Here is a 112,109-nt window from a genome sequence, read left to right as displayed (position 1 = left end):
TAATATAAAAAACAGAAAGTGGGATAGGGATTTTTCTCCTTTAGATCCTGCCGGATTATGCTTTGTTGACACAGATTATACAAAGGCATATCTCAGACATCTGATAAAGGCCGATGAAATATTGGGATTACAAATATGTTCTATCCATAATCTGGCTTTTTATTTATGGTTGGTTCGTGAAGCCAGAAAACATATTCTGGAAGGAGATTTTGCTGTCTGGAAATCACGAATGGTAAAAAAAGTAACAACACGGTTGTAATAGGAAGCTGCTATTTCAGAGTCCAATAGTCTTAAAATGAAAAAACTCGATTTATACATTATCCGTAAATTCTTGGGAACATTCTTTTTTTCCCTGGCACTTATATTGTGTATCGTCGTTGTTTTCGATGTTGCGGAAAAGTTGGAAAAATTTATAGGGAATCAGGCCCCGTTGTCGGAGATTATTTTTCAGTATTATCTGAATTTCATACCTTATTTCGCTAATCTTTTTTCATCATTATTTACTTTTATTTCCGTAATCTTTTTTACCTCGAAAATGGCTTATGATAGTGAGATCATAGCTATATTAAGTACCGGTATCAGCTTTAAGCGTTTTTTGTTTCCTTATATGATATCTGCGGCTGTAATTGCATTGTTGTCTTTTTGTCTCAGTGCTTTTATTATTCCGAATGCCAATCAGACGCGTATTGAATTTCAGAAACGTTATATCAATAAAAAATTCAATAATAAGGAAGCTAATATCCACCGGCAGATCGCTCCCGGCGTATTTATTTATATGTCGAATTATTCGGTAGCTTCCAATATCGGATACGATTTTTCTATTGAGACGTTTAATAATGATACGTTGGTCAGTAAGCTTACGTCCAGTCGCATTACCTGGGATAAAGATAAGGAAAAATGGGTGATCAGTAATTGGAAATTGCGGGAGCTTGAAGGGAACCGGGATAAATACACGACGGGCCGGGAGATTGATACATTGCTGGGGTTTTTGCCTTCGGAATTTTCAGAGGACCCGAGTAAAATAAAGGAACAGCTTACCTTGCCGGAATTGGATGAATATATCGAACGGATGAAGTTGCGGGGAAGTTCTAATATTATCGAATTTCAGATTGAAAAATATAAAATATGGTCCAATGCTTTTGCGACTTTTATTTTGACATTAATAGGTGTGTCTATCTCTTCCCGTAAAATCCGGGGGGGGATGGGCCTGCATTTGGGGTTGGGATTGTTACTCAGTTTCTCTTACATTCTGTTTATGCAATTTTCGACTGTTTTCGCAACAAACGGGGATATGAATCCGTTATTATCCGTGTGGCTGCCGAATATACTGTTTGCGGTAATTGCGTTTTTTGTATACCGGACAGCTCCGAAATAGGAAAATAAATACAATAAATACCGATAGAAGGGTGGGCTTGTGTAGAATTGGGTGTGATAATATGTTTAATATGGAGAAAAAAATCAATAGAAGAGAAAATAACGAAGGACGTCGCCAGGAAGGTCGTTCTTTTTCCAGAAATACCCGGAATTCCGGATATAAAAGTGAAAACAAAGAATCTTCGCAGACGAATCGTCGCTATTTTGACCGGGAGAGAAAAGACAATGAAAATAAACCTCGTTTTAATTATACAAGGGAGGAGGGAAGTGTTAGGCAGGAGTCTGAATCCCGTTATCAACGCAGACCGAGAGTAGAGGAAGGCCGGAAAGAATCGGAGAATGGGGGACGGTATCAGAAGAGGGATTATTATAAGCGGGAAACAGGAACGAATCCGGCAAATCGTTCGCAGGAGAAAACCCCCGGACGTAGGAGTTATTTTTCAAAACCGACTGAAGAGAAGAATTACAGTAGGGAAAACAAATACATAAAACGCGACTATAAGCGTCAGGATTCTTTGGGGGAAGAAGGGAAGGAAGAATTGCGTAAAAAGCATTACAGTAAGAAAAAGCAGTTGGAGCACCATCGGCTTAAGGTAGAAAAAGAAGATGCTGAGTTGCGTTTGAACCGTTATATTTCTATGGGAGGGGTATGTTCACGGAGAGATGCGGACGTGTTGATAGCCGAAGGAAGAGTGAAAGTAAACGGCGAAGTTGTCCAGACTGTGGGAATTAAAGTCCGTAAGAACGATCGGGTAGAAGTTGACGATGTTTTAATTGTTCCCGAACGAAAAGTATATCTGGTACTCAATAAACCTAAAGACTACGTAACTACTGTAGAAGATCCGCTTGAACGTAAGACTGTGATGAGTCTGATAGAAGATGCGTGTAAAGAACGGATCTATCCTATCGGGCGTTTGGATCGTCAGACCACAGGCGTCTTATTGTTTACGAATGACGGTGATTTAGCCAAGAAGCTGACGCATCCGAAATATGAACACAAGAAAATATACCATGTATTTTTGAATAAACCGTTGGATGAAACGGATCTGGAAAAGATCAGTAAAGGATTGGAATTGGAGGACGGTTTTATAAAAGCCGATGAAATTAGTTATACGTCGCCTGACAGATCCGAGGTCGGGATTGAGATTCATTCAGGACGTAACCGGATTGTGAGACGGATATTTGAGCATCTGGGATACGACATCGTTCGTCTTGACCGGGTGTATTTTGCGGGAATAACCAAAAAGAATTTACCGAGAGGAAAATGGCGGTTTTTGACTTCTCAGGAGGTTCGGATATTGAAGATATATAATACCTGACGGGTTTATAAAATCAGTCCGGATTGTATATATTTTTAAATGTAATATTTTTATTTAAAAAATAATGCTTATTTTGCATTGTTTTCATTGTTAAAATATTTATTATGGTGGCACTGGTATCACAAGGAATGAACAGAATGAGGATATTACAGAAGATTTCTTATACCCCTCGTTGGATCATTTTCATTTTAGATGTATGTCTGAGTTTGTTCTCAATAGGTGTTGCTTGTTTGGTTTTAGCTAATTTTCAGATTGATAAGATCGTTTTAGAGCCTCTGATAAAGATCATGTTTATTGTTGTAGGGGTTCGGATGGTCGGATTTATTTTAGGGAAAACTTATTCCGGAATTATTCGCTATACGGGGACTGAAGATGTATTGCGGATATTTTATGTATTGACGGCCGGCGAATTGGTTCTTTTGTTGTTTAATGCCGGTTTTTTCATTTTTGATCAGACATTTTTTATTCCGTTGGGGTTTCTTTTGATTGAATATATGGTATTGATGTGTACCATGACGATACTTCGTTTATTTGTTAAAATTACATTTTCCCAATATGTCGATGCTGAAAAGGTAAAGAAAAATGTGATTATTTGCGGTAGTGACGAATACGGAATGATGGCGAAGCATGCTTTGGATAATGCTGTGGATGCCTCATACAATATCATTGCTTTCGTAGATATGAACGATAAAAAAGCAGGGAAGGTATTGGAGGGTGTCAAGATTTATAAGTCCAGTGCTTTATCTTATCTTTTGAAGCGGAATGATGTCGATAAGGTGGTAATCGCCAAAAAATTGCTGGCGCAGGATAAGAAACGCCGCCTGATTGAAACCTGTCTGAAATACAATGTCAGTGTATTGGAAGTGCCTCAATTTGAAAGCTGGATTAACGGGGAGTTGAATATTAAACATATTAAAAACATCAAGATTGAGGATTTACTGGATCGTGGAGTTATAGAATTGGATGATCAGGCTTTGCGTAAACAGTTACTGAATAAAACAATTTTGGTAACAGGTGCGGCCGGTTCGATTGGGAGCGAGATTGTCCGGCAGTTGACCCGTTTTAAACCGGCACGTATCATTTTACTGGATGAGGCAGAGTCACCTCTTTATGATATACAACTGGAATTATCTGAAAAATTCCGTTTCAATGATTTCTCGGTAGAAATGGCAGATGTCCGGGATTATGACAGAACGGAAGGTATATTTGTCAGGTATCGGCCTGATATTGTGTATCATGCTGCCGCTTATAAGCATGTGCCGATGGTTGAATTATTGCCGTTGGAAGGAATAAAGACTAATGTTTTCGGAACAAAAAATGTGGCTGATCTGGCTGTGAAATACGGGTGTGATAAATTTGTTATGATTTCGACCGACAAAGCTGTGAATCCGACGAATGTAATGGGATGTACCAAACGGATTGCTGAAATATACATACAGTCGTTGAATGCTCAATCGAAAACCTGTTTTGTTACGACCCGTTTTGGTAATGTATTGGGGTCTAACGGATCTGTAATCCCCCGGTTTACCAAACAGATAGAAGAAGGTGGTCCGGTAACGGTGACACATCCGGATATTACCCGTTTTTTTATGACCATACCGGAGGCCTGTCAATTGGTATTGCAAGCCGGGGCCTTGGGAGAGGGAGGTGAGATATTCGTCTTCGATATGGGGGAAAGTGTGAAAATTGTCGATTTGGCTCGTAAAATGATTAAACTTTCCGGATTTGAAGTAGGTAAAGATATACATATTGTATTTACAGGTCTCCGGCCGGGTGAAAAACTATACGAAGAAGTGTTGAACGTAAAGGAGACGACATTGCCGACACCTCATAAACGAATTAAACGGGCTAAAGTGCGTGAATATGATTTTGAAGAAATCAAGCAGGAAATCATAGAGTTGCGTATGATTGTCGATAAGGGAAATGTTTTTGAAACGGTAAGAAAAATGAAGTTTATTGTGCCTGAATTCAAATCCAAAAATTCCGTTTATGAGGAGATTGACTTTCAACTTGAAGCAAACCGGGTAGATCTGATGATGGAAAAAGCTGTACAAGAATAAATATATTGGTAATATTAAAGTGAACATGGAATATTCTTCTTCCTGGTATGCTTTGCATACCGCTCCCCGTGCAGAAAAGAAAGTGAAGGAAAGGTTGGAAGAACAAGGGATCGAGAATTACTTACCTTTAAAAATTGAAACACGTATCTGGAGCGACCGTAAGAAAAAAATCGCAGTACCATTAATTCCCGGATACATCTTTGTTTGTGTTTCTGCAAATGACTTTTTGAAAGTATTGAATACAACGGGAGCAGTGGCTTTTTTAAAGGAAAAATCGGCACCTGCAGCTATTCCTGTAGATCAGATCAGGCGTTTACGGATGATGGTAGAGCATGCGGTTGATGAGATTGAATTTGTAAACAATCCTTTGCGGATTGGAGATAAGATAAGAGTAAAGCAAGGTGAGTTGGAGGGATTGATCGGGGATCTTATTGAGATGCGGGGAAAATATAAGATTGCCATTCGTTTGCAATATTTCGGCTGTGCATTAACAACTATACCTTTGGGATGGATTGAAAAGCTGGAATGATCGGTTCATTTGTGAAAAAAGGAGGTGGGTGTTTTATTTTATCAGATGATTTAGGTAATTTTGTAACTTGTATATAGAATATTAATTAAACGGAAATCGGCGTGAAAAAAATAGCATTGTTGTTATTAGGAGTTTGTCTGATTATACAGGCTTGGGGACAAGTGTCCGATAATGATGTAATTCAGATGGTTTTAACGGCCCAGAAACAGGGGATGAGTCAGCAGCAGATTGCTGTTATGCTGTTACAGAAGGGGGTGACCAAAGAACAACTGTTGCGATTGAAAGATACTTATGAGAAAGGTGAGTTGAATTTGAAAGATGCCGGGAACGTCACGACCGATACCCGGATACGCCAGTTACCGTTGAAACAGAACGATAAAAAGACTGATAGCCGTTATCTGAAAGAGGATGAATTGACGGGAAAACCTTTGTTTGAAGCTCCGCGTGGAGAAAATGTTTCTTTTATCGATTCGATTGGAAATATAATGCAGCTTCCCTATCCTGTGGAGACGGAAAAAAGTGTCATCTTCGGTAAAGATATTTTTAATAATACGTTGCTGACTTTTGAACCGCAATTGAATATTGCAACTCCAGACAATTATCTGTTGGGGCCCGGGGATGAAGTGATTATTGATATATGGGGAAATTCAGAGGCGAATATAAGGCAGGTTATTTCTCCGGATGGTAATATTGTTGTACAAGGTATCGGACCGATTTATTTGAACGGACTGACGGTAAAAGAAGCGAATGCCCGTGTGAAAAATGAATTCAGTAAGATTTATGCGATTGCTTCCGGTAATGTGTCTATCCGTCTGACTCTGGGACAAATCCGAAGTATTCAGGTGAATGTGATGGGCGAAGTTGCGGTGCCGGGTACCTATACCTTACCTTCTTTAGCCTCCGCTTTTCATGCTTTGTACAATGCAGGAGGTGTAAATCCGATCGGTTCTTTACGTAGTATAAAGATATACAGGAATGGGAAAGAAGTTGCCGATGTGGATATTTATGAATATATCATGCAGGGAAAGAACGACCTGAATATTCTTTTACAGGATGGGGATGTCATTGTGGTAAGTCCGTATGTTAATCTGGTGGATTTATCCGGTAAAGTAAAACGTCCTATGATTTATGAAATGAAAAATCAGGAGACCGTAGCTGATATTTTGAGTTATGCCGGAGGATTTACAGGAGATGCTTATAAAAAGAATGTACGGGTAATTCGGAAAAGCGGCCGGGAACATCAGATATATAATGTCGATGAAAATAACTTCGATACATTTATTATGACGGATGGAGACCAGATATCTGTGGATTCCGTGCTTCCTCGTTTCGAGAATAAAGTAGAAATAAAAGGAGCCGTTTATCGGGAAGGTTTATATGCAATCGGTGAGGGGGTAAATACGTTGAAAGAACTGCTTGATAAAGCCGAGGGAGTTCGGGGGGATGCGTTTTTGAACCGGGCTGTACTCTATCGGGAAAAACCGGACCTGACCTTAGAGGTACTTTCTGTTGATATAGCTGGATTGATAGAGGGTACGGCCGAAGATATTGCTTTGAAGAAAAATGATGTTTTATATGTACCCTCGGTTTTTGACTTACAAGAAGATTTTACGATTGTTGTAAAAGGAGCTGTACGAAATCCGGGTACTTATAAATTTGCCGATAATATGACCCTTGAAGATCTGGTGATTCAATGTGGTGGGTTGCTGGAATCAGCTTCGACCGTTAAAATCGATGTTGCCCGCAGAATCAAGGATCCGAAAAGCACTACAGTCGGTGATATGAGGGCTGAAACTTTTACCTTTACCCTCAAAGACGGTTTGATAACGGGAGGCCAACCGGGATTTACCTTAAAACCGTTTGACGAGGTATATATCCGGCGTTCTCCCGGATACCAGGAGCAACAGGATGTGTTTGTCGACGGAGAAGTGATGTTTGGAGGAGAATATGCATTGGCCAAAAAGGGAGAACGTCTTTCCGATATCGTTATTAAAGCAGGCGGACTTACGCCTGAGGCTTATCCGGAAGGAGCGCGTTTGATGCGCAAAACAACCCCGGAGGAGAAAAAGCTTATACAACAAACAATTATGAAATTGACTCAACAAGGGGGGAATGATACGATTGATATGGCACTGATGAATTTGGGTGATTATTATCCGGTTGGAATAGAGTTGAAGAAAGCTTTGGAAAATCCGGGGTCCGATTACGATGTTATTTTGAAAGAAGGAGATCAGTTGGTGATACCCGAGTATTCCGGAACCGTCAAGATTAGCGGAGCTGTGATGTATCCGAATACGGTGGTGTATAAGCCGAAAGCGAAAACTTCCTATTACATTTCACAGGCGGGTGGTTTTGCACAGAGGGCTCGCAAACGCAGAGCTTTTGTGATTTATATGAATGGAACGGTCGCTGTGGCCAGAGGAGGACGATTGGATATAAAGCCCGGATGTGAAATTATCGTGCCCTTGAAACAACCGCGTAAAGGATTAGGATTGGCTGAAATTATGAGTTTGACAACTTCAACAACTTCAATGGCCGCAATGATAACATCAATCATTAATTCGACGAAATAAGATGGAACAGCATGTAAATACGCCGCCTATGAATAATCCGGAGCAGGAAATCGATTTGGTAGAGGTTATCCGGAAGCTTTGGAGAAACCGTAAACTCATATTGAAAGTTACGGTTGCTTTTATGATATTAGGTGTTTTAGTGGCTCTTTTCAGTGCGAAGGAATATACTGCCGGTAGTACGTTGGTACCTCAGTCTTCAGATAAAAAGATAGGTGGAAGTTTGAGTGGTTTGGCTGCCATGGCGGGAATCAATCTTGGTGATATGACGGGGGGAGAAGTATTGTCTCCGAAAATTTATCCGAAAGTTTTGGCCAGTATTCCTTTTCAAAAGGATATCATGTATACTCGGGTTAAATTTGAAGATTTCGATGAACCGGTGACGGTATTGGATTATTATACGAATGAAGAGTATCAAAGATTTAGTTTGGGGAAAACGATCGTTAAATATACAATCGGATTACCGGGAGTTATTCTCAAGGCAATCCGGGGAGAACAGCCGGAGCCGGAATTTTCCGGTTCAGCAGAGAATCAGATTCAAAGCTTATCCAAAGATGAGAAAAAATGTATAGATATTTTGAAGGATAAGATTAATTTGAATCTGAATGAAAAAGACGGTTACGTTCAGCTGAGTGTTGATATGCCCGATGCCTGGTCTGCTGCTCAATTGGCTGAAAGGGTACAGGTGTTATTACAAAAATACATTACCGAGTTTAAAATTGAAAAAGTACAGTCGAATCTTGATTTTGTACAAGGGCGTTATGATGAGGCCAAACGGGATTTTGAACAAGTGCAGGAGGAAAGGGCTATTTTCCGGGATGCCAATAAAAATCTTATTTCAGCCAAGGCCCAGACTGAGCAGGAAAAACTGGATACCCGCTATAATCTGACACTTAGTATTTATACGGAATTGGCAAAGCAGTTGGAGCAGGCAAAGATACAGGTAAAAGAAACAACACCTGTATTTACGATTGTGGATCCGGTTACAGTACCTATCGAGCGTTCTAAACCCAAACGGGCTTTGATCTGTATACTTTTTACTTTCCTGGGCGGTTTCGCCGGAATAGGATTGGTACTTACTTTGCCGTTTTTAGCGAAAGTTTCCGGCAATGAGAAGTTAAATAAATATATTAAAGAATAATCTAAGGGTAGTTCCTGCTTATCGTATTGATGGCAGGAACTGTCTTTATCGATAAAGCTTGGAAAACCGGATGGCGTAGATAAAGATAGCGATAAAGCAAAGAAGGGGGATAATAAATCCTATGGCCATCGACTCTTCTCCGAGCATCCCCATCATAATTGGTGCGATAGCTCCTCCTACAATCGACATAATTAAAATAGAAGAAGCTTTTTTGGTATGATATCCCAAACCTTTCAATGATAAGGCAAAAATGGTTGGGAACATTATGGATTCAAATAAAAAGCATAAAAATAATGCTGTAATTGAAATCCATTTCAGTTGAGTCAGGACGATAAGCATCATCAGAATGGCTCCTATACCGTTTATGCCGAGTAGAAATGTAGCTTTTACTTTGCGCATCAGATAACTGCCGGCAAAACGGCCTGCCATAAATAATCCCATTCCTCCGAATGACAATAATAAGGAAGCTGTCCGGTTGGAAATTTCCGGAGCTGTTTCCGTTACATAATTGATAAAGAAACTGTTGATTCCTGTTTGAGCTGCAACATAGAGGAATAAAACGACAACTCCCCATACGAAATGGGGATATCGGTGCAATTTTTTTTCAATAATAGCGGAAAAGCTTTCTTCCTTTACTTCCGGAAGCGGTATGCGTATAAAACAAAGTGCGATGACAATTACCGAGCAGCCGATGATCAGATAAGGATATATGATGTCACTGGCTTGACTGTCATCGGAAAACAAAATCAAGCCTCCGATCAATGGACCGAAAATCCATCCCAATCCGTTGAAAGATTGAGCCAGATTTAATCGGCTGGCAGCACTTTCTGGTTCTCCCAAAACCGTTACATAAGGATTGGAAGCTGTTTCCAGGCAAGTCAAACCACAACCGATGATAAACAAGGAAAATAAGAAGAAATAGAAAGACATCAAAAAACTTCCCGGAATAAACAGGAATGCTCCTAATCCGTATAATAAAAGTCCGAGTATGATGCCGGCCCTGTAGCCGTAGCGTTTGATAAACATACCGGCTGGTAATGCCATCAGAAAATAGCCACCGTAAACAACAGCCTGTATCAGTGCTGACTTCGTTTTGGAAATAACCAGTACTTCTTGAAAATGTTTGTTCAGAACATCCAGGATACTATGTGCAAATCCCCATAAAAAAAACAGGGAAGTGACCAGGATAAAAGGGTATAAATAGGAAACTCCTTCTTTGGTTTTTACAATAGATAATTTCATCTGGTTTATAACTTAAAAATTCGTTCCATCAATTGCCATTTTTCGGCTGAAGTAGCAGAAGCACTTGCCTGCTGAAAACGGGAGACATAAGCTTCCCATTCGGCTTGCCTGGGAAGAGCGGCTAATCGCTGATTGTCTTTTACCCAGTCAAAAGCGTCCGTTGTTTCCACAATCATAAAAAGTGTATTTCCGTGGATGTATATTTCCATGTCCAAAATACCTACTTCCCGGATGCCTGCTTTGATTTCCGGCCAGATTTGCCGGTGTATTTCTGTATATTGTCTGATCAATTCCAGATCTTCTTTTAAATGCAATGTCTGACAAAATCTTTTCATATATAATGATATTGTATATTTTAAATTGAATTTATAACCGTTTCCCAATTTTAAATTCTCAGATTTTATACTTCAAATTAACTGTTTTATACGGATAACTTATGATCTGCTGATTTGTAATCCTTTTTTCGATAACGTCATTTCTACAAACCGGGCTAACTTATTCGGCGGGTTTTGCGTCAATGTCCGTTTAATTTTTACGGCAGCTTCCGGGTCTTTGGCTATCATATACAAATATCCGCCACCTCCGGCTCCCGGTAGTTTATAACCTAAAGCATAATCGTCGATTTGCCGGATCAGAGCTTCTATAGCTTCCGGATTCGTTCCCCGGTCCAAAGCCTTGTTTTGGGTCCAGGTCTTTTTAACGAGTGTTCCTAAAGTTGGGAAACAGCCTTTTTGAATAGCGTCGGATAGATCTGCAGCATGTTCTTTCATTTCTTTTAGCAGATGCAGATGTTTTGTTTCGTTGAGGAACATACCCTTTACAATTTCTGCCAGAATATTTTTGGCCGTCCGGGTAATACCGGTGTAATAAAGTAAATGACACGATTTATATTCCGGCTCGGTAAACAACATATCCGGCAGCCATTTTACGCTGGGGCTCTGTTCAAATCCTTGTTGCGTCTCAATGCATTTTATACCTTGCAATACTCCACCGAACTGATCTTGCCAGCCTCCTCCGGTGGTAAGCAATTGCTCCAGAATAAGAGTGCGGCGGCAGATTTCGTTTTTATCCCATCCCATTCCGCAAAAATCCGATAAAGCCCCAAGTATGGTAGCTGCTAAAACGGAAGAGGTCCCTAAACCGGAACCGGCCGGAATTGCGGAGAGTAGAGTGATTTCCAGCCCTCCGCCTATCGTTTGTAACTGTTCTTCCAGACTGCTGTATTTTATGTCTGAAAAGTCCGGAGAAAAACCACTGAGGACCAGAGCCGCTTTCGGTATAGAAAAGGGAGAGCCTACTTTGGTAAAGTGATGTAGTTCTTCATAAGTCGTAATGACTTCCATAGCTCCCAAATCAATCGAACGCAGGATGATTCGGTTTGCCGGATTTGGTTTTATATATACTTGTATGGGAGGTTGTCCGTTTAATTCGATAGCAATGTTGACAACCCGGCCGCCTTCATTCAGACAATAGGGAGGGGTATCTGTCCAGCCTCCGGCCAGGTCTATGCGTACCGGACTGCGGCTCCATACAATTTGATCTGCATATACAGATCTGCCGGGAGATAATTTTTGAGAGTGTACGGATTCGATCAGGCCTTCCCGAAGTAGTGCAAAAGCTTTGTTTTCCTCCGGTAAAAATTCTTTTCCGGATAATTGTAAAACCTTGGCTCTGAACATGTGATCACGTATCCGGGTCATCCGGTTACAACCGGAAGGGAGAGGGTGCGGCAGATCGATGTGATTGGTTACGAATTCTTGGGCAGCATCCATCAGATTCAGTTGATAGAATACACTTTTTTCGTAATTCTTAGCCAGAAAACTCCAATTTTTAATTTGAAATTCTTTGCGTTGCCCGAATAATCGTATCAGATTCGCTTGGGCAGAAATAGTATCGGCAGAAAGCCGTCGGGATTTCAACCACAATGCTTTACCTGTGTCTGAACCGGGAGTATGGATCATCCATTTGAGTATCTCTTCGGCTTCTTCTATTGAATGAGATACCGGAAAAAGAGCGGCAGATTGGATATCGGTATCCGGGTTCAACAGACTGGTCGGCCAGCTTAAGTTTCTTGTTTCCAGCCATTGTTTGAATGGATGTCCCATAAAAAGGGTTGACGGATGGTCCAGCGGACCTTTAAAAGCGTCATTAAAACCATAGGGACGAATGGCATAGGCTTTTTCTCCGATCGGTACGATATCGATACATACGCCTGCCGGTATCTCTATGGTCCATTCGTTTCGCGGTATACCGGTGAACAGATGTTGATTGTGAATTTTCCAACCTTTACCGAGGTGGCTGTTTTCTATCCAGAGATTGGAGTTGTCGGCAGTAAGCGGAATTTCGATCTCTGCATTTTGTACAAACATGGCCGGATGAGGTTTTACATGGCGTTGTACAATCATCCGTTGGTCGTGTACCCGGTTTTGTACCGCAAGCGTCGATGATATCAGTTCCCGGCTTGTCCCGTAATGGTAAAACTCTCCGCCCGGCAGGGGTAGAATGGCTACGCTCAGTGTATTTAGTTCCGGATCGTTGATTTTAGGATGCATTCCCAATGTCAGACCGAAATCCGAATATAGATCGTAATACCGGAATTCTTTATTGCTACTGCTATGCGACCGCTTTATCAGTAATTCGACCGCTTTATCACTCAATATCCAAATCCCGATATCCATCAGGAACAGATGTGTGGCCATAAGTTGCCCTAGTTCTTTTACAGATGGTTTTTGCAACATATAGTCCAGTACGTCCGGATTTTCCCGGGAGGCTATGAAAACCCCGTGATTGGTGGCTATGGACGGATCAGTCCATAATCCGTAACAGATGACATCGGCTTGGGGAATCTCTTGTAAAGGTTCGTTGTTACGTATATAAACATCCCCGCTGGCAATGAGGGTATGTAGACCTTGCGGGGCAATTTCCATCATTTTTTCGTAAAGGGGAAGTTGCAAAGACAATAAATTCTGGTCGAAACATTGTCCCGTTGCCCAACGGAATACCGGGATCGGTGTCAAAATCTTACCTGAAGGGGCATATCCCGGAAGTCTTCGGCTTTGGCCTCCGGCATGCAGGAGAATTCGTTTTTCCTGTTTCAGCCAATCGTTAAACGGTTTATGAGGTGCATCGTTTTCCCTGCATTTTTCCAATAGCCAGCTTGTCCCGCCTCCCGAACCTAATTTATGATCGGTTGGGTCTGAAGTACAAAACCATTCCTGCCGGTCTGCGTTTTGCAATTTGTGAAAGTAACCGACTAAATTTGCCGGTAACGACAACAATTTTTTCATCCTGCTTTATTTGTCATAACACACCCGGGTATATTCCCTGTATCCAATCGTCAATTTTTAAGAGCTAATTCGTGTGGCAATCTAAAATCTACAATTTACAATTCTCGCTCTTATACCATTCGTACATTTTTTTAATCCCTTCTCCGATTTCTATTTTATGGTGCCATCCTAATTTATGCAGTTTGCCGACATCCGTTAACTTACGCATTGTTCCGTCGGGTTTTTCTGCGTTGAAACGTAATGTTCCTTTGTAACCAACTTCTTTTACGATCAGATTTGCCAGTTCGGCAATCGTCAATTCTTTACCCGTTCCGATATTGATGTGGCAGTTACGTATTTCCGGAGAATTGCCTTTGAGATCCTGAAAGTCGACTCTTTCCATAATAAATACGCAGGCATCTGCCATTTCTTCACTCCATAGGAATTCACGCAGAGGCTTGCCGGTTCCCCACAGTTCCACAGCAGACGTTGTAATACCGTATTTAGCCAGAATTGCTAAGATAGTCTCTTGCGGAGCGTTCCCATCGACTCCTTCTACGGGACGTTTATTCAGATCATAACGTACTGCTTCCCAATTCTCTTCATGCAGGTATCGCCCCAAATGTATTTTCCGGATCATCGCCGGTAATACGTGGCTTCGTTCCAGGTCGAAATTGTCATTCGGTCCGTATAAATTGGTCGGCATAACGGCGATATAATTGGTATCGTATTGCAGATTGAAGCTCTCGCACATCTTCAGTCCTGCAATTTTCGCAATGGCGTAAGGTTCGTTTGTATATTCCAGGGGTGATGTGAGAAGAGCTTCTTCTTTCATCGGTTGTCCGGCATCCCGCGGATAAATGCAGGTGCTGCCCAGAAACAAGAGTTTTTTAACTTTATGCCGAAAACTTTCTCCAATGATGTTTTGCTGAATTTGCAGATTCCGGTAAATAAAATCAGCCCGGTAAATGTTGTTTGCCATAATGCCGCCGACATATGCTGCTGCCAGAAATACGTATTCCGGTTTTTCCCGGTCGAAAAATTCCCGTACGGCAACTCCGTCCAGTAAATCTAACTCTTTATGGCTTTTCCCGATCAGATTTGTATAACCTTTCGTCTGTAAATTTTGCCATATAGCAGAACCGACCAGTCCTTTATGTCCGGCAACGTATATTTTACTTGTCTTTTCCATTATTATAATTTACTCCGGATTATCAGATATCTGTTTATTTTTGAAAAAATCCGAATAATCTTACGTCTTATTCTGCTTTTTTATACAATTTTTTCACAAACCGCATATCATGCTCAACCATGATATGTACTAACTCTTCGAAAGAAGTCTTAGTCGGATTCCATTTTAACAGGGTTTTGGCTTTGGTCGGATCTCCCAGCAATTGGTCTACTTCTGTCGGCCGGAAATATTTCGGATCGACTTCTACCAGTGTTTTTCCTGTTTTCTGGTCTATTCCTTTTTCATCTATTCCGTTTCCTTGCCATTCCAATTCTATACCTGCTTCTTTAAAAGCCAGAGTACAGAAATCCCGTACGGAGTGCATCTGTCCTGTTGCAATGACAAAATCCTCCGGAGTTTCGTGTTGCAGCATCAGCCACATACATTCCACATAATCTTTGGCATATCCCCAGTCACGCAGAGAGTTTAGATTTCCTACGTATAATTTATCCTGAAATCCTTGTACGATGCGGCTGGCTGCCAGGGTAATTTTGCGGGTAACGAATGTTTCGCCCCGGCGTTCGCTTTCGTGATTGAAAAGAATACCGTTTACGGCAAACATACCGTAAGCTTCCCGGTAGTTTTTAGTAATCCAGAAACCGTATTGTTTGGCAACACCATAAGGACTACGGGGATAGAAGGGGGTGGTTTCTTTTTGCGGTACTTCCTGTACCAAACCGAATAATTCCGAAGTCGAAGCCTGGTATATCCGGGTCTTTTTTTCCAGCCCAAGAATCCGTACGGCCTCCAGCAAACGTAAAGTACCTACGGCGTCGGAGTCGGCGGTGTATTCCGGTACATCAAAACTGACTTTTACATGACTTTGTGCTGCCAGGTTGTATATTTCATCGGGTTGTACCAATTGAATAATCCGTATTAACGAACTCGAGTCTGTCATGTCGCCGTAATGCAGATTGATCAACCGTTGTTGTTTCATATCCCGTACCCATTCATCCAGATATAAATGTTCAATCCGTGCCGTATTGAAAGACGACGACCGTCTCATAATCCCATGTACTTCATATCCTTTCTCAATCAGGAATTCAGCCAAAAACGATCCGTCCTGTCCCGTAATTCCTGTAATTAACGCTGTTTTTTTCATATATCGTTTAGATTCCGTAAATATTCGTTTATATACTATTGTACAAATATCGTAAATATATTTGAAATATGAAGATATTAAAAAAAGCATACCGTTGAGAATTGGTATGCTTTTCAGTAATGACGGATCGGTGTTTTCGCTATATTAAAATATTTTCTTCCGAAATAGGCGTATAAGGACCGTCTTTGACCTCAAAAATAACAGTCCCGGATGCTAATACTTCCAAGGTATGCCATTGCCCTATGGGAATATTTACACCGTAATTTCCCTGTAACGGATCAAGCACGACAGTGTCGGTAATTTGTTTCATATCGTTATAAAGGAGTACTTTGATTTTGCCTCTTATTACTAAATAAGTTTCTGCCGTATGTGTATGCCGGTGTATCGGTAGTTCGGTTCCGGGTTCCAGGGCATTTAGCAGACGTTGTGCTCCGGCTTCCGGAGAAGTATGAAAGTTATAATTCATTCTCAGACGTTGGTTCTCCTTAGCTTTTCTACTTACCTGATCGAGTAATTGATCTTCGATGATTTCCATTTTATAAATGTATTTTATGTTTGATCTGCGATTGGGATATAAAGTTACACTATCAATAAGTCACTATGTGAATTTTAAACTTATAAGTAAAATCATCATTTGGTTTATTCATAAATTACACAATGAGTCCGTCCCAGTATGTCATTTACGGACTGAATTATTTTTTACTTGTAAACTACAACTAATGTTTATTTATATGGAGATGAAAATATTTTTTCATGAATCCTATATAACCACAGCATAAAATTAAAATGATTGCACCTAAATACCAAAAACGGTAGTTATAAAAAACAATATATCCTGCAAATATACACACCTGGAGTAACATATAACATCCGGCAACGGCCGTATGCGGAATTTTTAATTCGTTCGCCATTAACTGGTATAAGTGTTTGCGGTGGGGAAGGCCTATATTTTCATGCAGGATCAGCCGATGAATGATTGTAAGAATACTGTCGACACCATAGACACTTAATAGTATGATATAACTTGTATCCTGGGTGAGAATAATCAATTTTCCCAATAAAAACAGGATAATAAAAGCAATACTCACAGAACCGACATCCCCGGCAAAACATTTGGCCTTATTCCGGAAGTTGAAAATATTGAAGACGGTTACGGCAAGTAATATGATCCATAGAAATTGCGATTCGATAAAGGTAATCCGAAATTCATTGATGTAGGTCAGACAGCCTAATATAACCAGACTATAGCCTCCCGTAATCCCGTTTATTCCGTCCATAAAATTATAGGCGTTGATAATTCCCGTACATACAATAAGTGCAACAGGAATATACCACCAGGGGAGTGAAGCGATACCCCATTGGTAAAACAGTAGCAGCATGGCTGTAAAATGAAATATCAATCGGACTTTTTGGGATACCGATCGTATATCGTCGATAAAACTGATACCTGCGATCAGGGTTAACGCTAGTACAAACCAAGGATATTCGAAATGGTGGGTAAAAAAATACAATAATACACCGAAATAGAAAACAATTCCGCCCCCCCGCAGGGTGATCCGGGTATGTGATCCTCTTGCGCTCGGTTTGTCGATAATGTTAAATCGATCTGCTATGCGGAAGTAAATCAATTCTGCGCATAATAACAGAAGAAAAATAAACAGATAATACATACTAAAATGAGATAAATAACGCACTGGAGCGGATGTTTTGTGGAATTTTAAATATTCCTCAATTTTTTATTTATTACTGGAAACTCCGGATTGTTTTTTCGAGTCCTTCTCTGGCGTGTACAGGCATCCGGTCGATCTCCAACGCTGCTTTTATTTTGGCATTCGACACTACGTAATTTTCGGTCAGTTTTTGAAGCCTTTCTAAATTTAAGGGCAGATGCATGACACTGCCCAATCGGGCGCATCCCGTCATAAACCCTTTATTGACTTTCCAGATATGCGGTTTTTTCCCCATCACGTTACACATGATTTCGATTAATTCATTGGTAGATAGGGATTCGTCGTCCGCGATATGATAAATTCCGGAAATGACATTTTTTTGAATCAATCCGTCGATTATATAGCAAAGGTTGTCGATGGATGTGAATGACCGCCTGTTTTCAAAATCGCCTAATGGCCAGGGCAAGCCTTTTTTCACCAGATTATACAATAGGTTCAGGTTGCCCTTATTCCCTGGCCCGTGGATCATACAGGGTCTTAATATGTATACTTGTTTCCGGTTTTCCCATTTTTCTTTTTGGGAAAGGATATAATCTTCCGCAGCAATTTTACTTTCACCATACGGGCCTTTAGGACACGGAATGACCGCTTCTGTCAGTACATCACCTACGACAAAGTCAGCAGCTGCTTTTACGGAACTGAAAAAAATAAATTTCTGAGTTCTGAAAGCCAGAAAGAAATCGAAAATCTTTTTCGTCAGTCCGGTATTAATATCGAAATACTCCTGGGCCTGAGCCGTATTTTTCGTATCGTGTGCTTTCCCGGCCAGGTGGATTATCACATCTACAACCGGCAATTGTCCTGCCTCCACATCCTTCCACGAAAAAGTCTTTAATACTCCTTTTTTTTCCGGAGCAACAATATCCAGCCCATACAACACATGTTCCTTACCCAAGGCCATAACAAGATTGGAACCTACAAAACCGTGGATTCCTGTAATAAGAATATTCATGATAGGGTTATTTTAATGATTTTCTGTTTTTTAACAGAAACCAGGAATATTGGAAAATGAATTTCGGATAATATAAAAGGATCCGTCTACGTACATACGGCTCTTTATAAAGACGATAAAAAGCTCTCAGATGTAGTTTGTTGATCCAAGGAGGAAAATATTCTAATTTCTGAGTTGCCTGATGCATAAACCCGCCACATGTATATATTGTCCCTTTAAACGACATATGTTTCAGGCGTATAGCGAATTCATCCTGCAGAGGAGTTCCCATACCGACAATAACAATATCCGGATTGCATGCCAGAATGGTTTGACAACTCTTTTCTTCTTCTCCTTTTATATATCCGTCCCGCCATCCGGCAACGGATAAAGAAGGATAAGCAGTAGTCAGCAGACCGATAAACTGATCGATTTGTTCGCGGCGAGAACCGATAAAATAAATTTTCAGATGATTCTGAGCCGCATAAGTAAAAACTTGTCCTGCGATACCGCTCATATCAAATGAATAACGCTGTGATTTACGGATACCGAAAATCCGTTGAAGCATTAAGGGTAAAATACCGTCTGAAGCTATATAGGAAAATTCCTGGTATAATTCCGGCTTCTCATTGGCTTTGTATAAGGAATAAGGATTTAGAAATGTTATGACATTTCCGGGACCAGGGAGCAAATCTTGTAAACTGTCCGGAAGTTTACGGTTAAAAATAGTGTATATTCTTTCCATAAGTAAAGGACTTAAAGGACAAACGACAAAAAAGAGGGAGTATATATATTTTTTGAAATAGCTTCTAAAGGTTCGGAACCACAGGAATGTTCCCTTTAGGTATGAAAGGGTTACCGGATTTGTTTATAAGGAGGATGATCGTAAAAGGAATCCAGATATAAACCGAAAAAAGCATATTATGAAATGAATTGGCTAAAACCAGAAGAAGAATAAAAGCCATATTCCAATCGAATGGTTTTATTATTCTTTTAATGATAAAAAAAATGTAGATCAGAAATATACCTCCCCAATCGTAGAGATATTTAAACAGATCGTTGTGAACGTAATTATTTTCTCCGCTATAATTGTATATCAGGTTATTGGCAGAATTAAACCCATGAGGGAGAATAAAATGGCTTTTTGCCAGATTCTCATACATATAGGAATAAAGTGAAAATCTGGTTATAAAAGAACTGTCTTCTGCCAGTCTGAAATTTTCAAATATCAGGTTCTTATAATTGTACAGGATGAGGGGGATAGCGATAATTCCTCCCCAAATGATTACCTTTTTAACGTTCCAATATTTAGTATATTGATAAATAAAATAAGGGAGGGCAAACAAAAGCGTACGGGTTTTGTATAAGAAGATAAAAGAGAAAAAAATACCCGTTAAAAAAAGAAGCAGGAAAATATTTTTGTTTTTCAGCTTTTCGATTTCCCATACCAAGACAAGCAGGATCATACTGACAGAAGCGGACAAATTAGTCCCTTGCATGAGGCCTAAGAACCTGCTTTCTTCGTAATTATTGGAAAATGCAGCATATGCTAAAGATAGGAGTAGATATCCCAGAAAAAGATATTTTAAAATTTTCAATTCGGAATCATAAATCTTTGCGTATTGGGCGATCGTAATGCATTCTACGATAAATACGATCGTAAGCAGGTCGTTTATGTAATATAAAAAATTGCTTTCAGGTAATAGGAACTGTAAAAGGGTGAAATAAACAATCATTAAAAACAAAGAAATGAAATTTTTTTTCAGAGGGAATAAGATCAGGTTGCTGCAAGTGAAAAGGATCAAAAATATATAATTAAAATTGGATATCTGCCGGGGAAGTAAAAAAGCTGCTAAAAGTACGAGCAAATAGATGCTGGCAATAACGTATATCTTGGAGATATTGTATTTCATAGAGAAATCACTTGATCACAATGTCTGGTAATCATATCCAGCACACGATTCGACCACTGCCTGGGTTTAAAAAGAATACTTTTAATACAGGGATTGATTAATTTTGTCGTATACGAAATCGAGGATCCGAATGAATAAACCGTAAAATTACAATCGTAAGCCAAAACTTCCAGCGTTACTTTTTCTTTATTCAGATCCAGATAAGGACAATCGATTTTTTCCTTTTCCGATGAAAAGGGATGAGGGATATAATAATCGATATTATACTTTTGGATGAGTTTGTTAACGGCTTCGTTATATTCTTCTATTGAAAATATTCCGATATTATAGAGTGGTTGACCGGCAAATACAGCCTTATCTTTTAATTGTCCGCGCAGGGATCTATGACTTTGCTCATCGATGAACTCGTTCAGGTGTAATTTTCGGGGTGTTCCTTTATAGAAAACAGCTTCATCGGGCTTCAAGAGGTAAGTATATTCAATACGGTTGAATATTTCATCATCTTCAAGACAGAATATTTTTTGTACGAAGGTTTTTACCTTATAACGAGGCGGAGAAAACGGGAAATAGTTCATTAATCCGTCTTCCAAAAAAATAATTTTATTTGCTTTTAATTTACTTATTATTAATTGATTAATAACTAAAATGGGATTGGATAACAAGACTTTCTCAACGTGGTGTTTTTTTAGTTTCCAGAGTACTTGCAACCAGGCAAAAAAGAAAAAAAGAAAGTTTTTCCGGTAATAGATTTTTATTACTTTATCGAACTTATTCTGACAGGGAAAACTACCGGAGGACATATTCTCCGTCAACAGCAGTATTAATATTTTGAATCCGGAATTATTTAATTCTTCCGTGGCCAGGCTGTAAAAAATATCATTGAATTTAAACGCAATGACAGCGATTGAATTTTGATTATCTCTCATATCAACAAAGAAGAAAGTCTACCAGTTTGCTAACTGAAAACGGTCATTTTTCAATAAATCCCATTCTTTATAATAAAAAATGTCCGTCAATAATTTTAGTTTAATGAGGGTTGTCCCTGCAAAAGTATACAGGAAGGGATGTCCGGATATTAGCTGTTTATTTACGACAGAATAAAATAAGGGATTGTCTCTTTCCAGTATATCCTTCGCCAATTTTTTATATTCCGGGGAATGTAACATGTAGTCATAATTCAGTCCGCGTCCCCGTAGTCCCATTTCCAGCGCTTTATATAACTTATATAACCGGGAAGTGGGGTAAGGCATTTGCAGGTTTTGATTGGCGATCTTGCCTAAATCCGGGTTAATTTTCAAAATAAAAGCCTTTGCCAATTTACGTTCATGAAAAAACTCCAAAGGATAATATTGCATCTTTTCATAAAAGCAAGGATAGTAAAGATAGTAACTTCTGTATAGCCCGCTTACGGATTCGTATCCTCCGTTGTAAGCGTATTTGGTGGTGATGTTATCATGAATCCGGACCCAGCGTTCCACATTGTTTTCTCCACCCAATTCATTTAGCGAAGAGGCTAAATGTTCCGTAAATTCTTTGGGGTCGTAAGAGAGTATAATTTTAGAATATACCGAATGCTTCAGGCCGGTGAAGCCTTCGTTTGCTTGCACATCGAAAGGTATTTTCAGATGTAGGAAACTGTTTCTGAAGAAAGTGCGTACCGAAGGCAAACTGAATTTCCTGAAACCTAGAAAATAATTTGCATGTTTCAATAGATCTTCCGGTATGTTGCTGTTACAGGCCGGTGGCATATAAATAATGCCTCCCGGTTCTCCGGTCATTTCATAATCAAAAAAATTAAGTTTCGTATAAGGATTTATGAATATCTGACTGGAAGTAAAAGGAGCATTTCTGATATCCAGTAGAAAATGTTCTTTCAGCTTATCTGAAGAATATTCTATTATCCTCGAGTTAAAATCGTAGAGTCTGGCAATTTTTTCAGATATATAAGGAGAAGTTGCTTTCAGTATGCCGTGAGGTTTTAACCGGGCAATAATGAAGGCTTCGGTTGGAATCTTTTCCTGGAGCGCATAATGGGCAATCAGTCGGGAGTCGAGTCCTCCGCTATTACCGAACCCCATTATTTTTTCACCGTTTTCGCGATGGATAAAAGAAAAATAGGATTTCAAGGAAGCATCCAGCTCTTCGATAGCCGTTTCAGGCTTTAGACTACCCTCGGGCGTATAGGTGAAATTCCAGTATCTTTTCCGGAAAATGTTTCCCCGCTTATATATGAATAAAGTAGCACTTTCCTGCCGGAAAATATTTTCGAAAAGAGTAAGTGTGGGGGATAGTTCGGTAATGTGGCATAATTGTTCCTTCAAGCCAGCCAAACGTATACCGGTATTGTTCTGAACGATTTCGACAATCTTCCATACGTTGTTCGAAAACAGGAATTCCTGTCCCTTTTGGTAGGTATAGACAGGGAGAGTTCCTCTTTTATCATTTTTAAAGATCAATTCTTTTGTCCGGGCATGGTAACAAAAAATATTATAGATTCCCGAAGCATCTTTTTCTTTTAATCCGGCACTGCAATAATGGGGTATATTCTGAAACTGTGGGTCGAAAATGTACCCTTCCGAGAGGATGGACAAATCCCCGTATTTTTCTAAATGCCCCTGATAATAAAGGGTATCGTCTAATTTTTCAGCTTGACTGAAGGGAAGGTTCCCGATAATAAATTCCATAAAATGATCGGTTAAAAATTCAGACTATTTTTGTTGCGTATGATTTCCATAACAGATAAAAAAGTCTCTTTCAAACGTGTTTTATTGATGTATAGAAACAGAAGAATTCCGATAAAAGGAATAACGAATGCATTATTTATAAGTATGGACAGACAGATACAGAACAAAGCAAGCAAATTGCCTTTGTCGAAGATTTCTTTTAGTATACCGTAAACGGAAGCCGGAGAAAAGTGAAGGATTCCTTTCCGTACGACCAGGTAGGTGTAGCATAAAGAGGCAATGACGACAGACCAGGCGATATTTTCTATTCCTAAATGCAGAAAACCGATACAGCAACCGCTTACGATAATGATGGCAATGGCAAGTATTCCGTATACGATCAGTACCGGCTCCTGACGGGTGGCCACCAAGAGCGTTGCATAGCCGCTAGTTGCATTCATAATAATTCTGGCAATGATTAAAATCTTAAAGATATTGACCGTCGTTTCATAGTCCGGAGCGATATAAACCAAAAAAGGAATCAGTAATACCGACAACAAAGCGACTAGGTCTATACATAAAATGTAGATATACCGGATACGTTTCAGAAATGCCTGAACCTCCGCTTTATCTTTCAACCCCAGCTTGTAAATCATCTTGGGGTAGAAAATAAATAAAAATGCCCCGCCTGCCATTATGACGGCATTACTGAGTGTATTAGAAAACGAATAAGCTCCTAATTCTTCCACCGTATAAAAAATACTAACGATAGAAGAAGCAGCGACAAGTATAAAATAAAAACTCAGATTGTATAACAGTAAGCTGACCCCTCTTTTCAGAAGCCGAAGGGTAATAATGCGGTGTAAACGGAAATGAAATCGTAAAGGAAGACCTATCCTGAACCAAATAAACGGAATAATATTTCCTATCAATAAAGCCCAGACAATCGTTACAACGGTTATCCTTTCTTTGTAAATCAGGGTAAGCAATAACAGAAGTGCATTAGGCATAAATTGCTGGAAATTGATCTTCTGCATTCTGCCGTAAAGCTTATAAAAAGTGATGTAAAGCTTATTGGCATTCATAAATGCATTTGCTCCCAGCAAAAGCAGCGCATAGCTGGAGTATTCGTATTTTTGAAACATACCCGGCCAACATACCAATAAAACGATTCCTGCTAAAAATACCAACAGAATGAGCAGGAGATTAATGCTCCAGGCACAGTCCCAGATTAACGAGGGCAGGAAACGACTGTGTTTTTTTAACGCGAAATCCGTATTTAAAGATTCATTGATTCCCAGATTTGTATAAGATAAATATTGCTGTAAAAGAAGTATAAAGCCATAGATACCAAAACCGTACACTCCTAAATAATTGGCCAGAAGGATAGAGTTTATAAACTGTATGGCATAGGTGATATAACGTAAAAACACATACCATAAAGAAGGAGAGTTCGGAATGCGGGAAATCCAGGAAGACATACGTACCAAATTAACTGACCCTTTGATTCATTAAGAATTCAGCATACAGAAGATCCTCCTGATGATCGATATCGACGGAAGCGTATTCGTCCATCACGTATTTTACTTTTCTTTCAAAGTTGAGGCTCTTCCGGCTTAAAAAAGAAGCAATATCAATTACATAAATGGCTCCGTTATATTCGTAATAATCGGGGCATTCCTGTCTTCTCGAAGCCTGCGGATTTAAAGGTAAAGTCAGGTAGCCTTCCCTGTTTTCGCAGCAAATTACATGGGCGGCATGAGAGCGTTTGACGGACACGATCATTTCTATACCCGGGCGGTAGAGGGCGAGAGCTTCCCGGATGTGGGTCCCGTTGCGAAAAGGTGAAGTAGGCTGTAATAATAACAGAAGATCGTAATTCTTACCTTGTCTTTGGAAAAATTCGATGGCATGTAACAATACATCCGCCGTCGTAGCTGTGTCTGTAGCTAAATATTCAGGACGTAAAAAGGGAATTTGCAGGCCATATTCTTCTACGACTTTTGCGATTTCCGGAGAATCGGTCGAAACACAGATATCTTTATCTTCCAGCACTTCCCTGGCTGCATCGATGCTGTAACCGATCAAAGGTTTTCCGTATAGAGGCCTTATATTTTTCCCGGGTAACCCTTTACTTCCGCCCCGGGCAGGGATAACAGTCAATATCTTATTCATAATCATAAATGTTTTGCAAAATCCTGGGCTTTCCTGTAATCCTCCGGTTTACCGATATCAATCCAATAACCTACTAGAGGAAAACGAATGACCCGGAAGCCTCCGGCAATGAGCTTTTCCATAAAGTCAGTGGCATTGTAAAACGTATTTTCCGGAATCATTTCCAACAATTTTCTTTTTATCAGATAAATACCTGAATTAGCGTAGTAATTGTAAGTCGGTTTTTCCAGAACTCCTTTAATTTCCCTTTCTTCCAGTTTGAAAATGCCGTAAGGTACGGAGATAGAATAAGGGATGGCAGCAACGGCCATATCCGCATTATTTTTTTGAAAGTGCAGGTAAAAATCTTCCAGATTGATATTGGTGAACAAATCGGAATTCATAATCAATACCGTGTCGTTACAAAAGGAAGGGATAAACTTGACAGAGCCGATTGTTCCTAAAAAACAAGGCTCTTTTATACATCGGATTTTTATCCCGTCTCGTTCCTGTTCGAAATGTTTTTCCAGTTGTTCTCCCAAATAGTTTACAGTAACGTAAATGTGTTCGATGCCGTGGGTCAGTAAATTATCGATATTATAGTCGATAATACATTTTTCCCCTACTTTTAAAAGCGGTTTCGGTGTTTTTTCCGTCAGGGGACGTAGGCGTTCTCCTTTACCGCCCGCCATGATTACCGCATCCAGAGGAAGTACCGATTTCTTTTTTTTCAGATTCAGAACCTTTATGATCCGGCGATCCGATGAAAGTACCGGTAGCAGAGCAATCCCTTTATTCTTAATGATTTTCACCTTTTCGATATCGATTTCTTTTTCATTCAGATAATAAAAATCAGGATTCATGGCCTGATATATCGGGTCGTTCAGGCAAATTCCGTCTATGAGTTTCCGCCGGATATCCCCGTCCGTTACGGTCCCGGTCATTTTCCCTTCCGGGTCGACGACAAACAGGGTTAAGGTGTCAGCAGACAGCCGGTTCAATGCGATTAAAGCCTCTTTTACAGACTGATTGGAACGGATCAGATAATGGGAGAAATTCATCATTATGGTAAGTTGTAAAAGTGTTTACAAACAATATTTGTCAATGGAAAAGTTTTCAGTGTATGGAAGATATGGAAGGCTGTTTCTGGTTTGTCGTAAGGATTGGTGCCCACAGATCGTTCCGGGGAAAGGGAGAGCTCCAGTATCTCTTTGATACCGTTCTCTATTTCATTTTTTCCGGTTCCGCAATGGAAAATACTGTCTGCCCGGAGACGTCCTTTTTGCCGTTCGCCGATATCTAAAGTAAATTTTCCGAAAGAAGGTACTTCCAGTATACCGCTGGAAGAATTGCCGATAACAGCATGTATATATTGTAATACTGAGAAGTAGCGTAGTTGTCCCAAAGAGGGGAAAGCGATGCTACGCCGGGAATTTACTTTGACAAAATCATTTATCTTCCGGATAATAATGCGGCCGTCGGTATCTGAATTGGGAAGTGTAAAAATAACATTTAAATTCGGGAAAGTTTCCAAAGCCTCCAGCAGATTGTCGATTTGCTCTTCTGCAGAAATAGTCTCTAAAGTAACTGGATGGTAAGTGACTAGTACCGTTTTTTCAGTCAGAGAAAAATGTAGGCTTTTTTCCAGTTCCTCCTTTTTCAGTAACTGCATATGCCGGATGTTATCGATACCGATTGCTCCTACATTAAATACCCGTTCCGGATCTTCCCCCAATTGAATCACCCGCCGGCGGTATTCTTCTGTAGAAGTAAAGTGCAAATGGCTCATTTTGGTGATAGCGTGCCGGATCGAATCGTCATAAGCACCCTCGGTAATTTCTCCTCCATGCAGATGGGCTATCGGAATCTTATAAAATAAAGCGGCTGTTAATGCAGCAAGTAATTCATATCGGTCTCCCAACACAACTAGCAAGTCGGGCTTTAAATCTTCATAAGCATCGGCAAAACCGATCGTCGCAAGTCCGACGGATTTGCCAGTCGCATTGGCGGTATCGGAAGACAATAGCATTTCTACCTTCTTGTCGATGGTAAATCCGTCTTTTTCAATCTCCCGGTAAGTTAAGCCGAATTCCGGGGATAAGTGCATATTGGTTGCGATGATTTGCAGTTCCAGTTGCGGATCATTCCCGATCATCCGTGCCAGTCTGCTTAACAATCCCCATTCTGCCCGGGAACCTGTAACAATACAAATTTTCCTCATAATTCGATTAAATCGTCCGCCTGAAAATCTTTGGAAGCACACCGGCCCAGTATATTTTCCCACTCCATAGGAGAGATTCCGTTGCCCGGACGTTTCACGGCAAGGTTATCCTCCGTGAATTTCTCACCTTTCCTGATACATGCGGAAGCAACGATGCTCTTCCGGGCTACCGGTCTGTTTTTCATTTCAGAGTCCGTCATTTGCTTAACCCCGTCGCCCAAAGCCTTTTCCACATTCCGGATAGCATCTACCATTGCTTTGAGTTCCTGAGGTTCCAGTGATGCCTGATGATCGGGACCTTCCAGAGTCCGGCTTAGAGTGAAATGCTTTTCAATCACTTTTGCTCCGAGAGCGACAGCTGCGATAGGGACCTCTATTCCGATCGTATGATCGGAATAGCCGACCTTTACGCCGAAAGTCTCCTTTATCGTTTGCATGGCCCGTAAGTTCACATCTGCCAGAGGAGTCGGATACTCTGTATTGCAATGCAAAATGGTGATGTACTCCCGGGAGGTTCCGTATTTTTCGAGTACAGCTATTGCATCCGCTATATCCTTCAAATTGCTCATCCCTGTCGAAAGGATGACTGGCTCGCCTTTCCGGGCAATTTTCCTTAAATAAGGATAGTTGGTTATTTCCCCGGAAGGAATCTTCCACATACCCAATCTCAAGTCGCTCAGAAAATCGATACTCTCCAAATCAAAAGCCGTTGAAAAAAAACGTACCTTCTTTTCCCGGCAATACCCCATTAATTCAAAATGTTGTTCTGGACTTAATTCCAGTTTTTTCAACATACTGAATTGCGAATCGTCCGCATCTTCCCGGTTTTTTCTCTGGTACTCGGCCTTCCGGGCCTGATGCGAAACCAGTCGCTCTGTTTTAAACGTCTGGAATTTTACATAATCCACCCCGGCTGATGCCGCGGCATCGATCAATTGTTTGGCCAGCTCCGTCGAACCGTTATGATTCACTCCAGCTTCGGCAATAATTAATGTCCTGCACATTATAGCTTTATTTTTAACATAGCTGGATTATCCGAATACACTCCTTTCCGGAGAATATTTTTTCTAACCATGGTTCCTGCGGCGATTACACACCCCTCTACAACAGAAACACCGTTTACTATCACAGATTGACTGCCTAAAAAAGTTTTTTGGCCTACCACACAATTCCCGTTTACCATAGCCCCGGTAGAAATATGACAATAATCTCCAATAACCGCATCGTGTTCTATATTGGCAAAAGTGTTGATAATACAACCTTTACCAATTTTTGCATCTGCATTTACTAAAGCCTGATGCATGATCACCGTACCTTCCCTGATAATAGCATATTTCGATACATGTGCGGTCGAAGCAATCAAAGTGGCAAAGCGTCCTCCGGCAGAGGCAATTTTTTCGTGTAATCCGACCCGGAGAGCGGCATTTTTGATGTGGCCTACCGTGACGATAAACTCTGCTTTATTTACCCATTCCGCTATTGCGTCGTCTGTACCGATAATATCGTATCCCAATACTTTCTTTCCCACGTTTTCCCTCGTATCCAGTATTCCGGCAATTCGTATTCCGGCACTTTCTGCCACTTCGATGACTGATTTGCAATGCCCTCCCCCGCCGACTAATATTAACTCCTGTTGTTTCATGACAATCTTACAGAACTCGGAATATTCACGATCCTCGCTTCCAGCCATTCGGCATTACTCAGATCTCCACACTCACAATCTTTAAACATGGGTAAACGGTTCATCAACTGCCATACCGGACGGGTCATAATTCCCGCATCGTTGGTTTCTTCCAGGAAACGGTTGCGGGCTTCTTTATCTTTCAGTAAAACCACATTCAGCCAATAATTGGATGTACAATCCCGGGGTTCCGTGAAAAACTGAATATCCGTTCCTTCAAAATAAGTCGCGTATTTCCAGGCCAGTTCCCGTTTATTATCCACGAATTCCTGTAAATGCTCCATCTGGGCACATCCCAGGGCTGCATTGATATTCGGCATCCGGTAATTGTATCCGACACAATCGTGTACGAATTCCCAGCGGTGAGGAACCTTGGCTTGTGTCGTCAAATGCTTGGCCTGTTTCCCTAACTCCTCATCCATAAACAACAGCATCCCTCCACCGCCTGTCGTAATGGTTTTGTTGCCGTTGAAACTGACAGCACCTACCTTGCCGAATGTTCCGGTATGCCGCCCCTTGTAAAAACTGCCCATACTTTCCGCGGCATCTTCCACCAGCTCGATATGATATTCACGGCATAATTCTGCTAATTCCTCCAGATGCACTGCATGCCCGAAAGTATGCATCGGTACACAGGCTTTTATTTTCCGGCCTGTAGTTTTATTGAAACATTCGCTACACCGGATTTCTGCATTTTCCTGAAGCCACTTGCGCATTTTTGCAGGAGATAAGCCCATTGTATCCCGGTCTACATCCAGGAAAACAGCATGAGCACCGATATAACTTAAAGCATTGGCCGTAGCAATAAACGTTAACGGTTGGGTAAGCACTTCATCTCCGTGTTCTACTCCGACCAGCAGCATAGCCATATGGAGTGCATTCGTTCCGTTTACGCAAACAACGGCCCGTTTAGCACCTGTGTACTCCGCTACCATTTCTTCAAAACGGTCGACAAACTTCCCCACACTCGATACAAATGTCGAATCGATACATTCGTTGAGATACTTTTTTTCATTACCGATAAAACAGGGTGCATGCAAAGGCACAACTCCTTCCGGTTGATGAAATGTTTCACGGATAAAGTTAATGATGTGATTATACATTGTAAATATCTGCTTTATATTTTTTTAGGTTTTCTTTATCTGAAAACCAGTTTATCGTTTCCTGTAAACCTTGTTCTATGGAATATTTCGGACAAAATCCCGTTAATGACTTGATTTTGCTGTTATCTCCCCATAAGCGGAAAACTTCAGAATTTTTTGGGCGCAGACGTTGTTCGTCTTCTATGAATTTTACATCGGAATTCATCAGTTTGGCAATCAATTCCAACGTATCCCGCATCGAGATTTCAAAATTGCTGCACACGTTCACCTCCTGACCGATAGCGGCATCACACTGCGATAATTCGATAAAGCCTTTACAGGTGTCTTTTACGAAATTAAAATCCCGGGTAGGTGTCAGGTCACCTAACAGGATTTCCTTTTTCCCGTTAGCAATCTGGGTGATGATGGTGGGTATGATAGCCCGGGCAGACTGCCGGGGACCATAGGTGTTGAAAGGCCGTACGATCACAACCGGTAATTCAAAAGCATTATAAAAACTCATCGCCATCGCATCTGCACCGATTTTTGTGGCTGAATAAGGTGACTGCGGCTGTTTGGGATGCTTTTCGTCAATGGGTACATATTGGGCTGTTCCGTACACTTCTGATGTGGAAGTGACCAATACCCTTTTCACTCCGTTTTCTTTGGCTGCCTGACAAATATTCAGTGTACCTTTGATGTTGGTGTCGACATAACTATCCGGAGCTATATACGAATAAGGGATTGCGATCAGGGCTGCCAAATGAAAAATGACATCAATCCCTTGGGTAATATGTTTACAAAAATGTGGGTCTCTTACGTCTCCGGTTATCACTTCCAGATGCGGATGTTCCATACTGTCGAGCCATCCCCAGTAATTGAATGAATTATAATACGATAGGGCACGTACTGCATACCCCTGTTCCAATAACATTTCTGTCAGATGAGAGCCGATAAAGCCATCTCCTCCGGTTACCAATACTTTTTGCATAACTGGGTTCGTATTAAATTATAAAATAAAGTCTTTAAGATTTTTAATCAATATTATTTAAAGTGACAACAAAGCCGGAATATTTCCAATTTAAACGAGCGTTTTATTGGTGAAAATAATACATGAAAAATGCCCTCGTCTCACTTATTTTTTCCAAATCAATAGCCTTTTTTCTTCGGGAGTGAAGTAATCTGTTTCTTTCTCAGGAAAAATAATTGTACAATGAATTTTGCGTTTTATCAAATCCTCTGCTTTTTTTACAAGGCTATTGAAATAATCCATATCGATATTCTCTCCGACAATAACCAAGTCGATCAGGTTAGAATCAATACCTACAGCAAAATCTCCACGAACCCATACACGGGATATGTCTCCGACACGCTCAACTACACCTTCAATGACTTGAGTTATACCACTATGCTTTAGTACTAAACTACGAATATCTCCGAAAAGCGGATGCCGTGGATTTGCTTGATACACCTTTTTATTCCCTTCAGATTCGGCACATAACAAACCGGCTTCTTCCAAATGATTTAATTCCAACCGAATAGCATTTGTCGATTCGCCAAATTCATCTGCAAGCCCACGTAAATAGGCTTTCATGGATGAATTCAAAAAAAACTTTAAAAGTAATTTAATCCGAGTTTTGGAAGTGATCAGACTATCTAACATGCATATACAATGAAACTGCTGTTTACAGCTTCGCCCGGTAAGTCCCAGGTTATGGAACAGAATGATAAAGAAAATTCAATTCTGCGCAACAAATTTACTCATTTAACTATACATTTCAAAAGTCTGTTGAATAATTTTTTATTTTCTTTCAAAGATTGCAATATGATCATGGGAACAAGACTGTTGTATGAAATCTCCAACCATACACTTCCATTCTGTACGAAAAGTATAACATTCGCTCTACTGTCATCTGGGTGATAAAGAATTATTTTCGTCCGATTATCTTCTATAGCGTAAAATGATTACGCTATACCCATCTGTTTCTACAAAATATACAAAACTATTACGGGAGAACCATGCTCTTTCAAAATGAAACAAAGTAAAGATCCTTTTATATCCAGTAAAAACGCTCGTTTTATTTTGCTTTCTTTTCCCTCTTTACACTACTTTAAATTTATACATATAACTTGTTGACTATTTGATAACTAAATAAATATTTAAATCATGTTAAACACGAGGTCAGTCCTTATTACTGGTGGCACAGGCTCTTTTGGAAAAAAATTTGTAGAGACTATATTGCGAGATTATCCTGCAGTTCGAAGAATTGTTATTTATTCTCGGGATGAATTGAAACAGTTTGAGTTGAAACAAAAATATCCGGAAAAAGAATATCCTCAGTTACGTTTTTTTATCGGAGATGTACGGGATGGAGAGCGTTTAAAGCGGGCTTGTGAAGGTATTGATGTAATTATTCATGCTGCGGCCATAAAGCAAGTAGATACGGCGGAGTATAATCCGGATGAATGTGTAAAAACCAATATACATGGAGCCCAAAATGTGATTAATGCAGCATTGGCAACGAATGTGAAGCATGTTGTGGCATTATCGACTGATAAAGCATGTGCACCGATAAACCTGTATGGTGCTACAAAGTTATGTTCTGACAAATTATTTGTTGCAGCAAATAATATAAAAGGAGGTCGGGATTTGCGTTTTTCGGTTGTGCGTTATGGAAATGTAATGGGATCCAGAGGATCGGTCATTCCTTTTTTTATGAACCGAAGGTCAACGGGAGTACTTCCTATTACTCATGAGGAAATGACTCGATTTAATATTTCATTACAAGCGGGAGTCGATTTAGTGATGTTTGCCATCGGACATCACTTAGGCGGAGAAATTTTTATACCAAAAATACCTTCATACAAAATTGTAGATGTAGCTAAAGCCATAGCTCCGGATGCAAAAATTGAAATTGTCGGGATACGTCCGGGGGAAAAATTGCATGAAGAAATGATCACTCCGACGGATGCCATGAATACGATTGATCTGGGAGCTTATTATGCAATTCTTCCTTCTGTATCAGATCGTTATACGAGAGAAGATTTTATTAAATATCATAACGCAACACCTGTCCCGGAAAATTTCCATTATAGTTCTGATAAAAATACCGAGTGGGAAACAGTAGAATCCATGCGTGAAAAAATAAAAAAATTTGTAGATCCTAATTTTGAAATTGAATGAAAGTTGTCGCCATTATTCAAGCCCGTTGCGGATCGACTCGGTTTCCGAATAAGGTTTTTGCTGACATCTGTGGAAAACCGTTAATTTGGCATGTTATAAATCGATTAAAATTTGCTTACACTATAGATGAGATCGTATTAGCGACTACAACAAATTCTTTAGATGATAAATTGTACGAATGGGCTATTCTTAATCATATAACTGTATTCAGAGGAAGTGAAAATGATGTTTTGAATCGATATTATAATTCAGCAATTACCTGTAAGGCTGATATTATTATACGCATAACTGCAGATGATCCTTTTAAGGAACCATTAATTATTGATCGTGCTGTTCGTGTTCTCCAGGAAGAAAAGGCAGATTTTGTTTGTAATAATTATCCACCTACTTTTCCTGAAGGATTAGATGTGGAAGTATTTACCAGGAAAGCTTTGGAAGTAGCTGAATCAAAATCGGTCAGTTCTTTCGAACGTGAACATGTTACACAATATTTCTATCGTAATCCGTCAGATTTTAAGATTATAAATATTGCTCATACTGAAAATATTTCAAATTTAAGATGGACGATTGATACAGAAAAAGATTTCTTTATGGTTGAAAGGGTATATTCATTTCTATATAGAGAAACTGATGAGATCTTTCATATGGATGATATTCTTCAATTGATCAAACAATATCCCGATATAGCTCAGATGAATTCAAATGTTACCCGTAGTGAAATGTATAAAAATAAATAATTATGGAACGTATTTCCCAATTAGAGCGTGATTATGTCAATCAGGTTTTAGATAATGCTTTTGCAACTTCTTTAAATTCTGTTTTTACTAATAGATTGGAATCGGCTTTTGCCGAGCGATTTCATACGGCTTATGCAATCGGACACTGTAATGGTACGGAAACAATGCATACTGCACTAGCAGCCTTAGGTGTTTTGGCTGGAGATGAAGTGATTGTTCCGGCGTTGACAATGACCAGTACTTCTTTAGCTGTATTGCACAATGGTTCTATTCCGGTGTTTGCAGATGTAGATCCTGATACTTTTCTTATAACAGCTGAGAGTATTGAGCGAGTGATAACTGACAAAACGAGAGCTGTTATTACTGTATCACTTTATGGATTATCACCTGATTATGATTCTATCTTAAGTGTTTGTCGAAAACATAATCTTTTTTTAATAGAAGATAATGCAGAATGTTTTCTGGGTAAATATAAAGGAAAAATTGTGGGGGAATTTGGTGATTTTTCGAGTTTCAGTTTTCAAGCGAGTAAGCATTTGACAACTGGTGAAGGTGGAATGCTTATTACAAATAATGAAACATATGCGGATAATGCGCGTCGTTTCAGTTGCCTCGGATATGCAGGAGTTAGTGCTAAGAAAGGTAAGATTACCCGCAATGACATTCAGGATCCCAAATACAGTAGACATATTGCTATGGGGTTTAATTATCGTATGTCTGAACTACAAGCTGCAGTCGCTTTAGGACAATTGGAGCGTATTGAAGAATTGGTTGATAACCGTTTGAAAATTGCTGAAATCTTTGATGAAGCTATTGGAGATACGACTTTATTGAAGCGTCAGGCAGAGCCTGAAGGTATAGTTAATTCTTATTGGTCATATAGTTTAGTGCTGAATACGAGTAAACCAGATACGGATTGGTATAAATTTCGTGATCTATTTCAGAAAAATGGAGGTGATGGGTATTATGCTGCTTGGAAACTTTCCTATAATGAGCCTTTTTTTCAAAATATTGTTCAAAATATGAAAGGTGTATGGCAAAAATATAATGCTGATTTGTGTCCTATTTCAGAATACTTACAAAGCAGAATGATACAATTAAAGACGAATTACTGGAATTTGGATGAAGCCAGGCAACAAGCTAAAGTATTACGACAAACAATTAATCAATTTAAATAGAAAGTTATGGGACCATTCAATAAAGAAATTAAAATCGGAAGCCGGCTTGTTGGGCAAGGGCTCCCTACGTATATAATTGCAGAGATCGGAGGTAATTTCGACGGTAGTATCGATAAAGCGAAACGTTTGATCGATGCAGCGAAAGAGTCCGGTGCAGATTGTGCAAAGTTTCAGACATTCACAGCTCCGACAATTGTTTCGGAAGGGGGATTTTCCAGGATGCAACTGAAAGGGGTTCACGGTTCTTGGGGGAGAACCGTCAGTGAAGTGTTTAAAGATGTAGAATTTCCGATGGAATGGCATCAAGAGATCGCAGATTACTGTAAGCAAGTTGGAATTGATTTTTCCACTTCTCCTTATTTTAAAGAGGCTGTTGATTTATGTGTTGAATTGGATGTGCCTTTTATTAAAATCGGTTCCGGTGATATTACCTGGTTGGAAATGCTGGATTATATTGCCCGTACGGGGAAACCGTTGATGTTGGCAACAGGTGATGCTACATTGTCGGAGATAGACGAGGCTGTCAGAACGATAGAAGCTACAGGAAACCGGAATCTTATTTTGATGCAATGTATTACCAATTATCCATCTAAAATAGAGAGTGCCAATGTTAATGTGTTGAAAACCTATCAGTCGGCTTTCGATGTATTGACTGGATATTCGGACCATGCACCGGGACCGGTAGTTGCTTTGGCTTCGGTGGTATTGGGAGGATGTGTGATTGAGAAACATTTTACATTGAATAAAAAAGACAAGGGGCCTGATCATCCTCATTCCATGGAACCACAGGATTTTAGACAGATGGTCGATTACGTTCGGGAAGTAGAACGAGCCATGGGAAGTACCCGGAAAGAAGTGGTTGCCGAAGAAGGGGAAACGGTTTATGTACAACGTCGTTGTTTATATGCCAAACGGAACTTACCGAAAGGACATATTATGACTGAAGAAGATATTGATGTATTGCGTCCGGCTTTAGGGATTCCTCCTAAATATAAGTCCGTTATCATTGGAAAAACCTGTAAAGAAAATATAGAAAAAGGACAACCTTTATTTTGGGAAAATTTCTGATGCTCACGGAAAGAGAGATTTTCATAACTTTGGTCGATAACGATTTGATCCGGGCGTCTGATGCCATTATTCTACTGGAGGGTGACGGATTCAATCGTTATCGGCATGCGGTAAAGCTTTTTCAGGAAAAATGGGCTCCGTTGATTGTATTCAGTGGAGGGATTACAGATTATGCTTATGGGAGTTTCCCCTATGCGGAAATAAAACCATTGCTTTTACAAGCGGGCATTCCCGAGGAAAATCTGTATCATGAAGTCCGATCTTTAAATACCAGGGAACAGGCGGAAGAGATTATAAAACTTTGTTTGCAACGGGATTGGAAGAAGATTATACTTGTCGCGTCTCCTTATCATCAATACCGGGCCTATCTGACCTTTCTAAAATCGGTTCTGGAGGCAGAAGCTGAAATCGTGATTTATAATGCTCCGGTCGACCAGTTGGAGTGGTTTACTCCACAGCCCTGGGGTGATCGGTATTCCTGTTTACAACAGGAGTTTGATCGGATTGAAAAGTACTCGGTCTTGGGACATTTAGCAACTTATTTTGAAGCAATTACTTATCAAAAATGGAAAGAAAGTATAGTATCGTACTGATATTGAATTTTATATTAGCGATTTTGTTTTTTCATTCATGTGCTCATAAGGAAGAAGGTATGAGCGAAGATATAGAATGGTCTGACAGTTTTGGTTTAGAGGATATAAAGCTTATCTGGAAGGAGAAGCATGCAGCTTTTACTTCTCTGATAAAATTTAATAATAAATATTTCGTTGCTTTCAGAGTCGGAGAAAAACATGTAAGTAGTGGTGAAATTGAAAACGGATATATCCGTGTTTTGGTGTCAGACAATTTATCTCAGTGGAATTCAATAGACTCATTAACATATAACGGAGATTTGAGAGATCCTTTTTTTTCTATTTCACCTCAAAATGAACTTTTAATGTTGTGTGGAGTTAATCAAATGGAAAACGGTAAAATCATTCATGATAAAACAGTATTGAGTTCCTTTGATAAAAAAGTAAATAAGTTTCGTAAATTCTCAGATGTTATCATGGATGATAATACCCGGCCCTGGTTATGGAAAATACGGTGGTGTGGAAAGACTGCCTGGGGATTCGCCTATAAAGAAGGTCTTACTCCACTCCTTATGAAATCGACAGATGCGAAACATTGGACAAAAATATGCTCTCTTCCTGTTCAAACGGAGAATATTCCATCAGAAGTTGATCTCGCTTTTATTGATAAGGAAGAAATGATTGTCGTCGTTAGAAATGATAACGGTCGGGCTGTGATCGGGCGTGCTATGCCTCCTTACCTGAATTGGAAAATAGAGCCTATGGGAATATGGATAGGTTCACCGAATCTGCTTGTAAATTCCCATTATCAACTTTTTCTTACCTATCGTCTTTATGGTAACGGCGGTATCGTAAATTTCACTTTTTCCATGTTAGATACCATGGAATTAAAATTGATAAAATCTTTGAATATTTTCGAAGGTAGCTATTATGATATGGGCTATGGTAGCTCTATATTGGTTGATAATGGAAAAAGCATACTTACTTCTTATTACATTGCCGGAGAGGATAATGCCGGCATTTATATTGCAAAAATATCTACAAAGTAAAACAATTATGAATTGTAATGAAGCGAAACAATTGTTCGCTGATAATTTTATCGGGATTCAGGAGTTAAAACCTTTGCTTCGAAAATTAGACTGTGAAATTGATTTAAATGATATTGATATTCCAATTCTTTTTGAAGATCGGGATTTGTATAAAGCAGCGAAAGATGGTTTTCTTCTTATCCTGGTTATTCCTGATGTTAAGGAAGGTCTTTTTTCAATACGTTCATTGCGCTCATGCTTCGGCATAGATCCGGATAAAGAGGTTCCTTGTTTTTATAATCAAGATTGGTATCTGAATGAAGATTTTATTGACTTTGCAGTAGCTCCCGGTTGGTATTTACTTCAAAAAAATCCTCCGGACTCTACGAGAGCCGTTATGCCCGACGTAATTCTTGCTTCAGAAAATAATATCACGTTTCCTTCTGCAATGCTCTGTGCCTATACATTTTTCGCTTATAGGTTAGCTTACGGAAAAAATCTTTGGGAAACTGATTTTGTATGGTGTAGCGATTTAGATCATAACGGGGACAGGATATATGTAGGTAAATATCATGATATAGACGGAGTTAATAAAGATGGTTTTAGTATTCATCGCCATTTGAAATTGCGGCCGTGTTACACGGCTATTTCTGTTCGTTAACCTTTTTTATGATTCATTCTTTTAAAGGTCTTTCCAAATCGCTCTTGTTTATAGATTCATTTATGGTGTTACTGAATCTGTCAACAAGTTATTCGATTATACCTTATTTATTATTCGGACAGTACGATCGTTACGTCAATATGCTCCTGTTTCTGGGATTCAATATTTTATATGTATCCGTACGATTTAACAAACCATTTACTATTCCTCGAAAAGATGCTCTTTTTTATATTTATTTGATTTTAAATGTATGCAATTTTTTTTCGGCTATTTTGACCGATACAGGATGGAAGTCAGCATTGATTTATTTAACTTTGAATACGGTTTTTTATCTGATATTACATAATCTGTTTAAAGATTATCGAAGATATTATACAACAGCAAAATCCTTATGGTTTATATCTCGCGGATATTTATGGCTTGTCGGTTTGTGTATTTTTAGTTGCGTATTTATGTATTTATTGATAAAAACAGGTATAAATCCTCAGATGAATTCTGTAAATACAAGATATGATTTGTTTAGTGATAATTATAACAATTTGGGTGCGGATTATTATTTACCATATTATCTCTCGGTTTTCCTTGTCTCCTCTGATATAAGAATTCCTTTTTTTCAAGATCAGGGATTCGTGTTAGGTATTTATCATGAACCGCATATTCTAACATTTATGTTATTTCCGGCCCTGTTTTTATCATTGTATTATATTAAAAAAAACAAATATATAATAGTTACTCTGTTGGTTTTCTTATTGATATTACTTTTAGCTGGATCTACAACGAATATTTTAGCTGTATTGTTATGTGTGATTTTTTATCTTATCCACAATATGTTTTTTATAAATAAGAAAACATTCTTAAAAAATTTTGCAATTATAATTTTGATATTGACCGGTTCGTTTTTCATTTATTCCTTACTTAATATTGACGATTTGTTTTTCATTTTTGCTAAGTTGGGGTCCGGTTCGATGGACTATACCCAGGCAACTTTGGAATTTGCAGTTACACCTAAAACTTTAATCGGATCTTCATTTTTTAATCTAAGTTATTTGGATAGAAGTAGTTTTACTGTTACAGGAAATAGAGATATAGGATATATTAATTTTGTTGTTAATATCGTTTTTTTACTCATTTGCGGTTATTATATGTTGAGATTATTCCTTTCGAAGAATCCATATAAAATGGCTGTTTTTTTATTTGCAGCTTATTTTTTTATTCATTCTACGAAAGTGGCAATGGTGAGCTATTCGTTAACCATGTTAATGTTTGTGATATTTCTTATGTCACGAGTGGCAAAACTGAACGACGAACAGTGCATAGAATGTCATTATGTTTAAGTTTTTATCCACAATATTAAGAAATAAGATTTTTCTTTATGTAGGTACACGGTATGTTACCTATGCTTTCCAATTCATAGCCTCTTTTTATATTGCACTTAAATTAGGACCGGTTGGTTTCGGAGTCTGGAGTTTTATTTTACTTCTGATCAATTTTTATAATATTATTGATTTTGGAATTTCTAATTCAATTAATATTCTTTTGGTACAGGATAGGGAGGTCGAAGAACGTAGCTCCAGTCATATATTATCATCTATTATTATAACTATCGGTTTAAATATTTTGGTGATCCTCAGTTTTATTATTATTAAGTATGCCCATTTCGGTTTTTTGTTAAAATATGATATTGGAATATATCTTCCGGCTATATTGTATACAATTATTGTTTGGAATTTCAATAAAGTTTTTTCTTCTATATACCGGGTAAAGAATCGTCTGTTGGAACTGGCTTTTTTTCAATCGATAATTCCGCTACTTTTCTTTTTAGCCGTCATTTTCTCTCCGGTCAACACATTGTGGTATTTATTGGGGGCTTATATGTTAGGCCAGAGTTTGGCTTTCGCCGTATTTATACTTAGGAAACAAATAACGATAAAAGGGGCTATTTCCTGTAGCAGTATGAATACCGTTTTTTTTAAAGGATTTTGGTTATTTCTCTACAATGGAGCTTTTTATCTTATTATGTTTTCGACCTCTTCTTTTGTTAGTGCCTATTATTCTGTTTCCGATTATGGAAAATTCAGTTTTGCATATACACTAGCTCATGCCATTCTCCTATTTCTGGAAGCTTTCGGATACATTGTATTTCCTAAAATCATACAAAAATTGAAAGGAAATAATTTTGAAGAATGTAAGTCAGTTATTTTAATGATACGCAACAGTTATCTTATGGTTGTACACGGCTTGGTATATCTGGCTTTTCCAGCTTTTTACTTGCTTTGTTTGCTTATGCCGAAATATGGGGATATACAACGTATGCTTTGCGTTGCAGCCTTAACGATATTGCCTTATGCTAATGCTTTTGGATTAAATACTTTTTTAATGGCACAAAATAAAGAAAGAAGAATTTCTTGTATTTCCTGTATTTCTTTAATTGTGAATATAGGTCTTTTATTTTTATTTATTCGTGTATTCAATTTTTCTTATGATTTAATACTTGTGGCTACTCTTGTAAGTTATGTGTTATTTACGTATCAATGTGCTCTGTATACATTAAAAGTAATGGGAGAGCCATTCAAATTTTTGAAAGTTTTAGAAATGGCTTTTCCAGTAAGAATAAGTGTCTCATATCTATTTACTTTAGTGGCAACATACTTTTTTTCAGAGAGAGGGCATTTTATATGGTTATTGCTTCCCTTGATTGTATTTCTTTTAATGAATCGTACGTCACTTGGTAAAACAGCTGCCATGATTGTACAACTGGTGAAAAGACCGGAAATTATCGATTTGAAGTAGAAATGTTTTATCGATTTGAATTTTCTCTGTACAAATAATACTAAATATAAGGGATATATATGGACGAAGAAGTTCTCCTTAAGGAATTTGTGAAAAAAGAAGAAGAGAGTGGTTGTTATACTTGTTGTGTGGCCGGTGATTATGTGTATAATATTATACGGGCGGATATCAGAAGACTTTATATAAAAACGAATGGATTAGAAATAATGCCTTTTACTTCTCCATTACAGAAAAGAAAGGCTATTCTGTCTTTTTTTATATCATTTTGGCACCTGTTAAAATTAAGCATAAAACGTGGTCATATCGATAACATTATTTTTCCTTTTCATCGGGTCGAAAAAGTAGATAACCTTTATATTGATAAATTTACAGACCCGGTTATAGAATTTAGCTCGTTAAAAAATAATTGTCTGATTTTTGAACGAAGTAGAGCCGGTGTTCACTGTACTCCACGTATTCATGCGAAAATGGTAGTATTTACAGATGTTTTCGATGTTTTTGCCCGACTCTATGCCATTTTATTTTCACGTAGATTCGGTAAAAAATATAAAAATCAATTTAACCGGCTTTTTGAAATTGTGAACCATTTAGTCCCCTATTCTGAGAATGATAGAAAATGTGCAATCCGTAAAATAATGGAATATCGAGCCTTGGCTTATTTTTACAGGAATGTTTATAGGAAGCTATCGCCTAAACGGGTTTTGGTTGTTCCCAGAGTCGCATTTTTACCTCAAATGGTTGAAGCCAAAAAAAGGGGAATAACAACAATAGAGTTTCAGCATGGTATTACTTATGGGGAGACATCAGTATATTCCGGTCGGCGTGAATCTTTGTTCACCCCGGATTATTTTTTTGCCTTTGGTAATATGCCTCCCCGAAATGTGTATGGCATTGATGAAAACCGGATAATAAACATTGGATGGGCATTTCCTTTGTTGCTAAAGAAATTAAGCACAATATGCCCATTTTCAGATAAAGATATTCTGATTATTTCAGATCCGGAAATAACAGATAAAATTGTGAATATCGTTGAAATTTTAGCAGAAGCTAATCCTGCCTATACTTTTCATATACGTCCTCATCCGATGGAAATATTGCAAAGAAAACATCGGATTGTTATAGATTGTCGGAAGAACATCCTTTTACAGGATAATAAGATCAATTCCAATGTTGTACTCAATAGCTTTATACATATTATAGGTGAAAATTCGACAGTACTTTATGAGGCTCTTGCTATGGGGAAAAAGGTTGGTAAATTGTGTTATCCGGCTTTTCGACCCAAGTATCTTAATCCAACAGATAAAGAGGCTGTTTGGGAAATCGCTTCTCAGGAAGATTTTGAAAAGTATGTATCTGAAAGTATAGCTACACGACGGTCTTTGTCTATCTATTCAGAATTTGACGGTAAAAAAATAGATGAGTTGTTTTAAATAATTAGATAAAAATTGAAAATGAAAAATTTAATTATCATAGGTGCCGGGGGAATGGGACGTACGGTATATGATTTAGCTAATGAATCCGTAGGATATGGGGAGGATTTCAGTATTAAAGGATTTATAGATGATAATCTTCAATCTCTTGAAGGTTTTGATAATTATCCTCCTTTATTGGGTAGAATTTGTGAATATATACCTCAGCAAAATGACGTTTTCATTAGTTCTATTGGGGGAAATTGTCGTGTCGGATGTACTGAAACTATTGAAGCCAAGGGTGGAAAATTTGTGAATATCATTCATAAAACGGCCCGTATCGGAACGAATGTGAAAATGGGACACGGCAATCTTATCGGGGCTTTTGTTTCTATTGGAGCCGATGTTTGTATTGGTAATTACAATATGATACAATCTTATACCGTAATTGGTCATGATGCCCGGATAGGTAACGAAGTTAGAATTGATACGCAGGTTGTTTGTGTAGGAGGTATAATTGTTGAAGATGAGGTTTCGATTCACACTCATGCTGTTATCAGTCATAATGTTATTGTAGGACAAGGAGCCAAAGTCGGAGCTTGTTCTTTCGTGATGCGAAAAGTAAAACCCGGTACAACGGTTTTTGGTGTACCTGCAAAAATTTTATAGAATAAATTTAAATATTGAGCGAGTATGTTGTATGTCTTTTCAAGATTTAAAGAATGTCAGAATCGATTTGAAAAAGAAAAAAGAAGTTTATGGTGGAAAGGAGTATTTTTTGTAGATTGGATAATTGCTTTTTTTATTCATGGAGCATCAATAAATGACTATTTTGCTTATCGTTTCTTTTATCTGAGGCGTTCAGGAAGGAAAGAGTTTATCACCTTTCGCCGGCATAAAAAGATACAAGCAATATGTAATCCTACATTGACGGATAGAGAATTATGCAGAGACAAAGCTTGTTTTAATCGTCATTTTTCGGCTTATTTGGGACGTAATTGGTTAGATGTATCTACTTGTACCTTTCAGGAATTCTGCAATTTTTTTTTAAATTATGAGGTTGTTTTTCTTAAGGATATTTCTTCTTTTAGAGGTATCGGTATAAAAAAACTTCAATCTTCAGACGTTAATGTAGAGAAACTTTATCAGCAATTACAGACTAAAAAAGAGGCGAATTATATATTGGAAGAACCGATAATTGAAAATGATGAATTGGCTTCATTTCATCCCTGGTCAATCAATACAATCAGAATTGTTACTGTTTATAATGAAAAAACAGATAAAGTTTATTTGATGAATGCAAGAATTCGTATGGGAAATAATAAAAATAATGTAGATAATTTTCATTTTCAAGGGATTGGTGCCAATATAGATATTCAAAGTGGGGTAATAAATTCCCTCGGTTATGATATGTTCGATAATACCTATATATGTCATCCGCTTACCGGTAAACAAATTGTAGGGTTTCAAATACCTTGTTGGGAAGAGTGTAAATTATTTGTAGAAAAAGCTGCGCGTATGATACCAACAGTCAGGTATATCGGTTGGGATGTAGTAATAGGAGTAAACGGTAACTTTTCTTTAATAGAAGCCAATGATAATGCTGATCATGATTTCCAGCAATTATACAATAAAGGACTCTGGAAAGAATATCGCAAAGTATTGAGTAAAATACATTAAATAACTTATGAATTATGGAGATAAATAAATTCATCGACAAGTTTGCAGAACAATTTGACGATACGGATCGTCATGAGTTTAAAACGGGAACTGTTTTCCATGAACTGGAAGAATATAGTTCGATTATTGCACTATCCATTATCGGAATGATAGATGAGGAGTACAACGTGACGATAAAAAGTGAAGAAATGCGTCAGGCTGTAACAATAGAAGATTTGTACAATATCGTAAAATCTAAGTTGTAATGAATCCGGAACTTCCGTTTGCTTTGAGAAATAAAACAATCATGGTTACAGGTAGTGCTTCCGGTATCGGACGGTGTACGGCTATTGCCTGTGCTATGGCAGGTGCAAAACTTATATTGGCAGATATCAATGAAGAAGGCCTAAAAGAAACATTGTCATTACTGAAAACAGAAAATTGTATTCAGAACCATGAAATACGGGTAGCGGATTTATCTACTGACGAGGGATTAACAGCTTTGATTGATACGTTGTCTATCTTAGATGGGGTTGTTTTTTGCGCTGGTATCGGTATAACTAAAACAATCCCTTTTTATTCCAGAGAAGATTTTTATCGGGTTTTTGATATTAACTTTTTTGCTCCTGTGTTATTAACAAAATTACTTGTTAAGAAGAAAAAACTCAGTAAAGTCTCTTCTTTGGTTTATTTAGTCTCGGTAGCAGGCGTGTTTTCGTTTAAACCAGGAAACGGGATATATGGAGCGTCTAAAAGTGCACTTCATGGATTTGTGAAATTCGCTGCCCTGGAATTGGCTGCAAAAGGTATTCGATGTAATGCTGTATGTCCAGCTATGGTAGAGACACCTTTTTTACAAACAGTGTCTTTATCGCAGGAAGACATAGAGAATGATAAGAAAAAATATCCTTTTAAACGTTATGCCCAACCGGAAGAAATTGCTCAGGGATGCGTTTTTTTGTTATCTGATGCCTCCTCTTATATGACTGGACAAGATTTGGTACTTGACGGAGGGCGATTATTGAATTAGATAAAAATACTATGTTATTAGATAAAAAGGTTTGCATTATAACGGGAGCAGCTCAAGGGATCGGTAAAGTGATAGCAGAACAGTTTGCTTCAGACGGAGCGATCGTATATGCTTGTGATCGTACAGAAGGTCTGATGGATTCTTGGGCGGAATGTATAAGTAAAGAAAACGAAGGAAAGATTTATCCGGTTTCTTTTGATGTGACAGATTCTTTGGCGGTAAAAAATGCGATAACAAATATCTATAAAGCGGAAGGACGTATAGATACCCTTGTCAATAATGCAGGAGTAGTGTTTAATCGTAAACTAGGAATGATTACGCGGGACGAGACTGAATTTATGTTCCGGGTTAACGTTATTGCTGTCATAGAATTGATACAGTTAGTTGCGCGTCTTATGGGACGTAAAGGAGGGGGGGCTATTGTTAATATCGCTTCTGTAACGGCAGTTGTCGGTTCTCCTGGACAAGTTGCCTATTCGGCAACGAAAGGGGCCGTTATTTCATTAACCAGATCGGCTGCGAAGGAATTGGCCCCGATGGGAATACGTGTGAATGCCGTTGCTCCGGGCATTATTAAAACGGAACGTTTCACAGAACTTTACGAGGAAAGTGCGGATAAGATTGATTTACGCATTCAGAAGATTGCGTTGGGGCGTTTGGGAACCCCATCCGATATTGCTAATGCCTGTGCTTTTTTAGCATCGGAAAGAGCTTCATATATATCCGGACAGATATTGGGTGTTGATGGTTGTGCTACCATATAAGCGAATCATAAAATGTTATTGGATATAGATAAGAAAGATAGTAAAGCTGTTGCTGCTATAGATTCGTCAGGTGCGGAGCTCCGTTATGGTGATTTAGTTCATTTTATCGGTTCTATGCCGCAATTATTGCCCCGGCGGTCTTTGGTTTTTCTGCTGGTAGAAAATAATGTCGGTGGAATTGCGTGGACAATGGGAATGTTAGGGGCCGGTGTGGTACCGCTCATACTTAATGCCCGGCTTGATCATGAGTTGTTTACACAATTGAATGAACGTTATAAACCTGCATACCTTTGTGTACCGAAAGAGCAGAAAGAAAAATATGATTATGGTGAAATTGCTTCCGGATACGGTTATGTAATCCTGAAAACCGGTGAAAAAACCGGTGCTCTTCATGATAGTTTATCACATTTATTACCGACCTCCGGTTCTACTGGAAGTCCTAAATTAGTACGACATTGTTATAGAAATATAGAAGCAGCCGGCTTGAATATTTCTACATTTTTCGAAATAAAGGCCGAGGATAAAGCTTTAATGGTGCTTCCAATTTATTATACAATGGGGCTTTCCATGATTTTTAGTCATTTATATGCCGGAGCAACAATTTTGATTACCGGTTTGAATATGACGGATCCTGCCTTTTGGTCTTTTATGAAGGATAAAAAGGCGAGTAGTTTTACAGGAGTGCCGTATAGTTTTGAAGTTCTTAATTTAATGAGATTTTTCCGGATGAGTTTTCCTGACCTTAGATTGCTCACGCAAGGAGGAGGCCGTATGGAACGTAAATTAAATCTGAAATTTGCGGAATATTGTCATGACCACGGAATGAAATGGATTGCGACTTACGGACAAACAGAAGGCAGTGCCCGGATGGCTTACTTACCACCGGAGTATGCTATTAGTAAGGTCGGCAGTATCGGACGGGCAGTACCGAATGGTGAATTATCATTGATCGATGATGCGGGAAAACTGATCGAAGAACCATATAAAGAAGGAGAAATGTGTTATCGGGGTAAAAATGTCACGATGGGATATGCACAAACAAAAGAAGATCTTTTATTGGGTGATGAACGTAATGGATGGATGCGTACAGGTGATATAGCCTATCGGGATGAAGACGGTTTTTACTTTATCGTGGGACGAATGGGAAGGTTTTTGAAATTATTCGGTATGCGCATAGGGCTTGATGAGTGTGAGCAAATTGTTAAGTCTAAGTTTTCGACAGAATGTGCGTGTTTCGGTACAGATGAGAAAATGATTGTTTGCATTACCGAATCAAATATATTACAGGCTGTAAAGGAGGAATTGGTAGAAAAAACCAGACTTGTTGCTTCAGCATTTGAGATAAAACGAGTAGAGTCATTACCGAAAAATGAAGCCGGTAAAATATTGTACAGTAAACTAAAAAATCAAATAGAATCATTATGACAAATTTAGAGAAATATGACGAAGTTTTTGTAGAAGTATTTGCAGTGGATAAGAATGCCCTGAATGAGAACTTTAATAAAGAAAACGTAGAGTCCTGGGATTCTATTCATCAGTTAAATATTACGGCAAATTTAGAGGAAGTGTTTGATATTATGTTTGAACCGGAAGATATTATGGCAATGACCTCCTATCAGGCCGGCAAAACGATATTGGGAAAATATAATATAGAACTTTAATTTTATTAAGAGTTTAATTTATTATGGCAAGATGGAGTATCAAAAATGTTGCTTTACGCGGAGTTTCGCTTTGCGTACCTGATCGTGTTGTAAAAACCGAAGATTTTGATTTTTTTACGTCTGAAGAAGCGGAAACATTTAATAATACAGTAGGTATAAAAAGCCGTTATTTAGCAACAGAAGATGTTTGTGCATCAGATCTTTGTCAGGTTGCCGGAGAGAAGCTTTTAAATGAATTAGGATGGGCGAAGGAAAGTATTGACGTGTTACTTTTTGAGTCTGTAACCGGCGACTATAAGACTCCTCCGACATCGACACTTTTGCAAGATCGGATGGAATTGCCTGAAACTTGTTTTGCTATGGATATTCCCATGGGATGTTGCGGTTGTATGTATGCTATTACCGTGGGAGCTAATTTACTCTCCTCGGGTAATGTAAAGCGGGCTCTTCTTTTAGTGGGGGATACAGCCGTGAGAATGGGATCACTTAAAGATAAAAGCAGAGTGCCTCTGTTCGGTGATGGTGGTACGGCTCTCGCCTTGGAATATGATACGGAGGCGGATGATATACTTGTAGATTTCCGGACAATGGGAAAAGGAGGCCCGGCATTGATGACGCCTCACGGGGGATTTCGTCATCCGGTAACTCCCGAATCGCTTATCTATGAAGATTTCGGTAATGGGATTGTAAGAGCTCCTATACATACTTTGATTAACGGGATGGATGTATTTTCTTTTGCGATTTCCCGTCCTCCGAAAGCGGTACTTTCTTTTATGGAAGATTATGGTATTGATAAAGATAAAGATATAGATTATTTTCTGATTCATCAGGCAAATAAAATGATTGTTGACAGGGTCGTAAAGAAGCTCAAATTAGATATAACTAAAGTTCCTTATAATTTGGAGGAATACGGTAATTTGGGGGGAGCTTCTTTGCCTTCATTAATGGTTAGTCGATTAAGAGAACAATTGATGAGAGAACCTAAAACGTTACTGATGTCTTCTTTCGGTCTTGGACTTACTTGGGGAACGATGCGGTTGAAAACCAAGCCGATGATTATTCCAGAAGTGATTAAATTGTAGATGATATTATATGGGTACTTTGATGGTAGCTGGAATTCGTATGACTTGAACTATGTAAAATAGAATGGTAAATATAAAATATGTATAAAAATGGTTTAAAACGTTTCTTTGATTTTGGGGTTGCTTTATCGGGGCTTCTTTTTTTATCACCGGTATTACTTATTGTTATGGGGATCTTAATATATGCCAATAAGGGAGCCGGAGTATTTTTTTTACAGGCTCGTCCTGGAAAAAAAAGAAAAATATTTAAGGTGATTAAATTCAAAACAATGACGGATAAACGAGATGATCATGGAAATTTATTACCGGATGTGGAGCGTTTAACAAAAGTAGGCAAATTTGTCCGTGCCGTTTCTTTGGATGAATTACCTCAATTAATTAATATTTTAAAAGGGGATATGAGTTTAATTGGCCCACGTCCGCTTTTAGCCAAATACTTGCCTCTTTATACCTCCGAACAGGCACGTCGGCATGAGGTCCGTCCTGGAATCACGGGATGGGCACAGGTTAACGGAAGAAATGACATCACCTGGCAAAAGAAGTTTGAAATGGATGTTTGGTATGTGGATCACCTTTCATTTAAATTGGATATGCAGATTCTTCTGATGACAGTGAAAACAGTTTTATTGCGTAGAGGTGTAGCTAAGGAAGGGTGTGCTACCACCGAACCGTTTAATGGGGAAAATTGAAAGTGAGTAGATATCGGTTGTGAAGTTGTTATATAAAATTAAATAAAGGCATAAATTGGAAGTGATATTACATGGATTTCGACAAATGTAATAATAATGTTTCATGGCCACTGTTGCAGTATTGAAACAGATACATACATTGGTAAAAATTGTGTAATTGGAATCAATGCTATTATAATGTCGGAAGTGATTATTAGTGATCAGTGTATTATCGGAGGCGGAGTTGTCGTAACTCCAAAAGTTTCTTCTCATTGCATTGTTGTCGGAAATCCTACTAAAATGATTAAGAGGGAATTCAGGTGAATGACAAGGGATAAATTGTTTAAATATAGATTCATTATCAATATTGTATATACATTTAATTATGAAATCAAGAATTTGGCTCTCTTTGGCCCATATGGGGGGAAGGGAGCAGGAGTTTATACGGGAAGCGTTCGATACGAATTGGGTGGTTCCGCTGGGACCGAATGTGGATGCTTTTGAAAAAGCGTTGGCAGCGTATTTACGGGAAGATAAGCACGTTGTGGCGTTGAGTGCGGGGACGGCTGCCTTGCATTTGGGATTGATCTTGTTGGGAGCCGGAGTCGGAGATGAGGTGATTTGCCAGAGTTTTACCTTTTCCGCTTCTGCCAATCCGATTATGTATCAGGGGGCTAAACCTGTATTTGTGGATAGCGAGGCTTCGACCTGGAATATGGATCCGGTGTTGTTGGAAGAAGCAATAAAAGACCGGTTGCGCAAAACCGGCAAATTACCCAAAGCGATTATACCGGTACATTTATACGGAATGCCAGCCCGGTTGGACCGGATTTGTGAGATTGCCGGGCGATACGGAATACCGGTGTTAGAAGATGCTGCAGAAGCTTTGGGATCGGAGTTTAAGGGACGGAAATGCGGTACTTTCGGTGAATTGGCTGCCTTGTCGTTCAATGGAAATAAAATGATAACTACTTCCGGTGGGGGAGCCTTGGTTTGTCGTTCGGAAGAGGAAGCCGGGCAAGTGAAATTTTATGCGACTCAGGCACGGGATGCGGCTCCGCATTACCAGCATTCACATATCGGTTATAATTACCGGATGAGTAATATTTGTGCGGGAATCGGCCGGGGCCAGATGTTTGTATTGGAAGAACATGTGGCTCGCAGAAGGGCAATCCATGCTTTATATACTTCTTTGCTGAAAGATATTCCCGGAATCAGTGTATTGCAGAATCCTTCCTCGGATTTCGATTCGAATTTCTGGCTGACTTGCATTACCGTCGACCCGCTTGTGGCGGGATGTACCCGGGAAAATATCCGTCTGGCGCTGGATGCGGATAATATCGAGAGCCGACCCTTGTGGAAACCGATGCATTTGCAACCCGTATTTGCCGAAGCTCCGTTTTATGGGAACGGCACTTCTGAGCATCTGTTCGATATAGGTCTTTGCCTGCCTTCCGGACCGACGCTGACGGATGAAGACATCAGGCGGGTGGTGGAAGTCGTAAATAGTCAGGTAGATCGACTTCATTAATCATAAATTTTTATTACCACTTTTGAATCTCTTCTGTTCTTTTTTCTTTCTGGTTGAAGGGAATCCTTCAATTCCGTCAGCCAGCGTAACGGTTAGATTCTAATATATAATTATTTCGGGGAGATGGAAAATATGCTGTTAACAGGAGCCTATGGTTTTGGGGGAGAATATTCGGCTTTTTTTTATCTTCTGTTTATTCACTTTCAAAGGGGGGACGGAATGAGCTAAGCGATTATAAAGTATATCTAAGTAAAGAAATCCCTTGTCTGAAAGAGAGTTTTCATCTGGTTGTTCAGCCGGGGAAGCCCATTTTACTCCAGCTACCTGGTAGGAAAACATGGATTCTATCGGAGGAAGGTAGAGGTACGAAAAATATATGTACAGCTTTAGAGGCCGACCGAAAAGTAAAACTTTCGGTCGGTTCTTTTTTAATTCTTTTCCATTCTTTCTTTTTGCTTCTTTCCTCTTTGTCTCTTTTCTTGCTTATTTGGCTACTTATTTTGTAAAAAAATACAAAAAACAGTCCACTGTCCTGTTTTTCAATAATTTCATCATATTATGAGCCATAGCGAGTAATGCGAACTCCACTTCCACCTTCTTTATTTCTCTGAGCATAAACCTGTTAAACTTCTTATTCTTCTTCAACTGTCCGAAGACCGCTTCCACTTCCACCGGCCGTTTACTTCTGTGTTCCATCCCTTCTTTACTCATGAGTAACTCCCGTGCTTTTCTTTTATATTCCAACAACTTATGATTTAACTCTATCGTTCTGTTTCCCTGTGCTTTATAACATTTATTTCTGAGCGGACATCCCTGATAGTTCGCTGCCTGATATACAGACACTTCTGATTCATACCCCAAGTCAGATATCCTCTTTTTCTGACTGCTAAAATTCATGTGCTGCCCCATCAGACAAACCATAAAGTCCCCCTGAGGATTATAAAATAAATTTTGTGGAAGAAAGAGATTACTAGTGAACTTCTTCTTCTGTTCCATATGAAAGTAATTGTATTTCACATATCCCGTAATTTTTTCCTGTTCCAGATATTCATAATTTTGTTCACTGCCATATCCGGCATCGGCAACCACTACGTGAGTGTTGAGATTTTCCAGTCCGTAGCGTTCTTTAAATGCTTCCAGGTAGGGAATCAGCAGGGCGGTATCTCCCGGACGCTGATAAATACCGAAGTGGGTGATGATCTGATTTTCAGTGGAGATCTCTACATTGTAAGCCGCTTTGAGCTGTCCGTTTCCCATATGATCCTCCTTCATCTTCATAAAAGTAGCATCGGTATCGGTTTTGGAATAACTGTTGCGTTCTCCGAGGATTGCGAGTTTGTCTTCATACTCCTGCAGTTTGGGTAACAGTTTGTTTTCCAGTTCCCTGCAAGCCTTCCTGACAGTTTTGGAAGGAGTATACAAAGGGACGCTTGGCTTGTCTCATTTTCTCAAACGACTGATGATTCCTTTATCTATTCCGGTAATTCGCGACAGCTGGCGGATTCCGATTCCGGGGATTTTCAGCATCTCTCTCACCAAATCTCTCTGTTCATTTTTAGATAAGGTTGTTACTATATGCCCGGATAATTTATCCAGCCATAACTGACGAAGTTCCCGATCTCCTACCCGGTCTTCCAAAATGCCCTTTTCTTCCGCTATTTCTTCCATATAAGCTTCAAAATCTGACCTTCCGGCAAAAAACAATCTTATAAAACCAGCACTTACAAAAGAATCCTGTAAACTAAAATAAACTTTATAACTACTCCATGCATATTCCGGAATAGACTGACATATCCCCGCTTTCACCGGATTTTGCAGAATATATCTGAGACAACGACATAAATACCCTTCCGTTTCAATAACTTCACTTCGATAGCGATTTTGGAATAAGTGTCCACAACGTTCGTACTTATCATTGAACCACATTGCATATTTTAGCTCTAATTTGTGCATATAAATTCCCGGCTCATCACTTTTCACCAATAAATGAACGTGATTGTTCATCAGACAAAATCCCCAAATTTCATAGTGCTTCTTTTTCACGCATTCTTTCAGGTAATGCAGAAACATAATCCGATCGCTATCTTCATTGAAAATATCCATCCGATTGACACCGCGAAGCATGATGTGGTATACATCGGTTTCAGACCGCTGACGAGAATGACGAGGCATAATGTATGACATTTATATCTATAAATTTACAAAAAAATCTCCATACTACAAAGGGACGTTTATTTTGTCTCACCTTGAAATGAAATTATGCATAATCCTGTCAAAATAAATCTTCTCTGAAGTTGCTTTTACACCTGAATAAAGTAAAATGAAAAGTGAGACAAAATAAGCGTCCTTTTGTCTCGGAAAATAACTTGCACGATTTTTTTCAAAGGAATTGCCCCGTCCTTGTGATTGTTATACAAAATCGTTTGCATATTCTTCTCTATTTTATAAATTTACGTTTTGAATGTTAAAGTATTGAATATGAATGAGACTCCTCATTATTATGCATTTATCAGTTATTCTCATGAAGATAAAAATTTAGTGGCAGCATTCCATGATCGTTTAGAAAATTACGAAATTCCTTTTTATTTCCGAAAAAAAAGAAAAAAGATACCCGCTACGTTAACCCCTATTTTTAGAGATGAAACGGATTTAAATATAGGAATTATGACGGAGGAAATTGGGAAAGCACTGAAAAATTCGGATAGTCTGATTATTTTTTGTTCGAAGGCATCTCAGCATTCCTCTTGGGTAGAAAAAGAGATTGAACTTTTTAAAAAGTTTCATCATAAAGGAGAGTGTTGTATTGTTGTTATCGTCGTATCGGAAAACGGGGAAAAATTTTCTGGTACAGAATATTATCCGAGTAATTTATCTAAAGATATATATTATGTCGATAGCTGTTGTATCGATCAGGAATGGGAACGGATTATCTGTAAATTAGTCGGAGTAGATTATACGAAGATATCCAGACGTAAACGGAAAGATAAGCATTTAAAAAATAATTGGATTGTCTTTATTTTATGTATGTTTGGAGTATTGGGTGGTGGCGGATATGCTTATTGGGGAAAGGAACATTACCGTTATTATGAAGATTGGGTCGATTGTTGGGGAGTTCCGAAAGGTATAAATGAGCTTTCTCCCCGGGAGAGAAAAAACCGGAATGCTTGTTATCGTTTTGCGATCGGGAAGGGAAAAATAAGGGAAATTGCTTATGTAAATTCTTATGGAAAGATCATGGATCCCGACGATACGGAATACCGGGATCGGGTAGCCGTTTTGCTTTTATTTTATCTGGATAAGGGAAAAATAAAAGTACAGTATCGGAATGCAGCTGGTATTTTGTTGAAGCTTTGTACGATAAGCGGAGATGCTTTCGACCGTTATGATTTTTGGACACCGATGGGCGATGTAGATGGGATGTCTGCCTTTCAAACAGATATTGACCGGAACTTATATTCGTTTTTTCAACAAAATTACAGGGCACAAATCGGACGTTATTTCGTGTATCGGAATAAAAATGGGTATATACAAAAGTTATTTTTTCGACAAAATAACGGGAATGAGCCTGTTACAGATGCAGACGGGATTGCAGGTTTTGAGTATGAGCGTAATAGTTTGGGACAGGTTACAGTGGTGCGTTATTTGGGAGTAGACAATTGTTATCAGAGTGATCGGACCGGAATTGCCAAACGTCAATATAGTTATGATCCGGTATCGGGACAAATGGAGAGGGCAGAATATTTCGGATTGGACGGTAAACCGGTGTTGAACAAAAGAGGATGGTCTGTTTGTGTCGCTGAAATAAATAAGTATGGGAATATAGAAGAGGAACGCTATTTGGACAATAATGGGCAACTCTGTATCGGCGAGGAGGGATGTGCATTCTGTCGGATTGATTATGATGAAAGGGGAAACAAGGTAAAGATTGCTTTTTATGGTACAGATGGTGAATTGTGTATAGGAAAAGATGGTTTTGCTATACAAAAAATGGAATATGACAAAAGAGGAAACATGGTCTGTGTGTCTCTGTTCGATGCTTCTGATCGGCCTTGTTATAATCATGAAAATATAGCTGTAATTTCTCGGGAGTACAATGATAAGAATTATTTGACCGGGGAATATTACTATGGTTTACAGGAGGAACCGGTTTTTTGTAAATATGGATATGCCTCTACCAAATTTTGGTATGACGATCAAAACAGGTTGGTCGGGAGAACTTATTACGACACATTTTTACAGTTGTGTTATTGTTTGGAAGGATATGCCGAGAGGAAATGGGAATATGATATACAAGGAAGAATAGACCGTGAAAAATATTTCGGAACGGACGCAGCTTTATGTTATAATCGGGAAGGTGTGGCAGAAATAAGATGGAAGTATAAAGATTCGGGAACTGTCAGTGAGTTGGCTTTCTTTGATGTAAATGGGAATCCTTGTTATCATAAATCCGGTATGGCATGTATACAATGGGATTCTGATCTGCAAGGACATATTGTCAAAGTTTCGTTTTATGGAACGGATTCACTTCCTTGTTTGAGCGATGAAGGTGTAGCTGGTTTTACTCAAAGTGTCGACAGTCATGGTCTTGTTACAGATCGTCGGGTATTCGGTACAGACGGATATCCTTGTTATACTTCTTCTGGAATTGCCTGTATTCATTGGGATTATAATACATCCGGTTTTGCTACGAAGGAAGTCTACCGGGATATGTTGGATAACAGGTGTTTTAACAAAGAAGGGATAGGGGGATGGGAGGCCCAGTACGATGAACAGAATAATTTGATTGAAAAGAAGTTTTTGGATACATTGGATCGTCTGTGTTTTAGTGAACTACATATCGCTATTTTGTCGTATGAATACGACAGACAGAAGCGGATGAGTCAAGTTCGTTTTTTGGATACGGAACGAAAGCCCTGTTATAGTACACAGGGACTTGCCGGATATACCTGCCAATATGATGCTGCCGGGAATGTGATTCGAAAGGCTTGTCTGGGTGTGACGGGTGAACTTTTGATGAATTATATGGGATATGCCGGATATATTTGTCGTTATAATGAGTATCATCTGCCGGTCGCCGAATCTTATTTCGATGCACAAGAGAAACCTTGTAAAGGAGAATATGGATGCGAAATGCGGACTTTTAGCTATGATGAAAGGAGAAGGCTTATAGAGATTGATTATAGAAATGCTGCTGGAAATCTTTGTTTGAATCAGGAAGGATATGCTTTTGAAAGAAATCGTTGTGATGAACTGGGACGTGTGACTGAAACATGGTTTTTTAATACGGACAGTTTGTTGTGTGTGACAAAAAAAGATTCTGTGGCAGGTATAGAGTATAAATTCGATAAGAAAAATAGATTGATCGAAGTATGGAATAAAGGGGTAAACGGTTCCTTATGCATGTCTAAACAACATTTTGCAAAAGTAGGGCTGAAATCGGATAGATTCGGTACATTTATCGAATGTACTTATTATGATACCTTGGGGAATTTGTGTTTGAATGCCGAAAATATAGCTATAATGCGTAGGGAGTGTAATGAACGGGGGTATTTGGTGAAGGAATATTATTTGGGTACCGATTCGTTGTTTTGTATGAATGTGCAGGGTGTAGCCGGGATAGATTGTTTACCGGATCGTTGCGGTCGAACCATTGAGAAAACTTTTTTCGATACAGCCGGATACAAGACTACCCGTATCGGAGGAGTAGTTAAATGTTTGTATACTTTTGGGGTTGGTGATCGGATACAAACCGGTTTTGATATACGGATAAACGGAGATACTACGGTTACTGTCCCGGTTGCTTTTATCCGGATGCATACGTCTTCTGTGGTTGCTGATACTTTTTTTATCTTGAGGACGGATACTTGGAAGTTTGGGGACTATTATGCTTATTTTGATGTTAAAAAGACGAAGACGTATAAAATTCAACTTTTGGATAAGCAGGGAAATTCAATCACTGCTCAAATTACTCCTAATAAAAAAGGGGGAAATACCCGTTGTGGCACATTGAATATTTCTATTCGTAAGTACCGGGAATTATTGCGCAAAGTTATCTGATTTACTACAGAGGGACGCTTATTTTGTCTCACCTTTTATTTACTCTATTCTGGTATACAAGCAATTTCGGGGAAGATTTATTTTGACAGGATTATGTATAACTTCATTTCAAAGTGAGACAAAATAAGCGTCCCTTTGGCTCCACCGGAATCAGTGTATTGCAGAATCCTTCCTCGGATTTCGATTCGAATTTCTGGCTGACTTGCATTACCGTCGACCCGCCTGTGGCGGGATGTACCCGGGAAAATATCCGTCTGGCGCTGGATGCGGATAATATCGAGAGCCGCCCCTTGTGGAAACCGATGCATTTGCAACCCGTATTTGCCGAAGCTCCGTTTTATGGGAACGGCACTTCCGAGCATCTGTTCGATATAGGTCTTTGCCTGCCTTCCGGACCGACGCTGACGGATGAGGACATCAGGCGGGTTGCCGGCGTGATACGCGGATTGGTAAGATAATTGTATTATATACCGGATAAAAAAGCACGTAGTTTCAGAGCTACGTGCTTTTTTTGTATCACCACTAAATGAAAGATTCTGCCGGGGAAATTTATTTTATTGGAAATTAAGGTAATAAAGCTTTCAGTTTATCCACTTGTTTTTGTAATTCGGCCCGGGTTTGCGGGTCTTTTTCATTGTGTAGGGCAGCCTGAATATCGGGTAAAAAGTGCAGATAATGGGTGTCGGCGATGTAAGCGGCAGCACGGATACGTACTTCCGGTGCGTTATCATAGAGCAGACCCTGTACCCAGCGTTTGGTATCCCAGGAATGGTGGTTTTCCAGCCAGTCGAGAGCATCGATTTTGGCTTTGTCTGTACCGTGTAAAAATGTCTGAAAACATTCGGATTCCTGTTGAAGACCGGATGTTGTCATCAACAGTTCGCGTTGGGGCAGTGCGGGTTGCACCGTGTTTTCTTTATAGGAAATAAGGGGTTTACCGAGAGTCCAACGGATCATGCGGGGAATCATCCACATCATACCGGGAGTGGCTTCCGGATGAGCAATGGAGCTGAATACACGCCCTTTGCCGTATTGGTTGGCAATGAAGAAAGGTTTGCCGTTGGTCATACCGGCCGGAGCATTCCCTTCTTCATGAACATCACTTTGCATGGTGGCCAGAAGCGTATACCGAATGCTGTCCGGGGCACTCGGTATAAAAACGGGACCTTCATAATAAATGACATAACAAGTGTCGCGGGAAGATAATTCCGGGAATATTTTTTTCCCTTCTTCGTTCAGGGTGAATTTAGACAGACCGTGTCCGCGGTTGTCATGTTCAATGTCAATGGCCTGTGCTCCGTTCAAGGCCATACAGGCATATCCGGGAGTATTCGAGAAAAGATAAGCTCCGGCGCATATACCGACAGCGCCGTGTCCGTCGGCAATAAAGTTTCTGATGCGTTTCTGGTTTTCACTACCCAGGTTCAGGTATTGACGGCTGCCACTGCCTCCCGGAATAACGATAGCGTCGAGAGAATCAAGTATTCCTTCCGCGATTTCGGCGGATGTAATTGTCCGGGCCTGTATGCCGGGATCGAGCCGTAAGGCTGCTAGGGTTTCCCAGATACAGGTTTGTGCACCTCCATGTCCGTCGAATACACCGACTGTAATTGCCGGAACCGTTTTTTTGTCGGTACTTTTTTTATCTGTCGGGGAAGCACATTGTAAACATAATGTCAGCCAGATCAAGCTAAGGATGTAAATGTTTTTCATGGATAGTAGAAGTTTATATTTTGCCTGAAAGTAATAAAATTTATTTGGCTTGTAGGTTCGACTGCAGATAATTTTATTCCGGTTTTGTTTTTTTATCCGGATAAGGATTTAAAAATTGTATTGCCTTATAATTACCGCTCGGATAGCGTTTTTATATTCCGGATACACTTCAGTAAGTGAGATCCGCTCCGGATATTGTGTTTTTGTGTAACTGTATGTATAACATGGAGTTTACAATCTGGTAATTTTTTGATCGTTTTATAGATACTGTCGTTTCTGATTATTTTATAGTAATTGAATAAAAATAAAAAGATATTTCATTTTTTATATATAAAAACATTTGTTTAATAAAATTTATTTTATATTTTTATCATGTGTGTAATACAATTGTATTTGTTTTTGTATAAAACGGTATTGTCAGGTCGGAAATGTACAATAAATTCGGTTTATTATTATGATATATATAGATCGTCGAAATACAGGCAAGGAAAAATGTATATGGAAAAAGCGTGTGATGGCTTGGTGGCAAAAGCATGTGGTGGTTTGGTGGCAAAAGTGTGTGATGGCTTGGTGGCAAAAGTATATTTGGTGGGAAATGTTAATAATTGTATTAATTTTGGCCGTAGGTTTTGTATCCTGGTATTTCTTTTTTCCGTCGACCGTTTATATTTATCACGGACCTTATGCGACCTATACTCCTGTGGATTTACAAAAGAAACGCCAGGAAGAGTATAATAAAAAATCTGGATGGTGGAATTGGGGAATAAATAAAATTTGGCTAAAAGCTGCGGTTGTAAAAAGAAAAGATTTGGATTATCCGGAGTGCTGGAAAGAAGCTTTTTGGGAAAATATGGATGATGGTAAGAAAGTTGTATTTTCTGTAAATTCTTATACGTGGATGTGTTTGGCTAAAGGAAAAGTGCCATGTGATAGTTTGAAGGTGCAGAATGGTTGTGATTCCTGTACATTAAAAGTAATCGGATATAAAAAGGCAGAAAGGCCCTATTATTTATTGCGGTTTATTTCACATAAAAACGGGACTTTTCCTTCGACCCCCAAAGAATTCGCCCAGGCGAAATATATTTTAAACGTCAAGGAGGGGTCCGGATCAACTCATATTACGCCTGAAGTTTATTTGTTGGAAAATTGTACGAATACTCTTCCTACTGTATTGTGGGATTCTAAAAGTAACATGATCAACGAATTAGTGGCGGACAAACCAGAAGGACAAAATAAAGGGCGTTATTGGATAGGAGCTATAAGCGATAGTGAGTATAATGAATTATTGGATCAGGAAATGAGAGACAGTCTGATCATTCAGGATGTGATGATAAATATTCCGTACGATCCGCTGGTGATTATTCAGGAGGTATGGCAGAAAGATAAAGGAGGGATAGGTGAAGATGCTGTATGTGACGATTTGTGTAAGAACGGGTTGATGGAGAAAGGCTCAAAAAGAATATCTTATTTGCAGAGAATGTATAAATATTATATCGCTTTGGGAATTTTGAGAAAAGACGAAGAAGGAAACTTTTACATTCACAATCCGCAATACGAGAATAGAGTAAAGGGAAATGAGATGAATGTATTGCCGGACGGTCCTTATAAAGACAGTGTGTCTGTCTGGTGTTATTTTTACAAAACGGTATATGGAAATCTGGAAGATCATTATTACCGGTTTGAAAGAGATACAGCGATAAAACTCCCGGTAAAAAAGGGAAAAATTGTGTCCGGACCATGGGAAAAAGAATTGAAAAATAAAATCGGCTATAGGGTGTATATCGGTGAAGATAAAAAAGAGGAAACGCCTGTAGATAGCCTGATAGCTGAACGGGATCGTTGTTTATATAACAGATAAATATGGTAGTAACGGATATATTATGGATGGTGATTCTTTTCCTGATCCCCGGAATGGTTTCATTTACAGTGTACAGATATGTGGCGGGATATGCCATAGATAGGCTGTATAAATTTATTTTATATAGCACAATATGGGCTATTTTAGCCTATGGGATTGTAGAAGTAATCGGCTATTTTATGTATGGCATTCCTATAGGTAATAATTCTGACGTTTGGATTGTATTTGGTTATAAGTTTACCGAAATTCCTCTTCGTACAATGTTTTATGCATTGGCGGCGGGGAGTGTCGCAGCTTTTTTTATCGGTCGTTTGATGCGTAGGATCCGCTTGAATTATGCTGGTTTATTGCATGTAAAGTTATGGGATCATTATGTGAATTTTTTGTGTAAGAAGAATCGGAAAGTTGAGATTTATGATTATAAGAATAATTATAAATACATTGGATATATAAAAAGTTTTTCCTATTTCAGTCCGCAGAGAGAGATCGTGTTGCGGAGAGCTAAAATTTATTCTATGCAGAAGAATGACGGAAGACCGTTGAGCGAAAATAAAGAAATTTATATACAGTTGGAAGAGGGTCGTTTTAGTATTGTCACAGTTGGTAGTAAAACCAGCGAATCTAAGGATGACGGGAAAAAAGAGTAATTTAAAAGTTTAGGAACAACGTGTTCAGTTAGTTAGGGTTGGTTGTAGTTGAGAGGACTGTATCTTATAGGGCAAACTTTTTTTGTTTGATAATTGATTGATAACCAGTAGTTAGTTTCGCTTAAAAAAGCTAATCTCTACTTATAAGCATACATAGAGGGTTTCAATAACCAACTGATACTGAAGACAAAAGTATATAAAAAAGTCGGATTGTAAAACACTGGAAAAGAACCTTCTTTTATCAATCAAGGAAATCAAAAAGTGTATAGAGCAAAGTGGCGCATGTATGGTATAGATAATTCCGTACATGCGCCACTTTCTTAATCATCTGATTTGCATTGATTTACATTAATTGTTATTATATACTATCATTTGGTACTGATAAGCATTGATTTTGCTTGTGGGGTGTATTATTGTCCACCTAAAAAAATCAAGAATATCTCCTTGAAACGGGTTTGACGAGCAGGTCGATGTGCTCGTGTTCAAGGATATGTTCCATAGCCTTGTATATGGGCATCTTTTCGATACCGGCAATCTTCAGGGCTTCCATCTTGATGGTATTCTCGATGAGCAACAGGTAGTCTTCCTCCTTCAGCTCAACATATTTCTGTGACTGTGATTTTAATTTTGCCATATTGATGTTGTTATTTGTTTCCGAAGTCGGCAGGAATCTCACCCCACAGGCGGTTGTCCCAGTGCAGCACTTCGATGTCCTTGATTCTTGCCTCCATCACTTTGAGGAATATCTCCGCTTTCTGCAATGCCGGGCATCTGCGTGAAGAGGCTGTCTGTTTGTTACGATACCACGTGATGGCTGTAATGCTGTCCGAGTAGATTGTTCGCGGACTTTCCGGATGTTCCATGACATATCTGACCGCCTCGACAATGCCGAGAAACTCCCCGATATTGTTCGTCCAGTTACCGATAGCTTTGGAAAAGAGTTCTTTTCCTGAAGAGAGGTCGACAGCCCGGAAGCGTGTCAACCTCTCTTTTGCAGAATGGGCACCGTCGGTCGCAATACCCACGACCGGTTTTTCTTTCATTGAATTCCTCCCTGATGTCTGTCTCCCGTATAGATGAACCCGTCGGATTCCATACGTCGTACCAGAGCACGCGCCTGATTCAGATAGTCGGTGATGACACCTTCCTTGTACTTGATATCCTTGCGTCCCTTGAGGATTTCCAGCACACCGTCTATTGTGCGGCTCATTACGCTCTTGCCGTCTTTCGGGTCGAAGAAAATCTTTTTGTTGCCGAACGTCACAGTTACTTGATACAATGTCTTCGGGACGATCACTGTTTCCACATGCGCCTGAAATAACACGGGGGTAGCGGCAACGACTACATACCCGTTGGCTTTGTGCATGGGTTTCAACTCTACCGAGTATAGTATGTTTGGCTCGAGAGTTCCTTTCAGGTCTTCCGAAAGGACACAAATCTGCTTGCCGAATCTTGAGTCTTCACGGACTCCCATCAATTTACGTGTCTTGGAATGGCGCGAAACGAACCCTATCAGTTCGCCCGTCTCTTCCGATCTCGCAAACTTCAGTTGCGATTTTTCCGATGTCATATTACTGTTCTTTCATATTCAATCTATTGCTTTCAATTGACAATCTGTTTTCAATGGGTCACTTTTCCATACAAATATATGCCAATTTTTCACGCCAACAAAACGTTTTAGTTATTAATTTTCAGATGGTTATGTGTAATATATATAGAGAAAAGGCTGCATTCAGTACAGCCTTTCCTCCTCTGTAAAATGACTGAAACGCTCGTCAGTATCAGAAGTTTGCAGTAGATAACGGCATTTCCAATAACGGTAAATCCGCCTTCCGTTGGGTATACAGTGATTTATATCGTCAGCATTCAGATATTGGTTCCCTTGTTCCGTACCGTGGTGCATCCATGTAGCGCACCCGGGCAGGTCCGGGTTGTTCCGGACATAGAAGTCCATTTTCTCTTTACCGGCGACAAAGATATTGTGTATCCGTACGTCCTTATCGATAGGAAACCGGTAGGCGTACAACGCGAAGTCACAGATGTCGGTTTCCAGCAGGTTGCCGCCAAAGTGTTCGGGAGCTTTCCGTTTCAGGTTCTCGAACCCCTCCAAAATACCCGGCCTGTCGCATATCTCGGCAAACCTTTCATCCGTTACCGGCGCAGCCGTCGCATAAACCACCCGAAAACCATTATCCGTACTGTCCAGTACCATGACATGCGCGACTATCCCCGGTGATTTGTTGATACTTTCGTCAATGCTGTCCGAGTCCGTGGTCAGACAGCATTTCAGCGTTCCGATGATTAATACCGCTACCACCAACAGTGTCCAAGGACCTATTGCTGCCGCTATCAATATCAATTCATCGGCCCGTTTCCGTATTTGTTTCATTGATTTTGAGAATGTGGCGGCCGGATACCCCCCGGACCTCGGACACGCATACCTTGCATCCTGCATCCAGCAACCGGTTTCTACATTCTTCCAAGGCGGCGTCGGAAATCCTGATGGCAGGTATACCTGCCGCCGTCATCTTGAACCGGGGCACTTCCGTGATCCGGGTAATCGTTTCGGCATCATCAAAATACGCCTCGAATGAATCTCCGACATGGAAAAGGATGATGGTTTCCACGCCATGCCTTTCCTTCATGCCGCCGTAACAGCGGCGAATAATCTCTTCCTTTTTCATATCAAATAGATATATTAGGTTTGATGTCAGCCAAACATGAAAGTGCCTGTAATCCGTTCAACTGCCGGGCTTTCGTCCGAAATACATATACAGACTTTCTTCATCTGACAAATATACAATAAATTACGGAACGACCCATGTCTATTGCATGAAACTATCCTTTCATCTTCACCTCCCTTCTTTCAAATTGTTCGCGGATGATTTCAACGAGTTGTCCGATGCTGTCGATTTTGTGACTCTTACCGCAGGCTTTGCCATGGAACAATGGCGTGAAGTACAGGTTAAAATCCTCATCGATGGAAAAACCTCCCACGAGGACGATACCCGCCTTGATACGGTAATACTCGCCGTACATGGCGTAATCATCCGTAGTTTTGGTGAACCCGTACTCCGGCAACAAGTCCGGCAAAGTGTCCAGGATCGGCCGGATAACATCCTTGAGAAAATTCGGGGTCTCAACTTCCTTTTTCCGTTTCCGACCTTTTCTGCCGGTTCCGTTATCGTCTTGCAGGTAATGGGCATCGAAACGATCCTGATACCTTTCTGTCAGTTCCTTAATATCCATATCCTTTATACATTTAATTGTTTTCCTCAAGCCACTCTTCCAGTGTCATGGAGGCCTCGAAACCGTATTCGTCAATCTGTACATAGCCGTCCTTTTCCGTGATAAACTCTTTCCTGGTCAGGATGGTTCCGCCATGATTTACCATCACCGTCGGTTCGATGGTCGCCAGACGGTCCCCGTCATCCGACTCCCGGATATCGTATGCGTACAGTCCCTCCGGAACGGCATTCCGGTCAATCCGCATATCCGTAAACAATGCAGGCGTGTCATTGATGGTCATAGACTCAAAGGTCTCGTTGCCAATGTTTTCTTTTGTAATCATATTTATTGATTCAAATAGTTTATTATTCCTGCTTGGGAAGTTCAATGGCTCTTACCCAATTGTTCCGGTCATCAAAACATTCATCATTGATGTTGGCCGTAAATTCCAGCGGTGTCATCTTCTCAACCCGCGTTGCGGGGTTATTTTCGTAATCAACGATGATTTTCCCGGCCGGAACGTCACGTTCAAATTCGTCCAGCGGGAAAGAGAATATCCATATTTCCCGGTCTTTATCTTCCCCAAGAAACGCCTTGAGGTTGTCTGTATAAGCCTGGCATTTGTCCCACGAGGTTTCCACGAATGAAATGATTTCCTCTTCCGGTTTGCCGGTACGGTCTTTCAGGAATGCAACGGCATTCCCTTTCCAGATATCCTGCTCGACACAGAGTTCCAGATAACGTTCCCAGACTGTCACCAGCCAGTCCATGTTAATCTCATGCAGGTGGCGGCAGGTGAAACGCTCCCGGCTTTCCGCGTTGTAAAGCGTGCAGCTTCCGTCCGTGCGTATCTCCTCCAACCGGTACATGGTGTATACCGGTATCCCGTGGCCATACCCGTCTTCCCCTTCCTCCTCGACATATACCGTATGGGGCAACATATTTTCCGGCATTTTCGGTATCGCACACAGGTTGGCTATAACTTCCTGTTCCAACGCTTTTTGTTTCTCCTGTATTCTCATTGTCTATCCATCTTTTAGTATGATTTTACCTTCTTGAAATAATCTCTGTTTGTAACGACGGTGGTTGCGTATATTTTCGGTATGTTTCTTCCGGTCATATTTATACAAGCCTTTTGCCTTGTTCTCTCTCAGCAGTTCCTTGTTCCGCTCTTCGCTTTCTGGGTTCACAATGAAGGTTATCAGCCTGCGGCTGACACCGTATTCCCGGGCAAGCTGGCGCTGGCTGACAGCTTCTGTCATGTAACGGTGGAAAATTTCAGCCTTCTGAAAAGGAGTGAGCTTCTGCCTGCGGTCATATTGTGTCCCGCTGATGATTATTCCCGAGCTTTTGTATGGCATGGTGAAGTCTGTTTTTCGTTTGTGGTCCATGAATGGTAGATGCGTTGTTTGCCATCTAAGGAGAGTAGAAACCAGCGGCTATAAATCCGTTCCAGCGTTTCGGTGTCGTGCCCGTATATCGGTCCCAGTTCGTTTGCAAACATCGCCGCTACCTTCAGCCTCCTGGTATCGGACAGCTTCTCCCACCAGCGGCAAATGGTCTTGTACTGCTTCACGTCCGTTACAAGGTCCGGAACCGGAGCGGAGGAGATATATTCCGCCTCTTTGCCGCACGGTGCCTGCCAGAACCCCTGTTCGCAAAGAGCGCGTTGCTCGTCACAAACCCGTTCTGCAAAGGATTTGAGTGCCATTTGGAATATCTTTCTTTCCAGTTCCTTACGTTCCATGGACAGTTCATGCACACCCACGTTCAGCCCGTGCTTATTGCGTTCATCCGGGGAAAGCTTGTTGCTCAAGGCTTTCCTGACCAGTTCCAGCCGTTCTTTCAGAGGGCCGTATTCGTTGTTATCTAAATACCGGTTAAACAGTTCCTGTTCGTTTCCGGGCAGTATGAATATATTTTCCATCATGCATCATTTAAGTTATCGGATGTGAATAGGATATATCGCAGTGGATAGCGGGTGTCGGGGTGCGGAAATAGCCACGAGATCCCGTGCCGTCAAGGGGCGCAGAAAAACGGCATCGAACTCCTGAGTATCGTCTTCACGGATATCTCGGACTTCAATGATCCATGTGCCTTCATAGCGGCACCAGGCAATCACCTCCAAAATCATTTCCTTTCTGTAGTCAGCCGGTCCGTCCCCGAAACTTTCACGTATCCGCTTAATTGCATCGTCTGTCAGCCGGACAAATTCCCCTTTGCGGAACGGAGCTTCCGGCGTAACGGCAGGAGTCAGCATCTGCCAGTCTTCATGTCCGTCCAGGTCTTCCACAGCCATTGCGTAGGCTTTGTATTCAGCTTCGGTCTCGAAATGTCGGGTTATCACATATCCCCCGGATTCGGCCGTGCTCTCCACCGACGAGATATCCCCGGTTTTCCTGTATATGCTTACAGTATCCTTACCGAGTAGAACTTTTACTGTTATCATTATTGCAGATGGTGTGGTTTTATTATAAATGGAACTCCACGTCTTCCTCCTCGAACTCCGTGTCGTGGTCCTCGTTGTACCCCTCGACGGTCGAACCAGGGACATAGGTCTCTCCGCCAATCCCATAACGTCCGGCATCGAGCAGTTTCCGAAGGGTTTCGGTGTCCCCGTTTAGAATCCTTTCGATGTCCTCCCGGCTGCCCCGGACGCTAATTCCGAGACGTAGCCAGAGATTTTCCTCTCTCGAGGTGTCCGCCTCTTCCGACCGGTGGCGTATGATATGATAATCACTCCATCCGTCGGCATCGTTTACCCCGGCGATGTAGGCATTGTACTCCGCCTCAGTCTCGAACTCTTTCTCGTCCACGACGCCCCCGTTATCCGCCAGCCATTCTTCAGAAGGCAGTTCATTGTTCTCTTCATATTCCCGTACGGCGTCCTCGCCGAAAATCGTTGTTATCTTTATCATGTGTCTTTGGGTTTTGAATATTTGTTATTTAATGGTTATCAAACTCGTTTGCCCGAACCGGTTTGATTCGGTTCGCAGACAGCCACCCGGTTTCCGGCGCGTATCAGTTTGGGGAGATACACGTCCAGGTCACGAAAAGAAAACCGCAGTTCCTTGACGCCTTTCCCTTGCCCGTCGACGCGTTCGGCGGTGGCAATGCCCAAAATGCCGGAAGCGGCGATGGCATCATCCTCATACAATTCACAAGATTCCCCGTTTCGGAAAATGTACAGGGCATCCGGGTGCGCCGCTTTCATCTCGCGGTATTTTCCCATCATGTCGGAAACTCCCGGGACATTTCCGTTCCCCGTTACATTCCGGGTCTTCAGTAGGTTCCTCGTGGCGTCGATGTCGATGAAATTCGTCCAGCCGGCTTTATGAAGTTCGACAGCAGCTTCCCGCAGGGATACCTTCCCGTTCTCGACCTCCTCTTTCAGGGATTCGAGAATGTTCTTGATTTTATAATCATTCATCATATTTTTTATTCTTTGGTTACATTGTTACTTGTTCCGACGGTATTCCGGTCAAGGGGAAAGCACCCGTGGCCTCCGGTAACCCGTCGATACACTGCCCGTCGTCAGGATTTCCCCGACAGGTAATGCCCGATGGACTTGTAACGGTTAGGAATGTTCGCGTTCTCGTTGAAACCGTTCAGGCAGTGGAGCAAGGCATCTTCGAGCGTGACATAACGACGGTCGAAAGTTTGGATATTATCCAGACAATAAGCATTTACAGCGTATTTGAAAGGCGCGTACATCCTTTCGTTCTCCCGCTTTAAAATGACAAACCAGTCGAAATGGAGTTTCAAGCGGAAACCGTCGCTCTCGCCGACTTTCATCAGCCGCTCTTTGTCGAGAAGCCGCCGCACGAGTGTGGCGTCGAGCTGACGGGTATACTCCCTGTACGCCTTGATACGGGCCGTGTAAGCCGCGGCATATTGTTCGATGTCCGTTTCTTTCAGCCGATGTTCCGCCGGGTAAAAGTCCAGCACCTCTTTCGTCGTGACGGGAATTTTCAGGTCGTCCACCCCGATCTCGTAGGTCTTGTTTTCCAACACGTCGTGGAACTCGAACCCTTGAATTCCCATGAGGGTAAATTCTCGCGTCGGGTCAGGGAGTGCAAGTGATTTGAGCTCTTCGAGGTCGCGGCACACGGCCACGACCGGATACTTCTCGACCACGTCTGACGGGCCTCCGATGCGGATATACGCCTTTTCACACCCGTCGTAATCACCATGCCGGACAATGTCGCAGCAGGTGTAGTTGGGGGCGGCACGATGCCGCGCCGTATATTCCGTCCAAAGCTTGTCCAGCCCGGCTTTTACTTCGTCAGGGTCGGTCAGGGCAACGTTGCCGCACTGGCTGCACCGGCCGTCCGACAAGGCGTTGCGGGTAAATTCGAGGAACTGTCTGGTGTTCGGGTCGATGACGGCGGTACATTTCACTCCAGTGCCGCCGCAGATACTGCATACGATTGACATAAGTTTTTTGATTTGTGTATTTATTCGTACAATCTTTCTTTTTGACGCTTTTTCAAGGTCATCCGGAGATATTGCATCAGTTTCCCGCAGGGACACAGGGCATGTTCCCGTTGGCGGGCATAACTCAGGTCCCCGTTGGAGAGAACCATGCCTTCAGCATTGAGACAGAGGTCGCCGTAAACGTAGTTCTCCTCCGTAAGATAAATCCCATGAACAGGGTTCGGAAACCCCTCCGTGCTGCGGCCTTCCCGGAAAAGGAAGATACGCTCGGCCTGTCCCCGGACTCCGAAAAAGGGATACGGGGAAAGTGCCGCGAGCGTGGCGGCATGCTCTGCCGGATCATGGAAGCGGTCGTCGCTCATTTCGAGCATGTGGCCGGAGTCCTGTTCCTTTTCCTCCTGGTACTCGTACAGTGCGGCGCAGGCTTCTATGAATTCCTCCGAACGGGATGTGGCAGAGCCGTTGGTTACGATATAAAAGTCATTGACAGTAATACCGTAGGCGCGTACCCGTTCGAGGATATGGCGGATGGCCCGGACGTTAAGCGACGGCTCGCCGCCCGTGATGTTGAAATGGTGAATATGCCTGACATGCCGCAGCAGGTTGCTTATATGTTTCAAAGGGATATCCACGGATTCGGCATCTCCCCGCATGCAATGGGTACAGCGCATGTTGCAACGTCGGGTAATCTCGATGCAGAGATTCTTGATATATAGTTCTCTCATATTCGATGTAGTTCGGCTTAGGTTTCATCCGGGATTTCCTTTCCCGTGTAAGGATTATACAGCGGTGTGTTGCCAACTGCCTCGGCGTCAATAGCGAAACTGCCACGGCCTACGTCGTAGAAGAGTTCCAGCTTTAGTGGCGTTGAAGCGATGACTTTCTCAGCCTCGGCTTGTGACAGGCCTGAATACATCAGGCATTTGACACGACACCGGAACATTTCCGGATTGGTTTCCGGCGTGGTAACTACATCAACGACCTCGCACACTTCATCCGTGATGGCGAAGCGGTCGGGATTGGGTGTGCCGTTCCTTCTAGAGCCGTCCGATGCGGCATGTCCGGTGATTGAATGGTTCCGCACCTTTTCGGCGGGATAGGTCTTATCGCCTTTGGCGAAATACGACTTGCCGGAGGCGACACAGGCATGATAGATTACGTCGTGGACCTTTCGTCCGTTGTCAAGTATAATTGTATAGACCGTTCCCTCCTGCAAGACAGGAACGGCATTCGGTTTATGAGACATAAGATTTGTTTTTAGCTGTTTATGAATTTCGGTCTTGCACGCCGCATGATGTGTAGGTCATCGTAACCGATGGCTCTCAGTTCGGAAAGCGGGTTGCGGTACTCCTTTTCATGGGCTGGCCGTGTCATGGCGATCACGCCCGCATAGTCGGCTGCGCCATGCTGGCCGACATGCATGTAGGAGGTTATTTCACCCCGCCGTCCGCTCCACGGTATGTCCGGGAACAGGGCGATGACCTGTCCGTCGGGATAGCGTCTAAAGACCACCTTCGTCATTTTTCCCGCAGATTTCCGTGTCGATTTCATAGTCCCCGTAATTTTTGAATTCATAGTCCACTTCGCTGATAATTTCGTCAACCTCTTCGTCCGTTATTTCATCAGCCTTCGGGTTGTCGATATCGAGCCGTACGGTCAGGTAAATGGTTCTTGTTGCCATAATATCATACATTTTTTAGTGTAACAAAGCCGGCTTATGACGGACCGACGGTATATTTCTCTATCAGCCGCTTCCGGTACGCCTTGTCTTTTCCGGCGGCAAGGCTTGCCAGTTTGCGGATATTCCGGTTGGCTTTTTCCGCGACCTGCTCCACTGTCGGTCCGGGAGTCATGAAATCACGGCATCCGGCACCGCAATACCGCTGCTTCCCCTTGACCGTCCTGCCACAGGCCGGACACCGGCGCTTGCCGTCACGCTCCAGCACTTCCAGAATATTGGCATGAATGCCTTTCCACCATTCAATACGGTCTATGTCATAATCGTAGACGGTTATCGTGTTCCCGAAACTGCGGGCTTCGACCTCAACGGCAATGCCCTCATTTTCAAGGTAAACCTTCAATACCGGGTCTTCGTGAGGCTCACAGTGCCTGTCATACCAGATGATATAGGTGGGATCGTCCAGTTCGTCAGGCTCTCCCAGACAGAGTTCCGTAAGGCCGTTGTTCACGAGAATGTTGCGGATGGCGTCTTGTAAATCTTTGATACAGTCCATTGATATTTCGTTTTATGGTTGTTCCTCATTCGTCAGTTCATCTCCGAAGCGTGGCCGACGAACTGGAAGATATCGGCGTATTGTTCGCTGTAGATATAGAATCCGTCCCGTTTTTCCCCGGTCTCCGCATCTATTCCGTCAGCAAGGAGATATTCCCCGTCATCCGTCAGGTAGACATCGGTAAGCTTGATACGGGGCGTGTCGTGCTTCCCGTACAAGGTTGTCGTGACGGGGAAGTTGTTGTCATCGAGTTCCTCCTCTTCTGTAAGGCCGAGTGATACGCGGCCATATTGTGCCAGGAACTCCAGCATGAATTTCAGCATGGCTTGCTCGGCCTCGTGCAGCCGTCCGTCGATAAAGGCGTACTGGGTGGCGAACAGATGCAGCTTGTCGGCGCTCATTTTGTCCGGGGCTTTGCCCGGCTCCGCATTGTCTTTCTGTATTTTATCCATATCTGTCATATTGTTGGTTTCATGTTTCCAGCGGGGTGAAGGAGACGGTCAGTATCACTTTCTCGTCACCCAGGTTGAACACTTTCAGGCAGTCGTTACTGATAGTCCTTTTCAGGATGTCTCCCCGGTATCGGGAATTGCGTACCTTGAAGGTAAAATCATCAATGAACGAGCTGATGCAATGAAGCACGTGGTCGAATTCTTCCTTACCATACCGTTCCATTTCAGGGAAGATGCCTTTCAGATGCGCCCGCAGGCTCAATATGTAGTTCGGGGTCTTGCCCGTGATTTTTCCCGAGTATGTGATTTTGTATTTCCTGTCCATGATATGCCGTTCCATTTAATCGTTACTGTCATACCAGCCCTCGATCTCATCGAAATAGCCGTTCGAGTCCCATTCTTCCAGCAAGGTGGTCGGGTACGTCCATTCAAGGCTGTAAAACAGATCCTGGCACACCTCTTCATTACCCTTGCACAGGGCGAGCAGTGAGTTATGCGTGAAACAGCCGTCACTGCTCTCCGACACACGCCAGTCCTCACGGTCTTCTGCCGCGTATTCAGGTACATAGCACACTTCATCGGGGCGGTTGAGAAAGGCATCCTCGTTCTTGTAGATGTTTCCTTCCCCTCCGTATTCCAGTTCATAGAACACACCTTCCGGCGTTTCTATCCTGTTGCCAATCTCTATCATAGCGTTACCGTTTCGTGGGTATATATAATCACCATCCGGGAGGAGAGCACCTTGTCGCGTACCGTGGGGTTGGCGATTGCCCAATCGGAATGGAAATGCATGTCCGGAATGGATGCGGTGTCCACAATATCGCCCCCGTTTTCCAGATGGAGATAATCCGGCTGATACAGGTCGCAAAGGAATTTGCCGTCCGTATCGCTGATGGCGTATATCTTGCCGTCGAGTGCGGCCGTCATCTCCTCCTCGCTGCGGTAGACCAACAGGTATTTACAGCCGGTCTTCATCTCTTCCGCAATCCGCTTATGCAGTTCTTCAGGAGATAATTCACGCAGTCTTGACACGACCGCCCCGATACTTTCCACGGCATCGTAGCTGTCCAAGACATCATGGCAGGTCGTTTCAAACTCCTCTTTCGGACGACCCGCAAAATTGATGGTACGGACTTCCTGCCCGTGCCCGCCGAGCAGGTAAAAGGGCGTACCGTTCCATTGTTCCTTTCTGACAGAGAGCGGCCGGGAGCATTCCCGTGTCTGCCGGTTCACAACGGCATACAGTTCCAGACTTTCCCCGCATTCCATACGCAGGATATGCCGGGCGAACTCCGTAAATGTCATGATTTTGATTCCTTCCCCGTTCGCCGTGAAGAAATCCTGTCTTGTCTGTTTCATAAATCCGTTTTTTTAAGAGTAGGTAATCGTTTTGTATAAGGGGTGGAATACTCACCTCGTTTTGAAAAAAAAGACCGCCGCAGCCGTAGCCGCGACGGCCCGTCATCATTATGGCATGTGATGAACAGGTTCTATTTTCGTTATTCGGCCTCGTAGTACGGTACGCCGTGCCTTACCACTGCTTTTTCCATTTCTTCCCACCAGATTTCACTATGGCGGTCATTGTCAAAATCTATGGGCTTTCTTTTACCGAGCCGCAGCCGGTCCCGTGTCTCCATTTCCGTTTCGTACACAATCTGTTCCATTTCTTCGTCCGTAACATGGTAGGTATCGAACGGCTCCGGCAGAGATTCCAACTCCCTGCGTGACAGCTCGGATTGCCCGCAGGTGAAAACCTTGTCATAGAAAGCGTCATCTTTCGGCGGCAGTTCGGGTTCCTGTTCCGGCAGCACATCCAAATAATCCGACTCGTACAGGTAGTTTTCGTCGCGCCCCTTCGTCTGCCGGTTGTTCTTGAACTCTTCCAGATCACTTTCCGTCAGGCGGAATTCCTTCTTCTTACGCCGCAGGTACTCCATCATGTTTTCGAGGGAGGAGAACGGGGCTATGAGCTCCATGGAAGAACGGTTGTGCCAGGCATCGCTCCGGTACAGCAGGTAGACCTGCGGGCGGTTCCGAGCCGCCTCCTTACGGTATTCGCCGAACTCATACAGGGCGTTGTCGAAACTTCCGAATGCCAGCCGGACTTTGTCTTCGACGGATATGGACTCCCGGCATTCCTCGAAACGGCGTTGCACGTATCCGATGAAATCCACGTCTTCCAGAGTCTCCATGACCGTGCTGTCATCAGTCGAGAGCGCGATGTCAGCTCCTGCGAAATTGTCGGCTGACAGCACGTGTTTCTCTTCATTGTATTCGTCTTCCGCCCTGCAGACGGCCAGACCGGGCGTTTCTGCCTCGATCTCCACGACCTTACGGAGCGTCTCTTCGATAGCTATCCGGTATTTTTTCATTGTATGATGTTTATTTGTTTCAGTTCACGTTTGTAGTTTCTCAATGACGGCTTGTGCCCTTTCTCCCTTACGATCTGGCGCATCTGTGCAAAGGTGTATGCCTTCTCCATGTCCAGGCCGTAGTCCGTGGCGAATGCCGTCATTCCGATATAGCAGAAGCCGAACTTCCGGTGCAGCATGTCGGCCGTATAAGGAGTCATGTCTTCCGCCAAGGTTACGGGGACAGCCATTCCCCGGATCTTGAACTTCAAGCCCTCGATAAGGGTCCCGCAGTTGTCGCTGTGGTAGGTCAGGTCCCTGCGGCGGGCGCAGTAACCGATGGTCTCACCCATGAAGGTGTTGCGGAAGATTTCCGTACGGTTCAGGTCCTTCAACTTCTCGACACCGTAATAGCAGACCGCCTGTACGGCTTTCAACGCTTTGTCCACACGGGGTTTGACAAAGCGGGGGTCGTTTTCCGCCACGATCTTTTCCAGCCACGTGCGGTGGAAGGTTCCGACAGGCACGTCGAACACCTTCTCCGGCGTGCAGTATTTTGAATCCGACCGCGTCATCATCAGATGTGCCGAGGACGGCTCGTATTGTTCTTTCAGGTAAAAGGCCAGACAGGTATTGCCGACTTTGCAGTAAGTATAGTCGTCACGGCTGTTTTTCAGCGACAGCATCGTGGTTTCCCCGCCGTAGAACTTCTCGGGCAGTCCGGTCTGTCGGCAGAACTCCGTGAGGAAATGTCCGGGGATGGCATGTGCATAACTGCGCTCCTGGTAGCACTCCTTCGCCATTTGCGGAGTGATGAACCGTTTGGCAAAGTCACAGATATGGTAATGACCGTAATCATACGCCGCCTGCGTGTTCGCGGAGCTCTGGAACTTTTTGGGCATCTGGCGGAACCAGCGGAAACTCGTCCCGTGCTCCATGCAGTAGTCGACAAATTCCCGCGTCCATACATTTTCAGGAAATTCGGGACAGTTGCCGTTTCTTCGGATGAATGCCTTGCACACTTCCACCGTGAGCAGGGATTGTTCAGTTTCCTCGTCGATATAGCAGTTCGTCTCCCGTTTGCTGTTATCGATGGCAATGACCAGTCTTTCCGGTGTCTTGAACCGCTTCGGCAACTCCCCGAACATGTAAGGGTGTTTCTCCATCAGCCGGTCCGCCAGCATGTCGTCCAGATATACCGACAACGGCTTGAAAAACTGGGGGTCTGTGATGAAGTTTTTTCCTTCGGTCGAACAGACAGCCGCATGGAGAATCTCATAGGAATAGAACCGGGCGGGAACAAGCGAGAGGTCATGTTCCGCCATCTTGCGGTAGTATGCCGCAGTCTTGAAACGGGACGGCACGACGGCATCGGTAACCGTGCTCAATATTTTCATCCCGTCGAGCATCCCGTAATAGAACTCTTGAGTCTTTACCTCAACGGGGACATATCCGAGGATAAGCCCCGTTTTCATGACGGCGTCTGTCCTGCTGTCCGTGTAATACGGGTCGTAAATATAGCTGCGCAAGGCCAGGTATGCCAGTTGCGCATCCCAAAGGCGTTCAGGTATGAAGGCGAGAATGTCGAAATCCCCGCGTCCGTTTCGGATGACCGCTTCTGCCATTTCTCGGGTAACCATTGCTTCGGGAACGGCCGTGATATTCTTCGGTTTTTTGCGCATGGCGTAGTCACAGACTGCTCCCGAACGGTACGCCTCCGGAATATTGCGCAGCTCGAAGCTGTGCCAGCTCTCCGTGCTGCCCGCGATGATTCGTTCTATACGTCCGGGTGTGAGGAAACGTCCCGGAATATGGCTCAGCACCTCTATTTCCTTGCTTTCGACGGCTGCTTCCACGATCTCTTCCGTGAACAGGTGTTCCGGCAGCCATTCTATGGCCGATACGATGTTATTGTGCCGCATACAGTTTCTTTTTAAGGTTGGACGAACGGACGATTCTCACAAGGCGGCACCCCCGGTAGACATAGAGTATCCTGGATTCCCGTTCGGCGAGTTCCTCAAGTCCCTGCCAGTGCTGCGGTGTATTTATCTTTTCGAGTCGGACATGGTTGTTCACATATACCGTGATCGGTTTCATGCTGTCATGGGAGGGCGTATCTTCGACGAAGAGCGGCTGTTCACAGTATTCTCCCTTGTCCATGACACGCCATCTGCCGTTATCGAACAGGAGGCACGTGTCCTCCATGCGGCCGAAAATGTCTGCGTTGTCCGCGATGCGTGATGCGGATTGCCGCGGTGTTTCCCGTCCGTCACGGATCTTTGAAAAACAGTGGACGGTATCGCCGGTTCCTGTCCATTTTCCATAGGGTGACGGTCCCAGTTTTTGTATGTCGCCCAGCGACAGCAGGGCATCTACCCGTCTGTCATTGGGATAGAACACCCGGAGTTTCCTCACAAGGTCTTTTGAAAGCGTCTCATGGAGCGCCTTGATGTGCCGGACACTGCCGTCCGGCAACAGTTTTCCGATTTGTATGCTCATAATAGTGCTATCTCTTGTTGTTGAAGTATAGCCGGGTCGTCCTTCTTTCGATTGACAGTCCGGCTTGAAAATTATGATTTACAGAAGTCTTCGGACTGGTATCCGGCCATGTCCGGTACGGAACCGCGTGTCATTCCGTCCTGTCGTCTTCCCGTCTTTTCATTTTCAGTTCCCTGCCGGTTGCCGTGCGGCAGAGCGGCAGTTTCCCGGAAGCGGTTTGCTTGCATCCCTCGACGAGCCGTCCTTCAGACACCATTTTCCCGTACATTTCCCTGATATAACGGTATGCCGGGGAGGTGTTCGAATAAACGGACTTCCCACGGAGTGTCTTGACACGCAGCTTTTCGACGAGTATTTCCAGCACCTGCTCCCGGCTCTTGTACAGGTTCCGGCGCTTGGTGCGGAAGGCGTCGAGAAAGACACCCCCGATAGTCATGTCATGAGTCTTGTGGTAATACGCGAGTTCTTCCTCCTCCGTCAGGTCGAGAATCTCGCCGTAAGTGTCAGTACGTAGGTACCGGAAGGTCGTTCCTTGTGCCAGAATCTTCTCGATAAGCTCCATGTGCTCTTTAAGAACAGGGCCCGATAACGATTGGGGATGACAGTACAGGCATGTCTTTCCGAGATACACCTCGGGACAACCGTCTTTGTATTTGTTTTCCTTGATGCTGAACCCTGTTTCCGTGAAAAGGCGCTTTACCTCGTCGAAGAAGCGTCCGGCTTTCTCTTCCGGCATGCGACCGCCGTCATAGCCGGACTCGACGCGGAAGTATGTGTCGATATATATCGGTGTGTCCATTTACAGTTCTGATTTTGATATGTTATATAAAGCATAGCCCGGAACCTCCCGCTCGGGTTCCGGGCATCGTTGAAAATATTCTCATAGACGTATGGAATCGAACACTTTGTCGATGTCCTCCTGCGCCAGCCCGATGTAGCGCCGGGTGGTTTCCAGGTTGGAATGGCGGAATATCTGGTTGAGCAGGATCAGGCCCTCGGCCGAGCGTCCCATCAGCTCGTAGACATAGCGCCCGAAAGTCTTGCGGAAGGTATGTGTGGAGAATGCCCTGATCGGCAGCCTGTACCTTACCTTGAATACCTTGAGCAGCCTGTTGATGTATTCCAGCGAGTAAGGTTTCCCGGTACGCGGGCTGAGAAAGATGTACTGTTCGGGGGCGGGTTGTCCGAGCATCTCGTACAGGAAACGGTTCTTCTCCTGCACGTCCCTGTTGAACTTGATCAGGCGGTTTTTCTTTGTTTTCTGCTCGATGCGGGTCATGGTGCTTTTTCCTAAGATGTCTTTCCAGCGCAGGGTCCTCACGTCGGAGGCCCTGCATGCCGTGCAGAACGACAGCCAGCAGTAGGTCTCCCACAGGTACTCGCCGTCCTTCTCAAGCCCGCGGACCAGCCTGTTATATTCCGCTATGGGCAGGTAGTCGGCTGTCGTCAGTTGTCCCTTGATTCTTGTCACGTGGCAGCCTTTTAAGATTCCGGCAACCCTTCCGAGAGCATCAGCTCGGCCAGCGCCCCGTTCTGGGGAATCATGGCCGGAATGTCCGTACGTCCGGGCTTGTAGATTTCGGTTGCCACGTTATAGATATCCCACGCCGTGAGCGTCTTCTTCTCTTCGGTGAGTTTGAGCAGGTCCTCGGTGAAGATGGAAATCTGGGACTGGTTCAGGGGATAGGTCTCCACCTTGGACGAAAGACGCTTGTCGGAACTGTCATGCGATACGCGCAATGCTGTCAGCAATCCGATGTAGGCGTACATCTCCACCGGGGTAATTACTTTCGCTTTCAGGCGGCGGATGCGTTCCCTGTCCTCGTTCATCTGTACCTCGAAGTTCGAGAGCCACTCGTCTACACGACCGAAAAGCTCTTCGGTGGTGACTTTGTCTTTCCCGTAGTTCGACACACTGCGTTCGGGGGAGAGGATGCACTGGTTGTGGCACACCCTGACGCACGGGCCGATGGCCGCCTGGATGCCGTCCTGATGGAAGGCGATGACAAGCGTCGTGGTCAGCTCGTCCGTTTCCCATTCCTTAATGCGGATGGTCGTATAAACGCGGCGCAGGATATGCGCCTCGACGGCCATCGCCCCGTACTTTTGTTCCACCTGGGGCAGGACGACCACGCCGGGCTGTGCCTTGTTCTTGTTCTGGGCGGCGAAGATTTCCTCCACCTCGTAATTCAGGTTGTGTTTCTGGCAGATGTCCGCCATGCGCTCTATCACCTCGTAATGGTAGATTCCCTTGAGCGGGTTGCCATAGATGTCATTTTCCTTGTGTGTGCGCCGGAGCGTGTCGAGCGTCATCACCTCGACGTTGTTGTTCTGGAAATCGAACTGCACGGGGGCGGCCGTTGTTGCTAATGCTGTTGCCATAATGATTGATATTAAAAAAGTTATACAATAAGAAAGGCGGTGAACCGTTGTCCATCGCCTTTCCGGAATTCATTTTGCGGTTTCAGGCAGGTAACGCCTGCATATCAGGTCCGTGATACTCGGGTAATACACGTTGCCATAAGTTCCGTATGGTCCGAAACGGGCAAGGAAGCGGAAGTAAAAATCTACCGGACGCCGGTAGCTCGTCTGTATTTTGGTTTTCAGCAGGCGGTAGGCGTACTCGTCAGAATTTTCCACCTTGACCTTGCGTCCGTTGAAATAATAGTTTCCCTCCTTATCTGAAGAAAACGATACCTCTTCCTTTGCCGGACGCTCGCCGGCAACGACCCTGAAGAAGTCCTCCAGGGAGCGGCAATCCTGGTATTCTACCGGAATCGTGTCGCCCTCTCGCAGTTTCACGTCCAGTTTGTCAAGCAGTGTCTTGATGGCGGGCGTGTAGATATTTTCGGATTGGAAGCATCTTGTATCCCGCCAGTATTTCTCGAAAAGAGAGCCGGTTTCAAGGAGTAGGAACAGGGTTTCACGCGCTGTCTGCGGTTTATCGGCCAGATATGGAATATACTCGGTCACCAGTATGGAAAGTGAAAGATACTCCTCCGGTTGCAGTTCGCTCTTCTGGTGCAGGTTACAGTGCCTCTCGAGCAGGGAGTCGATGTCGGCTTCCCGCAAGCTTTCGTCCGTCCATACCAGGCAACCTTCTTTCTTGCAGGCGGGACATTTATCCGCTCCATACGGCAGGAGCATCACCTTGCCGCAATCGGAACAGGTGACCAGGTCGCCTCGTTCCGTATAAACATCTACCGTTTCCATTCTCAATCCTCCGCGTAAGGCCATTCAAGGCAGCAGTCATTGCATACGGCCACGCCCTCGTCACTCAGAATGTCAATATCTGTGCCCCCACATTCGGGGCATACCGGTACCTTTTTCTTGTCCATTCGTCGCTCTGCCGCTTCTTCCGTCAGAAGCAGCGGCACCCAGTATGCCGATGTGCCGAAATCCCGTATCCCGTTTTCATCCTGTATGGGTTCACAACCTTTCGTTCCCATGTATTTCTGGGAGTCCGGCCAACACACGGCACGGTAACACTTGTCCCGTTCGGGAGATTTGCCGGTATGGCGTATATAGTCTTCCTCGGGCACGTAAAGCGCCCCGTTCTCCCCGCTTCCCCATGCCGGATAACCGGTTCCTTCTTCCTCGAAAGGAGCACTTTCCTCGGGAAATTCCACGAGTGCATATAACTTGTCATCCCATGCCAGGGAACACTCGCCGCAGTGGAACCGACTTTCGTGAATATCATAACGGATATTTTCCGAATTGCATTTCGGACAGATAATGTCTTTTGTTTTTACTTTCGGGAAACTCAGGATTTCTCCGGCAATGATTTCCATGCTGGGCCAGAACAACTGTTCGCAGTAATCGTCGGCCATCTTTTCCGCCAGATTCTGCATGTCGTCATCGCTGATCTTTTCCACATCGAAACCTTGTCCTTCCAGGTCATCGCGGTGGACGGACGTGATAGGGAAATACCCGGCGTTCAGCTCCCGGATAAATTGTCTTTCCTCTTCTGTCGGTTCGGGTAAGTTGTTGAAATATTCCCTGAGCCGTTGATAAAGTTCTCTTACCATAATTATATTCCTGTTTTTAATCTAATATCCACCAGTCGAGGACCAGTAGTTCCGGTCCATGATTTTTTCAAGTTCGAGGTCGGAACGTTCTTTCCAGAGGTCGAAGTCATCAAGCAGCTCCGTTCCGTCCTCCAGAGAAAGCACAGTATCCTCATTGTCAAACAGATAGTCTTGTATGTCATATCCGGACGGATAACGGTTTTCCCGGATGATTTCTTCTGCAATTTCCTTGTCCATTCGGTTGCCATTTTTTCAGTTCGCCGGTATTGTAACCGGATTCATTTGTTTTGTCTTTTCCTTGTAAAACCTGTCGATGGCAAGGAAGTAGTCCTCCGCATCCCAATCAGTGCCCGCATGCTCAGTCTCGAATTCTTCCGCCCACTGGACGATCTCGGCATTGACGGCACGGGAGTCCCTGTCCTCCCACAGGTTGTCCGCCCCGGCATTGTAGGCAAGGTCCACGACAGCCTCCTGCAACTTGTTGTAGCCGTTACACTCTCTACCGTTGGAACGCAGCCATAAGTCCACGTCGACGGCATCCTCTTCCGTCGTCCCATTGTGCAGGCACAGGCACTGCCCGTTGCCGTTATGGCATACGAGGACCGGCCGTTTGGTGTCGGGGCATATCCGTACCAGCAGCTCATTGGCGGCAAGTGTTTCCGTATCATGCCCATTGAGCATTGCAGGAAGCGCCTGGCTGACCAGACTCAGGATTTCCTGTTCCTCCTTTGTCCCGGACGGCTTGGAAGCCAACAGGTTCTGTATGCGTTTAAGAAGATTGTAAATCATAATCAGCAGTCATTATGTTCTTTCCAGATTTTACGTTTCTCGTCATAGCCCTTGTTTTCCCACCATTCATTGCAGGTTTCGGCAAACCCCTGATGGTTGTCTCCGGCCGGACACTTGTCCTGACGGCAACCCGTGATCTGTTCCATTTGATTTGCGTCCAACGAGTTCCACCATTCCTCCATGCGTTCTTTGAACTCTTTTAAAGTACAGAATGGCTGATGGTCCTCGCATTCGTCGCACCAGTTATCATAGCGGTCTATACCCGTGGTACCGATGAATGTACGGGCATTCGGATCCACCCATGCCTGGGTCTGTATATTGTCTGAACCGCACCCCTCGCATACGACAATCTCGTCGTCATTGACATCAGCGGAGATGAACCCGTGTTCTTCCAGCCAGTGGGCAATCTCAAGCAATCCCTCGGTCTGTACCTGTCCGATGGGCTCATCGAAATCCTCGCCGGCTTCGCCGTTGAGCGTGCAGAGCAGTTTGCCGTTCCCGTCGATGAAAAGTTCATAAACGGTCGCACTTTCATAACCGCCGTATCCGTAAAAAGCGGAATTGTGGACCACCACTATCGGGGAGGTTTCATACTCCGCTGATTCCGCCTCCCGGTAATGTACGCCGCAGTTGCGGTAGAACGTGCCGATGATGTTGTTCTCCTTCTTCACGGCGTCGCGGATTTTCTCCATAAGTGATCTTCTGATGGAGATGATACTGAGGTGCGCATAATCCTTACGGAGACGTCTGTACACTTCCTGCTCGAAGTTGCCTCGAACAGAGTCGAAAGGGGATACGCCGGCGTTCTCCCGGATATATTTGTCCTCGTTAAAGTTGTAGCGCCGGCAGACAATATTCTTGACGCGGCGGAATTCCTCTCCGGCAAATTTGAGGATACTGTTCTCGCCTAGCGAAGTCGGAAAATAGCAGCGGGGCATGTGCACTGTCATTTCACGGTAAAGTGTGTCATCGTCTTCCGGAAAGGTTCTGTCTGTTTCCGGCTTTGTAGGTTTTTCCTGTTCCATGTTGCTTGTTTTTTATCTGTAGTTGAACAATTTCCGGTTTGCCGCCCGTTGCATGGCGGTCACCATATTCTTATGTCATAATCTTTAAAATAGTATTCCAACTCTTTTAATCCTTCCAAAGAGTGCAGCTCGTTCTTTCCGGTCACTTCGATGTCGACGGATACTGCATTTTCATCTTTGATGTTTACTTTGGCATTGTCAAACACGCATCTTACATATTCTGCAATGCATGAGGCAGGCAGGTCGTTTTTTACAATATTAAGTACCATATTATTTATTGTTCATTAAATGTTTGCTACGTCCATAAACCGGGCACCGCTTGCGGTATCTGCATTCGCCCCGGGCCGCGTCGGTATGCGCCCGGTGCCATTCATCCCAGCTCTTCACTCCATTGTCTGTAAGGAATATGATCAGTTGCATGCAGCAGAAACCGCGTTCCTCACGTTTCCGGTCATGAAGGTTGGCCAGCCCGTTATCTTTAGGTTTCATACAGGTTTGATGTTACGGCAGGTTTGCTCGAAACGCCTTCATGGCATATCATTAAAACCATGAGACATGCACATAGGCATCGCTTTGGTCACTGCCGTTGATTAGACAATCAAGTACTTCGATAAACTTTTCCCGGTCCATCCCGGCCTTTGCCAGGCAGGAATAAAATTCTTCGGCATTCTGCCGGAAGGTTTCATCCTGTTCTGAGATATGTTTTCTTAGCTGCTGCAGACCCGAACGGGCTATTTCGAAGTCATCGGTATAGGCGTCTTCTGCGGAGTTATCAACTTCGAACATTGTCAGGATATCATAAAAGATATCCTGACCGCCCCCGCCATACATACCCGGATATTTGTATTCGATTTGCCAAACTCTGGCTACATGTAGTTTCTGGCCATTATCTTTTCATTTTTCGGATTTGTTGTCTTATGCAGTGCAGCATCAATTCGATACCACGGATGCTTTCCTCATTCTCTTTCAGTTTGTAATAGTAGGCGTTCGCTTCGTCGTAGTCTTCCCGTGCCTTGCGCAATCTGCATTCCTTGGCGTCACGGACCTGTTCATGGGACAGGTCGTAACCGATGAACTCGTCCATGAAACAGGAAACCGTACGCCCGTAATAGTGGTCCGTGCGGGTTTCCACCGCAGTACGGATGATGTCGTCGCACCGCCTTCCGAGTGTCCGGAGTACGTCGCTGATATGCCGGTCATGGTACTCGTAACCGAAGAAACGGGTATACCACTCGTGTTCCTGCCGGTTTGTCTTCCCCGCGTAATACTCGTACCATTGGGCGTCGCACTTGGTGTGCCTCTGGGTAACCTTGAATATGGCATACTCTTCACCGATCCATGTAAAACGTGAGAGTATCTCACTCGCTTCTTCCTCATAGTAGCTATCCCGCCAATTCAATTCTTCGGTCTGGCTGAGCGGGAGGAATGACTGTTTGGTGATCCACTGCCCGAAACCTTTGTGCGTGACATGCGGAAGCACTTTCACGACCTTGCTCCATGCCTCGTTGCAGGCTTCATCCAGTGAAGGGAAACTTTCAGGAAAGCGTTCCCTGTCCGTTCCGTCTCGCAACACCTCGTTCCAATCTTTGTCGCAGACAATGAGGGTGAGGTCCTCCCTCACATGGCAGTCGCGTTCGCAATAGCCGTAGGGAGCATCGCAGAGCGTGTACCACTCCTTCGGTCCATAACCGTCGTCACGTCCCAGATAGCGTTTGGGCTTACCCTTCTCTGTCTGCACCTCCCACACTTCCGTGCAGTTTCCACGGTCGATATGGTGCAGGCGTACCCTGATTTCCTTGTTATCTCGTTTTTCTTCCATGTCGTTCATTTTTAGTATGGCCTGTCTTTTTCTTTTCGAGAATCCGGTAGATTTCTTCAAGGTCATGCTCATTGTCTATCGGTTGCCCGTATTCCGTATCCACGATGACCACCCTGGCATTGGCCAGGTGACATCCTGCTATCGTCTTGTCATAGCCGCTCCATTCAGGATTGATTTCTGTTACCGTGTCAAATTCAAGTCCGTATGATGTCTTCATTGTATTTCCAGTTATTATGCGTATTTTTCTATTTTATGCTACCGCTTTGTTCTGCCCGTCGATAATATGCCTGCATTCGGCTTCCAGTTCTTTCATACATTCCGTACCATAGAATCCCCAACAACTGTCCAGTTCATTGTCATCGTCACTTTCCGGCATGATGCGATACCCGAAAACTTCCCCGGTATAGTAGTTGTCAAGGGTACTGATTTCGTCTTGCAGGTATCCCTCGATCCGCTTCCTGCGTTTCGCGGTGATGTTCTTCCACCCGTATTCCCGGCGCACCTTGTCCAACGGTACCGCGATGATTCCGAAAAATCCGGAATCCCACGGGCAGCTGAACGGCGAGGTGGATATTGTAATGCCGCCATGGTCGTAGAGGTAGACCGGCAGGGCGATATATTCCTTCAGGAACGATTCCCGGAAATTTCCGATATGCCCTTCAAAAACCTTGTCGATATCGAAGTGGTCATCAAACTCCTTCTCCGGGCGGTAGCGACGATGTGCCGTATAAAGCGTACCGAGATTGTCATATGCTTCACGCGGGCTTCGGGCGTCATCATCATAATAGATGTTGATGCGGTACCCGTTATATTTGATTTGATTATATAGATTCATTTGCCTGGGTATTATGTCTTGTTACAAAGTCTTACAAATTGTTCCGTAATCTCGTCCCGCTCGAACTCGTCGCAGTTCAGGTCGAAGAATATACCCGAAGCCGCGAGCATGTCACGGGCTTCCCCGTAGGTAAGGTCGTTCCTGTGCCTGTATCTGTCCACCATGTCCCGATGTTCGGCTTCCGCCCGGTCGTGCAGCCTCATTTTATACAGCCTGTACCATGCGGGGAACTGTTCCTTGGAAACCATATTTTCCAGCTGCAAGTCCCGGTATCTTCCCGGTGCCAGCAGGATGTGGCTGTCAATGTAGGACTTCGCCTCGGCTATGATTCCCTCCCTGGTGAAGGGACGGTGGGAGCGTGCCGTGAAATGCACCCATCCACCATGCAACGGGTGTTCGATTTCAATCTGCACACCCTGCCTCCTGACATGTACCACGATATAGGCGGTCTGGCCGGGGAACATATCGTCCTTGAGGCTCACTCCCCGGCAGGCCGGCGGGTCAACATGGATGTAGTGGTCCTGCCTTGCGCCCCCGAGGAACCTTTCAAGCTGCCGCATCGACTGGCGGTAGATGAATGTCCCCACGCGGCACTGGCCTCGGCGGATGTCGCCGTAATAGTACTTTCTTGCCCTTGCTCCGGTAATGCGGGACTCGTCCGATGCCTCGAAATAGCTCCGGTAGGTATCGTCCGTACGGCAGAAATCATATATTTCCTGAAAAGTCCTTGTTTTCATTTGTTACTCCTTTTTATGTATTGTCTTCTTCCGGCGGGGGAAATTCCCCCGTCCTGTAAAATATCTCTCCGAGACGGTCAGCCTGTTCCGCCAGACCTCTCTTCCGGACAGCCGACACGGCATCGCGTGCGGCCTTTTCGTACATGCCCAGCAGTACCGCCTCGGGCAGGCGTTTCGTCCGCCACACCTCCTGTGCGGTGGCGAGCATCTCCACCTCGCAGCCCAGATGGCTGGCCGTGAGGATAATGACGGCATTGCCGATGAAGTTCGGTACGCGTTCTTCCTGTTGTTCTCCTTTCATTGTTCCGTGCCTTTAATCCGTTTCGAACTCGTCTTCATAGACCTCGATCTCCTTCCTGCTCTCGCAGATGCGTACCAGCCAGGTGTATTGGAGCCGTTCCAACAGTTCTATACGGCGATAGCCCTTGTAGGGCACTTTCAGCGTTGCAATGTCTCCCGGTTTCATGTCAGGCGGGTATTTCAAACTGGACATGGAAATGGAATTCGCTTATCAGGCTGCAAATCTGCGGTACTGATTTAGGATCCTCCCCGTAAAGGTAGAAGATGGTCCGGCAACGTGTCAGGCATCGGATACCCTGTTTTCGTAACCGGTACAGCAGGTAGGCCCTGCGTCGTAGTTGTTTCTTGCTCATCGTATAAAGGATTATGTCGTTTTGATTAGAATAGCGGTGTGGTCGTCAAACAGGGGCATCTCTTTACGTTTTCGATGTAATGCCTCCATTGAAAGATGCTCATCTTGTGTTAACAGGGATGAGCATCATTTCAATGGAGGGAGTACTAATTTATTCTGACCCGCCACACCGCGCCGCCTACCGGGCGGATGGTGATGACGGCCTATTTCTTACGCCATGCCGCCATCTTCTTTTTGATGTTGATATTGTTGTCCGCCAGCATTTTTTTCAGGACTGCCAGCAACCGCCAGCCTTCTCCGTTTTTATACTCTTCCGCCTTGGCTGACAGGAACGTCAGTGACTGGTACTTGTCCAGACGCCGACCCCGGTCATTGACAGCCGTGCAACCGTGGAAACGAATCAGGTTCTGCATGGTAAAGAACGCCCCGGCTCCCTTATAGGCATCCATCCATGCCTTGCTTTGAGGAGTGCCCCATGGCAGCCGGATACGACGGTCATTGAACTGTCTGACCGCGTTGTAAAGCTGTGTGGCGTCCAACGCGTGCCTGATGTGGGTTATCGCGATGGAAAGCGGGTAGTACAGTTTGGATTGCAGGTCCTCCACGAAAATATTACGGCCGTGTATACGCTTGTAGGGAACTCCCTTGCATTTTCTTGTTTCCAGGTTGCCCACGTGTTTTTTCAGCGCGTTGACATAGTCGCTCGCGATGGCCAAAACCACATCACGGTTGAACCAGCGGTTTCTCTCGGCAAAACCCGTGATGTCCTTGTGTTCCATCTTCATCTGGGCGTGCAGCTCGTTCAAGAGCATTTTCCACTGGTAATCATAGCCTTTCCGGTGAATCATCTCGGTCACCCCTGCCGGCTCTTTTTCACGGTAATGCGTGTATGACATCATATGGAACATTTGTGCCATGACCCACCGGCGGAAGAGTCGGTTGTTGGGAACGGTACCCTGTGCCATGATGCTGCCGAATATCGGGTCGTTGTCATCCAGGATGGTAAGTTTCCCGTCTTTGTTGGAGGCGATATACTCGCCGCCCTCGGCTCCCTGCATGGCGAACAGGCAGCTCACGTCCACACCGGCACCGCGGAGTGCCTCGATACGCTCCCGCGCCCCTTTGGGAAGTCCGGCAGGAGAATTATGGCCGGCCACCACCGGATAGACGGTGCCCAAATCCGAATTCTTGCCGATAACGGTGCCCGTGGCGGCAAATTCCTTGTCCGCGATGGCGAATTCCGTGCCGCATCCGGGGCACAGGACTTTTGTTTCTTGTTTCTTTCTACTCATTGTGAATTTGTTAATAATTGATTACTTCCGGGTTCCACCCATTTTCTGAGTATCACCAGGTCCTTGTCTTTTTCGCTTTGCCAGAACCATTTGCCCATCGTTTCGGGATTCCATGTGAACCCGCCTATAATCCGGCAGAGGATATAGAATTCCAGCTCGAATTGCGCGGTATCCCGGTGTTGCCCGTACAGCATGTCCCCGTCCTCGAGGTCACTTTCGGGCAATGCCATGAAATACCGGCGGGACTTGCTCTGGCTGCGCTCCGATGGTATCGAATGTTTATAGCGGCGGTACAGCTCCTCCACATCCGTGAAAAAATCCCCGCAGCCGTACTCCGGCAACCACGGAGCGCCATCATACCTGCCGTTCCGTATCATGTGTCTCCCGTTTACTTTTAAACTTCTGGACTGGAAATCAATCCGGAAATTTGCGCCGTTCTCTATGGCGGTGACGGTTTCTCGGTAAATATCTTCCATTTTCTCACCTGTTTACAATTAATGGCACTCAAACCCCTGGCGCGTATCTTTATAGTCCTGATAAATACAGTAGGACTTCGGTCCTGAACCAGGTAGTTGCCTGGCTCAGGACCAAGCTTGAATACTGTATCTTGAATTTGGGTCCCTCGTGCATATGCGGTCGCGCTACCTTCTGTTCAGGGGACTCATCCGGACGGCACATCCCTTTAAAAACCTGATACGGGCCGCGAGTACAGCTGGAACCTGTGTCATCTGTCGTGTTAGCAGGAGATAACACAGGCTCCAGCCGTGTGAATTGCGGCTCTGTTGAAATCCCGGCCTTGCCCCCTTTGCCCTGTGCTGTTCTTTTTGCGGTTCCCGGAATGCCGGCACGTTCCTTTACAGGTCCGATGTCTGCTGTGGCGGAAGCCGGAATGGCGCCGTCGTATAACGTTAGGGATACGACGGCGCGAGACGGGCTTATCGGGGACAGCAGGCTGAATCCATTCCCCCGAACCGCACGTTCCCGTGCTGGAAAAGACTGAAAGTTCTCATAATACCGGCACATGGCTTTATGCTTCCGATGTATCCCGCGTATGGGTCTTCTGCGGAGTCCGAAGGCGACGGTCAGCCGCCTTCAGACTCGGAAAGAAGACGTTGGTACGCGGGATGCCCAAACCTATTCCTTGAACTTTCCCGGTGTGCTCCGGTAACGGGTACGGGACAGACGGCACATGACTTTAATTTCCCGATACATTACAGGCGCAGCCAGAATCGAGATGGGATTAACCGGGTGTTAGACCGGTTAATCTCGATATGGATTCTGGTTATAAGCCTGTAACGTTGAATAGCCTGCCCGTCCACCCGTTCTGCCGTGTGCCCGGCGTAACTTATAGCGATGCCACCAGCGTGTTGTACACCGCCCGGCTGGTCAGAAGGGCGTTACGCATGCAGCCGACAGTCAGGTAACCCGGTATGTCCCGGTCTGTTTTATCGCGGTTGGCCTTCACGTTGCGTCCCCGTCCCCGGACGATGCAGCCATCCGGTTTGGTTCGGACATATCCCAGACCGCCGATCTTGCACCTGCCCGTCTGAACGGCTCTAAAGCAGTCCATCACGAACTTGTTCAGCTCGTTGAGGTCACTCTTCACATTACAGACCGGCAATACCTGTATCGCCCAGCTGAACTCGCCCTTGTACAGGTAACGGTTCACGGCGTCCACGGCTTTTGCCAGTGTCGTGTCCCGGCAGCGGATTGTCCGCCGCTCGATCTCGTGCTGGAAGGTCTTGATGCGTGATGACGAGAGCGAGACCATGCCGCCCTTGATACTGAATCCTAAGAACTTGAACCAGACATCGGCTGCCAGGTATTCCACTTTCTTGGGATTTAGCTTCATGGATTTATCTTCCAGGCGTTTTTGGAGTGTGTCCATCGCTTTTTCATAATCCTTGCCGATAAAAAGCATATCGTCGGAATACCGGACGTAGTAGCCGTTCATTTGTGACAGTTCCCTGTCTAGGTCGTAGAGCAGTACATCCGCCAGCCAGCTAGCCACAGCACAACCCTGTTTCAAGGATTGATACTTGCTTTGCAACCGGTTATCTTCATCGAAATAGAGGTCCGAGTGGTAATATTTCCTAAGTACGTCTATCAGGGCAGACTGGCCGTGTTTGGCCTCCACCTTGTCGAACGCCTCGTCGATGAACCGTATCGGAACACTGTCGAAGTATTTGGAAAGGTCGGACTTCCAGCCCAGACAGCCGCTATTGCCGGTTTCTGTCATCCGGTGGCTGACTTCCGTAACTACCTTGCCGCACCCTATACCGGTCTGGTAGGACTTGCACGAAGAGTGCAGCATCTCCGGCATCAACTCGAAGAGCAGGTCGTTGGCGATACCCAGTACTACGCGGTCCATCGGCTCGTTTACGTACACTGTGCGGAACTCACCGTTGTCCTTGGGTATCTGCGCCGTGTGGGGAGGGGAAATCTCGTACTTTCCCCGGCGCATGGCATAGGCCATCGCCATACGGGTATGCTCGTCGGTCAGCCGAATAAGTTGGTCTTTCCTAATGTCTTTCAGCACGCCTTTCTCAATGGCCTTCGTCCACCGGCCTATGTCGAAGAACATTTGCAATATCTTGTCTTCATTCATGGCACTCAAAACTTTTTTGGGAAAGGATAAAATTCAGTATGTCCATGCCGGATTCTACGTCACATTCCTGCTCGTACTCCTCGCCCGTGTAGTAACTGTAACCCATGATGAAGATTTTCCCGTCTTTCCGGAGCGACGCGTTCGTGATGACCAGTTCCACGGGGTCACGGTCCACAACATGGAGATAGGTCGAGGATTGTTCACCGTTGTCATCAAGGCTGCCGCCACACTCGGAAAGCAGCTTCACGGACAGGGCGTAACATTTTTCATTCAGGGCTTTCTCCGCCACGTGATGGTTGTTCATCTCTTCCGTAAGTGTTCGGATGCGGTCACCGCGTCTCTGCTCGGGAACCGGTTCGAAAGCGGTTTCGAACATCCAGACAGGCATCCATTTATGGAAGACGGCGGGTCCCAAGCGGCATATGTAAACTTCATCGTTCTCTTTCTCCGTCTCCGGGATATCCATTCCCGAGGCTCGTGCTGCCGCTACGCTCATGCGCTCGAAACCGCCGAGGCAGGAAGGTGCCGACTTCAAACGGTAGGGACGGATGTTTCCTACAGGGACACCCATTGACATAAGTAGCATCCCCTTAAAAGTGTCGGTAACGGGAGTGGTTTGCTGTTTGTTCATTCTTTTATTCATTTTCTGGTCTTTGTACATACATTATGATTTCTCACGCATCCTCCGCAAGGGCCACAAGCCGCTCTTCCGGCAGCAGGAACTCCTCGTCCGTGAAGTAATAGCAGATTTTCCGGTCCACGGCCTCCGCCTCGTCCGATATGGGTGCGCCGTCTTTGCCGACCAGCACGTCTTGCAGACCCGTTACAGAGACCAGGGTTTTGTATTCCCCGCCCGTTCCACGGAACAGCGTCAGTTCCCTGACAAAATATTCCCTGTCATTCCATGTGATAATCTCAAACATTTCCTCCACTTCCGGGAACAGCCGGCACAGGACCGGAAACAGTTTGCAGGCATCGCTCCGGAGCATCAGGAAGACACATTCCATCAGGCATAGTCCGGCATCTTTGAGCATGGGCAGCAATACGTCCGTGCCTGCTCCGTTTGCCTCTGCCACTATCAGGGCTTTCCAGTATCCTTCCTGGAATGAGTCCGTCCAAGGGATGAGTTCGGCTGCCCTGACGGAATAGGAAACCGCGATTTCTTCCGGATTGTCCTCGTCCGTGGAAATCAGTCCTATTTTCGTGTCATCTTCGACAGGCTCCTTTACCGGCAGGCAGACTTTCATTTTCCGGAACGTGTCCGTGTCCTCGTCCGCCCAGTTGACAAAGCCGCCGAATCTTATAAAATCATATCTGCTCATTTGTCATTATTGTTTATTGTTATTTACCTTACAATTCTTCCGGTTCTCCATCGTTGATACTCCGGTAGAAACGGTCTCCGTCCGCCCACTTCTTGGCGGTGATAGCCAGCTCGAAAGCTTCCTCTATGGAAAGGCCGTCGGCGGGAAGGGCATCAAGGAGTTCTCCCATGCATACGTCATTCTCGCGATACTCTTTCTGCACCTTTCCGAGTGTCATTCTGCCCTTGTCCGTCTTTTTACGCCACAAAAGCATCTGTTGTATCCAATTTTTCATGCGATTCTTTTATTAAAGGAAATCCTTGGCATAACTGCGGGCTTCATTGAAAGTGTTGAAGCCGATTCCACTCATGCAAGAGATTGCCCAGTATCTTAATTTCCTGCTTTCGGCACGGGCAAGATAGATTTGCCCGATACGAATCCCGTCTTTGAGAATGTCATGCCGCTTGTCTTTTGTAATCCGTACCATGTTCCGACATTCACTTGTCCATTTTCCAAAATCCGTAATCGGACCCGTCACCGAGATGAGCACCGAAATAGTACCCCTCCGGTGAGTAACTATCGAGCGTGTCGAACAGCGATTCCAGCAATCCCGCCGCGTCATCGCTGTTCCACCAGTCTGCTTCTTTGTCCTCCATGGCATGGGCGGGGATGGCATTCATCACCTGCACGTACTCCGGTGTGTCACGGATAACGTCCAAGAACGCCGGAATCAGGTCCTGCGTGCGCATCGTGCCGTGGGAGATACTCTCTCCCGGCACGGCATGGAGGCGGTTTTGTGTCCTCTCGTCTATGAACATGGCATTTAGATAAAGGGCAGACGGGTATCTTCCAGCATGGAGGCCAGCATTTGACACATCTCGTATGAAGCACGGTTGCGGTCGTCAATGCAGCGTGAATCACGCCCTGCCATAGCGGTAATGGAAGCCTTTACCGTTCTGAAGAATGTCTGTTCCAGTGTCTTGTGGAAATAAGGAAGAGCCTGGGCGAAACGTTCGGACTTGAATCCCAAATCGTTCATGGCGTATTCCAGCTGTTTGGCCGCCTTGTACTCGCGGCTGTTCTCCAGGCTTTCCGGAATATCACCGAACTGTGCGGTCCGGAGCTGGCGTTCCAGTTCGATGACGGCCACCGAAAGCAACAGCTTGATGGCTTCCGGGTTGCCGATACCGTGTTTCTGCCCGTCAGCGGTATGGAACTCGATCAGGTTTACACTGTTATTCTCTTGTAATTCTTTGTAGCATGCGAGGGTCTTGCTGAGCGCTTTTGCTTTCTCTTTATCCATAATTTTATCTGATTTGATTGTTATTGCACACAAGTACGTCCCCAACGATGAAGTCTTTCGACGCCGGGTGATGAGCACGGAATATCCTGCTCGCTTCAAGATTGAGGGACAGAGGGATAAATTTGCCTTCCTCGTTGACGACCATTGTCGTGTTCCCGTCCAGTTCCACCAGTTCGATGTAGCCGCCGACAATCGCCTGCATCTCCTCCAGCGTGAAGTCTGAGCCATTGGCTGGCTGCACGGGTTGGCGTGTTCCGTCCGTTTTGATGATTTCTGTCATAGTTGCTTTGAAATTTTAAGATTCATGACTCGCCAGTATATCCAAAATCTGTTGCAAAGGGAATTTTTCAGTCCAGAATCGCTCGTCGGTATGTTTGCCGTACGCCCGGTATCTGGCTTCCCCGTTTGCAAATACCGCCAAGATATGGCTGACCAGCACATTGTCCGGCGGAACCAACCTTTCCAGTTCCGTTTCGGTCAGTTCCACGAAGCACCAGTTATTGTCTTCCGGCAAGTCCTCGCTGCCCAGTATCCCGTCCTCGTCCGGCTGGTAAAAACCAACCGATATGTCATAAAAGTTCAAAGACTGGAAACTGATGTCATCCTTGAATGGCTTGACGGCTTCCAGCCTGCCGGACTGTGTCTGTCTCCACTCTTTTGACAGGTACACGATTGCAAAGTCGCAGCAATCCCATGCACTGTCAGTTCCTGCCTTGAGCAGGAGGTATGGGGTAGGTTCATTTGAGATTTTCATCGTATTTCCCTCCTTTTATGCCACGCGTGATACCGTTTCACGGTGCGTAGCTGGTTAATGATATGGCCAAAAAGCTTGCGTGAATAGATGCGGTAATGGAACACAGCCGAATACTCGCATACATTGCCGTGAAAGTCCACGTGGGAGCGGTCATCCGCAAAGTCGAACAAGTCGCCCTGGATTTCCAGCGTGTATTTGTTCTTCCGTAGCCAGTCAAAAAACTCGAAGATGTCCTTCTTTTGGGAGTAGAAAGTACAGTATTCGTAGCGGTTTCCGCGCAGGTTCCTCAGCAATGCCGCCATCTCGTTCCGTTCCCGGCGGTCGCCAAATTCGGATCCCGTCCGAGTGGCGAGGTTCTTCAGGAAATATATTTTACCTCCATACTCGAAATAGTACGGTATGTAGGTGACCGTCTTTTTGTACCAATTGACATATTTGACAAAGGAAGCCTTCTTGACGATGGCGGGATGCAGGTTTACTTTCTCCATGTGTTCCCGAATCTGGCGGTAGATTTCCACATTGGAAAGACGTACGGGACGTTCCGCCCGGAAATACCTGCCGTCCGACTCGAAACAGAGCGCGTACAGGTTTCGGTAATACGGTTCCCCGACAAAGAACCAGTCGCTCTGCATGCGGGCCGGAGGCAGGCATTCCAGCAGTTCGTAATAACGTTCCTCCGTAATTTCATGGAAGGGCTTGCAAAGTGCCCGGGTATAACGCTTCACAAGCAGTGTCATGCGTACCGGTGATACAGCGACCAGGTACGGGTTCTTCTCCCTTTCGCGCAGTGCTTCCAGCGTCTCGCCGCCGTAGTCGCTGTGCATGTCATCCGACATCGACGTGAGGCATGTCCCGTCGAAATAACGTGAATCGATGATGTATCTCATGGGCACTGGATTAAATGGTTATTTTCAACACCTGACCGGCGGCATATTCGGCATTGCGGGTGAGCTGGCGCTGCCATGCCTGGTTGCGTGGCGCCCACTTGAAAGCGTTACGCTTCAAGGTCGTACGCATATCGGTATCGGGTATTTTGTCGAAGAGGATTTGCAGGCGGTCTTCTTCGAAGTTGTAGACCACCTTGCCGCCATCGAACGGAATCTCACGATTTTCACGGCTTGCCCGTTCCTGCTGCTTTTCCCGCACCTTGCGGACGAGTTCGGGATACTTGAAGATTGAATGGCGTGCCGTGACGACAGGTTTCTTGACTTTGTCGTTCCACTCTCGCAGACGAGCGACGGCACGGTCGATGATTTCCACGTTGCCATGGTTGACATAGGTGGAGAGTCGCCCGGCGAGGTTGCTGACGAAGAGAGCCCGGCTATAGCCTCGTGCCGTACCCGTATCGATACCGTGAATGGTCGAGGCGGCATCGTCGATAAAGGCTTTGACCTTCTGCCACTCCTCCTCGAGACGCTGTTCTTCGGGCTTGGCCGCTTCGGTAGCCTTGCGAATCGCTTCGAGTGCACGTTCTCGCCATTCCCGGAACGCCGTGACGCTCTTGGCGTGGCTGTTGCAGGCCTTTTCGTTGCGGCCCGTGTTGAAGCGTGCAGGTCCCGTAATCATCGCGCTGGCACAACGGCTGTTGGCGGCGATCATGGCAGAGAAATAGCGTTTGTAGTTTTCCATGTAACGTTCCCGCTGCTGCTCGGGCATCGACTGCAAATCCTCGTGCAGTTCCTTTTCGTGCGAGGCGATGTCTGACTCACCCCGCTCGTCGGGTGAGAAGGAGGTGAGGTTGTAGGAGCTGCACGCCTGCTTGAAATATTCTTCCAGATAGCCCGGGTGCGCCACTTCCACAACTTCCCAGTCCTTGAAGTCCGCCGGGGCGAGGATTTCTTCCTTGCCCGGATTCCCTACAAGATGGGAATAGCTGCAATACCCGTGTCTCTTTCCCCTGAAAAGAAACGCTACCGGTTCGCTTTCCGGGGCATCCACACGCCGCACCATGGTCACACGATGGGCATTTTCCTTTGTCAATAATGTTGTTTCCATACCTTTCTTCTTGATTTCGTTATTTGATTGTTTCCGATTTTTATTGTTGCTTCATCCGGGCGGCATGGTCCATTACAGAGGCGAACCCCACCTCGATACCTATCTGGTATCCGCCCTTGATGGTCGATTCCAGCTCCGCCTCGCTTTCGATCAGGGATTCCGAATCATCGGCATAAAGCCTGTACAGGGAGAATACGTCTGCCTCCCATAGCTTCCGGGCATTTTCCGCCGATACAAGCAGCCACACGAAACCGTCCTCACGGGTTACCTTGACGGCGGCTTCGCTATGGCTCAGAGTCCGCCACTCCTTGATGTCCAGTGCCACCCTCCACACGATATACATCAGCGCATCGTGGCGGCTTTTAATATCAGGGGAATCGCACAGGCGGCTGGCCACATCTTTGAGTGTCCGGAAAGAGTCCGCCATGAACTGCTCCACGACATACGGCTTTTCGGCAATGGCGGAACAGGCATCGTCCGCCCTGCCTGATTCCGGAACGGTCTGAATATCCTCCTCTTCAAGGAAGATTTCACGGTGCAGGTAGTCCAAGTAGTAATATGATTTCATTCCGCTTATTCTTTGGGGGTGAAAGTGATTCTCGTGTGCCCGTCATAACCGAAGGACGGTTTCAGGCCGAAGGCTTCGGCATCACTGCTGATGCAGCAGATGTCCCAAATCTCCAACCCTCCGGCGCAGGTTATGACGGTATTGTTTTCAGATATTTGCGGCGACTTGTCTTTCAATGCAGCCCCGCCGCAGATGCCGCGTAGAATAACACCACGCTGGTGGGTAGTAAGTTCTTTCGTTTCCATAGACCTAATCTTTTGCTTTTACACCGAACATGTTCTCCATTGTACTGGCGAGGGCTTCCTTGAAACCGTCGCTTACGCCCCAGTATTCAAGTAACCCGTTGCCGATGACCTGCATCTGTTTGTCGGTGGGCATATCGCCATCATACCCGTATTCCTTGAGCAGGGCACGGCTGATGATGACACCTTTTATCTCGTTGATTCTATGTTCCTCTCCCATAGCCGTTAATACATCTTTACCCGCAGACCAGATATCTGCTTTCTCGTTATTTCTGTCATTTTCTTTATCCGTTTATAAAAGCATAGGGGCATTCCGCCCCCATAGTTGTTTTCCTGTTACAATCCAAATAAAATTGGATCAAAGTTTTCGGTTAAATTTGTTTTTATCTTATTTACAGCGTATTGCATTTCTTGGTGAACTTCTCGGCCAAAGGTCAAGGCACGAGAGCCTCCGCCGGCCTTTGATCGAGCCGGTGCGGAGGCACATCGTGCTTAACACCTTTGGCTCTCTCGAAAGCCGAGATTTCAGAACCCGAAAAAATCCTTCGATAAACAGATTTTCCTTAGCGGTCAGCTCTCTGCCGCATATCCCTTATTAGTTTACAAAGGCCAGAGGAGCAGATTATTTTAAGCGGACGTTAACGCCGCAACAACTATGTAGTATTCTCTCTGGGAAAATCCGTTTACCGGAAGGGTTTCTCTATGACACGATACTATTGACATATTCGGTCTGATGTTTCAGCACAAAGAATAGACGGTTTACCAGTTTGCGGGCGACCTTTACGATAGCTTTGCTCTTGGGCATCCGTTTGCATTGTTCCGTATAGAACAGGTTCATCGCAGGGTCTTGACGTACCGCCACCCATGCCGCTTCTATCAGGTTACAGCGCATAACGGCGTGTTTTCGTATGGTAATATCCCCCGTCCCATCTTTCTCTCCGCTGGAGTGGCACATCGGGATCATTCCGATATAGGCAGCCAGTTGTTCGGCATTGCGGAAGCGGGTTATGTCGCATATCTCGGAGAGGAACGCCATTCCCGTAGCCTGCCCGAACCCCGGAACGCTCATAATCAACCGCAGCGGTTCGCGGAATCGATCCGTCTTGGCCAATGTCCGTAAAGCCCGTGTCATCTCCAGTTTCTGACGGCGTAACTCTTCCAGATGCCGGATATGAATGTCGAGGGCCTGACGGCCGCTCGGGGTGAGCGTCTCTATCTCCTTCAACCAGGCGAAAAAGCGCTTCGACCAGTTGGAAAACGGAGTGAGAAACTCCTGCGGAATCTCGATGCCTAAATACCGAAGTTGAGACTTGAGCCGATTCTTCTGACGGGTCGTGTCTTTGGTTATCGAGTTCTTCAATCTTATCAAGGAACGCATCTCCAACGATACGCTGTCCGGCGTATAAATGCCTTTCAGCTCGTTGGCTCTTAAACTCCGCGCCAGCTTACCGCTGTCCACGGTGTCGGTCTTACGCAGCTTTTCGCTGCTCTTGGTCGGCACGTCGGCCGGATTGACCACGATGTTGTCGATCCCTAAGGCCGTCAGACGCTCGTGTATCCAAAATCCGCAGAAGCCCGCTTCGTACACCGAGTGATACTCGGCGCCCGGATAACTCCGAGTTAAAAATCCGTACAACGCTTCTGGGCTCGGATGCTGGCTAAACTTCTTCAATACGGAGGTTTCGGACAAGACCGTAACCGACCAACTCTTCAAATGGACGTCGATTCCTACATAAATCTTTTGTCCTCTGAAACTAATTTTGTTTCTTTGCTCTCTCATGGCTATCGTCGTTTTAGTTAGTAAAGGTTTTGCAGCTTTAATCTAACCAAAATCTCGATAGCTTTTTCATTTATCCGCTATCATCGCGGCTTACCCTGATTGTAAACATAGGGATTATTAATTCATATTATTTTGCATGATTTTTTCCGGAACACCTATCCGGCATAGATGTACTTGAGCTTGGGCACTCCGTTCTGGAGCACGGTGAAGGCGTTTTCTTCCACCTGCACGTCCTTTGCCTTTGGCCACCATAGCCACGAGAGTTTCCCGTCGGGTTTGAGGAATGCCACGGCATTACCCTGCACTTTCCCGACCTCACGCACGCCGAGGTCTTTTCCGCCCTCGAACAGCCGGACACACCGCCACTTCGAGCCAAGCGTCATTTTCCGTTTCACGTCTGCTAATGTTTTCATACTCATTGCGTTTTTATTATTGCATATAAATTCTGCATTTCCGGTTGCACCGTCTCAGGCTGTCCGCCGAGAGCGGATAACTGCGGTTCAAATGGTCGGGAAACCCTTCTCGGAACATCAGCTCCGCCGTAGCGTACTCCTTGCACCATTTCCGCCGACGTCTCCCACGGGCAGGTCTCGTTTCCGGCATCCGCCTTTTCGGAGATTTCGGCACACGCCATTTCCCACCGACAAACACCGCTTCATATTCCCGTTGTAACACGCCGCTGCAATACGCCGCCACGCTGACAGCGGGCACACTTCCGAGCTGTCCCGTCGCGGCAAGGCTGTCAAGCGTATCGGTGGCAGCCTTGAAACTGGCAAAGCACCCGTAACTGCGGGTGCGCTTTGCGTCAAACACTTCTATCATATTTATTCGTTTTATTATTGGCACATCCGTTCTCCGCTTCCCCGCATAGGATAACAGCGGAAGCACGGCAGGCGGTTCCGCAGAACGCCAGACCGTGCTTAACCGTGTTATATACAAGGTAGGCACAACGCCTCACGGCGCAAGGAAGTCATATCGGAGGGAATTTTAGAAAAGTGCGGGCATTTCAGGGTGCAATCCTGACACAGTGTATATCAATGCCCGAAAAAGCGCGCACGCCCCGCAGTTTCCGCAGCACGTATGCGCGTCATGTTACTCGCCATCGTCCCCGCTGTCAATTCCGGCGGTGATGTTGCATATCTCCTGCAATGCCGATTCTATCTGCACAAGGTCGTCGATGTCGAACTTCACGGCATCGCAGTCCTTCTCCCACACTTGGCGGGCTATGAAGACGGCATCATGCAGCGACCGCTCGGACTCTTCCAGAGCGGTCTTCAGGTCGTCCACGGTGTACTCCCCGTCCTGCGGCGGAGGTACAGTCCCGGCACCGTTTTTTGCCGGGAAATTCTTTTCGCCTATCACGTTACAGTTGCTTTCGCCCGAAATGAAAAGCGCGTATTCTTGGCATACGCCACAAGAACACGCACTTACGACGGCAGATACGAAAAGGGCAGGCAGTCCCACACGTTCAGCGGGCTGCCTGCCGTCCTTTTGCCTTTTTCGGGCAGGTTTCAGTTACTCCGTTGCCCTTATGCCGCCTTTTTGCTTTCATCGGCAACCGTTCCGGCAGGCTGTTCCGCCACCTTTTCAGCCTTGCCGGTCTTGGTCGTTTTCTCGGCAGGCTTTTCGAGGTTGGCGAGGTTCGGGGCGAAATTCATGGCGTTGCGGATAGCCTTTGCAGCGGCATGGATTGTCTTTTGGAAATCACGGTTTGACTTCTCGAGGTCTACTTTGGTCGGCACAAGACCGATACGCGCCCAAACGCTGTCGGTAAGGTCGTACTTCTTGATACGATTTCCCGACTTCTCGCAGATGATGATTTCCGCAGGGGTTGTGGCACGGAATTTCGAGCGTATGCCGTCGGCATCGGCACGCAGTTTCTTTTCCTCCGCAATGGTGTGCCACATAGTTGCGACCATGTTTTTAATCACACGGAAAATCTCGTTGTCCGACTTGTCGGCAGGCTCAAAGTCCGCACCGAAAAAGTGCTGTGCCGTCTGCACGAGTTCACCGTCCTTGTTGGTAGAGTTGTAAACCAACATGATACCTGCAAACGAACCGATGTTTGCATACTGTTCCTTGTTCAATTTAGAAGTTGCCATAATGATAAAATTTTAGAAACACTGCGCAAAATCACGCATTGCGGGCACTCGGGGAGTCGAACCCCGAACTCTGCACCATAGCGCAAAGTGTGGCATTTCCTGCCACGCGCCCAAAAATTTGCCGTGCATTTCACCCTGCACGGCAAAATTTTTCGTAACTTTGTCGCACTTAAAACGTACCCCATAGCAGGCTATCCAAATGAGCGCATTTTCGGCATATCGTGTATCGGCTTACTCACGCATCACTCGTGTCGTGGCTCTGCGCTGCTTTACTCCAATTTCGGCAAGACGCTTCTCTGGCACGTCCCGGATCTTTCCCAATCCGGCAGCTAACTGTAAGGTGAGGCATTTAGGCGTTACCACCGAGCTGGGTATTGGGTATAGCATTGGCATATACATTTACCAGCGTCCTCTATGCGGATAGTTTTTACCGCTATCGTGCATTTTATTCCGAGCGCACAAGGGCGCAATTATGGCATTATTCTTACACGTCCTTTTTCCATACAACTCTCGCACTCCCAAATTTGCGTGCTTTGCGTATGCGGACTAAAAACACGTTTTTAGCCGTTCCAACTTGCTACATTGGTCTGTAGTCCTGCTCGGTGTGGTTATTTAACACCCTATTTAATCGCTCCAAAGCGAACAGGCGAATTTTTGATTTTCCAAGCCTCAAAAATAGGTTTCCCACAAAAAGGGCTTTTTGTTTCTCGCTCTCGGCGGTCTTTGCTTTTCTGTTTTTTAATTCTGTTTTTTACTATCTATTTTTTTATTCGTTTTTCTCCGTACTTGTTTGCCGTTTGTTTGGCTTTCGAGTACATGACTATTATAAAACCGTTTTTCAGAACTGCAAAACTTTTTGAGAAAAAAAATTTGGAACGTTCCAAAAACAGCCTTTTTGCGAATATGGAACGCACGCGCGCGAAGTGAATTTGTAAATAGTTGAATATCAATAAAATAGAAAAAATGATTTTCTTTGAAAAAAATTTTTCCTTTGCAAAAATCAAAAAAGCCCCGTTTCAACGTATGTATAAAATCAAAATCAGTTTTGTCTATTGATTATCAGATTATTAGCTGCTTAAAATGGATAAAATAGGACTGAAAAGATTTTTTTACTTTCAATTTGTAAGCAAAGATAATGTAAAAGACGTTTTTAGGCTTACTTTATACAAAAGTAAACCTAATAAATTATTGATATTCAATGGTGTAATAAAAATAAAAAGATTGGGGAGGGTGTACCCTCGGGTGCGGATTCGGTCTCTGTCCTCGGGCCGTTTTTTCAAGTCCGGTTTTCCAAAACGGCTCAAAATGCGGCTTTCGGATTGAAACTGTAAGCAGGTATCAAAAAATATACAGTAAAGTACTTGTATTTATCATGGTTGCTTAAGGTGCTGGTGTTCACCATGTCCCATATTTTTGAAATATTCTCATTTGTGGATGCCTGTCCTTTCAATTTTCACGGGTGTACAGACTTTCTGCACGATTTCCGGGTTCCGGCTTGAAGCTGTTTTTTAGATACGCTGAAAACGTATCAAAAAATATATAGAGACACGTCGGTATATTGACTGTTCTTAACCGGATTGGACGACGGAAAAGGAGGATGTGTATTCCTGTCATTCAGTATGTTCGGATATGCTTTTCACAATCGGACAATCTTGTAATGTTTTGTTCCTTAATCATATAGAATATACAGAACGAAGCTATCCACATGGATTCCGACTTATTTGTACGGTTTTTGTGACTTTATACAGGAAACCGTGGAAATGCAGAAGAAATGGGGTTCAGTTACCTGCCTTTTTGGTGAATTATACGTATATTTGCCGTATTGTATCCACTTATGTATGAAGTATGGCATTTTGCTGTTACAGGAAATATCTGGATAAAGAATCGAAAGAATGGAATCATATCATAAGAAGAAAATCGGGAGTATTCCGAAAGACAGCACGGGTGGGTCGTCCATTCGCAAGGGAATGGTCGTCTTCAACGGTGGGACATCGGAAACCGGACTTGTGGGAGATGTCACGGGTAATTGCGTGTCGGTTCCGGTAAGGATGACTGCGGGCAAAGAACTCGTTACCGATGACGCGGTCATGTTTCTGAATGATTGCCGGGAAGCGAGCGCAGAGCAAAAGATTGCCCTCCAACGCCTGCTGAACGAAGGCCATCTTGCATGGGACAAGCGCCGGGGTGTATGTTCGGAATCTCTCTATGCTCCCAAAGACGGACAGTTGGTAAAACTCAGTATCCTGGATGAGCATGTAATACTGGGGGCTTTCAAGGAAATCGACGCAAAAGGACGTGTTGTGCTGTATTGCCTGCTGGACGAAGACGGGAGCCTGCGCTATTCCCTGCATGAAACAGTCGGGTACGCGGTGAATCTCCAGATACTGCCTATCGGAACCAGTGGCCGTAGCAGGCTTTCCGATGCTCTACGCCAGAAAGGGCTTGCATGGAACGGACGGCTGAAGGAACTCGAACGGCTGGCAACACGTGTCAGACGCGGTGACAAGTACTATTACCTGAATGACATACTGGAAATCCGTGAATGCAGGGACAACAACAGGCCGGCGGACAGGAAACGGTTGGAATGCGGGAACTATTTCATGGAGCGGAGGGATGCCGAACTGGTACGTGACTGCGTGCGCTCTGTCGTAAGGCTGAACCGCGACAAGGATGCCAGACGGTAAGAGGGTGACGGTATAAGGTATTCGTTCTGTTTCTCTCTCTTGTATCTGGGGAGGAAGTGGTCCTTTAATCCTCATCTTATCCGTTTTCAACACTTTCCGATTCAAAAAAACAAAAAAACAGACGGCGTGCCGTCTGTCATGATTTGTTTCTTTTTTGGTATCTTTTTTCTTTGCGTCAAAGAAAAAAGTACATCTTTCTTCTTTCTTCTTGTATAATACTACTTATAGTATTGTTGCTACATTTGTAACACCCCTCCTGTCAGATACACGGTACATTTGTACCACATTGAGGGGAAAGATGTGGCGAATTTCGCGTCTTTCCACCCAAATTCCACTATCGGGAGCATGAATCGCAAGCCGATGTTGCCGCTTCGGAAAATTGCAGTCGCCTTTTGCAGGGCAGCATTGCAAGAACGAAAACGGTCTGATTTTCACGTGCAGGAAAATAACCGCAAAAAGAGATCCGATAAAACATCTATATATGAAAAATATCCCCTATATTTGCATAAAATTTACATATAACTGCGATATAATATGATTATTCAGTTCACAGTCGAAAATTTCCTTTCGTTCAAGGAGCCGGCGACCTTGTCTTTGGCTGCTTCCGCGCTGAAAGAAAAACAGACCCGGTCCGATGAGATTGTTTTTGAGCTTGAAGGTACGAACCTCTCTTTGCTGAAGAGTGCGGTCATCTACGGGGCCAATGCCAGCGGGAAATCGAATCTAGTCAAAGCGCTCGATTTCTTCAAATGGTTTGTCATCAATTCCTCCAAAGGCGTGCAGTCCGGCGAAAGCATACGGGTGGAAAGTTTCCGTCTCAACCGGAGGACGGAACAGGAGCCCAGTTATTTTGAGGCGGTCTTTGCCGACGAAACGGTCCAATACCGCTATGGGTTTGAAGTCGATGAAAAACGTGTACACCGGGAGTGGCTTTATCAAAAGGGCAACAAGCGCAAGGCAAAGGAGGTGGAACTGTTCCTGCGTGACGGCGATGAGTATGAACTGCATCCCAAATTTTCGGTCGGCAAAGAGGTTGTCGCCAAAAAAATGGTGCGCGACAATGCGCTGCTTCTTTCCGTGGCAGCACAGTTCAACGAAAGCGTCTCGGTGGAAATCATGGGATGGTTGGCCAACACCACGATTGTTCTTGGCAGCAGCGACGAGCGGATTTGGGAAATGGCGATAGCCCAGATCGATGATCCGTCCATGAAAAGGCGTATTGTGGAGTTTGCCCGGTTTGCAGACTTCGGAATCGACGACATACGCAAGGTTGACAATACAGTCATCAGTTCACACCAGCAATATGACGAGGAGGGCAACGCCACGAAGACGGTCACTTTCCCGTTCCGCGTAAACGAGTCGGAGGGTACGATCAAATACTTCTCGCTGGCTTATCCTATAATCGACGCGTTGGATCATGGCAAAAGGCTGGTTGTCGACGAGTTCGACTCGAAAATGCACCCTCTGTTGACCAGTCGCATCATCGGGCTGTTCAATTCCAGAGTGACAAATCCCAGGAATGCACAGTTGATTTTCACGACACATGACACCAACCTGCTTAATGCAAGCCTGTTCCGCAGGGATCAGATCTGGTTTACACAGAAAGATTCGTTTGGAGCCTCGGAACTCTATTCGTTGGCGGAATACAAGGTTCGCAACAGTGCACCTTTCGAAAAGGAGTACCTGATGGGGAAATATGGCGGTATCCCTGTCATCGGCCAGTTTGAACGGTTATTTGACCTGAGGGAGGAAGAATATGGCAGCACGGACGAACAAGCGTGATCCACGCGCGGCACGGACACTCAGGCGTATCAGTTTTGTCCGTGAGGTCAAACAATCCTTCCTGATCATCTGCGAGGGGGTAAATACGGAACCGGATTATTTCAATGCGTTTCGCCTGACCTCCGCCAATATTAAAGCGGTAGGCCAGGGACTCAATACGGTAGGTCTTGTCCAAAAGGCTTTACGGATGAAAGAAGAAGAGCGGAAGAAAGGACGCGAGTATGACCAGTGCTGGGTGGTATTTGACAAGGATGACTTTCCCGATCGGGATTTCAACCGGGCTATCGGTATGGCGGAAGCCGGTGGCATGAGGGTGGCATACAGCAACCAGGCTTTCGAGTATTGGTTCTTGCTGCACTATAACCTGGTACAAGGCCCGATGCACAGAAATCAATATGAAACAAAGCTATCCGGCTTGTTGGGCTTCTCCTACAACAAGGAAGCCGGTACAGGCGGTCGTGTTTTCAGGGAGCTGGGCGGTAAACAGGCTCAGGCCATCACGAACGCAAAAGCCGTATTGCGCCGAATGGAGGGAATACCGCCGGCACAAGCGGAATCTTCGACAACGGTGCATCTTCTTGTGGAAGAACTGAATAAGTATATTTAGCATATTCTGTCGTTTGCCCGGATAATATTGTACCCGGCTACCACCTCCTTCCGGTTTTATCGGATTTTATGTCGCAAAAACACAAAAACAGACGGCAAATCACAACGATGCCGTCTGTTTTTATTCATTTACGTTCCGTGGACAGATACGCTCAAACTTTTCGGTGTCTCTCTTTCCATTGGCTGACCTCTTCGTCAGAGACGGATGCCACGGTCCTTTTTTCCACATCGAACATCCGATGACAGAATGCCCTGGTAGAAAAAGGATTTCCAAGTTCCGCCAATATCCCTACAAGCCGGTTGTAGGAATCCATGTGCCACAGGTAATCGTACATCCCGCTGACCGGCACCCGTTCAAGCAATCCCATACGCGTTGTCTTTTCCACGCACTTGTCGAAAATCCGCGAACCCATCTCCATGTTCTCCATGTAGTACCGCTTGCTGCGCAAGGTGTCGTAACCTTTTTCACGCAGGCGTGTACGGTCTGCCATGTACAGCATGAAGATGACCTCTTCCGGGGTGAACGCGCCGACCAGCCCGGTGAAGCATTTCATAAACGGTATCACGTGTTGCCTTTTGTCGTCATTCCCTTTCATGTCCGTTTTCGCGTTCGTTCGTCCGTAATGTTTCCGCTTCCCCGTCATCCTTAATCGACGGATTGACATAGAACTGGCATATCCTGCCGTTTATCATCGGTTTATACACGGCGTATCCCAGTTTTTTGGCGTAACGCCCCACGGATACGCGGTTGGCGAACTTGCCGGTATGTTCCGTCAGGTGTTCCGACATCTCCCCGACGGTCATTCTGCTTTTCAGTTTCATATCATTCGCGTTTAAATGTTTTCCTGATAAAGGATAGCCGCGACTAATACGAACTGTTTGCAAATGGTATGAATTAATAAGAGGCGGTTCCATGAAATCGGCAAAGGAGGAATCAACCGGTTATACTGATACTTCATTCATGAAACCGTCCCTCATCTATTTTCCCATTATCCGGACAATCTCCCGTATCGTGTCGAAGTTCCGCTCGTCCAGCCATTCTTTGGCCACGTTCCACGAGAGCGACATTCCGAACTTCAGGTTCTCCATGGTGATGGTATGGTGCGACAACCTGCCTTCAGTGGGCTTGAGCCCTGCCGCGTGCAGTTCACACAGTCCGTCCTGAAAGAACGTGCACCCGCCTGCTTCCTGTTTCGCCTGTACCATCGGCACGATATACGGGATTTTTCCCAACAGCAGGCCTACCGCCCACCGAGTGGGTGCAAGACGCTCCCTGTATCCGGCTTTCAGCAACCGGAGGATGTCTTCCGGCGTACCGAGGCACGGTATCCGGCATTGCTGCCTGCACAGACGGCAACGGCACTCTACCGGCCGTCTTCCTGTCTTGCGGATGATCCGCTGTAATGCCGTTTCCATCGCTATGCACCCGGTGGGCAGTATTCAGGGTTCCTCTTGCGCCACAGTTCTATGATACACTCCCGTCCGGCCTGTGTCCATCGTTTGGTGGATCCGAAAGTATATACCTTGCCCCGGCTGTTCTCCCACGTGTAAGGCACATCGCATTGCCAGGCCCGGCAGGAAGGAAAGACCACCCATTGCCGCTTCTCGTACTTGCAGATGCCCTCTTCGGCAAGGAACTGGTGCAACTGTCGCGGCGATATGCCGAGTTCGTCAGCGATGCGCGTGCTCTTGAACCAGTCCCTGTTCTCGATAAACTCCTCGTAGAATACGATTTTCGGCAGGGATTCACTCACCACCTTCCGCAGTTCCAGAATCAGTCTCGTCGCCGATTCCATATCCTGCGGCATGGGACAATCCATACAGGGCAGACCGGGTGCCGCCACCCTGGGGCGTTCGCGTACGATTGTCTTCCCTCGTTTCACGGAGAGTTTGCCGATAGCCTCGCCCAACCATTCCGCCAAAGACAGGTCAGGGGCGATCCATCTGGCCAACGGTATGACAAGCGGTGATTCCAACCAGGTCGCACCGTGCCCCCGCCCCCGTGTGGTGAAGACTTGCGACTCGTATTTCCCGGTATGTCCGTTGCCGGCCATTTCCCTGCGGAGCATATCCGTGGAAGCGATGCGTAGCCATTCAGACGGGATTTTCCCGAAGTGCATCGTGATCTGCGTGGCGTTGACCATCAGCTTGTCGCCGACACGCCGGAACGTGACGGGGAACCCTTCCTCGAAGTGCATGACGATGTCGTCCTGCGGGACGGCGTGCAGCTCCCCGGCTTCCAGTTCCAGAAGCTTGTTGCCCCACACTTCCAATTCATCAAGCAGGTCACGGGGTATAATAGTCTCCTTGCGTACCAGTTGTAAAAGCCGACGCATATCGATGGGACGGAAACCCCACTGTTCCCTGCCGTTTTTCCGGAAACTGATTTTCAATGCCGTCGGGCAAACACGGGCGATGGCGCCGTTTTCAAGCAGTTCGTCCCGCTTGAGTATATCGCATATATCCACGGCGCAGATATGGAGCTGGCCGTTATGGTTCCGGGAAACCCTTATGTTCCAGTCCCGGAACGGAACATTCCTATTTTCCCTCATAGGTATTTCCTCCTTTCTTTTGGTTATCAGACTTACGTTTGTTTTCAAGCAAGGCTCTCTTATGTGCCATCTTGCGCACCGGATAGTACGTGCGTTTCTCGCCGCAAAGGGCGTCATAATCTTTCAGCATCAGTGTGCCGAGGTCGGCCAGCTCGATTTCCACATCCGGATGCAGATGCCTGAAATAGAGTCCGCCGCTGCATACATACTTGCCCGTGCAACAGAATGAGATAGCCTGCAAGTTGCCTTTTGTCAATTCCGCCGCGCTGTGCAGCGAGCGCGTGACCGCTACAAGAACCTGTGCCCCGTTGAAGATGAGCACCATCTTGGGTCGTTTAAATGTGCTGCGTCTCATGTTGTTCTAAAATTTGCGTTAATTCCTCCTTTGTAAATCTAAGACCGGCAGCCTGTACCAGCCAAGTGTCTGAAACCGTAAATCCACCGGACAGCAGTTCGTCCACGCGCTCCAGAAGGTAGACACCGAACGCGGGATCGATGTAAACGACAAATAATAGAGCCAGACATTCATCAATTAACAGGTGTCCCGACGCCTCGTCACGGATGATCATCTTTTCCCTGTCTATTCCGTAGGCGTCTGCCAACGCCGTTGCCCAGTGATGGAAAGCGACACGGAAATCACGGACATTATGCCGGCGTGCATCTCCTTTGGCCTGGATGAAGCGTGTCGCGTCGAAATAGACCGGTCCGTCTTCCCGTAACGTTCCGAAAAGCAGATCGGGGAACTCCCTGTACCGGATTATCCGGCAGGGAATCTTTTCTTCTTTCATGTTCTCTTTTTCATTGTTCTTGGATTTGTATCTAACGTGGTGCAAAGATATATCTTTTTAATATGAAATACACTATAAATATATACATAAATTACACTTTTAATAAATTGTTAATTACTGATAATAAGATATTTACAACGCAAATAAAACCGAAATATCTATATATTTAAGTTGCATATTTCGGTTTGTAAATCAAGCATTAAGAGTCCCGTTCTCCATATATTCTTTTAGCCGTAAAAACCTCTCTTGAGGATTGTCTCTACTCTTTGAACAAGAAACAAAAAAATTATGGCTACATCGGACAAATCATTTAACGGGGAACTCTTGGAGAGTATTTTTAAGACCTCCAAAAAGACAATTCAGGAGTATGTTCGCGAAATCGAGCGCAACAACCGCTACCGTTCATGTCGTCAGGATACCGGTTCGGGATATATTCTCGATGACCGCGCCCGGCTCATTGACCTGTATGAAGCCTGCCTGCAACAGGACGCTCATATACGTTCCGTTGTCGAGACACTGGAAAGCCAGATTCTCGGCGACCGCTATATGCTTGCCCGTGTAAACGAAAAGGGAAAATACATCAAGGACGTGGCGAACTCCCTGAAGATACAGGGTTCGCAGTTCGACAAGATAATCAAGGGCATAGTGGAATCCAAACTCTACGGGTACACCCTGCTTGAAATCATGCCGCATACTGACCCCAGAACGGGCAGGCTGGCGGAAGTCAACATCATCGAACGGCGTAATGTGTTACCGGACCAGAAAACGGTACTGAAGCGGCAGGGACTGTGGGAGCCGCATTGGGATTTACATGACCCGGCATATTACCGTTGTTATGTACTGGTAAACTCCGGCGACTTGGGACTTTTTTCCGCCACGACCCCTTTGATACTGGCCAAGAAATTCACGGTGGCCAACTATGTGAACTTTTCCCATACTTACGGACAGCCGATTATCCACGGAAAGACGGTCAGCGAGAGCAACGCCGACCGCAAGAGGCTGGCTAACGAGATAGCCAACGCGGCACAGAACAAGGTGGTGGTTACCGGCATTGAGGACGAGGTCGATATCAAGACATTCACCATGTCCAACTCGGAAAAGATATATACCGGGCTTATCGAGTTTGTGAACAAGGAAGTTGCCAACCTCGTGCTCGGCTCCGAGTCGATGGCCGGAGGGATGCAGTCGTACGTGGGTTCCACGAAAGCACACCAGGACATTTTCCGCGACCGTATCGAAGTCTACCGTCGGTATATCGAAAACATCATGAACGAGGAGATAATCCCCCGCCTGGTGGCTATCGGGTATATCCCCGGAGGATTGGAGTTCCGGTATTCGAACCGGATAGAGATGAGCAACGAGGACCGCATCAAGCTCTATTCGCTGATCACGGACAAATATGAAGTGGCGGCCGATGAGATCGAGAAAGAGTTCGGTATCAATGTGGGCCGGCAGCTCAATGTTATCCCGGGATTAGGTTTCGGAGCCGAAGGCGGCTCATCCGGTCTCAGCCACAACGACCGGGGCATCATGTCGGACGAGGAGTATTTCCGGCGTTACGGACGCCCCCGGGGGGCGAAGGTCGGAAATTTTCTGCGGGGAGCGGAATAGAAGCCCGTCTTCCGCTCCCGGACAACGCTCCGTTCAGAGCTGTCAGGGCATCTGCAACCACGGAATCCGATACGGAAAAGGAGTATCGTGTCATTTTCGATGCATTCCGCAGGCTGATCCTCTATTGGGAGAACAGCGCGGAACGTCTCGACATTATAGAGGACATCATCACCCTGCGTGCCTCTTTCCTCATAGACCGTGCGCTGACAGGTCTGCGAATCGACATGGACCGGGCATTGGAGATACTGAAAAATCACAACTCCTTTACAACAGAGAGGGAACGGCAGCAGCGTGACATCCTGATTGCAGCCATAGACAACCTGGTGGATTTTGCCGCGGCAGAGGAGTATTCCATGCTCGGGGAACTGCCCGAGACAGCGGATGAACAGGACATGGAAGCACACGAAAAGATATGCCGCAGGTATAACCTCGTCCATGCGGAGGAAGAGAACAACCAGGTATTCTTCGCGGCCTCGATGGCCGCATGGTGGATGGCGGTGGATATGGATACCGTGCTTACCTACATGACACAAGGCGATGAACGGGTACGTGCCTGGCATCTTTCATTGGAAGGGATTTCCTTCCGCAAATCCGAGTTTCCTCCGGAACTGATACCGCCGATCGAATGGGGATGCCGCTGCTTTCTGGTCGCGGAGGGGTTCGCCGCTGTCCGGGCGGCTTTGCCGGATAAGGGAGACTATCTGGAAAAGGTGGATCCGGTCTTCCGGGAGAGCCTGGCAACCGGCGGGCGTATCTTTTCCGATGCGCACCGCTATTTCTCCGTCCCGCTTCCGGGTTACATGAATGATATTGTGAAACGCATTAAAGGAAAGTTCGCCTATGCCCAAGATAACGCTTGATGAGTTTTGCAGCCACTGGGTAAGCAGGACCAGTACGCGCGTCATGGCCAGCCGGCTAGAGTTCAACGTATTCGACTTCGCAACTGCTGCCGGTGACTATACCAGGCAGCAGTTCCTGTCCTCATTCGCTTCGGGGGGATTCAACGGTAGCAAATGGGCGCCTCGTACCTCCAAATGGGGAAAGAGGTTCACCCATCCTCTCATGAACGATACGGGGACTCTGGCCCGGAGCATACAGTCGGAAGCCGGCCGGACAGACATAGTGGGACGGCGTTCGGACCGTACGCGCATCTTCCGGAAAGGCGCCAGGTATTGCATGTGGACTACGGAAAAGAGCTTTCCAGTCAAGGGCAAGCGGGGACGCAGCAAGGAGCGTTACGGGCATTATGCCGCCATACACAATACCGATCCGAAGTTCGGGCTGTACACGGTAAACCAGTATTCCACGCGCCGTCCCGTACACCGGCAGTTCATCGGATTCTCACCGAAAACGGACGACTATATCGCCGTCCATTTCATAGATATGATTTTTAAAGGATTTCCACACCAGCCGCTATGATAAAAGACAAACACCCCGCACCACAGCCCGCACAACCGTCGGCACCGGCGGAGAGCCTGCCTGAAGAAGTTTCCGCGAACCCTTTCGTGGAGATATACCGGGCCGTTAAGCGGGCTGTCCTGACCCTGCG

Annotated in this window: 135 protein-coding genes and 1 pseudogene (2 of these 136 only partly in view); 40 read left to right on the top strand and 96 right to left on the bottom strand. The window is 44.4% G+C overall.

Annotated features, from left to right (window positions below; translation table 11 throughout):
- From tgt to BN8908_RS07920, 7 genes are all read left to right on the top strand, one after another.
- Nucleotides 1-259: the end of a tRNA guanosine(34) transglycosylase Tgt gene (gene tgt, locus BN8908_RS07950; RefSeq protein ID WP_021988436.1), read on the top strand. Its footprint begins 872 nt before the window's first position; the window shows 259 of its 1,131 coding nt (coding positions 873-1,131); its start codon lies off the left edge, out of view; it ends in the stop codon at nt 257-259.
- 36 nt (nt 260-295) lie between these two features.
- Nucleotides 296-1,375 carry an LptF/LptG family permease gene (locus BN8908_RS07945; protein ID WP_021988437.1) on the top strand — a complete coding sequence of 360 codons (1,080 nt, stop codon included), beginning with the start codon at nt 296-298 and terminating at the stop codon, nt 1,373-1,375.
- A 70-nt stretch (nt 1,376-1,445) separates the two neighbouring features.
- Nucleotides 1,446-2,693: a pseudouridine synthase gene (locus BN8908_RS07940; RefSeq protein WP_021988438.1), complete on the top strand. Its 1,248-nt coding sequence runs from the start codon at nt 1,446-1,448 to the stop codon at nt 2,691-2,693.
- Between the two features lie 104 nt (nt 2,694-2,797).
- Complete coding sequence (locus tag BN8908_RS07935; protein WP_021988439.1) at nt 2,798-4,753, top strand: polysaccharide biosynthesis protein; 1,956 nt, start codon at nt 2,798-2,800, stop codon at nt 4,751-4,753.
- Nucleotides 4,754-4,778: 25 nt separating this feature from the next.
- The gene (locus tag BN8908_RS07930) at nt 4,779-5,282 is read left to right on the top strand and encodes a UpxY family transcription antiterminator (RefSeq protein ID WP_021988440.1); all 504 of its coding nucleotides are present in this window, start codon (nt 4,779-4,781) and stop codon (nt 5,280-5,282) included.
- A 101-nt stretch (nt 5,283-5,383) separates the two neighbouring features.
- The gene (locus BN8908_RS07925) at nt 5,384-7,855 is read left to right on the top strand and encodes an SLBB domain-containing protein (RefSeq protein WP_068689937.1); all 2,472 of its coding nucleotides are present in this window, start codon (nt 5,384-5,386) and stop codon (nt 7,853-7,855) included.
- Between the two features lies 1 nt (nt 7,856).
- Nucleotides 7,857-8,993 carry a Wzz/FepE/Etk N-terminal domain-containing protein gene (locus BN8908_RS07920; protein WP_068689935.1) on the top strand — a complete coding sequence of 379 codons (1,137 nt, stop codon included), beginning with the start codon at nt 7,857-7,859 and terminating at the stop codon, nt 8,991-8,993.
- Nucleotides 8,994-9,038: 45 nt separating this feature from the next.
- On the opposite strand, the gene BN8908_RS07915 is transcribed toward BN8908_RS07920, so the two are convergent.
- The 21 genes from BN8908_RS07915 to BN8908_RS07815 form a co-directional block, all read right to left on the bottom strand.
- Nucleotides 9,039-10,235, bottom strand: a complete 1,197-nt coding sequence (locus tag BN8908_RS07915; protein WP_148453241.1) for a sugar MFS transporter — start codon at nt 10,233-10,235, stop codon at nt 9,039-9,041.
- Between the two features lie 5 nt (nt 10,236-10,240).
- Nucleotides 10,241-10,570 (bottom strand): L-rhamnose mutarotase, encoded by a 330-nt coding sequence (locus BN8908_RS07910; RefSeq protein ID WP_021988444.1) that lies wholly within the window; start codon nt 10,568-10,570, stop codon nt 10,241-10,243.
- 99 nt (nt 10,571-10,669) lie between these two features.
- Nucleotides 10,670-13,522, bottom strand: coding sequence for a bifunctional fucokinase/fucose-1-phosphate guanylyltransferase (locus tag BN8908_RS07905; RefSeq protein ID WP_068689931.1), 2,853 nt, complete (start codon nt 13,520-13,522; stop codon nt 10,670-10,672).
- 88 nt (nt 13,523-13,610) lie between these two features.
- On the bottom strand, nt 13,611-14,693 hold the full coding sequence (locus BN8908_RS07900; protein WP_068689929.1) for a GDP-L-fucose synthase family protein: 1,083 nt from the start codon (nt 14,691-14,693) through the stop codon (nt 13,611-13,613).
- A 67-nt stretch (nt 14,694-14,760) separates the two neighbouring features.
- Nucleotides 14,761-15,834 carry a GDP-mannose 4,6-dehydratase gene (gene gmd / locus BN8908_RS07895; RefSeq protein WP_068692171.1) on the bottom strand — a complete coding sequence of 358 codons (1,074 nt, stop codon included), beginning with the start codon at nt 15,832-15,834 and terminating at the stop codon, nt 14,761-14,763.
- A 139-nt stretch (nt 15,835-15,973) separates the two neighbouring features.
- On the bottom strand, nt 15,974-16,369 hold the full coding sequence (locus BN8908_RS07890) for a WbuC family cupin fold metalloprotein (protein WP_068689927.1): 396 nt from the start codon (nt 16,367-16,369) through the stop codon (nt 15,974-15,976).
- A gap of 181 nt (nt 16,370-16,550) precedes the next feature.
- Complete coding sequence (locus BN8908_RS07885; RefSeq protein ID WP_068689925.1) at nt 16,551-17,504, bottom strand: MraY family glycosyltransferase; 954 nt, start codon at nt 17,502-17,504, stop codon at nt 16,551-16,553.
- Nucleotides 17,505-17,577: 73 nt separating this feature from the next.
- Nucleotides 17,578-18,516, bottom strand: coding sequence for an NAD-dependent epimerase/dehydratase family protein (locus BN8908_RS07880; protein WP_068689923.1), 939 nt, complete (start codon nt 18,514-18,516; stop codon nt 17,578-17,580).
- Between the two features lie 7 nt (nt 18,517-18,523).
- Nucleotides 18,524-19,240 (bottom strand): WecB/TagA/CpsF family glycosyltransferase, encoded by a 717-nt coding sequence (locus BN8908_RS07875; RefSeq protein ID WP_021988452.1) that lies wholly within the window; start codon nt 19,238-19,240, stop codon nt 18,524-18,526.
- Nucleotides 19,241-19,304: 64 nt separating this feature from the next.
- Nucleotides 19,305-20,408, bottom strand: coding sequence for a hypothetical protein (locus BN8908_RS07870; protein ID WP_068689921.1), 1,104 nt, complete (start codon nt 20,406-20,408; stop codon nt 19,305-19,307).
- Nucleotides 20,405-21,208: a glycosyltransferase family 52 gene (locus BN8908_RS07865; protein WP_235837466.1), complete on the bottom strand. Its 804-nt coding sequence runs from the start codon at nt 21,206-21,208 to the stop codon at nt 20,405-20,407. The genes BN8908_RS07870 and BN8908_RS07865 overlap by 4 nt, the downstream gene beginning before the upstream one ends.
- A gap of 144 nt (nt 21,209-21,352) precedes the next feature.
- A complete protein-coding gene (locus BN8908_RS07860; RefSeq protein ID WP_068689917.1) occupies nt 21,353-23,092 on the bottom strand; it encodes an asparagine synthetase B family protein in 1,740 nt (579 codons plus the stop codon).
- An 11-nt stretch (nt 23,093-23,103) separates the two neighbouring features.
- Entirely contained in the window at nt 23,104-24,552 is a 1,449-nt protein-coding gene (locus BN8908_RS07855; RefSeq protein WP_068689916.1) for a lipopolysaccharide biosynthesis protein, read from the bottom strand.
- Nucleotides 24,553-24,562: 10 nt separating this feature from the next.
- Entirely contained in the window at nt 24,563-25,246 is a 684-nt protein-coding gene (locus BN8908_RS07850; RefSeq protein WP_068692167.1) for an acylneuraminate cytidylyltransferase family protein, read from the bottom strand.
- A gap of 2 nt (nt 25,247-25,248) precedes the next feature.
- Nucleotides 25,249-26,289: a nucleotidyltransferase family protein gene (locus BN8908_RS07845; protein WP_021988458.1), complete on the bottom strand. Its 1,041-nt coding sequence runs from the start codon at nt 26,287-26,289 to the stop codon at nt 25,249-25,251.
- The gene (gene neuC / locus BN8908_RS07840; RefSeq protein WP_068689913.1) at nt 26,289-27,446 is read right to left on the bottom strand and encodes a UDP-N-acetylglucosamine 2-epimerase; all 1,158 of its coding nucleotides are present in this window, start codon (nt 27,444-27,446) and stop codon (nt 26,289-26,291) included. The genes BN8908_RS07845 and neuC overlap by 1 nt, the downstream gene beginning before the upstream one ends.
- Nucleotides 27,443-28,450, bottom strand: coding sequence for an N-acetylneuraminate synthase (neuB, locus tag BN8908_RS07835; RefSeq protein ID WP_021988460.1), 1,008 nt, complete (start codon nt 28,448-28,450; stop codon nt 27,443-27,445). The genes neuC and neuB overlap by 4 nt, the downstream gene beginning before the upstream one ends.
- Entirely contained in the window at nt 28,450-29,088 is a 639-nt protein-coding gene (locus BN8908_RS07830) for an acetyltransferase (RefSeq protein WP_068689911.1), read from the bottom strand. Before BN8908_RS07830 ends, neuB begins: the two co-directional genes overlap by 1 nt.
- Complete coding sequence (locus BN8908_RS07825) at nt 29,085-30,230, bottom strand: LegC family aminotransferase (RefSeq protein WP_068689910.1); 1,146 nt, start codon at nt 30,228-30,230, stop codon at nt 29,085-29,087. Before BN8908_RS07825 ends, BN8908_RS07830 begins: the two co-directional genes overlap by 4 nt.
- Complete coding sequence (locus BN8908_RS07820) at nt 30,223-31,200, bottom strand: NAD-dependent 4,6-dehydratase LegB (RefSeq protein ID WP_021988463.1); 978 nt, start codon at nt 31,198-31,200, stop codon at nt 30,223-30,225. Before BN8908_RS07820 ends, BN8908_RS07825 begins: the two co-directional genes overlap by 8 nt.
- Before the next feature lie 144 nt (nt 31,201-31,344).
- The gene (locus BN8908_RS07815; RefSeq protein ID WP_021988465.1) at nt 31,345-31,803 is read right to left on the bottom strand and encodes a helix-turn-helix domain-containing protein; all 459 of its coding nucleotides are present in this window, start codon (nt 31,801-31,803) and stop codon (nt 31,345-31,347) included.
- Between the two features lie 573 nt (nt 31,804-32,376).
- Between BN8908_RS07815 and pseB the strand changes: the two genes are divergently transcribed.
- The 21 genes from pseB (at nt 32,377) to BN8908_RS07710 (ending at nt 51,231) form a co-directional block, all read left to right on the top strand.
- Complete coding sequence (pseB, locus tag BN8908_RS07805) at nt 32,377-33,393, top strand: UDP-N-acetylglucosamine 4,6-dehydratase (inverting) (protein WP_068689906.1); 1,017 nt, start codon at nt 32,377-32,379, stop codon at nt 33,391-33,393.
- The gene (locus tag BN8908_RS07800; RefSeq protein ID WP_068689904.1) at nt 33,390-34,130 is read left to right on the top strand and encodes a cytidylyltransferase domain-containing protein; all 741 of its coding nucleotides are present in this window, start codon (nt 33,390-33,392) and stop codon (nt 34,128-34,130) included. Before pseB ends, BN8908_RS07800 begins: the two co-directional genes overlap by 4 nt.
- 2 nt (nt 34,131-34,132) lie before the next feature.
- A complete protein-coding gene (locus BN8908_RS07795; protein ID WP_068689902.1) occupies nt 34,133-35,308 on the top strand; it encodes a DegT/DnrJ/EryC1/StrS family aminotransferase in 1,176 nt (391 codons plus the stop codon).
- A 6-nt stretch (nt 35,309-35,314) separates the two neighbouring features.
- Nucleotides 35,315-36,376 (top strand): N-acetylneuraminate synthase family protein, encoded by a 1,062-nt coding sequence (locus BN8908_RS07790; RefSeq protein WP_068689900.1) that lies wholly within the window; start codon nt 35,315-35,317, stop codon nt 36,374-36,376.
- Nucleotides 36,361-36,969, top strand: coding sequence for a YdcF family protein (locus BN8908_RS07785; RefSeq protein ID WP_235837420.1), 609 nt, complete (start codon nt 36,361-36,363; stop codon nt 36,967-36,969). The genes BN8908_RS07790 and BN8908_RS07785 overlap by 16 nt, the downstream gene beginning before the upstream one ends.
- On the top strand, nt 36,942-37,997 hold the full coding sequence (locus BN8908_RS07780; protein WP_068689896.1) for a hypothetical protein: 1,056 nt from the start codon (nt 36,942-36,944) through the stop codon (nt 37,995-37,997). The genes BN8908_RS07785 and BN8908_RS07780 overlap by 28 nt, the downstream gene beginning before the upstream one ends.
- Nucleotides 37,915-38,637 carry a hypothetical protein gene (locus tag BN8908_RS07775; RefSeq protein WP_235837419.1) on the top strand — a complete coding sequence of 241 codons (723 nt, stop codon included), beginning with the start codon at nt 37,915-37,917 and terminating at the stop codon, nt 38,635-38,637. The genes BN8908_RS07780 and BN8908_RS07775 overlap by 83 nt, the downstream gene beginning before the upstream one ends.
- A gap of 452 nt (nt 38,638-39,089) precedes the next feature.
- Nucleotides 39,090-39,971, top strand: a complete 882-nt coding sequence (locus BN8908_RS07770; RefSeq protein WP_148453235.1) for a hypothetical protein — start codon at nt 39,090-39,092, stop codon at nt 39,969-39,971.
- Nucleotides 39,964-41,427 (top strand): oligosaccharide flippase family protein, encoded by a 1,464-nt coding sequence (locus tag BN8908_RS07765; protein WP_068689889.1) that lies wholly within the window; start codon nt 39,964-39,966, stop codon nt 41,425-41,427. The genes BN8908_RS07770 and BN8908_RS07765 overlap by 8 nt, the downstream gene beginning before the upstream one ends.
- 59 nt (nt 41,428-41,486) lie before the next feature.
- A complete protein-coding gene (locus BN8908_RS07760) occupies nt 41,487-42,857 on the top strand; it encodes a hypothetical protein (protein ID WP_068689887.1) in 1,371 nt (456 codons plus the stop codon).
- Nucleotides 42,858-42,878: 21 nt separating this feature from the next.
- Nucleotides 42,879-43,505 (top strand): PglD-related sugar-binding protein, encoded by a 627-nt coding sequence (locus BN8908_RS07755; protein ID WP_068689885.1) that lies wholly within the window; start codon nt 42,879-42,881, stop codon nt 43,503-43,505.
- A gap of 24 nt (nt 43,506-43,529) precedes the next feature.
- A complete protein-coding gene (locus tag BN8908_RS07750; protein WP_068689883.1) occupies nt 43,530-44,516 on the top strand; it encodes a sugar-transfer associated ATP-grasp domain-containing protein in 987 nt (328 codons plus the stop codon).
- Nucleotides 44,517-44,530: 14 nt separating this feature from the next.
- Complete coding sequence (locus tag BN8908_RS07745) at nt 44,531-44,761, top strand: phosphopantetheine-binding protein (RefSeq protein ID WP_068689881.1); 231 nt, start codon at nt 44,531-44,533, stop codon at nt 44,759-44,761.
- Nucleotides 44,761-45,525, top strand: coding sequence for an SDR family NAD(P)-dependent oxidoreductase (locus tag BN8908_RS07740; RefSeq protein ID WP_068689879.1), 765 nt, complete (start codon nt 44,761-44,763; stop codon nt 45,523-45,525). The genes BN8908_RS07745 and BN8908_RS07740 overlap by 1 nt, the downstream gene beginning before the upstream one ends.
- Before the next feature lie 11 nt (nt 45,526-45,536).
- The gene (locus tag BN8908_RS07735; protein WP_068689877.1) at nt 45,537-46,289 is read left to right on the top strand and encodes an SDR family NAD(P)-dependent oxidoreductase; all 753 of its coding nucleotides are present in this window, start codon (nt 45,537-45,539) and stop codon (nt 46,287-46,289) included.
- A gap of 12 nt (nt 46,290-46,301) precedes the next feature.
- On the top strand, nt 46,302-47,714 hold the full coding sequence (locus BN8908_RS07730) for an AMP-binding protein (RefSeq protein WP_068689875.1): 1,413 nt from the start codon (nt 46,302-46,304) through the stop codon (nt 47,712-47,714).
- A complete protein-coding gene (locus tag BN8908_RS07725) occupies nt 47,711-47,950 on the top strand; it encodes a hypothetical protein (protein ID WP_068689873.1) in 240 nt (79 codons plus the stop codon). The genes BN8908_RS07730 and BN8908_RS07725 overlap by 4 nt, the downstream gene beginning before the upstream one ends.
- A 23-nt stretch (nt 47,951-47,973) precedes the next feature.
- Nucleotides 47,974-49,032 carry a 3-oxoacyl-ACP synthase III family protein gene (locus BN8908_RS07720; RefSeq protein WP_068689871.1) on the top strand — a complete coding sequence of 353 codons (1,059 nt, stop codon included), beginning with the start codon at nt 47,974-47,976 and terminating at the stop codon, nt 49,030-49,032.
- A gap of 80 nt (nt 49,033-49,112) precedes the next feature.
- Nucleotides 49,113-49,721 carry a sugar transferase gene (locus BN8908_RS07715; protein ID WP_068689869.1) on the top strand — a complete coding sequence of 203 codons (609 nt, stop codon included), beginning with the start codon at nt 49,113-49,115 and terminating at the stop codon, nt 49,719-49,721.
- A 96-nt stretch (nt 49,722-49,817) separates the two neighbouring features.
- Nucleotides 49,818-50,024 carry an acyltransferase gene (locus tag BN8908_RS19150; protein ID WP_074042457.1) on the top strand — a complete coding sequence of 69 codons (207 nt, stop codon included), beginning with the start codon at nt 49,818-49,820 and terminating at the stop codon, nt 50,022-50,024.
- Nucleotides 50,025-50,085: 61 nt separating this feature from the next.
- On the top strand, nt 50,086-51,231 hold the full coding sequence (locus tag BN8908_RS07710) for a DegT/DnrJ/EryC1/StrS family aminotransferase (RefSeq protein WP_068689867.1): 1,146 nt from the start codon (nt 50,086-50,088) through the stop codon (nt 51,229-51,231).
- A gap of 495 nt (nt 51,232-51,726) precedes the next feature.
- On the opposite strand, the gene BN8908_RS07705 is transcribed toward BN8908_RS07710, so the two are convergent.
- Entirely contained in the window at nt 51,727-52,653 is a 927-nt protein-coding gene (locus BN8908_RS07705; protein ID WP_068689865.1) for a transposase, read from the bottom strand.
- Between the two features lie 18 nt (nt 52,654-52,671).
- Nucleotides 52,672-53,403 carry a transposase gene (locus BN8908_RS07700; protein ID WP_068689863.1) on the bottom strand — a complete coding sequence of 244 codons (732 nt, stop codon included), beginning with the start codon at nt 53,401-53,403 and terminating at the stop codon, nt 52,672-52,674.
- A 306-nt stretch (nt 53,404-53,709) separates the two neighbouring features.
- Between BN8908_RS07700 and BN8908_RS07695 the strand changes: the two genes are divergently transcribed.
- Nucleotides 53,710-57,288 carry a toll/interleukin-1 receptor domain-containing protein gene (locus BN8908_RS07695; protein WP_068689861.1) on the top strand — a complete coding sequence of 1,193 codons (3,579 nt, stop codon included), beginning with the start codon at nt 53,710-53,712 and terminating at the stop codon, nt 57,286-57,288.
- A 146-nt stretch (nt 57,289-57,434) separates the two neighbouring features.
- A pseudogene (locus BN8908_RS07690) lies at nt 57,435-57,746 on the top strand (DegT/DnrJ/EryC1/StrS family aminotransferase); the annotation flags it as partial.
- A 106-nt stretch (nt 57,747-57,852) separates the two neighbouring features.
- On the opposite strand, the gene BN8908_RS07685 reads toward BN8908_RS07690, so the two are convergent.
- On the bottom strand, nt 57,853-59,001 hold the full coding sequence (locus tag BN8908_RS07685) for a BPL-N domain-containing protein (protein WP_068689857.1): 1,149 nt from the start codon (nt 58,999-59,001) through the stop codon (nt 57,853-57,855).
- A gap of 454 nt (nt 59,002-59,455) precedes the next feature.
- Here BN8908_RS07685 and BN8908_RS07680 point away from each other — a divergent pair, with 454 nt between their 5' ends.
- Together BN8908_RS07680 and BN8908_RS07675 are read left to right on the top strand one after the other, a co-directional pair.
- On the top strand, nt 59,456-60,859 hold the full coding sequence (locus tag BN8908_RS07680; protein ID WP_068689855.1) for a hypothetical protein: 1,404 nt from the start codon (nt 59,456-59,458) through the stop codon (nt 60,857-60,859).
- 2 nt (nt 60,860-60,861) lie between these two features.
- Nucleotides 60,862-61,506, top strand: coding sequence for a DUF6338 family protein (locus tag BN8908_RS07675; RefSeq protein ID WP_068689853.1), 645 nt, complete (start codon nt 60,862-60,864; stop codon nt 61,504-61,506).
- Nucleotides 61,507-61,936: 430 nt separating this feature from the next.
- Here the strand turns inward: BN8908_RS07675 and BN8908_RS07670 are convergent, their stop codons facing one another.
- The 45 genes from BN8908_RS07670 to BN8908_RS07455 all read right to left on the bottom strand — a co-directional run bounded on the left by BN8908_RS07670 (nt 61,937) and on the right by BN8908_RS07455 (nt 88,360).
- Nucleotides 61,937-62,140, bottom strand: coding sequence for a hypothetical protein (locus tag BN8908_RS07670; protein WP_004303920.1), 204 nt, complete (start codon nt 62,138-62,140; stop codon nt 61,937-61,939).
- Nucleotides 62,141-62,150: 10 nt separating this feature from the next.
- Nucleotides 62,151-62,549, bottom strand: coding sequence for a ribonuclease H family protein (locus tag BN8908_RS07665; RefSeq protein WP_004293685.1), 399 nt, complete (start codon nt 62,547-62,549; stop codon nt 62,151-62,153).
- The gene (locus tag BN8908_RS07660) at nt 62,546-63,076 is read right to left on the bottom strand and encodes a hypothetical protein (RefSeq protein WP_004293684.1); all 531 of its coding nucleotides are present in this window, start codon (nt 63,074-63,076) and stop codon (nt 62,546-62,548) included. Before BN8908_RS07660 ends, BN8908_RS07665 begins: the two co-directional genes overlap by 4 nt.
- Nucleotides 63,077-63,238: 162 nt before the next feature.
- Nucleotides 63,239-63,895 (bottom strand): hypothetical protein, encoded by a 657-nt coding sequence (locus BN8908_RS07655; RefSeq protein WP_004303923.1) that lies wholly within the window; start codon nt 63,893-63,895, stop codon nt 63,239-63,241.
- Complete coding sequence (locus tag BN8908_RS07650) at nt 63,867-64,190, bottom strand: MutS N-terminal domain-containing protein (RefSeq protein ID WP_004293682.1); 324 nt, start codon at nt 64,188-64,190, stop codon at nt 63,867-63,869. The genes BN8908_RS07655 and BN8908_RS07650 overlap by 29 nt, the downstream gene beginning before the upstream one ends.
- Nucleotides 64,191-64,344: 154 nt before the next feature.
- A complete protein-coding gene (locus BN8908_RS07645; protein WP_004293681.1) occupies nt 64,345-64,755 on the bottom strand; it encodes a hypothetical protein in 411 nt (136 codons plus the stop codon).
- Nucleotides 64,756-64,768: 13 nt separating this feature from the next.
- Entirely contained in the window at nt 64,769-65,077 is a 309-nt protein-coding gene (locus BN8908_RS07640) for an LPD28 domain-containing protein (protein ID WP_004293680.1), read from the bottom strand.
- Nucleotides 65,078-65,099: 22 nt separating this feature from the next.
- The gene (locus BN8908_RS07635; protein WP_004293679.1) at nt 65,100-65,756 is read right to left on the bottom strand and encodes a hypothetical protein; all 657 of its coding nucleotides are present in this window, start codon (nt 65,754-65,756) and stop codon (nt 65,100-65,102) included.
- Between the two features lie 3 nt (nt 65,757-65,759).
- On the bottom strand, nt 65,760-66,095 hold the full coding sequence (locus BN8908_RS07630) for a helix-turn-helix domain-containing protein (protein WP_004293678.1): 336 nt from the start codon (nt 66,093-66,095) through the stop codon (nt 65,760-65,762).
- Entirely contained in the window at nt 66,071-66,661 is a 591-nt protein-coding gene (locus BN8908_RS07625) for a hypothetical protein (protein WP_229053208.1), read from the bottom strand. Before BN8908_RS07625 ends, BN8908_RS07630 begins: the two co-directional genes overlap by 25 nt.
- 15 nt (nt 66,662-66,676) lie before the next feature.
- The gene (locus BN8908_RS07620; protein WP_004293676.1) at nt 66,677-67,183 is read right to left on the bottom strand and encodes a hypothetical protein; all 507 of its coding nucleotides are present in this window, start codon (nt 67,181-67,183) and stop codon (nt 66,677-66,679) included.
- A 22-nt stretch (nt 67,184-67,205) separates the two neighbouring features.
- Nucleotides 67,206-67,652 (bottom strand): hypothetical protein, encoded by a 447-nt coding sequence (locus BN8908_RS07615; protein ID WP_004293675.1) that lies wholly within the window; start codon nt 67,650-67,652, stop codon nt 67,206-67,208.
- A gap of 38 nt (nt 67,653-67,690) precedes the next feature.
- Complete coding sequence (locus BN8908_RS07610; protein ID WP_008143055.1) at nt 67,691-68,167, bottom strand: MutS N-terminal domain-containing protein; 477 nt, start codon at nt 68,165-68,167, stop codon at nt 67,691-67,693.
- Nucleotides 68,168-68,268: 101 nt separating this feature from the next.
- Complete coding sequence (locus tag BN8908_RS07605; RefSeq protein WP_004293673.1) at nt 68,269-69,171, bottom strand: hypothetical protein; 903 nt, start codon at nt 69,169-69,171, stop codon at nt 68,269-68,271.
- 20 nt (nt 69,172-69,191) lie between these two features.
- Entirely contained in the window at nt 69,192-69,896 is a 705-nt protein-coding gene (locus BN8908_RS07600; protein ID WP_008672671.1) for a radical SAM protein, read from the bottom strand.
- A 17-nt stretch (nt 69,897-69,913) separates the two neighbouring features.
- Entirely contained in the window at nt 69,914-70,417 is a 504-nt protein-coding gene (locus BN8908_RS07595) for a hypothetical protein (RefSeq protein ID WP_004293671.1), read from the bottom strand.
- 11 nt (nt 70,418-70,428) lie between these two features.
- A complete protein-coding gene (locus BN8908_RS07590; RefSeq protein WP_004293670.1) occupies nt 70,429-70,692 on the bottom strand; it encodes a hypothetical protein in 264 nt (87 codons plus the stop codon).
- Entirely contained in the window at nt 70,673-70,852 is a 180-nt protein-coding gene (locus BN8908_RS07585) for a hypothetical protein (RefSeq protein WP_004293669.1), read from the bottom strand. Before BN8908_RS07585 ends, BN8908_RS07590 begins: the two co-directional genes overlap by 20 nt.
- A 34-nt stretch (nt 70,853-70,886) precedes the next feature.
- Nucleotides 70,887-71,405, bottom strand: a complete 519-nt coding sequence (locus tag BN8908_RS07580) for a hypothetical protein (protein WP_004293668.1) — start codon at nt 71,403-71,405, stop codon at nt 70,887-70,889.
- 32 nt (nt 71,406-71,437) lie between these two features.
- Nucleotides 71,438-71,866 carry a hypothetical protein gene (locus BN8908_RS07575; protein WP_004293667.1) on the bottom strand — a complete coding sequence of 143 codons (429 nt, stop codon included), beginning with the start codon at nt 71,864-71,866 and terminating at the stop codon, nt 71,438-71,440.
- A 10-nt stretch (nt 71,867-71,876) separates the two neighbouring features.
- Entirely contained in the window at nt 71,877-72,182 is a 306-nt protein-coding gene (locus BN8908_RS07570) for a hypothetical protein (protein WP_004303937.1), read from the bottom strand.
- A gap of 15 nt (nt 72,183-72,197) precedes the next feature.
- Complete coding sequence (locus BN8908_RS07565) at nt 72,198-72,548, bottom strand: hypothetical protein (RefSeq protein ID WP_004293665.1); 351 nt, start codon at nt 72,546-72,548, stop codon at nt 72,198-72,200.
- Nucleotides 72,545-73,216 (bottom strand): hypothetical protein, encoded by a 672-nt coding sequence (locus BN8908_RS07560; protein WP_004293664.1) that lies wholly within the window; start codon nt 73,214-73,216, stop codon nt 72,545-72,547. The genes BN8908_RS07565 and BN8908_RS07560 overlap by 4 nt, the downstream gene beginning before the upstream one ends.
- 140 nt (nt 73,217-73,356) lie before the next feature.
- Nucleotides 73,357-74,229 carry a DpnD/PcfM family protein gene (locus BN8908_RS07555; protein WP_004293663.1) on the bottom strand — a complete coding sequence of 291 codons (873 nt, stop codon included), beginning with the start codon at nt 74,227-74,229 and terminating at the stop codon, nt 73,357-73,359.
- Nucleotides 74,226-76,130 (bottom strand): hypothetical protein, encoded by a 1,905-nt coding sequence (locus BN8908_RS07550; protein WP_004293662.1) that lies wholly within the window; start codon nt 76,128-76,130, stop codon nt 74,226-74,228. The genes BN8908_RS07555 and BN8908_RS07550 overlap by 4 nt, the downstream gene beginning before the upstream one ends.
- Nucleotides 76,117-76,413, bottom strand: coding sequence for a hypothetical protein (locus tag BN8908_RS18960; protein ID WP_235837418.1), 297 nt, complete (start codon nt 76,411-76,413; stop codon nt 76,117-76,119). Before BN8908_RS18960 ends, BN8908_RS07550 begins: the two co-directional genes overlap by 14 nt.
- Before the next feature lie 424 nt (nt 76,414-76,837).
- On the bottom strand, nt 76,838-77,506 hold the full coding sequence (locus BN8908_RS07540) for a hypothetical protein (RefSeq protein WP_004293660.1): 669 nt from the start codon (nt 77,504-77,506) through the stop codon (nt 76,838-76,840).
- A gap of 81 nt (nt 77,507-77,587) precedes the next feature.
- Nucleotides 77,588-78,178 (bottom strand): tyrosine-type recombinase/integrase, encoded by a 591-nt coding sequence (locus BN8908_RS07535; protein ID WP_004293659.1) that lies wholly within the window; start codon nt 78,176-78,178, stop codon nt 77,588-77,590.
- Between the two features lie 11 nt (nt 78,179-78,189).
- Nucleotides 78,190-79,089 carry a DUF932 domain-containing protein gene (locus BN8908_RS07530; RefSeq protein ID WP_004293658.1) on the bottom strand — a complete coding sequence of 300 codons (900 nt, stop codon included), beginning with the start codon at nt 79,087-79,089 and terminating at the stop codon, nt 78,190-78,192.
- A 69-nt stretch (nt 79,090-79,158) separates the two neighbouring features.
- On the bottom strand, nt 79,159-79,944 hold the full coding sequence (locus BN8908_RS07525) for a hypothetical protein (RefSeq protein ID WP_004293657.1): 786 nt from the start codon (nt 79,942-79,944) through the stop codon (nt 79,159-79,161).
- The gene (locus BN8908_RS07520; protein WP_004293656.1) at nt 79,923-80,735 is read right to left on the bottom strand and encodes a hypothetical protein; all 813 of its coding nucleotides are present in this window, start codon (nt 80,733-80,735) and stop codon (nt 79,923-79,925) included. Before BN8908_RS07520 ends, BN8908_RS07525 begins: the two co-directional genes overlap by 22 nt.
- A 21-nt stretch (nt 80,736-80,756) precedes the next feature.
- A complete protein-coding gene (locus tag BN8908_RS07515) occupies nt 80,757-80,972 on the bottom strand; it encodes a hypothetical protein (RefSeq protein WP_004303944.1) in 216 nt (71 codons plus the stop codon).
- Between the two features lie 15 nt (nt 80,973-80,987).
- Nucleotides 80,988-81,524 carry a hypothetical protein gene (locus BN8908_RS07510; RefSeq protein WP_004293654.1) on the bottom strand — a complete coding sequence of 179 codons (537 nt, stop codon included), beginning with the start codon at nt 81,522-81,524 and terminating at the stop codon, nt 80,988-80,990.
- A 2-nt stretch (nt 81,525-81,526) separates the two neighbouring features.
- Nucleotides 81,527-82,549 (bottom strand): hypothetical protein, encoded by a 1,023-nt coding sequence (locus BN8908_RS07505; RefSeq protein ID WP_004293653.1) that lies wholly within the window; start codon nt 82,547-82,549, stop codon nt 81,527-81,529.
- Between the two features lie 59 nt (nt 82,550-82,608).
- A complete protein-coding gene (locus BN8908_RS07500) occupies nt 82,609-82,818 on the bottom strand; it encodes a hypothetical protein (protein ID WP_004293652.1) in 210 nt (69 codons plus the stop codon).
- Between the two features lies 1 nt (nt 82,819).
- The gene (locus tag BN8908_RS18955; RefSeq protein ID WP_004293651.1) at nt 82,820-83,038 is read right to left on the bottom strand and encodes a hypothetical protein; all 219 of its coding nucleotides are present in this window, start codon (nt 83,036-83,038) and stop codon (nt 82,820-82,822) included.
- Nucleotides 83,039-83,089: 51 nt separating this feature from the next.
- Nucleotides 83,090-83,380 (bottom strand): hypothetical protein, encoded by a 291-nt coding sequence (locus BN8908_RS07490; protein ID WP_004293650.1) that lies wholly within the window; start codon nt 83,378-83,380, stop codon nt 83,090-83,092.
- Between the two features lie 55 nt (nt 83,381-83,435).
- Nucleotides 83,436-84,368: a hypothetical protein gene (locus BN8908_RS07485; RefSeq protein WP_004293649.1), complete on the bottom strand. Its 933-nt coding sequence runs from the start codon at nt 84,366-84,368 to the stop codon at nt 83,436-83,438.
- On the bottom strand, nt 84,349-84,585 hold the full coding sequence (locus BN8908_RS07480) for a hypothetical protein (RefSeq protein ID WP_004293648.1): 237 nt from the start codon (nt 84,583-84,585) through the stop codon (nt 84,349-84,351). Before BN8908_RS07480 ends, BN8908_RS07485 begins: the two co-directional genes overlap by 20 nt.
- A 33-nt stretch (nt 84,586-84,618) precedes the next feature.
- The gene (locus BN8908_RS07475) at nt 84,619-85,203 is read right to left on the bottom strand and encodes a hypothetical protein (protein ID WP_004303947.1); all 585 of its coding nucleotides are present in this window, start codon (nt 85,201-85,203) and stop codon (nt 84,619-84,621) included.
- 11 nt (nt 85,204-85,214) lie between these two features.
- Entirely contained in the window at nt 85,215-85,940 is a 726-nt protein-coding gene (locus BN8908_RS07470; protein ID WP_004293646.1) for a hypothetical protein, read from the bottom strand.
- Between the two features lie 13 nt (nt 85,941-85,953).
- Entirely contained in the window at nt 85,954-86,241 is a 288-nt protein-coding gene (locus tag BN8908_RS07465; RefSeq protein WP_004293645.1) for a hypothetical protein, read from the bottom strand.
- A gap of 12 nt (nt 86,242-86,253) precedes the next feature.
- The gene (locus BN8908_RS18325; protein ID WP_004293644.1) at nt 86,254-86,433 is read right to left on the bottom strand and encodes a hypothetical protein; all 180 of its coding nucleotides are present in this window, start codon (nt 86,431-86,433) and stop codon (nt 86,254-86,256) included.
- 362 nt (nt 86,434-86,795) lie between these two features.
- Entirely contained in the window at nt 86,796-87,884 is a 1,089-nt protein-coding gene (locus BN8908_RS07460; RefSeq protein ID WP_004293643.1) for a hypothetical protein, read from the bottom strand.
- Nucleotides 87,881-88,360, bottom strand: coding sequence for a hypothetical protein (locus BN8908_RS07455; protein ID WP_004293642.1), 480 nt, complete (start codon nt 88,358-88,360; stop codon nt 87,881-87,883). Before BN8908_RS07455 ends, BN8908_RS07460 begins: the two co-directional genes overlap by 4 nt.
- A 245-nt stretch (nt 88,361-88,605) precedes the next feature.
- On the opposite strand from BN8908_RS07455, the gene BN8908_RS18785 reads away from it, so the two are divergent.
- Nucleotides 88,606-88,884 carry a hypothetical protein gene (locus tag BN8908_RS18785; RefSeq protein WP_181951157.1) on the top strand — a complete coding sequence of 93 codons (279 nt, stop codon included), beginning with the start codon at nt 88,606-88,608 and terminating at the stop codon, nt 88,882-88,884.
- Between the two features lie 345 nt (nt 88,885-89,229).
- Here BN8908_RS18785 and BN8908_RS07445 read toward each other — a convergent pair whose 3' ends face one another.
- From BN8908_RS07445 to BN8908_RS18490, 21 genes are all read right to left on the bottom strand, one after another.
- On the bottom strand, nt 89,230-90,492 hold the full coding sequence (locus tag BN8908_RS07445; RefSeq protein WP_004303952.1) for an RNA-directed DNA polymerase: 1,263 nt from the start codon (nt 90,490-90,492) through the stop codon (nt 89,230-89,232).
- A complete protein-coding gene (locus tag BN8908_RS07440) occupies nt 90,485-91,153 on the bottom strand; it encodes a hypothetical protein (RefSeq protein WP_004293640.1) in 669 nt (222 codons plus the stop codon). The genes BN8908_RS07445 and BN8908_RS07440 overlap by 8 nt, the downstream gene beginning before the upstream one ends.
- Before the next feature lie 13 nt (nt 91,154-91,166).
- Nucleotides 91,167-91,814 carry a hypothetical protein gene (locus tag BN8908_RS07435; RefSeq protein ID WP_004293639.1) on the bottom strand — a complete coding sequence of 216 codons (648 nt, stop codon included), beginning with the start codon at nt 91,812-91,814 and terminating at the stop codon, nt 91,167-91,169.
- 28 nt (nt 91,815-91,842) lie between these two features.
- Entirely contained in the window at nt 91,843-92,088 is a 246-nt protein-coding gene (locus tag BN8908_RS07430) for a hypothetical protein (protein ID WP_004293638.1), read from the bottom strand.
- Between the two features lie 12 nt (nt 92,089-92,100).
- Entirely contained in the window at nt 92,101-92,280 is a 180-nt protein-coding gene (locus tag BN8908_RS07425) for a hypothetical protein (protein WP_004293637.1), read from the bottom strand.
- 10 nt (nt 92,281-92,290) lie between these two features.
- Entirely contained in the window at nt 92,291-92,611 is a 321-nt protein-coding gene (locus BN8908_RS07420) for a hypothetical protein (RefSeq protein ID WP_004303957.1), read from the bottom strand.
- A 5-nt stretch (nt 92,612-92,616) separates the two neighbouring features.
- The gene (locus tag BN8908_RS07415; protein WP_004293635.1) at nt 92,617-93,096 is read right to left on the bottom strand and encodes a hypothetical protein; all 480 of its coding nucleotides are present in this window, start codon (nt 93,094-93,096) and stop codon (nt 92,617-92,619) included.
- Between the two features lie 4 nt (nt 93,097-93,100).
- Nucleotides 93,101-93,376, bottom strand: a complete 276-nt coding sequence (locus BN8908_RS07410; protein ID WP_004293634.1) for a DUF3846 domain-containing protein — start codon at nt 93,374-93,376, stop codon at nt 93,101-93,103.
- Between the two features lie 15 nt (nt 93,377-93,391).
- On the bottom strand, nt 93,392-93,850 hold the full coding sequence (locus tag BN8908_RS07405; protein ID WP_004293633.1) for a hypothetical protein: 459 nt from the start codon (nt 93,848-93,850) through the stop codon (nt 93,392-93,394).
- A complete protein-coding gene (locus BN8908_RS07400) occupies nt 93,847-94,737 on the bottom strand; it encodes a hypothetical protein (protein WP_004293632.1) in 891 nt (296 codons plus the stop codon). The genes BN8908_RS07405 and BN8908_RS07400 overlap by 4 nt, the downstream gene beginning before the upstream one ends.
- A 10-nt stretch (nt 94,738-94,747) precedes the next feature.
- A complete protein-coding gene (locus tag BN8908_RS07395) occupies nt 94,748-95,845 on the bottom strand; it encodes a hypothetical protein (protein ID WP_004293631.1) in 1,098 nt (365 codons plus the stop codon).
- A 40-nt stretch (nt 95,846-95,885) separates the two neighbouring features.
- Entirely contained in the window at nt 95,886-96,188 is a 303-nt protein-coding gene (locus tag BN8908_RS18950) for a hypothetical protein (RefSeq protein ID WP_235837417.1), read from the bottom strand.
- Nucleotides 96,188-96,367: a hypothetical protein gene (locus BN8908_RS18945; protein ID WP_235837416.1), complete on the bottom strand. Its 180-nt coding sequence runs from the start codon at nt 96,365-96,367 to the stop codon at nt 96,188-96,190. Before BN8908_RS18945 ends, BN8908_RS18950 begins: the two co-directional genes overlap by 1 nt.
- Nucleotides 96,368-96,418: 51 nt before the next feature.
- A complete protein-coding gene (locus tag BN8908_RS07385) occupies nt 96,419-96,658 on the bottom strand; it encodes a hypothetical protein (RefSeq protein WP_004293629.1) in 240 nt (79 codons plus the stop codon).
- A 4-nt stretch (nt 96,659-96,662) separates the two neighbouring features.
- Nucleotides 96,663-96,875: a hypothetical protein gene (locus BN8908_RS07380; RefSeq protein ID WP_004293628.1), complete on the bottom strand. Its 213-nt coding sequence runs from the start codon at nt 96,873-96,875 to the stop codon at nt 96,663-96,665.
- A 480-nt stretch (nt 96,876-97,355) separates the two neighbouring features.
- The gene (locus BN8908_RS07375) at nt 97,356-98,435 is read right to left on the bottom strand and encodes an IS110 family RNA-guided transposase (protein WP_004293627.1); all 1,080 of its coding nucleotides are present in this window, start codon (nt 98,433-98,435) and stop codon (nt 97,356-97,358) included.
- 155 nt (nt 98,436-98,590) lie between these two features.
- Nucleotides 98,591-98,848 (bottom strand): hypothetical protein, encoded by a 258-nt coding sequence (locus tag BN8908_RS07370; RefSeq protein WP_004303959.1) that lies wholly within the window; start codon nt 98,846-98,848, stop codon nt 98,591-98,593.
- 16 nt (nt 98,849-98,864) lie between these two features.
- A complete protein-coding gene (locus BN8908_RS07365) occupies nt 98,865-99,257 on the bottom strand; it encodes a hypothetical protein (protein ID WP_004303960.1) in 393 nt (130 codons plus the stop codon).
- A gap of 270 nt (nt 99,258-99,527) precedes the next feature.
- Nucleotides 99,528-99,797, bottom strand: coding sequence for a hypothetical protein (locus BN8908_RS07360; protein WP_008143004.1), 270 nt, complete (start codon nt 99,795-99,797; stop codon nt 99,528-99,530).
- Nucleotides 99,798-99,964: 167 nt separating this feature from the next.
- Nucleotides 99,965-100,537, bottom strand: coding sequence for a hypothetical protein (locus BN8908_RS07355; RefSeq protein WP_004303961.1), 573 nt, complete (start codon nt 100,535-100,537; stop codon nt 99,965-99,967).
- Nucleotides 100,538-100,768: 231 nt separating this feature from the next.
- Entirely contained in the window at nt 100,769-100,924 is a 156-nt protein-coding gene (locus tag BN8908_RS18490) for a hypothetical protein (RefSeq protein ID WP_153880831.1), read from the bottom strand.
- A 1,505-nt stretch (nt 100,925-102,429) separates the two neighbouring features.
- Between BN8908_RS18490 and BN8908_RS07340 the strand changes: the two genes are divergently transcribed.
- The 3 genes from BN8908_RS07340 to BN8908_RS07330 all read left to right on the top strand — a co-directional run bounded on the left by BN8908_RS07340 (nt 102,430) and on the right by BN8908_RS07330 (nt 105,610).
- Nucleotides 102,430-103,221, top strand: a complete 792-nt coding sequence (locus BN8908_RS07340) for a hypothetical protein (RefSeq protein WP_004303962.1) — start codon at nt 102,430-102,432, stop codon at nt 103,219-103,221.
- Nucleotides 103,222-103,755: 534 nt separating this feature from the next.
- A complete protein-coding gene (locus tag BN8908_RS07335; protein ID WP_004293619.1) occupies nt 103,756-105,003 on the top strand; it encodes an AAA family ATPase in 1,248 nt (415 codons plus the stop codon).
- Nucleotides 104,978-105,610 (top strand): RloB family protein, encoded by a 633-nt coding sequence (locus tag BN8908_RS07330; protein ID WP_004293618.1) that lies wholly within the window; start codon nt 104,978-104,980, stop codon nt 105,608-105,610. Before BN8908_RS07335 ends, BN8908_RS07330 begins: the two co-directional genes overlap by 26 nt.
- A gap of 151 nt (nt 105,611-105,761) precedes the next feature.
- Here BN8908_RS07330 and BN8908_RS07325 read toward each other — a convergent pair whose 3' ends face one another.
- The 6 genes from BN8908_RS07325 to BN8908_RS07300 form a co-directional block, all read right to left on the bottom strand.
- Nucleotides 105,762-106,109, bottom strand: a complete 348-nt coding sequence (locus tag BN8908_RS07325; protein ID WP_229101414.1) for a hypothetical protein — start codon at nt 106,107-106,109, stop codon at nt 105,762-105,764.
- Between the two features lie 82 nt (nt 106,110-106,191).
- Nucleotides 106,192-106,431 (bottom strand): hypothetical protein, encoded by a 240-nt coding sequence (locus tag BN8908_RS07320; RefSeq protein WP_004293616.1) that lies wholly within the window; start codon nt 106,429-106,431, stop codon nt 106,192-106,194.
- Nucleotides 106,432-106,587: 156 nt separating this feature from the next.
- The gene (locus BN8908_RS19145) at nt 106,588-107,025 is read right to left on the bottom strand and encodes a hypothetical protein (RefSeq protein WP_004293615.1); all 438 of its coding nucleotides are present in this window, start codon (nt 107,023-107,025) and stop codon (nt 106,588-106,590) included.
- 2 nt (nt 107,026-107,027) lie between these two features.
- Nucleotides 107,028-108,209 carry a phage antirepressor KilAC domain-containing protein gene (locus BN8908_RS07310; RefSeq protein ID WP_229039658.1) on the bottom strand — a complete coding sequence of 394 codons (1,182 nt, stop codon included), beginning with the start codon at nt 108,207-108,209 and terminating at the stop codon, nt 107,028-107,030.
- Nucleotides 108,148-108,486 carry a hypothetical protein gene (locus BN8908_RS07305; RefSeq protein ID WP_004303967.1) on the bottom strand — a complete coding sequence of 113 codons (339 nt, stop codon included), beginning with the start codon at nt 108,484-108,486 and terminating at the stop codon, nt 108,148-108,150. The genes BN8908_RS07310 and BN8908_RS07305 overlap by 62 nt, the downstream gene beginning before the upstream one ends.
- 10 nt (nt 108,487-108,496) lie before the next feature.
- Nucleotides 108,497-108,994 (bottom strand): hypothetical protein, encoded by a 498-nt coding sequence (locus BN8908_RS07300; RefSeq protein WP_004303968.1) that lies wholly within the window; start codon nt 108,992-108,994, stop codon nt 108,497-108,499.
- Between the two features lie 243 nt (nt 108,995-109,237).
- Between BN8908_RS07300 and BN8908_RS07295 the strand changes: the two genes are divergently transcribed.
- From BN8908_RS07295 to BN8908_RS07280, 4 genes are all read left to right on the top strand, one after another.
- Entirely contained in the window at nt 109,238-110,560 is a 1,323-nt protein-coding gene (locus tag BN8908_RS07295) for a phage portal protein family protein (RefSeq protein ID WP_004303969.1), read from the top strand.
- Between the two features lie 224 nt (nt 110,561-110,784).
- Nucleotides 110,785-111,420, top strand: a complete 636-nt coding sequence (locus BN8908_RS07290; RefSeq protein ID WP_004303970.1) for a phage minor head protein — start codon at nt 110,785-110,787, stop codon at nt 111,418-111,420.
- The gene (locus BN8908_RS07285) at nt 111,401-111,979 is read left to right on the top strand and encodes a hypothetical protein (RefSeq protein ID WP_004303971.1); all 579 of its coding nucleotides are present in this window, start codon (nt 111,401-111,403) and stop codon (nt 111,977-111,979) included. Before BN8908_RS07290 ends, BN8908_RS07285 begins: the two co-directional genes overlap by 20 nt.
- On the top strand, nt 111,976-112,109 hold the beginning of the coding sequence (locus BN8908_RS07280; protein WP_004303972.1) for a hypothetical protein. The gene runs 571 nt beyond the window's last position; the window shows 134 of its 705 coding nt (coding positions 1-134); it begins with the start codon at nt 111,976-111,978; its stop codon lies off the right edge, out of view. The genes BN8908_RS07285 and BN8908_RS07280 overlap by 4 nt, the downstream gene beginning before the upstream one ends.

The organism is Culturomica massiliensis, assembly GCF_900091655.1.
Taxonomy (GTDB): Bacteria; Bacteroidota; Bacteroidia; order Bacteroidales; family Marinifilaceae; genus Culturomica; species Culturomica massiliensis.
Note: the sequence above shows the minus strand (reverse complement) of the source record. Positions and strands in the feature narration are given on the sequence as shown.

Excerpts from the sequence above, each read along its gene's own strand:
- BN8908_RS18325 (WP_004293644.1), bottom strand. The coding sequence starts at position 86,433 with ATGTCCAGTTTGAAATACCCGCCTGACATGAAACCGGGAGACATTGCA.
- BN8908_RS07480 (WP_004293648.1), bottom strand. The coding sequence starts at position 84,585 with ATGAAGACATCATACGGACTTGAATTTGACACGGTAACAGAAATCAAT.
- BN8908_RS07590 (WP_004293670.1), bottom strand. The coding sequence starts at position 70,692 with ATGACGAAGGTGGTCTTTAGACGCTATCCCGACGGACAGGTCATCGCC.
- BN8908_RS07330 (WP_004293618.1), top strand. The coding sequence starts at position 104,978 with ATGGCAGCACGGACGAACAAGCGTGATCCACGCGCGGCACGGACACTC.
- BN8908_RS07445 (WP_004303952.1), bottom strand. The coding sequence starts at position 90,492 with ATGAATGAAGACAAGATATTGCAAATGTTCTTCGACATAGGCCGGTGG.
- BN8908_RS07710 (WP_068689867.1), top strand. The coding sequence starts at position 50,086 with ATGAAATCAAGAATTTGGCTCTCTTTGGCCCATATGGGGGGAAGGGAG.
- BN8908_RS07625 (WP_229053208.1), bottom strand. The coding sequence starts at position 66,661 with ATGGAAAATATATTCATACTGCCCGGAAACGAACAGGAACTGTTTAAC.
- BN8908_RS07285 (WP_004303971.1), top strand. The coding sequence starts at position 111,401 with ATGCCCAAGATAACGCTTGATGAGTTTTGCAGCCACTGGGTAAGCAGG.
- BN8908_RS07885 (WP_068689925.1), bottom strand. The coding sequence starts at position 17,504 with ATGTATTATCTGTTTATTTTTCTTCTGTTATTATGCGCAGAATTGATT.
- BN8908_RS19145 (WP_004293615.1), bottom strand. The coding sequence starts at position 107,025 with ATGGAAACGGCATTACAGCGGATCATCCGCAAGACAGGAAGACGGCCG.
- gmd (WP_068692171.1), bottom strand. The coding sequence starts at position 15,834 with ATGAAAAAAACAGCGTTAATTACAGGAATTACGGGACAGGACGGATCG.
- BN8908_RS07515 (WP_004303944.1), bottom strand. The coding sequence starts at position 80,972 with ATGGACAAGGAAATTGCAGAAGAAATCATCCGGGAAAACCGTTATCCG.
- BN8908_RS07440 (WP_004293640.1), bottom strand. The coding sequence starts at position 91,153 with ATGTACAAAGACCAGAAAATGAATAAAAGAATGAACAAACAGCAAACC.
- BN8908_RS07735 (WP_068689877.1), top strand. The coding sequence starts at position 45,537 with ATGTTATTAGATAAAAAGGTTTGCATTATAACGGGAGCAGCTCAAGGG.
- BN8908_RS07670 (WP_004303920.1), bottom strand. The coding sequence starts at position 62,140 with ATGGCAAAATTAAAATCACAGTCACAGAAATATGTTGAGCTGAAGGAG.
- BN8908_RS07615 (WP_004293675.1), bottom strand. The coding sequence starts at position 67,652 with ATGATAAAGATAACAACGATTTTCGGCGAGGACGCCGTACGGGAATAT.
- BN8908_RS07830 (WP_068689911.1), bottom strand. The coding sequence starts at position 29,088 with ATGAAACAACAGGAGTTAATATTAGTCGGCGGGGGAGGGCATTGCAAA.
- BN8908_RS07665 (WP_004293685.1), bottom strand. The coding sequence starts at position 62,549 with ATGAAAGAAAAACCGGTCGTGGGTATTGCGACCGACGGTGCCCATTCT.
- BN8908_RS07520 (WP_004293656.1), bottom strand. The coding sequence starts at position 80,735 with ATGGTAAGAGAACTTTATCAACGGCTCAGGGAATATTTCAACAACTTA.
- BN8908_RS07760 (WP_068689887.1), top strand. The coding sequence starts at position 41,487 with ATGGACGAAGAAGTTCTCCTTAAGGAATTTGTGAAAAAAGAAGAAGAG.
- BN8908_RS07370 (WP_004303959.1), bottom strand. The coding sequence starts at position 98,848 with ATGAAAACATTAGCAGACGTGAAACGGAAAATGACGCTTGGCTCGAAG.
- BN8908_RS07640 (WP_004293680.1), bottom strand. The coding sequence starts at position 65,077 with ATGATTACAAAAGAAAACATTGGCAACGAGACCTTTGAGTCTATGACC.
- BN8908_RS07730 (WP_068689875.1), top strand. The coding sequence starts at position 46,302 with ATGTTATTGGATATAGATAAGAAAGATAGTAAAGCTGTTGCTGCTATA.
- BN8908_RS07800 (WP_068689904.1), top strand. The coding sequence starts at position 33,390 with ATGAAAGTTGTCGCCATTATTCAAGCCCGTTGCGGATCGACTCGGTTT.
- BN8908_RS07910 (WP_021988444.1), bottom strand. The coding sequence starts at position 10,570 with ATGAAAAGATTTTGTCAGACATTGCATTTAAAAGAAGATCTGGAATTG.
- BN8908_RS07290 (WP_004303970.1), top strand. The coding sequence starts at position 110,785 with ATGGACCGGGCATTGGAGATACTGAAAAATCACAACTCCTTTACAACA.
- BN8908_RS07915 (WP_148453241.1), bottom strand. The coding sequence starts at position 10,235 with ATGAAATTATCTATTGTAAAAACCAAAGAAGGAGTTTCCTATTTATAC.
- BN8908_RS07795 (WP_068689902.1), top strand. The coding sequence starts at position 34,133 with ATGGAACGTATTTCCCAATTAGAGCGTGATTATGTCAATCAGGTTTTA.
- BN8908_RS07415 (WP_004293635.1), bottom strand. The coding sequence starts at position 93,096 with ATGGATAAAGAGAAAGCAAAAGCGCTCAGCAAGACCCTCGCATGCTAC.
- BN8908_RS07820 (WP_021988463.1), bottom strand. The coding sequence starts at position 31,200 with ATGCAAAAAGTATTGGTAACCGGAGGAGATGGCTTTATCGGCTCTCAT.
- BN8908_RS19150 (WP_074042457.1), top strand. The coding sequence starts at position 49,818 with ATGTTTCATGGCCACTGTTGCAGTATTGAAACAGATACATACATTGGT.
- BN8908_RS07630 (WP_004293678.1), bottom strand. The coding sequence starts at position 66,095 with ATGCCATACAAAAGCTCGGGAATAATCATCAGCGGGACACAATATGAC.
- BN8908_RS07780 (WP_068689896.1), top strand. The coding sequence starts at position 36,942 with ATGGAAAGAAAGTATAGTATCGTACTGATATTGAATTTTATATTAGCG.
- BN8908_RS07540 (WP_004293660.1), bottom strand. The coding sequence starts at position 77,506 with ATGGACACACCGATATATATCGACACATACTTCCGCGTCGAGTCCGGC.
- BN8908_RS07945 (WP_021988437.1), top strand. The coding sequence starts at position 296 with ATGAAAAAACTCGATTTATACATTATCCGTAAATTCTTGGGAACATTC.
- BN8908_RS07455 (WP_004293642.1), bottom strand. The coding sequence starts at position 88,360 with ATGGAAGATATTTACCGAGAAACCGTCACCGCCATAGAGAACGGCGCA.
- BN8908_RS07815 (WP_021988465.1), bottom strand. The coding sequence starts at position 31,803 with ATGAAAGCCTATTTACGTGGGCTTGCAGATGAATTTGGCGAATCGACA.
- BN8908_RS07700 (WP_068689863.1), bottom strand. The coding sequence starts at position 53,403 with ATGCCTCGTCATTCTCGTCAGCGGTCTGAAACCGATGTATACCACATC.
- BN8908_RS07550 (WP_004293662.1), bottom strand. The coding sequence starts at position 76,130 with ATGCGGCACAATAACATCGTATCGGCCATAGAATGGCTGCCGGAACAC.
- BN8908_RS07890 (WP_068689927.1), bottom strand. The coding sequence starts at position 16,369 with ATGGAAATCATCGAAGATCAATTACTCGATCAGGTAAGTAGAAAAGCT.
- BN8908_RS07395 (WP_004293631.1), bottom strand. The coding sequence starts at position 95,845 with ATGGAAACAACATTATTGACAAAGGAAAATGCCCATCGTGTGACCATG.
- BN8908_RS07365 (WP_004303960.1), bottom strand. The coding sequence starts at position 99,257 with ATGATAGAAGTGTTTGACGCAAAGCGCACCCGCAGTTACGGGTGCTTT.
- BN8908_RS07880 (WP_068689923.1), bottom strand. The coding sequence starts at position 18,516 with ATGAATATTCTTATTACAGGAATCCACGGTTTTGTAGGTTCCAATCTT.
- BN8908_RS07600 (WP_008672671.1), bottom strand. The coding sequence starts at position 69,896 with ATGAGAGAACTATATATCAAGAATCTCTGCATCGAGATTACCCGACGT.
- BN8908_RS07645 (WP_004293681.1), bottom strand. The coding sequence starts at position 64,755 with ATGGATATTAAGGAACTGACAGAAAGGTATCAGGATCGTTTCGATGCC.
- BN8908_RS07335 (WP_004293619.1), top strand. The coding sequence starts at position 103,756 with ATGATTATTCAGTTCACAGTCGAAAATTTCCTTTCGTTCAAGGAGCCG.
- BN8908_RS07725 (WP_068689873.1), top strand. The coding sequence starts at position 47,711 with ATGACAAATTTAGAGAAATATGACGAAGTTTTTGTAGAAGTATTTGCA.
- BN8908_RS07400 (WP_004293632.1), bottom strand. The coding sequence starts at position 94,737 with ATGAGATACATCATCGATTCACGTTATTTCGACGGGACATGCCTCACG.
- neuB (WP_021988460.1), bottom strand. The coding sequence starts at position 28,450 with ATGTGCAGGACATTAATTATTGCCGAAGCTGGAGTGAATCATAACGGT.
- BN8908_RS07605 (WP_004293673.1), bottom strand. The coding sequence starts at position 69,171 with ATGTCAATCGTATGCAGTATCTGCGGCGGCACTGGAGTGAAATGTACC.
- BN8908_RS07920 (WP_068689935.1), top strand. The coding sequence starts at position 7,857 with ATGGAACAGCATGTAAATACGCCGCCTATGAATAATCCGGAGCAGGAA.
- BN8908_RS07715 (WP_068689869.1), top strand. The coding sequence starts at position 49,113 with ATGTATAAAAATGGTTTAAAACGTTTCTTTGATTTTGGGGTTGCTTTA.
- BN8908_RS07530 (WP_004293658.1), bottom strand. The coding sequence starts at position 79,089 with ATGGCAACAGCATTAGCAACAACGGCCGCCCCCGTGCAGTTCGATTTC.
- BN8908_RS07650 (WP_004293682.1), bottom strand. The coding sequence starts at position 64,190 with ATGAAAAAGGAAGAGATTATTCGCCGCTGTTACGGCGGCATGAAGGAA.
- BN8908_RS18960 (WP_235837418.1), bottom strand. The coding sequence starts at position 76,413 with ATGGAGGACACGTGCCTCCTGTTCGATAACGGCAGATGGCGTGTCATG.
- BN8908_RS07565 (WP_004293665.1), bottom strand. The coding sequence starts at position 72,548 with ATGATAGAGATTGGCAACAGGATAGAAACGCCGGAAGGTGTGTTCTAT.
- BN8908_RS07745 (WP_068689881.1), top strand. The coding sequence starts at position 44,531 with ATGGAGATAAATAAATTCATCGACAAGTTTGCAGAACAATTTGACGAT.
- BN8908_RS07755 (WP_068689885.1), top strand. The coding sequence starts at position 42,879 with ATGAAAAATTTAATTATCATAGGTGCCGGGGGAATGGGACGTACGGTA.
- BN8908_RS07340 (WP_004303962.1), top strand. The coding sequence starts at position 102,430 with ATGGAATCATATCATAAGAAGAAAATCGGGAGTATTCCGAAAGACAGC.
- BN8908_RS07900 (WP_068689929.1), bottom strand. The coding sequence starts at position 14,693 with ATGGAAAAGACAAGTAAAATATACGTTGCCGGACATAAAGGACTGGTC.
- BN8908_RS07935 (WP_021988439.1), top strand. The coding sequence starts at position 2,798 with ATGGTGGCACTGGTATCACAAGGAATGAACAGAATGAGGATATTACAG.
- BN8908_RS18950 (WP_235837417.1), bottom strand. The coding sequence starts at position 96,188 with ATGTATATCGTGTGGAGGGTGGCACTGGACATCAAGGAGTGGCGGACT.
- BN8908_RS07430 (WP_004293638.1), bottom strand. The coding sequence starts at position 92,088 with ATGAAAAATTGGATACAACAGATGCTTTTGTGGCGTAAAAAGACGGAC.
- BN8908_RS07610 (WP_008143055.1), bottom strand. The coding sequence starts at position 68,167 with ATGATGAATGATTATAAAATCAAGAACATTCTCGAATCCCTGAAAGAG.
- BN8908_RS07405 (WP_004293633.1), bottom strand. The coding sequence starts at position 93,850 with ATGAAAATCTCAAATGAACCTACCCCATACCTCCTGCTCAAGGCAGGA.
- BN8908_RS07720 (WP_068689871.1), top strand. The coding sequence starts at position 47,974 with ATGGCAAGATGGAGTATCAAAAATGTTGCTTTACGCGGAGTTTCGCTT.
- BN8908_RS07580 (WP_004293668.1), bottom strand. The coding sequence starts at position 71,405 with ATGGACTGTATCAAAGATTTACAAGACGCCATCCGCAACATTCTCGTG.
- BN8908_RS07790 (WP_068689900.1), top strand. The coding sequence starts at position 35,315 with ATGGGACCATTCAATAAAGAAATTAAAATCGGAAGCCGGCTTGTTGGG.
- BN8908_RS07655 (WP_004303923.1), bottom strand. The coding sequence starts at position 63,895 with ATGAAACAAATACGGAAACGGGCCGATGAATTGATATTGATAGCGGCA.
- BN8908_RS07940 (WP_021988438.1), top strand. The coding sequence starts at position 1,446 with ATGGAGAAAAAAATCAATAGAAGAGAAAATAACGAAGGACGTCGCCAG.
- neuC (WP_068689913.1), bottom strand. The coding sequence starts at position 27,446 with ATGAGGAAAATTTGTATTGTTACAGGTTCCCGGGCAGAATGGGGATTG.
- BN8908_RS07465 (WP_004293645.1), bottom strand. The coding sequence starts at position 86,241 with ATGAAAGGAGAACAACAGGAAGAACGCGTACCGAACTTCATCGGCAAT.
- BN8908_RS07685 (WP_068689857.1), bottom strand. The coding sequence starts at position 59,001 with ATGAAAAACATTTACATCCTTAGCTTGATCTGGCTGACATTATGTTTA.
- BN8908_RS07320 (WP_004293616.1), bottom strand. The coding sequence starts at position 106,431 with ATGAAACTGAAAAGCAGAATGACCGTCGGGGAGATGTCGGAACACCTG.
- BN8908_RS07905 (WP_068689931.1), bottom strand. The coding sequence starts at position 13,522 with ATGAAAAAATTGTTGTCGTTACCGGCAAATTTAGTCGGTTACTTTCAC.
- BN8908_RS07870 (WP_068689921.1), bottom strand. The coding sequence starts at position 20,408 with ATGAAATACAATATCTCCAAGATATACGTTATTGCCAGCATCTATTTG.
- BN8908_RS07555 (WP_004293663.1), bottom strand. The coding sequence starts at position 74,229 with ATGAAAAAATACCGGATAGCTATCGAAGAGACGCTCCGTAAGGTCGTG.
- BN8908_RS07305 (WP_004303967.1), bottom strand. The coding sequence starts at position 108,486 with ATGGTGCTCATCTTCAACGGGGCACAGGTTCTTGTAGCGGTCACGCGC.
- BN8908_RS18955 (WP_004293651.1), bottom strand. The coding sequence starts at position 83,038 with ATGAAACCTAAAGATAACGGGCTGGCCAACCTTCATGACCGGAAACGT.
- BN8908_RS07845 (WP_021988458.1), bottom strand. The coding sequence starts at position 26,289 with ATGATGAATTTCTCCCATTATCTGATCCGTTCCAATCAGTCTGTAAAA.
- BN8908_RS07560 (WP_004293664.1), bottom strand. The coding sequence starts at position 73,216 with ATGAAACAGACAAGACAGGATTTCTTCACGGCGAACGGGGAAGGAATC.
- BN8908_RS07500 (WP_004293652.1), bottom strand. The coding sequence starts at position 82,818 with ATGGTACTTAATATTGTAAAAAACGACCTGCCTGCCTCATGCATTGCA.
- BN8908_RS07620 (WP_004293676.1), bottom strand. The coding sequence starts at position 67,183 with ATGATAACAGTAAAAGTTCTACTCGGTAAGGATACTGTAAGCATATAC.
- BN8908_RS07695 (WP_068689861.1), top strand. The coding sequence starts at position 53,710 with ATGAATGAGACTCCTCATTATTATGCATTTATCAGTTATTCTCATGAA.
- BN8908_RS07680 (WP_068689855.1), top strand. The coding sequence starts at position 59,456 with ATGATATATATAGATCGTCGAAATACAGGCAAGGAAAAATGTATATGG.
- BN8908_RS07855 (WP_068689916.1), bottom strand. The coding sequence starts at position 24,552 with ATGTCTTCCTGGATTTCCCGCATTCCGAACTCTCCTTCTTTATGGTAT.
- BN8908_RS07325 (WP_229101414.1), bottom strand. The coding sequence starts at position 106,109 with ATGCTGTACATGGCAGACCGTACACGCCTGCGTGAAAAAGGTTACGAC.
- BN8908_RS07740 (WP_068689879.1), top strand. The coding sequence starts at position 44,761 with ATGAATCCGGAACTTCCGTTTGCTTTGAGAAATAAAACAATCATGGTT.
- BN8908_RS07750 (WP_068689883.1), top strand. The coding sequence starts at position 43,530 with ATGTTGTATGTCTTTTCAAGATTTAAAGAATGTCAGAATCGATTTGAA.
- BN8908_RS07475 (WP_004303947.1), bottom strand. The coding sequence starts at position 85,203 with ATGAATCTATATAATCAAATCAAATATAACGGGTACCGCATCAACATC.
- BN8908_RS07490 (WP_004293650.1), bottom strand. The coding sequence starts at position 83,380 with ATGTATGGCGGGGGCGGTCAGGATATCTTTTATGATATCCTGACAATG.
- BN8908_RS07575 (WP_004293667.1), bottom strand. The coding sequence starts at position 71,866 with ATGACAGATATGGATAAAATACAGAAAGACAATGCGGAGCCGGGCAAA.
- BN8908_RS07375 (WP_004293627.1), bottom strand. The coding sequence starts at position 98,435 with ATGAGAGAGCAAAGAAACAAAATTAGTTTCAGAGGACAAAAGATTTAT.
- BN8908_RS07595 (WP_004293671.1), bottom strand. The coding sequence starts at position 70,417 with ATGTCTCATAAACCGAATGCCGTTCCTGTCTTGCAGGAGGGAACGGTC.
- BN8908_RS07510 (WP_004293654.1), bottom strand. The coding sequence starts at position 81,524 with ATGATTTACAATCTTCTTAAACGCATACAGAACCTGTTGGCTTCCAAG.
- BN8908_RS07875 (WP_021988452.1), bottom strand. The coding sequence starts at position 19,240 with ATGGAAAGAATATACACTATTTTTAACCGTAAACTTCCGGACAGTTTA.
- BN8908_RS07585 (WP_004293669.1), bottom strand. The coding sequence starts at position 70,852 with ATGGCAACAAGAACCATTTACCTGACCGTACGGCTCGATATCGACAAC.
- BN8908_RS07525 (WP_004293657.1), bottom strand. The coding sequence starts at position 79,944 with ATGGCCTTACGCGGAGGATTGAGAATGGAAACGGTAGATGTTTATACG.
- BN8908_RS07410 (WP_004293634.1), bottom strand. The coding sequence starts at position 93,376 with ATGACAGAAATCATCAAAACGGACGGAACACGCCAACCCGTGCAGCCA.
- BN8908_RS07420 (WP_004303957.1), bottom strand. The coding sequence starts at position 92,611 with ATGTTCATAGACGAGAGGACACAAAACCGCCTCCATGCCGTGCCGGGA.
- BN8908_RS07570 (WP_004303937.1), bottom strand. The coding sequence starts at position 72,182 with ATGGACAGGAAATACAAAATCACATACTCGGGAAAAATCACGGGCAAG.
- BN8908_RS07485 (WP_004293649.1), bottom strand. The coding sequence starts at position 84,368 with ATGGAAGAAAAACGAGATAACAAGGAAATCAGGGTACGCCTGCACCAT.
- BN8908_RS07380 (WP_004293628.1), bottom strand. The coding sequence starts at position 96,875 with ATGGGAGAGGAACATAGAATCAACGAGATAAAAGGTGTCATCATCAGC.
- BN8908_RS07850 (WP_068692167.1), bottom strand. The coding sequence starts at position 25,246 with ATGAATAAGATATTGACTGTTATCCCTGCCCGGGGCGGAAGTAAAGGG.
- BN8908_RS07930 (WP_021988440.1), top strand. The coding sequence starts at position 4,779 with ATGGAATATTCTTCTTCCTGGTATGCTTTGCATACCGCTCCCCGTGCA.
- BN8908_RS07860 (WP_068689917.1), bottom strand. The coding sequence starts at position 23,092 with ATGGAATTTATTATCGGGAACCTTCCCTTCAGTCAAGCTGAAAAATTA.
- BN8908_RS07825 (WP_068689910.1), bottom strand. The coding sequence starts at position 30,230 with ATGTATAATCACATCATTAACTTTATCCGTGAAACATTTCATCAACCG.
- BN8908_RS18490 (WP_153880831.1), bottom strand. The coding sequence starts at position 100,924 with ATGCTATACCCAATACCCAGCTCGGTGGTAACGCCTAAATGCCTCACC.
- BN8908_RS07765 (WP_068689889.1), top strand. The coding sequence starts at position 39,964 with ATGTTTAAGTTTTTATCCACAATATTAAGAAATAAGATTTTTCTTTAT.
- BN8908_RS07865 (WP_235837466.1), bottom strand. The coding sequence starts at position 21,208 with ATGTCCTCCGGTAGTTTTCCCTGTCAGAATAAGTTCGATAAAGTAATA.
- BN8908_RS07295 (WP_004303969.1), top strand. The coding sequence starts at position 109,238 with ATGGCTACATCGGACAAATCATTTAACGGGGAACTCTTGGAGAGTATT.
- BN8908_RS07385 (WP_004293629.1), bottom strand. The coding sequence starts at position 96,658 with ATGGAAACGAAAGAACTTACTACCCACCAGCGTGGTGTTATTCTACGC.
- BN8908_RS07435 (WP_004293639.1), bottom strand. The coding sequence starts at position 91,814 with ATGAGCAGATATGATTTTATAAGATTCGGCGGCTTTGTCAACTGGGCG.
- BN8908_RS07355 (WP_004303961.1), bottom strand. The coding sequence starts at position 100,537 with ATGGCAACTTCTAAATTGAACAAGGAACAGTATGCAAACATCGGTTCG.
- BN8908_RS07470 (WP_004293646.1), bottom strand. The coding sequence starts at position 85,940 with ATGAAAACAAGGACTTTTCAGGAAATATATGATTTCTGCCGTACGGAC.
- BN8908_RS07675 (WP_068689853.1), top strand. The coding sequence starts at position 60,862 with ATGGTAGTAACGGATATATTATGGATGGTGATTCTTTTCCTGATCCCC.
- BN8908_RS07505 (WP_004293653.1), bottom strand. The coding sequence starts at position 82,549 with ATGGAACAGGAAAAACCTACAAAGCCGGAAACAGACAGAACCTTTCCG.
- BN8908_RS07770 (WP_148453235.1), top strand. The coding sequence starts at position 39,090 with ATGTATTTATTGATAAAAACAGGTATAAATCCTCAGATGAATTCTGTA.
- BN8908_RS07775 (WP_235837419.1), top strand. The coding sequence starts at position 37,915 with ATGGAAAAAGCATACTTACTTCTTATTACATTGCCGGAGAGGATAATG.
- BN8908_RS07460 (WP_004293643.1), bottom strand. The coding sequence starts at position 87,884 with ATGAGTAGAAAGAAACAAGAAACAAAAGTCCTGTGCCCCGGATGCGGC.
- BN8908_RS07425 (WP_004293637.1), bottom strand. The coding sequence starts at position 92,280 with ATGGTACGGATTACAAAAGACAAGCGGCATGACATTCTCAAAGACGGG.
- pseB (WP_068689906.1), top strand. The coding sequence starts at position 32,377 with ATGTTAAACACGAGGTCAGTCCTTATTACTGGTGGCACAGGCTCTTTT.
- BN8908_RS07660 (WP_004293684.1), bottom strand. The coding sequence starts at position 63,076 with ATGACATCGGAAAAATCGCAACTGAAGTTTGCGAGATCGGAAGAGACG.
- BN8908_RS07635 (WP_004293679.1), bottom strand. The coding sequence starts at position 65,756 with ATGAGAATACAGGAGAAACAAAAAGCGTTGGAACAGGAAGTTATAGCC.